Here is a 90694-nt window from a genome sequence, read left to right as displayed (position 1 = left end):
AAGCACCGGTCGACGGTCACGAAGATGGCTCGGAAGTACAAGAGCACCGTCGAGACACCTGAAGGACCGCGAACCTGTCTGACCGTCACCGTCCCACGCGACCGAGGAAGGAAGCCGCTGGTTGCCCGCTTCGGCGGGATCCCGCTCAAGCGACAGCGCACGGCAGTCCTCACCGACCAACGGCCTGTCATGGCCAGCATGAAGCGAAACGAGCTGATCCACCGGCTCCTCGCCGAGTGCTGCGAGATCTGCGAAGCCCGGACGAACCTTGAGGTCCACCACGTCCGCAAGCTCGCCGACCTCAACCAGCCCGGACGTCGGGACAAGCCCGCATGGGTGCACCTCATGGCGAAACGACGGCGAAAGACCCTGGTGATCTGCCGCCGCTGCCACGAGGACATCCATGCCGGACGGGGCACCGCACCATCACGGAAATGATCACTGGAGAGCCGGATGCCGGGAAACTGGCCAGTCCGGTTCGGGAAGGGGGCGTCGGAAAAGGACCCGAACCACGGGCACCTCGTCGGCGGCCTACTTCACTCAGCGAGAGGTCCGGAGAAACGGACCGGGAGCAATCCCGGCACCGCGGTTCGGACCTGCTCAGCGGGGCGGTGGCTGGCCGTCACCTTGAAGTTGTCTTCGATCCGGCCCACATGCCCAAAAGCCCCCCGGAGCCATCCGGCCCATATCGTGATGGCGACGGGGACAGCCGGCGAGAGGTCCCAGCCGATCACAGCGGTGAGCAGCACGCACAGCCACAGCGCCTGCGGCAGCGATGCCTACGACCGGGTCCTGGCCAACCGCGTGATCCACTCGTCCCTGACGGCACCACCACCCCAGGCGCCTGCATGTACACCTGATGACCCTCAAACCATTTGACCGATGATCACACTTTGGGAGTATGTGTTGAAAGCCTTGGTTATCAGGGTAATTCTGAATTGACTCATCGTCTCCGGCCCAAAGGCGAGTTGGTCTCTATCGTCCGATTACGCGGCGATGCGGCTCTCGCCTGCGCGAGACATGGGCGGCATCCCGCTTCGCGAACAAGGGGTATGCCATGTCTGTCCTGACCGATGTCCGCTCAATTCCGCAAAGTGAGACGCGTCTCTCACTGACCGCGTCCTTCGCCGCCGTGATTCCTGTTGGTGGCAATCCCCTGGGGGTGGCTCTCACGCCCGGCGGGACGCGCGCCTATGTGGCCAACAGGTCGTCGAACGCGGTCAGCGTGATCGACACCGCCACCAACACCGTCACCGCAACCATCGCCACAGGCGCGGGGCCCACGCTCGTGGCGATCGCACCTGACGGGGCCCACGTCTACGTGAGCGTGGCCGACGCTGCACTGCTCAGCGTGATCGACACAGCGACGAACACCGTCACCGCAAGCATCACGGTAGGGGCGGGAGCCACGGGCGTTTCGGTCACCCCGGACGGGGCCCGCGTCTATGTGGCGAACCAGAACGCGAGCACGGTCAGTGTGATCGACACCGCCACCAACACCGTCATCGCGACCATCGCGGTGGGCAATGGGCCGACCGGTGTGACAGTCACTCCGGACGGCGCCCATGTCTACGTGGGTAACCTCGCCAGCAACACCATCAGCGTGATCGACACCGCCACCAACACCGTTGCCACCACCATCACCGGGCTCAACGGACCCGCTGTTGTGGGGATCACCCCGGACGGCGCCCACGGCTACGTCAGCAATGATGGCAGCGACACCGTCGCCGTGGTCGACATCGCGACGAACACCATTACCGGCAGCATTGTGGTGGGGGACCAGCCGCGTTTCGTAACCGTCAGCCAGAACGGCGCCCACGTCTACGTGGCGAACTACGGCTCCAACACCGTCAGCGTGATCGACGCCGCCACCAATACGCTCGCCGGGAACCTGCGCGTCGGGGAAGGCCCAACCGGCGTCGCCGTCACCCCGGACGACTCCCGCCTCTACGTGACCAACACCGACGCAGGCACACTCAGCGTCATCCCGCTGACCCTGATCCCCAACGAGGGAAGCACCGCAGGCGGCACCATCGTGACCATCAACGGCCACAACCTCGCCAACGCCACCGCCGTCCACTTCGGCACCGCCAGCGCCACCATCCTTACCAGCACCGCGACCTCGATCACCGTCGTCAACCCTGCCGGGGCCGGAGCGGTCCCCGTGACGGTCACCACCCCCGGCGGCACCGGCTTCCTGGGGGACTTCATCTACTTCCCAGCCCCCCAGGTCAATGACGTCAGCCCCACCGAAGGCCCCTCCGACGGCGGCAACACCGCCGTCATCACCGGCTTCAACCTCGCCGGCGCGATCTCCGCCTCCTTCGGCCCCAACCCCGCCGCCATCCAGTCCGCCACGGACACCCAGCTCACCGTCACCGTCGCCTTCGCCCAGAACCCGGGCACCGTCCCGGTCACCGTGACCACCCCCGGTGGAATTGCGGCCGGCCCCGATTACACCTACTGGCCCCAGCCGACCATCACCAACGTCACCCCCAACACCGCATCGACCAGCGGCGGTACCTCCGTAACGCTCACGGGCATCCGACTCGCCACCACGCAACAGGTCACCTTCGAGAACGTCCCCGCCGACTTCTCCGTCATCTCCGACACCCAGATCAGCGCCATCGCCCCACCACAATCGGCAGGCCAGAACATCACCATCTCGGTCACCACCGCCGGCGGCAGCACCTCCTGGAACTCGTTCACCTACCAGGACAACCCGTCCGTCTGAAAAGCAAGTCAGACAGCCTCCCGGGCCCCGCCGCAAAGCGCCCAGCCCCGGCACGGCGGCCCGCGCGCTCACCCCGGCAAGAGGGTCGGCACGGAGCTCTCCTAAGGTGCCTCCGGCTCGAACCTGGCGGATCTGGGCCGGAAGCGGTGCGTATGCAGGTCATCCTTTCGGGTGGACTGACAACTCCTACGCTTGCCGGACCCGCCCCATCTGGCAGTACCACACACGTCCCGGCTTTGTCAGGGCCGCTCTCACCCTCCCCGGCATCACCCGGATCAGGCTGCCCTCAGCTACAACCCCACTGCTGCGACAACGGGTTGGCGCACGGTCTTCCACCTCCACGCGAACCAACAGCGCCTCACGGCGCAAACGGAAAGTGAGCCAGAACCCGTTCTCGTGAACAAAGCCAGCGCATCCGAGATGCGTGTTCCGACGGCCTTCACCGCGCATGTCGCCGCGGCCCGCGCGCGACGGCGGGGATGCGACCGTGTGTGGCAAAACAGGTGGCCGGATCGGTCAGGAATCGAGAAGCGCGGGTCACGAAGCCGCACCTAGTCTGACCGTCATGGACATCACCATTCACACGAGTTTCCTCCCGCACGACGACCCGGACGCATCCCTGGCCTTCTACCGCGACGCCCTCGGCTTCGAGGTCCGCAGCGACGTCGGACAGGGCAAGATGCGCTGGATCACGGTCGGCCCCGCCGGCCAGCCCGGCACGTCCATCCTCCTGGCGCCGCCGGCCGCCGACCCCGGGGTCACCGAGGACGAGCGCCGCATCATCGCCGAGATGATGGCCAAGGGCACCTACGGCTGGATCCTGCTGGCCACCCGGGACCTCGACAGCACTTTCGAGAAGCTGCAGGCCGGCGACGCCGAGGTCGTCCAGGAGCCGACCGAGCAGCCGTACGGCATCCGCGACTGCGCCTTCCGCGATCCCGCGGGCAACCTGGTCCGCATCCAGGAGCTTCGCTGAGCCGTCCGGTCATCGATTCGGCCATGATGGCCGGCGTCGCGATCACCTGCGAAGAATGCGGCGGCCGGCGCTTCAGGGCCGCTGTCCTCGACCACCCCCTCGGCGACCGCACCATCGCACAGGTGCTCGCGGTCGGCCGCCGAGGCCGAGGCGCGCACGCCGGCCGCCCACAAGGGCGGCGTCCACATCCCCGCCGAGCCGACCACTGGCCTCCATCCCACCGACGTCGAGCAGTTGCTCGACCGGCTCGTCGACTCCGGCAAGCCGGTCATCGCCCTCGAGTACCTCGCCGCCTGCCCCGGCATGCAGCCCAGGTGCTCGTGGGCATCGATGAAAAGGAGTTCTCTCATGTGTCACCCCTCGTGGGGGCGCGCACGCACCACGGCGCAGCGCCTGAGCGACCTCGCGCGACTGCGCCGCGTCCGCGACCGGATCGACCGGGAGTACGCGCAGCCGCTGAACGTAGAGGCGCTCGCCCGCGGCGTGAACATGTCCGCCGGCCACCTCAGCCGCCAGTTCCGGCTGGCCTACGGCGAGTCGCCGTACTCGTACCTTATGACGCGCCGTATCGAGCGCGCGACGGCGCTGCTGCGTCGTGGCGACCTCAGCGTCACCGAGGTCTGCTTCGCGGTCGGCTGCTCATCCCTGGGTACCTTCAGCACCCGTTTCACCGAGCTGGTCGGCATGCCGCCCAGCGACTACCGGCGCCGCGCGACGGGCGCTGCGGCGGGGATACCACCGTGTGTGGCAAAACAAGTGACAAGACCGGTCAGGAATCAAGAAGCGCCGGTCGCCGAGCCGCAACTAGCGTGATGGCCATGGCATCCATCGAATCCGTCACCCTCGACGTGGCCGACCCCACTGCCGCCAACCACTTCTACACCACCGCCTTCGGTTTGGACACACAGGTGCGCCTGCGGGCCTCGCAGGCACCGACGACCGGCTTCCGCGGGTTCACGCTGTCGCTCACGGTGTCCCGGCCGGCCACCGTCAACGGCCTCATCGACGCCGCCCTCGACGCCGGCGCCACGCCGCTGAAGCCTGCCGCGAAGTCGCTCTGGGGCTACGGCGGCGTCGTACAAGCCCCGGACGGGACGGTCTGGAAGGTCGCCACCTCGGCGAAGAAGGACACCGGCCCGGCCACCCGGCAGTTCGACGAGATCGTGCTCCTGCTGGGGGTCGCGGACGTGACCGCGAGCAAGCGGTTCTACGTCGGCCGAGGCTTCGCCGTGGCGAAGAGCTTCGGCGGCATGTACGTCGAGTTCGCTGCCGAGTCGAGTCCCGTCAAGCTGGCGCTGTACAGGCGCCGTGCCCTTGCCAAGGACGCCGGTGTCTCTCCCGACGGCACCGGAGCGCACCGGATCACGATCGGTGGCGATGCCGGGCCTTTCACCGACCCGGACGGGTTTGCATGGGAGGCCGCATCGCCGGCACTCGCGCCCTGAGTGTCACTGCTGCCTGCCCTGCCTGGTCGCCGATCACGAGACGGCAGCCTGGCTCGGGGCGGTGCCGGGTGCCGAGCTGATGCGCCTTCGCCGCGTAGACGACATCGGTGTCCGGGAAGGCCCGCAGGTAGGTGCGGCAGCGTTCCCGCACCTCGCCCTCGTCGAGGAGATAGACCGGGGTACCGACCCGCTCGGCCACCTCGGCGAGGGAGACGACTCCCACCGCGACATCGCCGCGGGAGGCGAGCCGCGTCGAAGCGGGCCAGACGGACAGACTTGCGGCGTTGCTCGGCGGCACGGGGGCTACGTGCGCCATGGTCGGTGCCGGCGCCGGAACGGACAGTCCTGGCAGTGTTGTGGTCATGGTGTTCCCTCAGCCGATCAAGAGGTTGATACAGGAGACAACGACTGTGTGCCGGTCACGTGGACAACATCGACCGCTCGCAGATCCCAGTCCGGCCGGTGCTCGCGCTGCGGCGCAGGGGCCGGACGGCGGGTGAACTTCACCGCGGGTGAGGCACTGGGCCCGGGGGCAGCGAGTAGCGGGTCGACGACGAGGCCGACAACCCCCAAGGGCGCGACGAGGGCACGTACAGCCGACTCGGAGAGCCGGATCCAGATCTGCCGCTGTCCCAGGGTGAGGGTCAATCGTCGCTCGTTGGTGAAGGCGACTGCGGTGCGGACACCAAGGGGCGTACGAAAGAGGCGGGCACAGTAGCCCGCGGGCCCCGGCCGGACCGGAACGAACAACGCTCCGGTCCGGTCCGATTGAAGGGGGTCGGGGTCCTCGGCACGCTGGCTGTCGTTCATGGCACTCCTCATGGAGACGGGTACATCACCCCGGACTACCGGCAAGCCGGGGCATACCAGTGACTGACGCTATGCCCGCTCCTAACGGGCCGGAGGTCTCCGTTAGCGGCCCCTTGATCCCGCACACCCGACCCTTGACGCGCGATTGACGACGGCTACTCGTACGGCCCGATTCGGCGCTGTGCCGGACATCACGGTCAGCCCGGCAGCGCCGGCCCGGCATTCGGTGGCGCAGCTGCTGTTCGGTCCCCTGTCGGCCCCCTCGGCACCACCGCCGAGCGTGGGCGACAGGCGCCGCGTGATGCCCTCCTGCGCTGGTACGGGCGTGGTGACGATCTGCATGTTCACCTTGGTCATCCGGTCGAGGAACGGCACCAGCAGCACACAACCCCCACATTCTGGTCACATCAGCCTGGCCAGACCGTGGTTGAGTTCGACGACATTGACGCGTTCCTGACCCAGAAATCCGAGAACACGTCCCTGGACGTGATGGGCGACCAGCCTCTTGACCTCGGCGGGGTCGAGACGGCGGGCCTTCGCGACGCGGGCGACCTGTTCGTAGGCGTACGCCGGGGAGATCGCCGGGTCGAGCCCGGAGCCGCTGGCGGTGACGGCGTCCGCGGGGACGGACACGGGCGGGACCCCGTCGAAGGCGGCGACGGCGGCACGGCGGTCCCTGACGGTCTTGATCAGGTCGGTGTTGTTCGGGCCCAGGTTGGAGGCGCCGGAGATCGTGGGGTCGTAGCCGCCGGCGGACGGGCGGGGCTGGAACCACTTGGGGTCGGGGCGCAGCGGCTCCTTCGCGTCGTTGGGATTCTTCTTCGGCAGGGCGAAGTTCTGGCCGATCAGGCCGGAGGCCACCGGTGTGCCGTTCGTCGTCAGCAGGGAGCCGTTGGCCTGGTGGGAGAAACCGGCCTGGGCGATGCCGGTGACGAGCAGTGGATAGGCGATGCCGGTGATCACGGTGAACGCCAGCAGCATCCGCAAGGCGGTCAGATGGTGCTGGAGTACGGGGGGAAGGTGGGTGCGCACTGTGGGACCGCCTTCTTCTTCGTCGGGCCGTCTGTCAGCGCAGGCCGGGGATGAGCTGGATGAAGAGGTCGAGCAGCTTGATGCCCAGAAAGGGGAGTACCAGCCCGCCGAGCCCGTACATCCAGATGTTGCGGCTGAGCAGTGTCGCGGCGGAGGACGGCCGGTAGCGCACTCCGCGCAGCGCGAGCGGGATCAGCGCGATGATGATCAGCGCGTTGAAGACGATCGCGGAGGCGATCGCCGAGGCCGGGCTGTGCAGGCGCATGATGTTGAGCTTGTCCAGGCCCGGGTAGACCATCGCGAACATCGCCGGGATGATCGCGAAGTACTTCGCCACGTCGTTGGCGATCGAGAAGGTCGTCAGCGCGCCGCGGGTCATCAGCAGCTGCTTGCCGATCTCGACGATCTCGATGAGCTTGGTCGGGTTGGAGTCCAGGTCCACCATGTTCCCCGCCTCCTTGGCGGCCGAGGTACCGGTGTTCATCGCCACACCGACGTCCGCCTGGGCGAGCGCGGGTGCGTCGTTCGTGCCGTCGCCGGTCATCGCGACCAGCTTGCCGCCCTGCTGTTCGCGGCGGATCAGGGCCATCTTGTCCTCGGGGGTGGCCTCGGCCAGGAAGTCGTCCACCCCTGCCTCCTGGGCGATGGCGCGCGCGGTAAGCGGGTTGTCGCCGGTGATCATGACGGTTTTGATGCCCATGCGGCGCAGTTCGTCGAAGCGTTCACGCATGCCTTCCTTGACGACGTCCTTGAGGTGGATGACGCCGAGGACGCGGGCGCCGCGCACGTCGCCGCGCCGGGACACCTCGCCGACGACCAGTGGGGTGCCGCCGCTCGCAGAGATTCCGTCGACGATGCCGCCGACCTCTGCCGTGGGGTGGCCGCCGTTGTCACGGACCCAGCGCATCACTGCCGTCGCCGCTCCCTTGCGCAAAGACAGGGTTTCCTGGGGATCGTTGAGGTCGACACCGCTCATCCGGCTCTGAGCGGTGAAAGGTACAAACTGTGCCTGGGCGAGTTCTCCTTCGCTACGGCCACGAAGCGCGTACTGCTGCTTGGCGAGGACGACGATCGAGCGACCCTCGGGCGTCTCGTCGGCGATCGACGACAGCTGGGAGGCGTCCGCGAGCTCCTCGACGCCCACCCCGTCCACCGGCAGGAATTCGGCGGCCTGGCGGTTGCCGAGGGTGATGGTGCCGGTCTTGTCGAGCAGGAGTGTGTTGACGTCACCCGCGGCCTCCACCGCGCGTCCGGACATCGCCAGCACGTTGCGTTGCACGAGCCGGTCCATGCCCGCGATGCCGATCGCCGACAGCAACGCGCCGATCGTCGTAGGGATCAAGGCCACCACGAGGGCGACAAGGATGACGATGGTCTGCTCGGCCCCCGCGAAGATGGCGAAGGGCTGCAGGGTCGCCACCGCGATCAGAAAGATGATCGTGAGGGATGCCAGCAGGATGTTGAGCGCGATCTCGTTCGGCGTCTTCTGCCGCGCGGCCCCCTCCACGAGGGCGATCATCCGGTCGATGAAGGTCTCCCCCGGCTTCGAAGTGATTTTCACAACGATCCGGTCCGAGAGCACCTTGGTGCCGCCCGTGACCGCCGACCGGTCGCCGCCCGACTCGCGGATCACCGGCGCCGACTCGCCCGTGATGGCCGATTCGTCGACGCTCGCGATGCCCTCGACCACATCGCCGTCGCCGGGGATGGTCTGCCCCGCCTCGACGACGACGTGATCGCCCAGACGAAGGCCGGCGCCCGGAACCACCTCCTCTGAGGCGTCGGTCGCGCCCGGCCGCCAGCCGGTGAGACGGCGGGCCTTCGTCGTCGTCTTGGTGCGGCGCAGGGTCTCCGCCTGGGCCTTGCCGCGTCCCTCGGCCACGGCTTCGGCAAGGTTGGCGAAGACCGACGTCAGCCAGAGCCATGCCGTGATCACCCAGGCGAAGACGCTGGGCGCCCTGATGGCCGACAGTGTGGTCAGCACCGCCCCGACCTCCACCACGAACATGACGGGGTTGTGGACCATCGAGCGCGGATCCAGCTTGCGCAGGGCGTCGGGGAAGGACGTCAGAAGCTGCTTGGGATCGAGCAGTCCGCCCGAGACCCGGTGCTGCTGACGCCCGGCGTCCGGTGGGGTGGGAGCGGGAGTGGTGGTCGTGGACATCAGTGCAGACCCTCCGCAAGGGGGCCGAGTGCGAGCGCGGGAAAGTACGTCAGACCGACAACGATGAGGATCACTCCGGTCAACAGCCCGACGAACTGCGGCCGGTGAGTGGGCAGGGTGCCCGCGGTGACCGGAACGGGCTGCTGCCCGGCAAGCGAGCCTGCGAGTGCCAGGACGAACACCATCGGCAGGAACCGGCCGACGAGCATGACCACACCGAGTGTGGTGTTGTACCAGACGGTGTTCGCGCTCAGCCCCGCGAACGCCGAGCCGTTGTTGTTCGCAGCCGACGCGAAGGCGTACAGGACCTCGGAGAAGCCGTGCGGTCCGGAATTGAGCATGGCGGCCCTCTCCCCCGGGAATGCCATCGCGAGCCCCGCACCGACCAGCGCGAGTGCGGGCGTGGTCAGGATGTAGAGCGAGGCGAACTTCATCTCCCTGCCCCGGAGCTTCTTGCCCAGGTACTCGGGCGTACGGCCGACCATCAGTCCGGCGACGAAGACCGCGACGATCGCCAGGATCAGGATCCCGTAGAGCCCGGAGCCGGTGCCGCCGGGCGCGATCTCCCCCAGCATCATGTTGAAGATCGTCATTCCGCCGCCGCCCGGCGTGTACGAGTCATGGAAGGAGTTGACCGCTCCGCACGATGTAACGGTGGTGGACACGGCGAACAGAGCCGAGGCCCAGATCCCGAACCGCGTCTCCTTGCCCTCCATCATTCCGCCGGCCGCGTGACCGGCCGTACTGCTCACGCTGTGCAGCTCGTTGGCGGTCACGATGGCGACCGATGCGCCCCAGATCAATGCCATCACGGCAACAATCGCGTAGCCCTGCCGGTTGTCGCCGACCATCGTCCCGAAAGTCCGCGGCAGCGAGAACGCGATGACCAGCAGAAGGTAGATCTCGATCAGGTTGGTGAAGGCGTTGGGGTTCTCGAAGGGGTGCGCGGAATTCGCATTGTAGAAACCACCGCCATTGGTGCCCAGTTCCTTGATGGACTCCTGCGAGGCGACGGGGCCCCCGGTCACGCCCTGGTGCCCGCCTGCGATGGTGGTGATGTCGTGGATCCCATGGAAATTCTGAACGGTACCGGCGGCCACCAGAACGATCGCGAAGACGAACGCAAGGGGCAGCAGAACGCGAAGCACGATCCGTGTCAGGTCCACCCAGAAATTCCCGACCCGATCGGTAATCTTCCTGCTGAAGCCCCGGATCAGCGCGGCCACGACGGCAATACCCACGGCCGCGGAGACGAAGTTCTGCACCGCGAGGCCCGCCATCTGGACCAGATGGCCCATGGTCGACTCGCCGGAATACGACTGCCAGTTGGTATTGGTGACGAAGGATGCCGCGGTGTTGAACGACTGGTCCGCGGTGACCGGCTTCATTCCCAGGGACAGCAGGAGATGGTTCTGCAGGCGCAGGAACGCGTACAGGAACAGTACCGACACCGCGGAGAAGGCCAGGATGCTGCGCAGGTAGACCGACCACCTCTGGTCGGCGTCGCCGTTCACTCCGCCTGCCCGGTAGATCAGGCGTTCGGCCCGCCAATGGCGATCGGTGGTCAGGACGCGGGCCATGCAGTCGCCCAGCGGACGATGCGAGAGACCTAGCGCGACCACCAGGGCGAGTACCTGGAGCCATCCCGCGAGGGTGTCGTTCATCCGGGCCTTCTCCTAGAACTTCTCGGGGAAGATCAGGCAGATGACCAGGTAGATCACGAGGCACGCGGCAACGATCAAGCCGACGATGTTTTCCACGCTCACAGGCGTCCGACCCCCTTGGCGGCCAGGCCGAGGAGGACGAACACCACTACCGTGAGGCCGATGTACGCGACGTCCGACATGCGCGAGGCACCCCGCAGAGGCATCAGGGGCAGGCTTTTTCAGCCCTCCCGGTCGGAATATGGGGTTGATCCGGCATCCGAGGTGGATTCATTTCTGACGCTATATCAGTTGACTTCGAGAATGCCTTGCCGCCCTGTGCGCCGATGGGATGACGGTGGAGTGCGGGGATTCACTCGACGCGGCCCGATGTCGCGCTGCCGCCGGGCGCGGAACTCGGAAGAGTGAGCATCGCCGAGAAGGCGGGGCCCTCAGTGGTCGTCTCCAGGGTCCCGTCCATGGCCTCGGCCAAGTCGCGCGACAGCCGCAGAGCCAGGCTGTCGGCCCTGGTACCCGGAGCCCGGGAGGCCGCAGCGCCCAGTTCCGGACCTCGGACGGGCACGCCGTCCTCCACCCGGATCTTCACGCGGCCGGCCCTGACCTCGGCGGTGAAGACGGGGGGCCGGTCCGGCGGACTGTGACGCAATGCGTCGGCCCCCAGCGCGGTCAGAGCGCGAGTGAGGAGAGCAGCGTCCGCGATCACGTCGGGCAGCTGTTCCGGCAGATGCAGAACGATCGAATGGCCGCCGGGCCCGAGGTCGTCCAAGGCAGCGCCCAGCACCTCGTTGAGGTCGACCGGGCGGAGGTAGAGATCGAATGCCCCGGCGTGCAGACGACTCACATCGTCGAGATCGGTGACCAACTGCGCCGCACGGTGCACCGCCGCGCGGGCAGCGTCCAACAACTGCGCCTCCTCCGGGGCAGGCGCGTCGGCGCGTCGATGCCGCAAGCGCACGAGCGCTGCTTCAGCGGTGTGCAGCGGAGCACGCAGATCGCGACCTGCCGCGAGAAGCAGGGATGCCCGGGTGCGTTCGGCGTCGGCGAAGGTGTCCGTGCCGCCGGAATGCCCGGCGATCCGCCCTCGGGCATGGGCCAGCCCCAATTCGGCGGCGCATGCGGCGAGGACGCGCTGGTCCTCCGTGCTCAGTCCCGAGCCGCGAGCAGCCAGCGTGAGATTGTCGTCGACGGGGCTTTCCACATCCGCCTCGTAGGGCTTTTCCGGCGGCCGCTCCCCGGCGCTGGCGACCACGTACCAGCGGGGCGCGGGGGATGCTTCCGGATCCCTTTCGAGCAGACTGATCGCACTGAGGCCGAAGTTCTCCCGGATCTGCTCCACCAGTGCCGTCAGATCCTGGCCACGCATCGTGGCGGCGGCCAGGCGGCTCAACGCCCTCGCCTCCGATGTCGCGCGTACGGCCTGGTACGTACGCTGCGCAGCCGTTCCCGCTGCCGTGCCGACCAGAGCGGCTGTGGCGATGAAGACCACGAGCGCGGTGATCTCGTCCGGTCGCTCAATGGCCAGCGAGTGCACCGGTGCGGTGAAGTAGTAATCGGCGAGCAGTGCTGCGGCAACCGCGGCGAACAACGCGGGGTGGAGCCCGCCGACCAGAGCGACCACCACGACGGCGAGCAGATAGATCACCAGGTCGCTGGAGAGGTCGAGATGGCCACGCAGCGCGGTCAGCAGGAGCGTCAGTACGGGCAGCAGCATCACGGCGCCGACCAGCGCGGCCCAGGACCGTCTTGGGCCCGTGCCACGGATCGGATGCGGAATCCTCACCGCAGCAGGCCCTGCTGCCTCCCTATGGGTGACGATGTGCACGTCAATGGGGCCGGACCCCTTGATCGTCCGCTCTCCCACACCTGCTCTCAGGAGGGAGGCGAGACGACCGTGCCGACTCGCGCCCAGCACGATCTGGGTGACGTTCTCCGCCTCGGCGAACTGGAGCAAGGCGTCGACGGTGTCCTCGCCAGAGGTCTGGTGGTAGGTGCCCCCGAGCGATTCCACAAGGGTGCGCTGGGTGTCCAGTACCGCCGGGTCGTCGCGGGTGAGCCCGTCCTCCGGGACCACGTGGAGGGCCAGCAATTCGGTGCCGGGGGTACGAGCGCTGATCCGCGCGGCACGGCGGATGAGGGTCTCGCCCTCCGGCCCGCCGCTCAGGGACACCAGGATGCGTTCCCGGGTCTCCCAGGGAGCGACGATGCCGTGTTCCGCGCGGTAGCGCTGCAGCCCCTCCTCCACTCGGTCGGCGAGCCACAGCAGGGCGATTTCGCGCAGGGCGATGAGGTTGCCGACCCGGAAGTAGTGGGTGAGGGCGGACTCGATGCGGTCCGGCGGATAGATGTCGCCATGGACCATGCGGCGGCGGAGCACCTCCGGCGGCAGGTCGACCAGTTCGATCTGGTCGGCCCGGCGGGCCACCTCGTCGGGCAGGGTCTCCCGCTGCGCGACCCCCGTGATCTGCCGTACCACGTCATTGAGGGATTCCAGGTGCTGGACATTGAGCGTGGTGACGACATCGATGCCGGCGGCCAGGAGCTCCTCCACGTCCTGCCATCGCTTGGCGTTGCGGGCCCCCGGAACGTTGGAGTGGGCCAGCTCGTCGACCAGCGCGACCTGGGGACTGCGGGCCAGCACCGCGTCGAGATCCATCTCGGTGAAGAGCGCACCTCGGTGGCTCAACGTACGCCGGGCGATCGTCTCCAAACCGGCGGCCATGGCCGCTGTCGGCCGACGCCCATGCGGCTCGACGAAGCCGACGACCACATCCGCGCCCCGTGAACGCAGCCGCTGCCCCTCGGCGAGCATCGTGTACGTCTTCCCGACCCCGGGGGCGGCCCCGAGGTAGATCCGCAACCGTCCACGTGCCACCGGCGGACTCCTGACCGGGTCACCCCCATGTCGTGCTCGCGCCCTTCCATGGTGCGCCCCTCACAGCCGTTCCACTCGACGACGCCGCCCGGAGCCCTCAAGGGCACCCTCGGGGTGTACCGCGTCCTCGGCGGACTGCGCTGACTCGTGCAGGCCGCACAGGCGAGAGCCGGTCCTCGGATCTCAGATCCTGCCGCCAGGATGCTTGCCGCGAGCGACGCCGCAGCGAGCAGAACGTGAGGGCACCGGCGATGGTGACAGGAGCGGTGAGCAGACCGGAGAGGCGGCCCTGAAGCGTGTTGCGCAAGGTCGCGATCTGGGCATTTTCTCTGTATGCGCGGGATGTTGAGGGCTGAGCCGGTGTGGGTGGAAGCGTTTGGCCGCCGGCGGCGCCGGGCCCGGAACGCCTGGACGACCAGCGGACCATGGGTCAGCGTCGACTGAAGATCGCTACCGCTTCCACTCCCTTCGAGCCCAGCATGACCTCGCCCGAAGGGAACGTCCCGGCCAGACCCTCAACAGCGACATTTCCGGATACCCGGGCGCGCGCCCCTGAGTGCTGCAGGACGTTGAAGGCCGTACGCGGCCGTCATGGAACCCACAGGGCCACGGACATCACGGAGCGAGGATGTGGCCTGCGGCAACCGCCGAGGCCACCGTCCCTCCGGCCACCACAGCCGAGGCCGCGAGCAGTGGAACCCTCGGCGTCCACGTCTGCAGCGTCCGGGAGCGGGAGACACGGTCCAACAGCGCGTCCCGGCCGCGCAGCACGATCAGGCCGACGCCGGTGAGCGTCAGCGCCATGCCGAGGCCGAAGGCGACGACCATCGCGAGAGCGATGCCGACCCTGCCGGTCAGCAGGCCGGTGAGCAGGACGAGGAAGGCGGACGGCGAGGGCAGCAGGCCGCCCGACGCGCCGAGTAGCACGAGGCCTCGCCAGGTGAGGAGGGACGGGGCATCCGGAATGTGATGGCTGTGCCCGTGATCGTGCCCGTGGTCATGCCTGTGGCCATGCCCGTGCTCGTGATCAGGCCGGTGATGGGGGTGGGGTTGGTGGTGCCTTCGGTGGCGCAGATGCCTCCACAGCAGGCTCACCCCCACCCCGGCCACCACCAGAGACGCGATCAGCTGGAGCCACCCCGTCAGCGCCGCGATGTCCGGCGTGCTGCTCGCCGCCAGCCACCAGCCGACCGCCAGGGCGGCGACCGAGAACGTGTGCATCACGGCGACAATCCCGCCCAGCCACACCGCGTCGCGCGGCCTGCCCCTGCCGCCCACCAGATACCCGGCAGCCAGCGACTTCCCGTGCCCCGGCGCGCAGGCGTGGAGCGCACCCACGGCCGCGGCCACGAGCAGAGCCAGTGGGAGGGCCACGCCGTGGTCCAGCAGTGAGGTCAGGTCGGTTGTCCAGGCCCCCCACCCCGAAGCGGCCGGTGAGGCCACGGCGGTCCCCGCGGCCACCGGTTTCAGGGTCAGCGTCCGCGTCGGCTCCTGCGCCGTGTGCAGCCCGCCGGAGCCCGTTCCCGTCACCGACAGTGTCCGGTACGCCGGGTCGACGTCCGTCAGCGCCGTAACCGTCAGTTCGATGCGGTCCACCGGCCGCGGGCAGACGAAGTGGAGCTTCACGCCGTCCGCCCGGTCCACACGGCACGGGCGGTCGTCCTGGCGTACGACGATGTGCGAGCGCAGATAGCCCGCCTCGTCACCGCCGGACTCGTTCTTCAGGACGGCGATGTCGTCCCGCTGCGCGGACCAGGTCGCGTCGACGGCGGTGCCCGCCGCCTCGATCTTCACGACGGGAGGGGTTCCGAAGGGGTGCGCCTGCGCCGTCCCCGCGCTGCCCAGGAGCAGCGCGAGGACGGCGGCCAGCAGGAGCAGCACCCCGTTGCGAGGTGATCGCACGATGGTGCTTCCCCTCTACTTCCGGCGTGCGGCGAGAGCGTGGACTGTGCCGTCGTCCGTGAGGGCGAAGACCCAGTCACCGCTCACGGAGAGGGCCGAGGCCACTCCCGCGCCGAGGTTGTACGAGGCGACCTGCGTTCCCCTTGCCCGGTCCAGGACGAGCAGACGACCGTCCCACGTCCCGACGTACACATGGGACTTCGTCGCCAGCGGGTGCATCGTCGGCGAACCGGCTCCGGCCGAACAGCCCATGGCGACCCGCCACTTGTCGTCCAGCGGGCTCTCCCCAGCCAGATAGCCGGACTTGGCCTCCCACACCGGCTTCGACGGATCGGTCGCGCTCGTGTCATAGGCGCGTACGACACCGTCCCGGCCCGCGACGTAGGCGATGTCGCCCCACACGGCCGGACTGGTGAGCGGAGCACGCCCCGGCTCACAGGTGCTGCCGCCGCCCAGCTTGGACTCCCAGGTCACCGCGCCCGTCTTCGGGTCGTGCCCGCGGACGCCGTACGCCGTGAACGTCACCAGCTTCGCCTCGCCCGTGGCCGGGTCGGTCAGAACGGGCGAGGAGTGGCTGTCGATGTCGCCCGCGGTATCCTTCACCCACAGCTGGGTGCAGGTCGCGAGGTCCATGGCGATGACCGTGTTGCTCGACATGGATTGCAGGTAGGCGGTGTTGGAGCCGGGCTCGCGGATCACCGTGCTGTGTGCCTGTCCCCAGGAGAACGCGGCGCCGAAGCCGCCTGGCAGCATCCCTCCCGTCGCGGCGTCCCGGCAGCGGACCGTGTAGGCGTCCTGGTAGACGGCGACCGAACGCCGCTCCGCGCCCGCCAGCGCGAAGACGCTGACCGGTCCGCCCGCGCGACCGTAGCGCCGCACAGTGTCCCCGTGGGTCTCCTCCCGGTCGATCGACTGCCAGACGATGCGACCGCTCGCCGCGTCGAGTGCGTAGATGCGGCCGACGCCGGTGGTCAGATAGACCTTGCCGCCGTGGAGCGTCGGCGCCGACTCGGCGTCGCCGTCCAGGTACGTACGCCACAGCTCGCGCCCGGAGGCGATGTCGTACGCGAGCATCATGCTGTACGGCGAGTCGAAGGCGCGGGACGAGACGATGAGCTTGCCGTCCGCGACCACGGAGCCGTTGAGGTTGAACTGCTCGCCGGTGTGGCGGGCCCACTTGAGGTCGAGCTTCGCGCCGGGCTCGTCGCCGCTCGCGGACCGCCCGGCCTCGTCGCCGCCCTGCCGCAGCCAGTCCTGCCCGGTCCTGGGCTTCGCGAGCTCGGAGTCGCGCACGATCTCGAAGGTGTTCTTCACGGCGGGGAACTGCTTGCCCCGGGTGTCGTACGCGACCGACTCGGCGGTGTACGTGCCGGGCCGCAGCCCGTGCAGTGTGCCGCTCGCCCGCGTCCAGGCGCCGCGTGCGTCGGGGCAGGGCTCCGGCGTGCCGCCGGGCGGTGTATAGCAGTTCTCGATGCCGGGGCGGGACGCCCCCTTGTCGAAGCGCACGTCCTGACGCTTCACCAGGTGCCCTCGGCCGTTGCGGACGGTCAGCACCGCCTTGGCGGGCGTGCGGCCGTCGTCCTCCGCGTACACCTCGACGGGCACTGCGGCCTTGGCGCCGTGCACGCTGCCCTGCGCGGGGCTGACCAGCGCTGCGTCGTCGTCGATCTCGAACTGCCGGTGGATGCCGGTCACATGGCCGGTGTCCTCGTTGCGGGGCGTGCGCGGATCGTCCGTGATCGCGCTGAAATCGAGCACCTTGTAGTCGGGGTGGGCACCGTCGATGCCGTACGTGCCCTGGTTGTTGATCTCGACGGACCGTTTGAAGGCGCCGCGCCGGAACTCGGCCTGCTGGTTGTGACCGGCAGCGACCATCCGTACGTCGTACTTGGCGAGTTCGTCGATCGTCGGCTGCATTCCGGCGCCCGGGCCCCACTGGGTGAACAGGGAGCGGTGGGCGAAGACGAACACCTGCTTGCCGACCGCGTGCCGGTCGAGGTCCCGGCGCAGCCACTCCAGCTGCGGCTTCAGCCCGCTCGCGTCGTAGTTGTCCTCGAGGACGACGATGTGGCGTCCGTTGCGGTCGAAGCTGTACCACTCGGGGGCGAGATTGCGGCGGTAGTACTCCATGCTGCCGGCGTATCCCTGGGAGGTCGCCGTGCCGCCGAAGTCATGGTTGCCCATCACCGGATAGAAGGGGTGCCCGAGCCGCCCCTCCTCGAGGCCCTTGCTGAACAGGTCGTACGCGCCCTGGCGGCGCGGCTCGTCGGCGTAGTCCGTGACGGTGAGGTCACCGGTCGCGATCTGCATCGTCGCGCTGTCGACCTCGGACATCGCCTGAACCTGGCCGGTCCACTGGGGCAGCGCGCGGCGGGCCTCGTCGTCGGTGCGGTTGCCGACTTCGGAGTCGGAGTTCATGACCCACTTCTCGGTGGGGTTCGAGGCGTTGCGATCGGGTACGAGCGCGAAGTCGACGTCCCTGCCGCCGGTCTCGGGGACCTTGTGGAAGAACTGCGGGATGTAGTCCTTGCGCAGCGCCGGCGTGTATCCGTCGGGCGAGACGATGCTGACGAGGTCGGTCTCGCGCCGCTTCGGGTCGATCTGCAGGCTGTACGAGCCGTCCGCACCGGTCGTGGTCCACACGGCGCCGTCGCTGATGTCGATGCCGGGCATGGGCTGCTCGCCCTTGTCCCGCTCGCCGTTGCCATTGCGGTCCTTGAAGACGGTGCCCTCGACGGTGACGGTGTCGACCGGATCCGCGCTGTCGTCGGCGAAGGCTGCCTGGGGCGCGAGGAAGGACAGTGCGACGGCTCCGGCGGTCGCCAGCTGCCAGCGCCGCCGGGTACGACCCAGTCCGCGGACGAGGAACGGCAGTCGGCGGACGACGAGCAGCAGTACGACACCGGCGGCCGTGACGAGTGTGACGGTGAGCCAGGGAATCGACGGCTGGGCGTGCGCGCCGCGGACGTCGACGAGCGGGGTGGCTGCAGAGGCGTCGACCGTCGTGCCGTCGAACTCGACGACGACCTGGGTGAGTCCGCCCTTGTCTATGAGCGGGCTCAGGTCGAGCGCGTCGACGTGGCAGCTCCACGCCAGCTCGATGACGACACCGCCGGGCACGCCGCCGTTGTCGCCGGGCACGCCCGAGCCGGTGGCCGGGCAGGGGGCCGAGAGCAGCCCGGCCGCCCAGGCACCGGCCTGCTCGGGAGCCACGACGGCGTTGTGCACGATGAGGCGGCCGCTGGTGACGTTGTCACCGGGCGCGACCACGAGTTCCGCATGCTCGCGCGTGACATGCGCGGACGCGGCCTGAGCGCCGATGCCCAGCACGAGAAACAGCAGCGCGAGGGCGAGCCCGGCTGCTCTGCATATGTGTTTCATAAAGCGGACGTTAATGATCCGCTGTTCGGTTACCGGTCGGTCCTGAGCGACTTCACGCAGCCGCCCGGAAGTGTTCAGCGTCCCGTTCATGGCTGTTGGGTCACGCGGGGCTCTTGAGACATGCCATCAGCGCGCTGTCTGCGGACCGCGCGCACGGACTCCGACCAACCGGAATTCGCCGGCCCGGTACGGCCCGCACTGGGCCGGTTCCTTCACGGTGACGGGCAACGGCTGCCGACGCAGCGCCCTCGACCTGCTCAACGCCGCCCAGGACAGCTGACGCGTGCGGTGCGTCGCGCACATGCCACCGCACCATCGTTTTGCGAGCACGACATCGGGGAGCCTGGGATTCCCCCGTATCCGCAGGCAGTTCATGGGCACTCGCGACGTGGCAGCGGTACGGCTGCCCCCTGCACGTGAAGGGCCGCTTCGCGCAGTACGCGGCGCGAAGCGGCCGAGGCGTCGCGCGCGGCGCCCGCCCGCGGCTCCACCACGACACGCACTCAGGTTGACCGGCACACGGCAAGCGACCGACGGACAGAATCGAGGACTGATGAACGACAGGCGATCGGCGGCCCGTGGGGCGCGGAAATGACTCAAGGTGGGCGACCGCCGCTCGGCCCCGCCGTACTCGTGCCGGCCTCCCCCACGCCGCTCCGGCGGTCGGCTCGACGTCGCGACCGCGAACTGCGCCGAAGCACAAACTGAACTCAACGAATGCCTCGACCTCCCGGCCGACTGCCAGCAAGCTCCCGACCCCGTCCGGCGCCTCCTCGACCAGGCGTTCTTCAACGAGATCCGCATCATCGACACCGACGATGTCCCGCGCAGAGAAAGCCGGTCCTTCGCCGTCCTCCTCAACGAGGAGAACCAGCGAAGCGCCCGGCGCTACGTGACAACGACCAGCCCCAGACTCAGACACCCGACTGCATGAGGGCAGACGCGGGTTGGGCCATGAAGCGTCGGGTGGGGCCGACCGGATTCGAACCGGCGTCTTCCTACATGCCGTGAAGGCGCGACGACCGCTGCGCTACAGCCCCACCCTGCTCGTGATCCTAGAAGCCATCTGCGCTCCGTGCCTCCGGATTGTCCAAAGGGGTGTTCTCTGACCAACGGCTTGGCTCGCCGGGGCGCGGACCAGCATGACGCCGAGGATTGGCGACTGGCGCCTGTGCGCTCAGCGTGCGACTGAGCAGGGCGGCATGGAGCGGCTGCGGGTCCCGGGCCTTCTGTGCCCAGAGTCCTGCCGACGGTCTGCACGCCGCGGCCCGGGGCCCGTCCGATTGGGCCGATCGGGATGTGCCAGGCCCCCGGAGTGGATGCTCCGGGGGCCTGGCGGTGCCTGTCGCCGGATCAGGCGGCGGTGATGTTCTCCGCCTGCGGGCCCTTCTGGCCCTGGGTGATGTCGAAGGTGACGGCCTGGCCTTCCTGGAGCTCACGGAAGCCGGTGGAGTTGATGTTGGAGTAGTGCGCGAAGACGTCGGGGCCGCCGCCGTCCTGAGCGATGAAGCCGAAGCCCTTTTCCGAGTTGAACCACTTGACGGTTCCGCTGGCCATGCCGGTGCCTCTCAGTCGATAGTCGGATCCGCACCGCGCGGACCCGGAGGTGATCGCCCTGGTTCTCAGGCACTGCACAGCAAAGTGCCCGCGCCGGAGCGCGGGCAGGTACTGCGAACCACGACATCTGCCGGTGACACTACATGGCGAGACCGCCCATCACCAGAGAGCAATGAGTCATCAGCGATCCTGAGTTCAGAATTTCCGCCGACAGTCACGAAGCAATCCGGGCCCTGCCCGCGCGCGCATGAAAGTCGCGCGGCAGGAACGGGCTTGCTCCGAGCCGGAGGCCCTTCTGGCGCCAGGGTCGTGTCGACCCCCTGATCTACGATTCAGTCGGCTCGTGGAGTGATGCGTCGGCCGGCCCCTGACAGAAGCCGGTGAACCGCACTTTCAGGCCCTCTCGCTGTGGCGAGCAGCAGAAGGGGCCGGCTGATGCTGCTGCCTCGGGTGAGAGCGGGGCGAGCCGGACCATGCGCCAAGGGTCGTTGTCGCGGCGGGCCCGGATCGTCACGGCGTCGCCGTCTCGGCTGGCCCGGACGGTGATGTGATGCCCGTTCCAGTCAGGCACGGGGGCCAGGGACCAGTCGGAGTGGCCGCGGGTGACGACGGCGCCGAGGTGTGGGACGCCGTCCGTCATTTCCACGCCGGCCTTGATCCACGTCTGCTCGTCCACACGGACCATGAGTCCGGCCTGGTCGTAGAGGGTGTCGAAGTCGGCGACGAAGGTCACTTCGATGGCGCTGGTGTCCGGCAGGGCTGTCAGCAGTGCGTGCCCGTCGTCCCGAATGAAGCCATAGCTGGTGGTGCGCCAGAAGTCACTGTGGTTCCGGGTGGTGACCAGCAGCCCGGTGCTGTCGCTGATGGCGTCCAGGGGAGGGTTGAGCCAGGTCGCGTCGTCCCAGCCAATGGTGTTCTGGTTGCTCATGTGTCTGCTCCGTTGTGCGGGCGAGGAGGTCAGCCAGTGTTTTGGGGCGGCGAGGAGCGCCGGCACCGTGGTCAGGTGTGCTGCCGGTCAGGCGTCGCAGGGGCAGGGTGGTCAGGCGTCCGGCAGCGCGGCTGTCTGTGCGCCGGGGCCGCTGCCTGTGCTGGTGATACGGATGATGGCCTCGAGAGTGAGGGCGCGTTCGTGGGGTTCGGTGTCGAGGGCACGGTGAATGGACAGTCCTTCGATGAGGGCGTCGAGCTGACGGGCCGTTGCCGGGTCGAAGTGCCGTTCCAGGGCGCGGCGGCTGCGACGCATCCATTCCCGGGTCAGTTCCCGGTAGGTGGGCTTGCGTGCCGCGAGGGTGTACAGCTCGTGGGTGAGGACGAGTTCACGCTGGTTGCCGGTGGACAGGTGGTGGATGAGGTCCGCGACCGCTTCCCGTGCCTGGCCGGGTGTGGTGGCGGCTCCGAGTCGCTCCTCGAATACGGCGACGATGCTGCTGGTGAAGCGGATGAACGCCTCGCGCAGCAGCTCGTCCATGTCAGCGAAGTGGTAGGTCATCGACCCAAGAGGCACTCCGGCGCGGGCAGCGACCTTGCGGTGCGAGGTGCCTGCGACTCCCTCTTCCGCGATCAGGTCGAGCGCGCTGGTAATGATGTTTTCCCGCCGCTCGGGGTCGGTCCGTCCGGTTGCCACGGTGCTTCCTTGCGCTAGATCGAACGGATCACGCGGGCCGGGTTGCCCACAGCGACCACGTTGGCGGGAATGTCCTTGGTGACGACGGCTCCGGCACCGATGACGCTGTTGTCACCGATGCTCACCCCCGCCAGGACGATTGCTCCGCCTCCGAGCCAGACGTTGTCGCCGATCGTGATCGGCTTGGCGGCCTCCAGCTTGTCACGGCGCGGCTGCGGTTCCACGGGGTGGGTCGGGGTGAGCAGCTGCACGCTGGGGCCGATCTGGCAGTCCCGGCCGATGGTGATGGGAGCCACGTCCAGGGCGGTGAGGTTGTAGTTGATGAAGGTGTCCCGACCAACGGTGATGTGCGTGCCGTAGTCGACGAACAGCGGCGGTCTGATGTGGGCACCGGCGCCGAGATCACCGATGAGCTCCGCGAGGACGGGTCGCGCCGCTTCGGTGTCCTCCGCGTACGCGGCCTGGTACCGGGCGGCCAGGCGCACGGCCCGTTGCTGGGACGTCGCGATGTCGGGGTCGTCGGCGATGTAGAGGTCTCCGGCGAGCATCCGCTCGTGGTTGGTACGGGAGTCTCCCTCGAAGCAGTCAGGCATGCGTACGATCGTACACTCAGAGTGTACGTTCGTACGCACTGCTTCTCGTTTCGTCCGCTGAGGATTTGCTGCCGTGGATGCTGCTACTCACCGTTGACGTGCTGCGCTGTTCCTGTTCATGCTGACCGCTGGTACGGGCATGGCCTCGTGGGTGGCATGCGCCCCTGCCGTCCGGGACGGACCGGAGGTGTCCATCGGGGCCATGGTCCGGTGCCGTTCAGGCTGTCCATGGCCCCATGGGCGGGGTCACGGTCTCCGGAAGTCTCGTGCGCCGCTACGGAGGCAGGACGGTCATTGGCACCGGAGCCGCCCTGGTCGTCGCCGGCCTCCTCGTCGTCGCCGGGGCCACGGGCCTGCCGCTGACGGCCGGGGTGCTCTGTGCGGGTCGGCCCTGTTCGGCTTCGGCATGAGGCCGGCCGAGGTGGCTTTCGACGTCGAGGGCGCCGCCATCGAGAGTCTCACCGGCCGCCCCGTCCTGCCGGTGCTCCACGGATGCTTCAACCTGGGCACCGTTGTCGGCGCACTCCTCGGAACAGGGCTCACCGCGGCCCGGTTCCCCGTCTGCCGACGTCTGTCGGCCGACGGGTTGATCGGACACGCCTCATGCCCTCGGCTGGGTGAAGCGGATGCTGTTGCCGAAGGGGTCGCGAAGACCACAGTCGGTTCCGTACGGACGATCGGTGGGCTCCTCGGTGAACTCGACGCCCCGGCCCACCAGCGTCTCGTACGTCTTGCGGCAGTCGTCCGTGCTGAAGATGAGCGAGCCGCCCATCACTCCCTTGGTCACCAGCTCGCGGACCTGCTGCGCCGTCTCCTCGGACATCGCCGGGGCGCCCGGCCTCTCCAGCAGGATCTGGCGCTCCGGGTGACCCGGGACGCTGACGGTCAGCCAGCGCATGAAGCCCAGATCGATGTCGGCGTTGACCTCCAGACCAAGCTTTCCGACGTAGAAATCAAGGGCCTCGTCCTGGTCGAGGACATATACCTGCGAGTGCGTGATGGCGTTGAACATGCGCATCACGCTACCGGGCGAGCCGGACGAAAACTTATCCAAAACTGCTCAATGGACGGGCAGTGCGGACGCTCAGGCGCTCGGCCGCATCCACGCCATCGTGAAGCACGTCGGTACGCTCGTGGCCGCCGCTTCCTTGCGGTACGTCCTCGGTGACCGGCCGACGATATCGCGGAATGTGCGGCTGAAGGTTCCCGGGCTGCCGAAGCCGACTTGGAAGCAGATGTCCGTCACACTCCGGTCGGTCTCCCGCAACAGGAACATCGCACGCTCGACACGGCGGCGCTGCAAATAGCGGTGTGGCGTCTCACCGAACGTGGCCCGGAAGGTGCGCGTGAAGTGCGCCTGGGACACATGGGCGATCCGGGCCAGGGCCGGGACGTCCAGCGGCTGCGCGTAGGCGCGGTCCATCGCATCGCGTGCCCGAAGCATGCGGCGGTTGGTCTCTTCTGCAGCGCGGCTCACGGCGCCATCACACCACGGCTCGCCGCCGATCGTGGCAGATCCAGTGACCCATCCGCTCCCTCCCCTTTCCCGCACGAGGTGGCGCACCACGACGACCCACGCCAAGCAGTACTGCCGAAGTAATGCAACTGTCTTTGTGAGAATACTCGTTGGGCTTTCCATGGGGTGGAATGCGAGGCCGGAGGATGCCCGTCGTTGGTCAGCGGGTCCGACCGAGGTGCACGGCCGGTTCGTTCCACGATCCACGGCGACGTCCCCACACCGGACCGAACGCTCGGCTCCGCTGCCGGACATGGCCATCAAGGCCGATCCACCTCATGGTGCCAGCCGTTGCAAGCCTCAACCCACGAGTTCGGGATCTTCTCCCTTGGGCAATTCGCGCATGCTTCGAAGCGGTGACAGGAAGTACGGGATGATGCTCGACGTCATGCCGACGGCACCGATCCACAATGTAGCTTTTGCTCCGAACACAGCGCCCGAAGCTCCCCCCAAAAGCCCGCCGAGCGGAATACCGCCCCAGGACACGAACCGGGCTGTCGCGCTCATCCGGCCCAAGATCCGATCTGGTGTGAGGGTCTGCTGGAAGCTTGATTGAGCCACAAAGCGGATGACTCCGCCCAGGGAAAGGGACGCGAGTCCGAGCGCAGCCACATGCACGCTCCAACCCGGATGCGCCAACGGCATCAGGGCTGTCAGCGGACAGGTGACGAGTGGTGCGAGCCAGATGACCGGACCCTGCCCGACCCGCTTCGAGACCCTGGTTGCCGACAGCGCGCCCAGCAGGGCGCCGCAGCCCATTCCCGACAGAATGAGGCCGATACCGAAGGAGTCGAGGTTCATCTCCCTCTCCAAGAAGACCAGCAACATGGTTTGATACATGACCAGGAAGAGGTTGAATATCGCATCCCCCAGGATGATTGCACGCAGGACAGGATGCTTGAGAGCAAACTTCAACCCCTCTTTTATTTCTCGAAACAGTTGAGGGTGCTCACTCGACTCCGGCTTCTGTTCGCGTTTGCGGATACCGGTCGCGAGCAGACCCGACATCGCCATCCCGACCGAACTCACCAAAAGCGTTACAGGGGCTCCGAGCCAGCCGACGAGCGGCCCTGCCATCCCTGGTCCACTGATACTGGTCACCGAGCGTATCGCCGAGAGCTTTGAGTTTCCTTCAACGAGATTGCTGCGTCCCACCAGGTGCGGCAGATAGCTCACGTACGCGACGTCGAAGAAGACTGTCAGCACTCCATGAACCAACGCGACCGCGTAGAGCCACCAGATCGTCAGAAGCTCCGACCACCACGCCACCGGTATCGTCAAGAGGGCCACCGCCCTCGCGAGATCAGTGCTGATCATGACTGATCGTTTCCGCATACGGTCCACCCACGCACCTGCCGGCAGACCGACCAGGAGTGAGCCCGCCGTGGTCATCGCGGCCAGCAATCCAACCTGGAACTCGTCGGCATTCAATGCCACGATCGCAACCAGAGGCAACGCGAGAAAAATAATGCGATCACCCAGCTGACCGAGCGCGGTGGCGGCAAACAGCCGCCCGAAGTCCGGATCGCGCAGGATTCCGAGTCGGGAGGGTATTGGCATTCGAGTTACCTACTGTCGGATTTTAAATGCGGCTCTATTGGCTTCAACGGCTACGGCTGGTCGACCACGAACTCGTAGGCCACTTCCCGGCGCACGTCCGGAATGACGATGTCGGCGGTTTCCACCGGACGTCCGTCGGTGTCGTAGATGGTCCGCTCGATCTGGAGCACCAGGTCCCCGACGCTGATCCCCAGCAGGTTCGCCTGTGCCTGGGTGGCACGAGCCGGGCGCGGCAACTCGACCACGGTCTCGATGTCCACGCCGATGGAGCGCATGCGCTCAACCACCCCCTTTCCCGCGAGGGGACCCGCCTCGGGCAGTACGATCGGCGTTCCGTCCGTGATGGCCATCGGCTCCCAGGATTCGGAGAGCTGGACGGGTTGCCCGTCGGCGAGGAACTCGTAGTGCGTGTTGACGCAGAGGTCGCCAGGACTGATGGCGAGCCGCTCGGCGATTGCCTCGGGAGCGGGGACCCGTGTCTGGCTGTGCGAATCCCAGGCGCCGGCCTTGCCCCGCTCCTTCATACCGGCGAGGGAGGGGGAGCCGTCCCGGCGTTCGCGTTGCCGCGAGCGGACCATCCGCAGGCGCTCGCGCGGCGTGCGGACGTAGGTGCCCGAGCCCGCGCGTCCTTCGAGGAGGCCCTTGATGATCAAACGGTCCATGGCCCTCTGCGTGACGTTGCGCCCGACCCCGTACTCCTCGGCGAGCTGCGCCCGGGACGGCAGGCGCTCCCCGATCTCCCACTCTCCCGCGAGAATCCGTGCGCGCAGCGCGTCGGCTACTGCAAGGTACGGCGCCTCTCGGGGCATTGTGACCCTCCGGTTGCTCTGCTGCGCGGCAGCTGGTGATTCCAGGCGGCGTTGGCAAGCTACTGCACCAGGTGAAAGCTACTGGAGTAGAAATACGCTCGGTGTTCAAGCGGCTATGGAGGTTCGTGTGAACCCAACTGCTGCCGCTCGGGCAGCGGTACGGCAGTGGCGGGAAGAGGTGCCCCTTCACGTCTGCACTCCGGTGGTACTCACCACCGCAGTCACAGCCGGATGTCGCGACATCCTGTCCTCGCTCATGCCTTCCAGTCCACGGCGATGGCGGCCGGACCGCGACCGAATGATCCACCTGCCGAGGGTTTGGTCGGGAGACGCCGGCACAAAATGCAACGGCCCACACGTCCCGGCACGCGAGCAGGACGGGCTTGAGCTGTGGGGATAGCGGTGGGTGACTGTTCGAGATGCGTGGGTGCCAGGGCGCTGTTTCGCTGATGAGGCCCGCTCTTCCCGACAGATCCAGGAGTGATCATGAGCGTTGCAGGTGAATCCGGCCGTGCCCAGCAGATGCGTGCCAAGGCGCAGGAGATGAAGGACGAGGCCGCGCGCACCTCGGACCCGAAGGAGCGTAAACGGCTGACGGACCAGGCCCGCCGACTGCAGGAGCAGAGCGAGCAGGAGAGCCGCGGCGGCAACCAGGGCATGGACCCCATGTAGCCGGCCCCCGCCAAACACGCCGGCCGGTGTTCGCCAGTGCTCTGAGCTCCGGAGAACACCGGCCGGACCATGTGTCACGTCCGCCGCGGGCGCCCGCATTGTGTGCCGGGCAGCTCTTCACACTCCCGGCCATTGGCTTCAGCGGCCGGCGCATGAGCGGTACCGCGTAGCAGTCGGGCCGGCGTTGCGCACCGGCAGTGAGCCGCCGCGACCCAGCGTCGCCGTGTCGACCGCGACACGTAGTGCCCCGGCCTCAGCAACACGAAGCGGTCTCGCCTATTGGGCGTGGCCCTTTCGCGTTTCCGGCCCGGCCTCCTCGGCGACCGGCCGCGGACAAGCGAAAGCCCTGCCGCCGCGGGACGGCGAGGCTGCAACCGGTGTGACAGGAGAGCACCGCCGATGCCGATGTGCCACGCTGTACGTCTTCACCGAGGCCGCAGAACTCGATCGCGACCGCGCCCGGGGTGGGTGGGCCCGGCTCCATGCCGTCCAGGCTGCGTTCTGTGGCCGCCGCCACGGATTCCGCAGCACCGGCAACGGATCACGGTTGGATTGGCAGCGCGAATTCGTCGACCGCTTGGCGGAGTTGCTCACGGAACGCACTCGTTGATCACCTGTGTGTGGGTGCCGTCGGCCGGGTGCGGCCCGTTCTCCCGACCGGCTCAAGGCGGAGGCCCTGGACAGCACCCGCCCGAGTCGACGGTCGTGCGTGTCCACGAGCGCAACGGTTCGTCGTGGTGCACCGAGCGGCGTCACAGGTCCGGTACGCACTGTCGTCGCCAGGAAGTTGACGAGCGTTTGGTTGCTCGTACGCGAAGAGGTGGTCACCGGAAGGTCCGGTGACCACCTCCGGCGTGTGGCGGATGCTACTCGCAGGTGCCCGCGAACGTCCCGCGCGTCACCACGTCCGTCGCAGCGGCTGTGGTGTCCAGCCAGACGATCCGCTGTCCGTCACCGAGCGACGGGGCCAGCTGCGAACCGGAGGAGCAGGAAGCGAAGCTGAAGTTGTTCAGCCCGGCCAGCACGTCCTCGGTCCTGGAGACCTTCACATTGGTCGGACCGCTCCAGGCGCCGAGAGCGCCCCAGATGTCGTACGTCGAGTAGGCGAAGTACTCGTCGCTGACCGAGAACTGAGCGACGTACAGACTCTTCGGGTAGGTCAGGCTCTTCATTTGGGTCACGTCTGCGGCCGGTGTCGATCCGATGGTGGTGCTCGGGATCAGGAACCCGCCGCTGATGCGGTAGAAGACGCGGTCCGAGGTGAGCTGGATGTCCGAGATGCTGTTGAACAGGAAGCCGGGGATCCGCTTGTTCTGGGTCGTCCCCGTGGCGATGTCGTAGACGTACAGGTACGTCCCGTCGCCGCCGGCCCAGGCGATGGTGCCGTTCTTCATGGCGAGGCGCGAGGCCTTGGTCCCGGCTTCGGGCGTCACGTTGACCGTGGTGCCGTCGGCCTTCAGGAGCATGACATCCTGCTCGCCATCGGCAGTGGTGCTGATGTAGGCGAGGGCACCGTTCTCGGTGACCGGCTCGGTCTCGTCGGCGTCCGGGGTGTCGACCAGCTTCTTGATCGCGCCCTGACCCTTGTCTCCGGCCCGGTAGATGCCGACGCCGGCGGCGGAGATCCGGGTGAAGACGACACGCTCGTCGTCGAGGGACGGGTCCATCAGGTAGGCGTCCGACTGCGCCAGCTCGTGCTGGGGAGTTTTACCGAAGCGTCCGACTGTGATGCCGAAGGCGGCACCGCCCTCGCCCCAGGCGATCGCGTCACCGTGGCCGATGGCGTAGACATCGCCACTGATCTGGGCGGCCTGCTCGTCGATGCCGCTGTAGACCTCGTAGGCGGGCAGGACGTCGGCGCCGATGGTGGTGCCGTCATGGGTGCCGGCCTTCTGCTCCCATCCCTCCTCGATGCCGTGGTCGTCGAAGGCCCGGCCGATGGTGTCGAGTTCGGCAGCGGAGACCTTCAGGGACCTCGCGGCCAGGGTGACCGCATTGCGCATGTCGGTGTAGCCGGACAGTGGCGTGAGATAGTTCTGGCTCGCCCGGTAAATGATCCGGTCGGCGAGGTCCGCGTCGATGTTCTTGCGGATGTCCCACAGTGCGCCACCGACGATGGTGGAGTTGTGGTGCACACCGCCGTTGTCGATGTCGAGCGTGATGGGCTCGTAGTCCTTCTGCGCGTTGCGACCGTCGTTGAGGTCGCGCAGCGCACACTCCTCCAGCGGCTTGGTGCCGTTGCAGAGGTACTCGCCGATGAGGCCGGACGTCGGGTCGCTCATCGCGACGCCCTTGTCGGCGGTTTCCATGGCATTGCCGAAGTAGTCGGAGATCGCCTCGTTGAGCGCGCCCGACTGGTTCAGGTAGACGAGGCCGGCGGTGTGCTCGGTGACGCCGTGGGTCATCTCGTGGCCGACCACGTCCAGGCCCACGGACAGCGGCACACCGTCCATGTGGCCGTAGACCATCTTGGAGCCGTCCCAGAAGGCGTTGGCGTAGTCCTTGCCGTTGTTCGCGACGTTGACGACGGAGTAGATCGTGCCGCCCTTGCCGTCGACGCCGTCACGGCCGAGCTTGTCCTTGAGATATTCGTAGACCTTCGAGGCGTTCAGGTGTGCGTCGACGGCGCCGGACGATGTGTTGGTGGCGTCGAACCGGTCGCTCGCGGAGGTCGCCAGGGGAACCGCCCGGTTCGCGGGCCGGCCGCAGGGCCACAACAGCTGGTCCGCTGCAGGGCCCAGCCGCGTGTTCCCGCCCGGACAGACGCGCCGTCACCCGGTCCGCCCCGGCGCCTGCACCAGACATGACGACGGTCCGGCCCATGACCGACGGGCATCCTGGACGCTGCGGGCGGCTGGGACACCCGATCGGAGCACCGGTGAACCGGTGAAATTCGAGGTGTCACCGCCAGTCGTACGGGCCGTCCATGGTGGCAGGCTCCACCATCGAGTCAACCGGGAGGGACGGATAACCGATGGCGCAGGACCTGCAGGAAGCCCCGCCGGCCGAGCCGGCGGCCAACAAGCGCATCAATGCCGGTGTGAGGCTCATGGGCTGGCTGACGACCACGGACCACAAGGTCATCGGCAATCTCTACATGGTCACCGCGTTCGGGTTCTTCCTGCTGGCCGGGGTGATGGCCATGCTCATGCGAGCGGAGCTGGCCCGGCCAGGACTCCAGATCGTCAGCGCAGAACAGTACAACCAACTGTTCACCATCCACGGCACCATCATGATGCTGCTGTTCGCCACGCCGATGTTCGGCGGCTTCGCGAACGCGATCATGCCACTCCAGATCGGCGCGCCCGACGTCGCCTTCCCCCGCCTCAACGCGCTCACCTACTGGCTCTTCCTCTTCGGCGGAATCATCGTGGTGTCCGGCTTCGTGGTGCCCGGCGGCGCGGCACACTTCGGCTGGTTCGCCTACGCTCCGCTGAACAGTGCCGTCTTCTCGCCCGGCGCCGGCGGAGACCTCTGGACCATGGGCCTGGTGCTGTCGGGGATCAGTACGACCCTGGCATCGGTCAATTTCATCACCACGATCGTCTGTCTGCGCGCCCCGGGTATGACCATGTTCCGGATTCCGATCTTCACCTGGAATATTCTGTTCACCTCGATCCTCGCGCTGCTCGCGTTTCCGGTGCTCGCTGCCACGCTGCTCGTCCTCGAGGCCGACCGGAAGTTCGGGGCGCATGTTTTCGACTCCGCGAATGGCGGGGCGCTGCTGTGGCAGCACCTGTTCTGGTTCTTCGGACATCCCGAGGTCTACATTGTCGCGTTGCCCTTCTTCGGAGTGGTGAGCGAGATCATTCCCGCGTTCAGCCGGAAGCCGATGTTCGGGTATTTCGGAATGGTGATGGCCACGATCAGCATCACCATGCTCTCGGCGGTTGTCTGGGCCCACCACATGTTTGCGACGGGAGCCGTTCTCCTGCCCTTCTTCTCCGCCATGTCGTTCATCATCGCCGTGCCCACCGGTGTCAAGTTCTTCAACTGGATCGGCACCATGTGGCACGGCAGTATCTCGTTCGAGACACCCATGCTCTGGGCGATTGGCTTCCTCGTGACTTTTCTCCTCGGCGGCCTCAGCGGAGTGCTGATCGCCTCACCCCCGCTGGACTTCCATCTCACCGATTCGTACTTCATCGTCGCCCACCTCCATTACGTGCTCTTCGGAACAGTGGTCTTCGCGATGTTCGGCGGCTTCTACTTCTGGTGGCCCAAGTTGACCGGACGCATGCTGGACGAACGCATCGGACGTCTTCATTTCTGGACCTTGTTCGTCGGCTTTCAGCTGACCTTCCTGGTCCAGCACTGGCTGGGTGAGGCCGGAATGCCCCGGCGTTACGCCGACTATCTCGCGGTGGACGGCTTCACCTTGCTCAATACGGCCTCGTCCATCGGCTCCTTTCTGCTGGGCCTGTCGACACTGCCATTCCTGTACAACGTGTGGCACACCAGCCGCTACGCGCCGAAGGTCGAGGTGGACGACCCGTGGGGGTTCGGCCGTTCCCTGGAGTGGGCGACCTCCTGCCCGCCTCCGAGGCACAATTTCCGGGCTTTGCCTCGCGTACGTTCCGACTCGCCGGCCTTCGACCTGCACCACCCCCTCACACCAGAGAAGCCGGGCCTCGGCCGAGGCGGGCCCCACTCCACATCGGGCGCCTCGGAGGAGTCGGGCGAATGAAGACCGAGGCCGTTCTCTTCGCCGGAGTCGCGGGGTTCTTTCTCGTGACCGATGTTCTCTACGCCGTGTGGTCCCGGGATCCGACAGGCACGGCGGCTCTGACCATCTCGTTCCTCATGGCGTCGCTGGTCACGTTCTTCTTCGCCACCAACTACCGGAGGAAGGGCCTGCGCCCCGAGGACCGCGGGGACGGAGACATCCATGAGCGGTCCGGCCCGGTGGACTTCTTTTCTCCGCACAGCATCTGGCCGTCGCTGACAGCCGCAGGGATGGCCGTGCTCGCTCTCGGTGTGGTGTTCGGTCTGTGGCTCTTCCTGATCGGGCTGGGCGTGGTCCTGGCAGGGGTGTTCGGAATGGTCTTCCAATACGCGCGCGCCCAGGACTGAGGACGGTTCTCAGCCCTCGGGCCCGCGGACCGGCTCCGGCGGCGCGGTCCGCTCGGCGATCCGGGACCTTTGCTCGTCCGTGGCGGGCAGTTCCACGCGGTCCCCGTAGTACCAGCCGCTCAATACGGACCGAAGCCGTCGCCGACGCGAGACCGGGCCCTCCGCGGGGAGCTCCAGGGGCGTCGGGACATCACGCATCAGGATGCGGTAGCGGGCTGTCGGGCTCAGGCCGCGGTGGCTCTCCGAGAGGTCGCCGTTCATCGACTGGGTCACCTGGCCGGTCTCCTCGCCCTCGGTCAGCCGGCGGCGGTCCCGCATCTGAAGGGCCAGGCAGAGGCGTTTGGTCAACGCGAAGGCCAGGAGCGGAGCAGCGATCAGCGCGGTTCTGAGGATCCAGGTCATGGCCTCGACCGAAACCCTGAACGAGAGGGCGACGACGTCGTTGCCGCCGGCGACCAGGAGAACGGCGTAGAAGACGATGGCCGCCACGCCGAGCCCCGTACGGGTCGGCCGGTTGCGCGGCCGGTCGCACAGATGGTGTTCCCTGCGGTCGCCCGTCACCCACTTCTCGAAGAAGGGATAGAGAAACAGCACTGTGAAGACCACGCCCGGCAGCACAACCGCCGGAATGAACACATTCCACATGATGGTGTGCCCCGCGATGTCGGTCTCCCACGGCGGCATCAGCCGGAGCGCGCCCTCCAGGAACCCGACATACCAGTCCGGCTGTGCGTTACCGGAAACCTGGTCGGCGCGGTAGGGGCCGTAGTTCCATACTGGGTTGATCTGGGCGAGCGCGCCCAGCAAGGTCAGTACGCCGAACACCATGAGGAAGAAACCTGTGGTCTTCGCGGTGAAATGAGGAAACGCCGGTGAGCCGACGGCGTTCTCATTGGTCTTCCCCTGACCCGCCCAGTGCGTGTGTTTGAGGTAGACCACCAGGATGAGATGAGCGGTGATCAGCGCCACAATCAGGCCGGGCACGAGCAGGACATGCACGGGATACAGACGGGGGATCACGTCATGGCCCGGGAACCCTCCGCCGAAGACGAACAGCTCCAAGTACGTTCCGACGACAGGGATCGACCCCACGATGGTGGCCGCCGTCCTCAGGCCCGTACCGGACAGCAGGTCGTCGGGCAGCGAGTAGCCCGCGAATCCTTCGAGGAGCGCGAGTACGAACAGTGTCACGCCCACGATCCAGTTGGCCTCCCGCGGTTTGCGGAAGGCGCCGGTGAAGAAGATCCGCAGCATATGGACGGCGATCGCTGCGACGAAAACCAGCGCCGCCCAGTGGTGGACCTGACGGATCAGCAGGCCCCCGCGCACGGCGAAGCTGATGTCGAGGGTGGTGGTGTAGGCCTGCGTCATCCTCACGCCTTGAAGGGGCGCATAGGAGCCGGTGTAGACGCTCTCCATCATGCTCGGGTCGAAGAACAGGGTGAGGTACACGCCGGTGAGGAGCAGGACCACGAAGGAGTAGAGGGCGATCTCGCCGAGGAGGAAAGACCAGTGGTCCGGAAAGGCCTTGCGCAGCAACTGCCTGGCCAACTCGCTGACGGGCAGGCGCGCATCCACCACACCGTATCCACTGACCGCCGCCTGCCCGGCCCGGGCCTTCAGCTGCGCCTTACGCCTCCGCAGGGGCATGCACCACTCTCCCGTCGATCTTCCTTCCACCCCCCGCCCCCATTGTCCCGGTTCGCCCTTTGTGGGTAACGCATTACTCGAAGGGACTACGCAGAATCGCGGGATCGGCACCTGATCGGCCGACTTGGTCCTGACGTGCAGTGTGGGGCCGGGCCGGTGCGTCGGGCCCACCCGCGAACGATGTGCGGGGTCCCGCCGCCGCAAAGGGATGATGCGCGTTGCCCCGCCACCCTCGACGGCATGACTCCGTTCACCCAACCGGCGATCTCCATGGGCAGTCGGCGGAACTCTGAAACGTCGGCGACTTCCTCCTCAGCCGGCCGTCTCCGCGCACATCCGGTCCGCGTCATACCTCCACACGACGGGAACCCTCAGAACCCCGGCGCCCACGGCCGCCACACCGCCGGTCTTCCGCGAGTGGGATGCGAGGTGTGCGCCACCGGCGTGCAGTGACCCGCATGCGGGCCTGCCCCGCGCGACCGCACAGACCGGATGACCTGCCGGCACGTCGAGCACATGCGCTCCAACGCGCCCGCCCGCACCTGGCCGATCGGCTGACCAGTCCCCCGCCGAGGCCTCAGGCGCGCGCTTTGCGGGCCGACATCCATGCGTAGACCAGGACACCCGCGAAGAGAAACAGCACGCCCTGGTAGACGGCTGCGTAGCCGGAGCCCGCCAGGAGCCACATGGAGAAGCCGAAGGCGGCGAGCGCGAGCACGGCGTCACGGGCGAGGCGAGCCGGGCGGACCCGGTCATGCTGTCCCGAGACGAGGAAGTACAGCTGGGCCGCCGTCGCCAGAAGGTATGGGACGGTCGCGGTGAAGGTCGTGACCAGCACCAGGATCTCGAACACCCGGGCCGTCCCGGCCATGTAGTTGTAGACAGTCAGCAGCGAGGCGAGGACAACCGTGACAGTCACGCCGAAGGTCGACACTCCGCGCCGCTTCACCGCGAAGCGCGCCGGAAACAGGCCGTCGCGGGCGGCGGCGTACGCGGTCTGGGCGCTCAGCAGCGTCCAGCCGTTGAGCGCGCCCACGATCGACACCAGCGCCGCGCAGGCGACCGCCATGCCGCCCCATGTGCCGCCGAACATGGCGTTGACGGCGTCGGTGAAGGGGGCGCTGGAGGTGAGCAGCTTGTCGTGCGCGACGGTACCGAAGACGGCGAGAGTACCCAGCAGGTACACCAGCGCCGCGCCGAGCGTGCCGAGGACGGTCGCCCGCCCGACGTTGCGCCGCGGGTTACGCACCTCACCCGCGCTGACCGCCGCCGACTCGACGCCGAGATAGCTGAAGAGCAGGATCGCGGCGGACGCGGAGACCGCGCCGAGCGCGCCCCCTTCGCCGGCCTGGAAGGGACCGAGGTTGTCCGGATCGAAGAAGAACAGCCCACCGATCGCGACCAGCAGCAGGGGGACGAACTTCAGCACGGTGGAGACGAGCTGCACCGCGCCGACGTAACGGGTTCCGGCGAGGTTGGCGAGAGCCGGCAGCCACTGCACGACGAGTGCGGCGCTCATCATCAGCCACGGCGAGCCGTGCAGGGGCAGCAGCACGTCCAGGTAGCCCACGGCGGTGACGGCGAGCGCCGCGTTGCTCACCCAGGAGGTGATCCAGTACGACCAGGCGGCCAGGAATCCCGCGAAATCGCCGAAGGCCTCGCGCACGTAGACGTACGGCCCGCCGGTGCGCGGGTCACGCTGCGCGAGCCGTCCGAAGACGAGAGCGAGCGCGATGGCCCCGACGGTGAGCACGCCGAAGGCGACGAGGCTGATGGTGCCGTACGGGGCGACGGACACGGGGAGCAGGAAGATGCCGCCGCCGATGATGTTGCCCATGACCAGCGCGGTGGCGACCGGAAGCCCGAAGCGCCGGGCGTGCCGGCTGCCCCCTTCCCGCTCCGGGGACGGAAGGTGCCCCGTCCGGGCTGGGTCGGGGCCTTGGGTCGGGGCCGGAGCGGGGCCGCCCGGGGCCGGAGCCGATTGCGAGACGGTTCCGGTGTCGTGCATGGGGATGGTGCGCCTTTCATCGTGCTGGGTACCGTCGCCTGCCCCGGCGAGGCAGCGCCACGGCCCCCCGGCCCGTGCAGCGGCGGCCCAGCGTGCGGGCGCACGCCAGCTGCGGGTACCGCCGGGGGAAGCTTCCATGCTCGGTTATCAAACACCGCACAACAAATCGCCGGTGAATGTCCACCGAGGTACCGGCCGCGACCGAAAATCGGACGGAACTGAGCCCGCACGACCGCGCATCCTTCTCCGCACCGTCGGAATGAACCGCCCCGAGGAGTTGCGATCGGCGCGCGCGTCGGCCGAGCGCCGTATTCCCGTAGCCGCCGAGGCACCGGCGTCATCTGCCACCGGCCCGCAGTCCCTGGGCAGGGCGCCTGCAGCGTTCCGGCCCCTGGGGACGACCGGCAAACCGACTCGCGGGCCTCCGGCGGTGACTCCGGACGTGCCGCCCCAGCAGAACCGGTTCCAGGCTCCGTGTCGAGAGCTCGGTGTCAGGCGTCTTCTCGGTAGAGGTCGGAGAGCAGGGCGACGGCAGCGTGAGTAGCAGGGTGGGGGTCATGCCGGCGCCAGATGAAGTGGACAGGCACGGGGTCGGCGTCACGCAGGGGCCGGTAGGTGATGCCGTCACGGCGGTACTGGGTGGCGGTGGCCTGTGGCGTGACGCCGACGCAACGGCCGGTGGCGATGGCGGCCAGCCAGTCGTCGATGTCCTGGGTGTTCTCCACGGCGGGGCGGAAACCTTCGGGCCACAGGTCCAGGGTGGTTGTGCCGGTGCGGCGGTCGACGACGAGGGTGCGCTCGCGGATTTCCTCCAGCCGGACACTGCGACGCCTGGCCCATGGGTCGTCTGAGGCCAGGGCCACACAGCGGCGCTCCTGGCCGACAAGGGCGTGGGCATAGCGGCGGGTGTCGATGGCGGTGCGGACGACGGCCAGGTCGCACAGGCCCTCGGCCAGGCCACCGGTGGGGGTGTTGTGGCGGATCAGGTGCAGTTCGACATCGGGGCGGCGGTCGTGCCAGCGCCGCTGGAACTCGGTGGTGTGGCGGCCCATTGCCGACCAGGCGTGGCCGACGCGCAGGCGGGTGTGGCCAGTGGTGGCCAGGCGCACCAGTTCATCGGCGTCGGCGAGCAGGTGGCGGGCGCCGGCGAGTACCTGTACACCGGCGGTGGTGGGGGTGACGGTACGGCTGGTGCGGTGCAGCAGCCGTACGCCGAGGATTCGCTCCAGCGCAATCAGGGTGCGGGAGACCGCGGCCTGGGAAACACCGAGCTCGATCGCTGCATCGGTGAAGCCGCCGGTGTCGACGATGGTGACCAGGCAGCGCAGGTGCCGCAGCTCAAGCTCCGTTCACCTTCGATGGACCCGCCCCGGTTGTCCGGGATCGCCCTGATGCTGGGCAGCGGTCTGTCCAATCAGGTCGGAGCGTCGGTGGCCGCCCTCGCCTTCCCGGTCCTCGGACCGGTAGGCGTTGTGGCGGTGCGCCAGTGGGTGGCCGCCGCAGTGCTGCTGGGCGCGGGCCGGCCGAAGCTGCGGTCATTCACCACCGCGCAATGGCGGCCGGTGCTGGGCCTGGCGGCGGTGTTCGCCGCCATGAACCTCACGCTGTACATGGCGATCGACCGGATCGGTCTCGGTCTCGCGGTCACCCTGGAGTTCCTCGGCCCGCTCACCGTGGCGCTGGCCGGCTCCCGCCGCCGTACCAATCTGGTCGGCGCCCTCGCCGTCGCTGCGGCCGTGGTGGTCCTCACGCGTCCCCGGCCGAGCACCGACTACCTCGGCATCGGTCTGGCCCTCCTCGCCGCCGTCTGCTGGGGCTGTTACATCCTGCTCAACCGCACCGTGGGCAAGCGCCTGCCAGGTCTGCAGGGCTCGGCCGCGGCTGCGGCCGTCTCCGGCCTGCTCTACCTGCCCGTAGGCGTCGCAGTCCTGTGGCTCCACCGCCCCACCGTCCCTGCTCTGCTGTGCGCGCTGGTCGCCGGAGTGCTGTCCTCCGCCGTGCCGTTCCTGGCTGACCTGCTCGCGCTGCGCCGGATCCCGGCCCACTTTTTCGGGATCTTCATGAGCGTCAACCCGGTGTTCGCCGCCCTGGTCGGCCTGCTCGTGCTGGACCAGCACATCGACATGGCATCGTGGCTGGCCATCGCCGTGATCGTAACCGCCAACGCCCTCGCCGTGGGCACAGTCGCTCAGCACCCCAAGGAGAAGCAGGCCCCATAGAGGTACTCACCGATCACACCCACCCGGAGCCTGTCTCGTTCAACGCCGCCGTCAAGGACACCACCATCGGCATCAAGGTCGTCGGCGCCCTTTTCGAAGGGCGGACCGCATCGTCCAACCCGACCAGGATGGCGTAGCGCCCGCTCGCACCCGTGACCAGGGCGGCCGCCCGCCCCGAGCACGACTCCGGGACATGGAACCCAGCCCGCCTGTCAGTCGGCTTCAACGGTGAGTGTCTGGTGCAGTGCGGCAAGGCCCTGGGGTCGTCTCCGTAGAAGTCCTGAGCGACATCGTGCACCCACACGATGTCGAGGCGGTCGGTCCTGAGGCGCTCGAGGCTGTCCTCGATGGAGTGCAGGGTGGCTTCGGCGGTGTAGTCGTTGACCATCTTGTTCGGACGGCCGTGCTCGAAGAGTCCGCCCTTCTTGCCGAGGTCCCGGGCAGCAGGGTCCTCGATCTCGCCGAGGACGACGCGGCCCACCTTCGTACTGAGGACGAACTCGTCGCGCGGGTGCTGTGACAGTACGTCGCAGAGACCGGCGCCGTAGAAGGTGCGGTGTCGAAGTAGCGGATGCCCTGGTCCCAGGCGGCCTCGACGGTGGCCGCAGCCTCTTCGTCGGGGATGGCGCGGAACATGTTGCCGAGCGGAGCGGTACCGAAGCCGAGCGCACCAGCAGCGGCATCGCACTGGGCCTGGGGAACGAGACTGTCGCGGCTGCGGCGACCGTCTGGGGCCGGGCCACGCGGCAGCGCCCCAGCGCCGCCTACTCGCTGTCGGCCATCCAGCCCTCGGAAAGTGCCGCACGCAAACGTTCGCCCATCGCAGCAGACTCCTCGTCCGTGACGGACAGCACGCCATTCTCGGCCATCAAAGCGTGAAACTGCTGTTGCCGGTACGGGGTTCCCACAGGAAGGCCGGCGATATGCCAATGAAGATGTGAATTCCCCTGCTGCCTTCCAAGCGACAGCAGGTACGTACGCTCGGGCTTCATCACCGTCTCCACCGCCAGGGCCACCTTGCGGACCACCGACATCAGTCGCAGGTAGGCAAACTCATTCAGATCGCGAACAGCGTGCTCGATGTGAGCATTTGGGGCCACGAGCACCTTCCCCGGCGTTGTCGGATACCGGTCAAGGAAGGCGACATGCTGGTCGTCCTCATACACCGTGACGTGCGCGGGCGGTCGGCGTCCCTGAACGCGGTATGCAGGGTGTCCGGGGTGTCATAGTCACCGAAGCGTATCCGGACTCCTCGGGAGGCGAGGTGCGCGGCCGGGCTGGACCTCGGATATGGCTGCCCGGGTTGATCCGCCCCGGACCAACAGCAGAACCACCAAAACCACGACCTGCCATACACCTGACAAAGCCCTGGTTCTGTCCGGCGGATCAGACCGCAGACACACCAAATGAGCTGATTCCTCAGCTTCCCAGAACTGCTTGCATCACACGCTTCGCGATCGGTCCGCCCAGCCGTCCGCCCGAGATGTCCGAGCGGGAGATGTCCATGTCGGTGGGATCGATGAAGACCGCGACCGCCACCGACGCACCGTCGGCCTTCTTGCCGTACGAGACGAACCAACCGTACGGCACCTCGTCATTCACGTTCACACCGCGCTGCGCCGTGCCGGTCTTGCCACCGACCGTGACACCGTCGATCAGGGCACGTTGGGCGCTGCCCTCCTTGGCAGTGAATTCCATCATTTCCTGGACCTTTTTCGCCGTCTCCTCGGAGACGGCCTGGCTCTTGAGCTTCGGTTCGTTCCTCTCCAAGGTCGACAGGTCGGGGCCGCGCAGCTCTTCGACGATGTACGGCTGCATCAGCTTGCCGTCGTTGGCGAGGGCGGCGGTCACCATGGCCATCTGCATCGGGGTGCTGGTGAGGCTGCCCTGGCCCATACCCGTCAGCGCGGTCCCGGGCTTGTCCAGTTGGCTCGGGTAGAGGCTTTTGGTGGCGAGCATGTCGCCGAACTCGTCGGAGTAGACATCGGCGTTGAAGCCGAACTTCTCCGCTGTCTCGCGCATCTTGTCCGCGCCGAGCTTCGATGCCGCGTCGAGGAAGACGTTGTTGCAGGAGTACTGCATGGCGGTCTTCATGGACGCCTTGTTGCAGACCGCGTCGCCGGCTTCACTGCTGATCTTGTTCGAGGAGAGCGGCAGAGGATACGGGGAAACGGCCTCGGATGCCGCGTCGACGTCGGTGACCACACCGTTCTCCAGAGCGGCGGCCGCCGTGAGGATCTTGAAGGTGGAGCCGGGCGGGAAGGTCTCGCGCAGCGGACGGTTGGCCAGGGGCTTGGCCTTTTCGTCGACGAGGTCCTGGAACCTGTCGCCTTCCTTGAACGAATTCCCGGCGAAGACGGACGGGTCGTAGGAAGGGGTGGAGACCAGCGCGAGGACCTTTCCGGTGCGCGGGTCGAGAGCGACGACCGCGCCGCGGGCACCGAGGTCGGTCAGCCCCTTGTAGCCCGCCTTCTGCGCCTTCGGGTCGATCGTAGTGATCACATCGCCGCCGCGGCGCTGCTCGCCGGCGAGAATGTCCTTGGCGTGCCGGAAGGCAAACCGGTCGTCCTGGCCGCTGAGCACGCTGTCGTACGTCTTCTCCAGCAGGGACATGCCCTGTGCCTGTGAGGCGTACCCGGTTACCGGAGCGTACATCGCGCCCTGCTTGAAGGTCCGCTGGTACTTGAAGTCCGTGCCGGAGACCGCCTTCGAACCGGTGATCGGGTCACCGCCCACGATGATGTCGCCGCGCGGGCTGGCGAACTGAGCGATCTTCACCCGGCGGTTGTGCTCGTCAGTGGCAAGAGCATCGCTCTGGAAATACTGGAGCCAGTTCGCCCGGAGCAGCAAGGCCAGCACCAGCAGCCCGCAGAAGACGGCTATGTGCCGCAACGGCCTGTTCATCGTTCTCCCGCTTCCCAAACCATTTGATCTTCAGTTATGGAGATGCATCTGCGGGCCGCATGGTTGCACCAAGGCACCTCCGCTGTTCCTGCCCCTGGACCACGCGGCACCGAGCGAGTTCGAGCGTGATCGGATGTCGCCGGGTGCGTCCGGATGTACCGGACACGGCCCGAACCCCGGGCCCTGGCCGGCCGGGTGGGCGTGACGGCGGCCGTCGCCCGGCAGCTGACCGCGGACCCGGCCCGGCTGCGGCCGGACCTGGGCCCGCGTGCCGGGCCGCGTCGGGGAGCCTGCGGCACCGGTCGCCGCCGACGGCGGTTCCGCTGCGCGGGCCTCCGCCCCGCCGAGATCACGCGCCGGCCAGCAGCCCCTCCAGCGCCACGGCCGTATCCGGATGGCGACCGGCCAGTGCCGCGCCTGACGGACCCGGATCCACCGTCTCCCACGTCCCGTCACAGCCCAGCAGGCTCGCCACCGCGTCGCACGCCGCGGGATGGGCAGCGAGCAGCGTGCAACCACGGCTGGCGTCCGCGCGCCGCGCCGTATGCACGGCTTCCGGCTGCGACCGCCACGGCGGTACCCACTCGTCCAGCGCTGCGAGCCGGCCGGGGAAGATCCGCCCGGCCTCACGGATCAGCAGCGGGGCCAGCTCGGCGCCGCCCGATCGCAGGGTGGTGATCAGGGTCGGCAGCCAAGGCAGGAGCACCGGGTCCGGCAGCCGTCCGAACGCGTTCGAGACTGCCTCCACGACAAAGTCGGTGAGGCCCGGGACGGGCTCCAGGGCGTGTACGAAGCCGCTGAGGTAGCGCGGGTAGGCAGGTATCACCAAGGGGTTGCCGAGCAGTTCGTCACACCTTGCCCGAAGGTCCGCGCGAGAGAGGTGCCCGAGCTGAACCTGAGCCGCCCACAGCAGCGCCGTCTTCGACGGGTCCTGCGGATGCGACTGGGCGACGGCCAGCTCGAGTTGGGCCCGGTCGCAGCCCAGTGACAGCGCCAGACTCTCCATGCTGAACAGGAAGCCCAGCATCGCTGCCACTTGGCGGACGGTGGCGTCGTCGTCGGTGAACGCCGTCGGCAGCAGGGTGCAGTAGTGCGCGTATCCGGTCTTGACGAAGGACTCGATCCACGGCGGCAGCACCGGCTCGCTGGTGCGGTAGTACGCCAGCAGCCGCCGCACCCGGCGCAGCACCTCCGGTGCGCCGTCCACGCTGCGTTCGGCCGACAGTACCTCCAGGGCGCGTGTGCCCAGCTCGTCGGCGAGGCGGCGGCTGCACAGGTACAACGTCGCGTCCTCGACGGCTTCCAGGACGGTCGCCGCGGTGGCGTGCGGGCCGTACGCCGTGCGGCGCAGTCGCTGCTCCAGAACCTGCTCGATGCTGACGCCCTCGTAGCCGAGCTCGATGAGCGCACGCTGATGGGTGCCCAGCGCCAGGTCCCACGACTCCTGGATCGGCCGCTCCCCCAGTCTCCGCTCGCCCATGATCGGCCGAGCCGCGCCCTGCGGCATCAGGAACCGCAGCATCCACAGCACGTCGGAACACCGCTCCAGTTCCGGCTCGGAGGCGATGTCCAGCAGCGCCCGTTGCACGCCGCGCTGCTGGAGCTTCAGGCTCAAGGGCGCGAGCCGGTCGTGCACGTCGCGGGCCAGGGGTGGCAGCGCTTCGTAGCCGACCTGGCCGACCCGGTCGCCGCCCATCATGATCTCCACGAGGCGGCGCACGTCGCGCCGGCCGGGCACGGTGTCCTTCTCGATGCAGGTGACGGCCGCATCCTGGAAGTCGTACGGCGTGGGCCTGGCCCGGTCACGCATCCCGGCCAGCAGGATCGACGTCTCGAACACTGCGATGGCATCGGCGGTGGAGGCGAGGTAGCCGCCTCGGCGCGCGGCGCGCACGATCTCCACCGACCAGCCGAGAAGTTCGGTCTCGTCCAGCCGGTCCAGGACGGGCGGTTGCTGCAGGAAGCCGGTCAGCTTGTCCGAGGGCCCGACCGCCGGTACGGGCGCCGCCGCGGCCGCGGTCTTCTTGGCCTTCGTTTTCTTCGCACCCGCCTGTCCCGCCAGGCGGTACGGCTCCACGCGCGTGCGCCTGACGTTCTTCGCCCAGACCGTCGCGGCGATCGACACCGAGCCGGCGGCCAGGCCGAACTGTGCCTCGATCGCCGCGTGGCTGGACGGAATCAAGCCCTGCTGCCACTTGGTGGCGCTGCGCGGACTGATCTCGAAGGTGTCGGTGCCGTCGACGCCGAACTCGCCGACGCGACTGGCCGCGTGGAAGGCGCCGCAAATGTAGAGGCAGTCCGCAGGATCGGTGCCGGTCGCGGACAGGTGCTCGCGCATCCTGGTCCACATGTAGCGCTCCCGGTCCTCGTCCACGCGCACCCGATGGGGGTCGCCGGGTGCGAGGCGCCGGAAGAGGCTGCCGATCAGCAGCATGACCTGGCGGTAGGTGTCGTGGTCGCTGTCGCCGAGCGGCAGTTCGACATACTGGTGCCACCATTCCGACCAGTGCCGCACCCTGCCGTGGCGCAGCAGGTGTTCCTCCAGTTCGGCGAAGCGGGGCCGCAGGTCGCCGATCTCCACGCCGACCGCGTCGCCGTGCAGCGCGGCCTCCTCCTCGGCGCGCGGTGCGTCCGGATCCGCTGGTTCGTCGGCGTGCGTTTCGCGCGCGTCCCACTGAAAGACGTGGTCCGAGGAACGGTCGACGAGGACCAGTTCTACGCCCGGCGTGTCCAGGGCGTAGGCGATCGCCTGGTATTCGGCCGATGCCTCGGTGATCGGTGCGACCACCGACAGCGGGGACCACTCGGCCGGGAAGCCGTCGACCTCGGTCGCGAACGCCTGGAGGGCCACCGGGAGCTTGCAGTTGCGCAGTTCGGTCAGGAGCGGCGCCATGTCCTCGCACAGCTCCAGGTACACAACCTTCGGTTGTTTCTCCCGCAGGCGGCGTGCCATCGCAACCGCTGAGGCGGGCGAGTGGTGGCAGACGGGGAAGATCTCCAGTGGCTCACGCACCGCGCGATCGACGTCGTCGACGATTCCGAGGAGGATGCCCTGCAGGGCGTCGGGTCCGTCGGCGAACGTCGCGGCGGCCTCCTGCAACTGCCCGCGCAGTGCTTCGAAGGGCCCCTCGTGCGTGCTGCTCATGACAGGGTGGCGATCGCGTCGCGGCCGCCCTCCAGGAACTCCGGCCAGGATCCGCCCTCTTCCTTGCTGCGCGGCTCGACGACGCCGTGCAGGTACTTGTTGAGGATGGCGAGGTCCTCGGGCTCGCGCCGGGCCAGTGACCCGACGAGCGAGGAAGCCAGCGTACGGGCCGTCAGGGCGCGCTCCCCGAAGAAGTTGCTGTGCAGGATCGCGTCCTCGAGCACGCCGATCTGTTCGGCGGACGACAGCGCGGACTCCAGCTTCTCGTCGTCGCTGCCGGCCGCAGCCGCCGAGGCGCGCAGGTCGGCGAAGCTCTGCAGCAGCACGTCGAGCAGCGTCGGCGGCACATCCAGCTCGATCTGATGGCGACGCAACAGTTCCTCGGTGCGGAAGCGGACGATCTCCGCCTCGCTCTTCTTGTTCGTCACCACCGGGATGCGGACGAAGTTGAAGCGGCGCTTGAGCGCCGAGGACAGGTCGTTGACGCCCCGGTCACGGCTGTTGGCGGTGGCGATGACCGAGAAGCCGGGCTTGGCGAACACGATGTTGTCGCTGTCCAGTTCCGGGACCGAGATGTACTTCTCGGACAGGATCGAGATCAACGCGTCCTGGACGTCGCTGGTGGAGCGGGTGAGTTCTTCGAAACGGCCGATCGCGCCCGCCTCCATCGCGGTCATGATCGGCGAGGGAATCATCGACTCCCGCGACTGGCCCTTGGCGATGACCATGGACACGTTCCAGGAGTACTTGATGTGGTCCTCGGTGGTGCCGGCCGTACCCTGCACGACCAGCGTGGAGTTGCGGGAGATCGCGGCGGACAGCAGCTCGGCCAGCCAGCTCTTGCCGGTGCCGGGGTCGCCGATGAGCAGAAGCCCGCGGTCGGAGGCCAGCGTGACGATGGAGCGCTCGACGAAACTGCGGTCGCCGTACCACTTCTGCGGGATTTCCCGGTCCAGGCCGTCGGAACGCTCGGAGCCCAGGATGAACAAGCGGACCATCTTCGGGGACAGACGCCAGGAGAAGGGCTTGGGGTTGTCGTCGATGGACTCCAGCCAGTCCAGTTCCTCGGCGTACTTGATCTCGGCAGGGGCGCGCAACAGGTCGGACATAACAGGGCCTTTCTAAGCGAGAAACGTCTTGAGCTCGTGGACGAGCTTGCGGATGTGGCCGGAGAGCACCGGAGTACCGAGGGCCTTGAAGCGTTCACGGAACCAGGGGTTGACCTCCTGGCGGCCGGAGCTGGTGACGGAACCGACGGGGATGAACTTCACTCCGGAGCGGTGGACGGCCTCAATACCCTCGAACAGCGGCTGGGAGCGGTCGAACTCGTAGAAGTCGGAGATCCACACCATCACGGTGTCTTTGGGGTCGGTGATCTTCGGACGGGCCATGGCCATCGCGACGGGACCGTCGTTGCCGCCGCCGAGGTTGGTGCGCAGCAGGGCCTCGAACGGGTCATTCACCCAGGGCGTCAGGTCGATGGCACGCGTGTCGTACGCGATCAGGTGGACGTCCACCTTCGGCAGCCCGGCGAAGATCGACGCCAGGATGGTGCAGTTCACCATCGAGTCGACCATCGAGCCCGACTGGTCCACGACGACGATCAGCCGCTGGGGCGTCGTCCTGCGGGTGGTGTGCCGGTAGTAGAGGCGGTCGACGTACAGCCGCTCCTCCTCCGGGCTCCAGTTGGTGAGGTTCTTCCAGATCGTGCGGTCGAGGTCGAGGTTGCGGAACACCCGCTTGGGCGGGACGGAGCGGTCCAGGGCGCCTACCGTGGCTTTTTCCACCTGGGTGCGCAGCACTTCGGCGACCTCGTCGACGAAACGGCGGATCAGGGCCTTGGCATTGGCCAGGGCCACGCCCGAGAGGTTGTTCTTGTCCCGCAGCAGCTGTTCGATCAGTGACATGCTCGGGGTCAGCTGCGCGGCGAGCTTGGGATCGGCCAGGACCTCGCGCAGGTGCATCCGCTTGACGAGGTCGGCCTCGATGGCGCCGAGTTCCGGGCCTATCGTCGAAATCAACCGGCCGAGATCGTGCTTCGTGCCCGGGCCGCCGGTGACGGTCGGGCCGACGCCCGGTCCTGCGGCACCTCTCCCGGCCCCGCCGCCGGCGCGGCCGCCACGCAGTTCGCCGGGCTTGCAGCCCAGCGCACGCTCCAGCCAGCCGGCGTCGGACTGCCAGCGCGCCAGCTGTCCGGCAGTGACCGTGCCGGAGCCGGAGGCGAAGACATTGAGCAGCACCTTCGACACCAGTGCCGCGCGCCGTACCTCGGCGGCCCGGCCGCATGCGCCTTCGTCGTCGGGCTCGGGCGCCATCAGACCGTCGAACTCGGCAGCCAGTTCCGGGTGGCGCTGCACGATCGAGTCGACGGATGCCTGCGGGTCCAGCAGCGCGGACGGCAGACCTATGTCATCGACGACGGCGAGGCTCGCCGATTCCAGCGAGGCCTGCTCCTCATGGTCGAAGAGGCGTGCGAGGAGGCGCCAGTACAAGACCTGACGGCGGTTGTCGTGAAAGTCCGCCTCCGGGTTCTGTGAGGTCGCGTACCCGGCCGGTTGTTCAGTCGTGTGCTCCGTCATTTCCGCAGCAGCCTCCCCGCGCGCTCCCGCAGCACGGCCACGGCGTCGGTGGCGGCCTTCTCGGCCTTGACGCCGGCCTTGTCGGTCGTTCCCCCGGCCCATCCCCCGGCGTGGATCGCGACAGCCTTCTTCCGTACGGTCGTCTCGACGGCCAGAGGCTGGACGCGATACGTCCCGGCGTCCCAGCGGAGCAGCCCGATGCACGCACCGGACGCCGCGACGGCGTCGGGGGTGAGCGGTCCGGCGGTCGGAATGCGGTCGGTGTCGACAGCGAGAGGGTGTCCGGCGACGGTGAACGTCAGTGTGTCGTCGCCCTTCTGGGCGGCGTAGCCCTCCAGGAACACGGGTACGGCGATGCGCGCCGGGTGCCGGTCCAGGGGTGCGGTCGCCGCGTCGGTGGCAGTGGGCAGGGCAACGCGGGCAGTGGCGAAGGCGTCGGCGGGCTCGCTCGGGCGCGCGTGCTCGTCGCTCCAGACCAGGTCGCCCTCGGCGGTGACCGGCATGCCGACGAGATCCATTGAGCGGCCCTCGCTGACGGCCGCCAGCAGCGACATGTGGGGGCGGAGCAGCTGCCAGACGCCGGCTCCGACGACCGTGTCGGGCTTCGGCACCGACACGCCGGCACGTACCAGGCGGGGCGCGGCGCCGTCTGCGGGCTCGAACACCGCGTGGACCTGGGCCTGTGCAGCGGTCGCGTGTTCCTGCAAGTCGACGCCGAGGGGCAGCAGGCGGCCGGTGGCCGTACCGGTCATGGGCACGTCGGCCGCACCGGGCAGCGTCAGCAGCATCGCGCGCGACCACAGGTCGGCCCAGCGGCGTGCCGGGATCCTTTCCAGGGCCGCGCCCGGGCAGGATGCGGCGAGTTCGGCGGAGAAGCCGTCGAGGAGCGTCGCCAGGCGGCGTAGGGCCGGGTCCGGAAGCATTGCGGAGACGACTTGCGCCGACCCGGAGACCACATCGTGGTCGATGCCCTGCCACCCGGAGCGCGCCAGATCCGACAGCCAGGAGCGGGCGGCGGCGAGCAGGTTCACGGCCTGCTGCCCGCCGGGCGCCGGGACACTCTCCTCGCTGCCGGACCGACCGGTCGCCTCCTCGACGCGGGTCATCAGTGCGTCGTGAACGGAGCCGAGCAGTGCAGTACGGGCAGCGGCGAGGGCGACGAACTGGTCTTCGCTCGCGGCTCCGTCCGCCGCCTTCTCGGCCGCCTCGGCGACCCTGGCAGCCAGCGGCGTCCCCTCGACGGCGCGGGCGAGCTCTGTCAGGCCGGCGGCCTGGGCCGGTTGGGGGCGGAGCAGGCCGGCGGCGAGAGCCCGGTCAAAGGCGTCGACGGCCGTCAGGGCTTCGTCGAGCCCGGCAATCGTTTCGCAGAGCAGGTCGGCGCGCATCAAGCCACCGCCCTCGTCGGCGGGAACCACTGCATCTCCGGCAACGGTGCGGTGGTCGGGGCGAGTTCCAGGTAGGCCAGGTGACGCAGGAACCTGCTGAAGACCGGCGCGGCAGCCTTGGTGTCCCCCTGCGGTGGACGTGTGTTGCTCATGTCGGTGGCAATGGTCTGCGCGCTCGGCTCCCCGTCCACGATCTCGACCCTCAGGTAGCGGGCGACGCGCTCGGCGCCATACTGCAGCACCGCCTCGTTGATCAGGGCCCGGATATGATTGCAGAACGAGCCCCGCGCGCCGCCGCAGGGCCGGTTGTTGTTGGTGCTGCAAGCGAACGCGTAAGTGCCGGCCGCGACCGACGAGACATAGACCCGCTCAATGTCCGAGCCGCTGGACACCACGCCCTGCAAGCGTCCGTCGGCCAGCTCCACAAACGGAACCTTGGCAAGCTTGCGCGGCCGTGCGGGTGCTATCACCCGTGCCGTGCTCGACCTCTCCCAGTCGGACAACGCACCATCTCCTATGCACCAAGAGGACTTCCGCGCCACAACGGCGGGACACGACTGAACATACTTGCGACCACTGACAACGCCGATCGCGGACGCACAGCCGCGTCACGCACCGCTCCCGGAACCGGCAACAAGGCCACGGAATGAGGCGGATATCCGGTGGTGGTTCTCCGGGTCCGGGCTGAACCTTTCTCCGGAATCGCGGCGTACCCTCCACACGCCCCTGCGACGGGGGGTGCCGGTAGCCCCAGCCACGAAGACCTCTACCGACCTCGACCAGATGCGAGACCAAAGCATGACTGTCCGCCCGCGCCGGCACGTGCGCTGCCGGCCACGGCGGTCGCTCGTGCGCGGGTCTCGGGAGTCAGGGCCGTCCTGAGCGCGGCTGACAGGGACTCGGTGGTCGGACTCGGACCGTCGTATGCCGCGCCGATGCCCAGGTGAGCCACCCGGCTGGCGAAATACGGCTGGTCCCCCGCCTGGGGTACCAGCACTTGAGGCGCGCCGGCCCAGGTGGCCGTCGTCGTGCCCGCGCCGCCGTGGTGCACAACGCCGGCCGCCCGACGGAACAGTGCCTGATGGTTGACCTCGCCGACGACGAAGCAGTCGTCCTGATCGTCGATCAGAGCCAGGTCGGACCAGCCGCGGGCCACGACCGCGCGGCGGCCCTGCGCTCGGATCGCCTCGATGGCCACCCGGGCGACGTCCGTCGATGTGCGCATGGGCATGCTGCCGAAGCCCAAGTACACCGGTGGTGTGCCGGCATCCAGGAACGCCACCAACTCGGCCGGGAGCGGGCGTTCGTCCGGCGGGGCCCACGCGCCGGTCTGCACCACGTCGAGGTCCGTCGGCTGGTGCCGCGGGGCCAGGATCGGGTCCGTGGCCAGCCACCGGTGGTCGGTGAAGACGTGGTCGCGGACGTTGTCCAATGACGGCCGGCCGATCGACGCCCGGTGGGTGTTGATCGCCTCGCTCAGCACCGCGTGCGCATCCTGGGCGTCCCGGTCCCAGAGCAATCGGTTGTCGGTCACATCGGATGGGAGCATCCGGCCCGGCCGCGGGATCGGCTGGTGCTGCGGCGACGGCAGGCTGACCGGCTGATAACTCTCGTACACGTAACGGATGCCCAGTTTCTCGGCCACCGACTTCACGACGGCCACGGCCGGCACGAGGCCGGTAGCCACCAGCACATCACACCCCTCGGCTGCCAGGGTGACCCTTCATAAAACGCGGCGACCAACTCGGCTGCGCGCCGGGGCACGCCCGCCGACGACGGCGTCTTCCCGGTCACCAACGAGCGGAACCAGTGCAGGTGAGCGAACGCCCGCTCCGCAACCCAGCGTTGGGTGACCAGGCCGGAACCGCGCCCGGTGTCGCTCGGTGCCTTCGAGCCACACTGCGTGGGCTTCGTGACTGTGTGTACCGCTCCCCCGCCGCCGGGGCCGCTGACACCCATACGCGCAGCCCGCCCCGAATCGCGGAGGGGTGGCGTGCAGCAGAAACACGGCGAGGCCGGCCCCCAGTGGGGTTGGTCCCGGGCACCGGCCCATCGCCACCCGGAGAGCTACTCGATGACGAGCTCGACCGGGATGTTGCCGCGGGTCGCATTGGAGTAGGGGCAGACCTGGTGGGCCTGCTCGACCAGCTTGCGGCCGGTGGCCTCGTCGACGGCCTCGGGCAGCTCCACGCGCAGCGTGACCGCCAGACCGAATCCCTCACCCTGCTTGCCGATGCCGACCTCACCGGTCACGGCGGCATCACTGACGTCGATCTTGGCCTGACGGCCGACGAGCCCCAGGGCGCTGGCGAAGCAGGCGGCGTAACCGGCGGCGAACAGCTGCTCCGGGTTCGTGCCCTGGCCGCTGCCGCCCATCTCCACCGGGATGGCCAGCTGCAGATCCAGCTTGCCGTCGGGGGTGACGGCGCGGCCCTCGCGGCCGTGGGTGGCGGTGGCAACGGCGGTGTAGAGCGCTTCCATGAAAGTGATTCCTCTCGAAAGTGATGTCCCAGCGGCGCTGTCCGACCGCTTCCACTCCAGGAAAGCACACAATTAAATTGCACACAATCTAATGGCGTGCAGGGTTATGCTGGATCCATGACCTCCATGTCCAGCCCGAACCGCGAGGCCCCGTCCGAGGCCGACTACCTACGCCTCGACCAGCAGATCTGCTTTTCCTTGAACGCCGCGTCACGCGCCTTCGGCAGCGTCTACCGCGTACTCCTCAAGGACCTCGGGCTCACCTATCCCCAGTACCTGGTGATGCTGGCGCTCTGGGAGCACGGCGAGCTGCCGGTGAAGACGCTGGGAGAGCACCTGCGGCTCGACTCCGGCACACTGTCACCGCTGCTGAAGCGGTTGGAGGCGGCGGGCCTGGTACGGCGCGAGCGCAACGCCCAGGACGAGCGGTCGGTGCACATCCACCTCACGGACGAGGGCACGGCACTGCGCGAGCGGGCGCTGGCCGTGCCACGCCGGATCGCCGCGGCAACCGGCTTCGACCTCGACGAGATCAGCAACCTGAGAGCCCGCCTCAACCGACTCACGGCAGCCCTGGACACAGCAGCCTTGGAGGAAAACCCGAGCTGCGCCGACGCGGTGTCCGAGAAGTAGCGTCGCTCGCCGGACGTGGGCGGTTCTGCAGAGGGTCGAGGGAAGCGGGGAAGGCGTCCCGGCCACCCCGCCCACGAACAGACCGTCACCGACGCCTTCCGCGCCGGCGACCACCTGGAAGCGAAGGCCCTCGAAGATCTGGGTCTGCCCATGTACCGGTCCCCGGTTCGGACGACCACCCGACGAGAGCAGATGAACACCGCGGCTTCGCCGACGAAGGCGCAAGGGCGTTTGAGCTCACCGAAGGGCAATGACAACGACGACCAGCGGCAAGAAGCGGCGTGTCAGAGGAGCAGGTGGAGCAAATGCGCGCAGGCGACCTGTTCGCTCGGGTGGCGGGCGATGACCTCGTACGTGCCCCGTTCGTACACACCGGTCTCCCACGCCCCATCGGACGCCTGTCGCAAGAACAGAAAGTCCGTGGGGGTGGGGACCGGTTCGTGAACGCCCTCGATGCGGTAGTAGCCGTCGGCCACTCCCGCCTCGCTCAGCACCGCGTGCAGTTCCCGGCGTTCCACGCTGGAGCTACGCGGCGGCAGACTTGAGGTAGTCATGCTCCAGCAGCCACTTGACGTTCAGCCGCTGCCCCTGGCCCGGGTCGAGGAAGACCGCGTCGAGCTTGATCTGCCGGCCGCCCCCCGGCTGCTCGAACCACGGGGCGATACTGCCCTGCCACACCCAGAAAGGCTTGGCCACCTTGTATACGCGGTAGTCGCAAGCGACTTCTGCTTCACGGGTGTTGAGGTTCTGGGGTGGCAGCGCACGCTCTGCGTACGCATCACCAGCGGGTGCCAGGTAGCTGCCGTACTCAGAACCGAAGCGGTCCAGACGCTGGCCCGCACGCAGCTTGGTCGGCTCCTTGTCGATCTGGCCGTTGACCTGACCGAAGCCGTCGTTGGGCGGGTACTTCCAGCTGCCGGAGTCGGCGGGACCTTCCCAGTACTTCTTCAGAAATGCCTGCGGGGACAGGGCTCCGGTGCGCTTGTACCCCTTCAGAAGCGGACCCACAGGGGCCAGCCGACGATTCGGAAGCCACTTGGGGCCGAGCCGGGCGTCGCCGCGGAACTCACCCGTGCAGGGATCGTGCCGGGCCACGGATGCAGGCGTCCGGCCCTCCGGCTTCGCTGAGGCGCTCGCGGCGGGGGCCGTGACCAGCCCGGCAGTGATGCCAAGCACGGCAAGCACGTTGCGCATGCGGTTCATTCAGAAGTCCCCTTCAGGTGCCGGTGATCGATTACGATAGCTGACAAAGAGTATCCTCTCGCTTACTCAGAGCGTCCATTCTGCGCCGTTTTTGGGACACGAAGCAGCGCGGCATCCCGGCCCTGTTCTGTTCGGGGCGGGCCGGATACAAAAACATCTGACGCGCACTCTGTCAGCGGCGTTGGCGACGCCTCCGGCGCGAACGGCCTTGCACTGAGCGCCGGACTTCGTCGGGCGTCCACAAAGCTGCTGGTCCGCCTCTTCGAGCACAGGGTCTCCTCTGCTCATTCCTTCGCCCCTGGGCAGCTGTGGCTGCACCGCGGGGCGTGGGTGTGGGTTATGGGATGTGTGGCTGGATCACAAGGGTTTCGAGTGGTCTGGTCCGGTGGGGTTGCGGTATCTCGTCGGCTTTGGCTGTCGTCGAAAATCCGGAACAGTGCGCGAAGACAGCGCCGGCCGAGGTCGATGAAGCAGCGCGCGGTGCCGTCGGGTCGAAGCCGGTGAGCGCGCAGCTCCACGCGGCCGGGGCGTGGCCTGCGTGTTCCAGGTGGAACAGGGCGGCGGCCCGCAAGGCGACAGAGCGGGCCGGTGCGCTGCCGGCGGTCGCCGATGTGGTCGGTGGCGATCGAGTGCGCGGGTCCGCGTCGGGCGCTCAAGCCGCATGGCAACAGGGGATACGGCTTCAATCACCCGCGGCGTTTGCTGCGCAGCCGAAACACCGCGTCGTGCATTGCGCGTTGCGGCATTTGGAGCTTCGGTCGGCCGGGCCGGCGCCGGTAGGTTGTGGGGCGCGCCATGTCCTGGCGGAACGGCTTCCGGCGACTGGATCGTGGATGCGAGAGGAGGGCCGCGCGCCTCCTTGCCGTCGCCGGCACCGTCGGCGCCCTGAGCTGTTACAGCCGCATCGCCGACTGAGAACCACATGAGGGGTGGCCTGGTGAAGCCTTGGTTCAGTCAACGGTGGACTCTTCGCTTCACCTCTTCGCCCGCCTTGTTGAAAGTGATCCACTCGCCGGTCTTCTTGCCGAGGTTGCATGTCCCCTCGTCCAGCAGGTTGCCGTTGTCATGCCACCGACGCCATGGGCCGTCCCGCTGACCGTCCGAGTAGTCGTCCTCACCCGACAGGGCTCCGTCCTGGAATTGCTTCTCTGCCATGGCAACAGCGTAGGAATGGGCGGCCTCGACAACCCGGCGCCCCATCCCATGTCTCCAGGGACGTAACCAACCGTCGTCGGAGCCGGCCGCCGAGATGTGAATTCGCCGGTCTGCGCTCACCAACCAGGACACCGCGCAAGTCGACTTCCCGGCATGGATGACTACCGGGCCGCCGCGGGATCGGTTCGGAACGCAGGTGGGGCGGCGAAGGTCATCACCCCCCTGCGGCCGCGCCCGACGTCATCCAAGCCGAATGGGACCAGCCGACGGGCATTCCCAATACCTCGTGAGATGCCGGCCCGAGCAGCAATCGGGTGTCCGTCGATACATACGACGGTGCGCCCACCGCCGATCCGGTGCCCGGATCGAAAAGGTCGCCGCTGCCCACGCAGACGCGGTGCGGCGATCCTCGTCGGCAGTCGGTTGCCCTCGCGCGCATGGCAACTGCCTAGTGCAGCCTCCAGGTGAACTTGCCGCCACCCACCCACCGAACCTCGCCCGGATCGTCGAGGTCGTGGACTCTGATGCCTGCGGCCCAGGCGGCATGCAGCACGTCCGCCATCGATGTTGCGGCGCTGACGACCTCCCCGTCGATCTCCACAAGGCGGAAGGGCGGATCACCTGGCTGGACTCTCAGCACGGTGATCCGAGGCGTCGAGATACGCGGGCTCGCACTTTCGGTCATGCGCAGATCCGTTCCACGCCACGGTCGGCAGTATGCCCGGCGGCAGGATAGGTAACGCGACTCCACGTGACATCACCCCGGCGGCCGAGCCGGCTGCCCGTCGGAAGGCAGATCCGCCGACAGCAGTCCGCAACCAGGCCCAGCGCGCGTCAAGACCCGCTGACCATTCACCTGTCACCTGTGCCGGAACGCTGCCGGGGTCAGCGGGGCAGGCCGGTCACGGCAAGGAACTCAGTGCGCGATCGACCTGCTGCGCGACGGCGAGGCGGCCACCGTCGTAGCCCGGCTGACCGAGCACCCCGGGACCGAGTTCGTCTGCCGCGACCGTGCCCAGTAGCGGGGCGACGTAGGAGCGCCGAACCGGGCGCGGGGTGCCCGATCCCGGAGAGCTCCGGCACAGAGCGCGTACCGCAGCTTCGCGAGCGCCGCGGGGTTCGGTCCATCGGTCTCCATGCCTCCTTGGACGGGTGTCCTGCATCGAGTGATTGCCGGAAATCACGGGCGTGCTGCTGGGATGGCAGCAGGGCACACGGCGGCGAGCACTTCGGCGCGTCATGGAGAAGCCGGACCACCCTCAGGGGAAACTTTCGCCATGACCAACACGATGAAAGCAGTCCTTGAGGGCGGCCCCGACGATCTCCCTGAGCGGATCGTTTCCATCACTACGCCCGGCGTCGACCTCAAGATCCCGTTCCGTGGTGGATACGAGCACTTCAAGGCGACGACACGTCACCAGGAAACCGACGAAGGCCAATTTCCTGTCTACGAATGGTGGGAGCGCACGGAAGTCCCAGGGTGAGGGTTGTCCCGTAACTGCCCTGGGCGTTCCGTCCTGCCGCAGCATGAGCGATCTCGTTGTCGGCTGCCTTGCCGGGCCGGGTTGCCATCGCCGGTCGCGGCCTTTCACGGGCAGCCCGGCTCCCCGCAAGCGGCGAGTCATCGGCCGATGCGAGTCAGCGAGGTGCTGGGGCGCGGGCTGCGGGCGGCGGGCTGCCGTCATGCGAAAGGGGCTTGCCCAGCAGTCACGGGCTGCAGCGCCTGGTGGCATCCGCCAGGCGCCGGAGCTCGGCGGCAGCGAGTTTCGGTTTTCCGCCGGAACGGCCGGTCGACGTCGCATCCGCAGCCACGGGCGAATTCGGCCAGGTGCCGGGAAGGCACCCGGTCGGCCCACTCGGCAGGGGTGGCTGTGCGTGCCTCGACTCGCCATCGCGCACCTCACCCTGATGGGGGAAACTCTCACCCACATACCCCTGCGGCAGTCGGCAGGGGTACCGGCACGCTCGCCTGTCTGCACTAACCCGGGGCGCGCAGCGAACCTCCCGCCACGAAGCTGTGGGCATACGCGTTCCCGCCGGCCCCTCGGCGAAAGACTAAAGAAGGTTTTCCCGTGCGTCTGTACCGGATAGCGCTGTGGGTCACGGCCCTTGTGGCCGTTCCCCTCATGGCGGCACCACCCGGAGTGTCGACGGCCCGTGCCGTCGGCGGTACAACACCGGAAGGCCCCCTTGCCGTATGGCGGGCCGAAGTGGTTCCGGAGTCGGCTGTCGATTCCGCGCTGCCGTTCCCGGCCCTCGGAGCGAGGTCAGTGGCTTTCCCCCGTGCGGCGCCTCGGCCCGCCATCGTATTGCGTACGCAGTGGCGGGCCGACGAGACCAAACGCGACCCACATGCCCACTACGCGCAAAGGGTGACGGCGGTGTTCATCCATCACACCGACACCCCCAACGGCTACGACTGCGCCGACGTCCCGCGTACCCTGCGCAATCTGTATACGGGCCAGACCCGTGACCAGAGATGGGGAGACCTCGGCTACAACTTCCTCGTCGACAAATGCGGCACCATCTACGAAGGCCGCGCCGGCGGGACCGACCGCCCCGTCGTCGGCTCCCACACCCTCGGGTTCAACCAGGGCACCACGGGGATTGCGGCGATCGGCACTTTCGGACGAGGCACTCCCGTACCGGCAGCCATGGAGCACGCGATCGCTGCCCTCGCCGCCTGGAAGCTCGGCTTGAACGGCATCCACCCCACCGACAAGGTGCAGCTCACGTCCACGAACGACAAGAGCCGCTACACCAAGGGAGCTTCGGCAGAATTCGACGCCATCTCCGGCCATCGCGACGGCTATGCCACCAACTGCCCCGGAGATGCACTGTTCGCGCGCCTCGCCGCAATCCGAAAGATTGCTGCCGGCCTCCAGGGCAGGCTCCCACGAGCATCCTCTGATGTCGCCCTGCCCGCGAACTTGCGAAACCTCCAACAAACCAGTCATTGACGGACCCGTCAGGACAAGTACACGTGGGGCGCGTCCCCCTGGCATCGCAGACTGGGCCGGGGCGAACGAGCCCAGGGCAGCTATGCGGCCGCCCTCGTTCCGAAGCCGACGCAGGACTCGACGATCGACGAGTTCTTCCCTCTGCCCCCGGGATCTGCCGACGAGCGGCGATGACTGGAGCAGAAGAGGCCGTCGCAACGTGAGCATAGCCGGTCACACGCCCGGCTCGCCCGGCCTGAGAAGCAACTGCGCTCGGGCTACCAGACATGCAAGGACGCCCCGGGTACGCGGAGGCGTGGGCCCATGAGGTCGCCCGCTTCCAGGTTCCGGGCACAGCCTCTGGAGCTCAGTATCACTGTCTCCACGCACCCGTACGGGGCGACTGTCGACAAGAGCATGAGCGTCGGGCCTCTTGCCGACACCGGCCTGTGCCTGGATATGCGCTCCCCCAGCGGGCCGGGCCATCGGCGCGGGATGCAGCCGCCGTCCGTGCTCCGTAAGCTGGTGGACGGCGTCGGGCGGCCGGATTTCACGCCTGCCCGCTACATGCAGCAAATCCCCGCAGCGATCGCGGCGGCCATCGACATCTTGCATCCGCATCTGACCTCGACGTTCGGCGTCACGCCGGGCGCCGGACCGGCTACTGAGCGACGCAACACTCCTCATGCCCCTGACACGGAGCCATTCATGACCACACCGCGGGACCTGTTGATCGCCGCCATGGACATGGCGGCGAGTCGTCATCTGGCGCGCGGCGATCTGTCGCTTGCGCTCGCGGGAGCCGAGGTGATCGATCTCCTGAGCGCCCAGGCCGTCAGACTGGACGGCGATCAGATCGTGCCGAGCCACCCGCCGGCCATGGCTGATCGCCTGTTGGATGAGGCCGCGTCGTCGCTCGTCCGACAAGCGCCGTACGAGTCGCTCGAAGACTGGCTGTGGCGCAGAGGCCGCGGTCTGTCCACGGCCTATCTGGACGCCCTCGAGGCGGAAGGACTGCTCACTCGGCAACGCCGCCCCCGCTGGATGCCCTCCGTAGCCAGTCAGCTGGTGTTGGTCGATTCACCCGCTCGCCGAGCGGCGGCTGACCGCTGGACATCGGATGAGCCCGTACTCGCCGCCCTTGCGGCGGCCGTCGGAATCCGTGACAAGCCAATTGGCGACTCTCCGAGCGTGCCCGACGACGCGGTGGCGACGGTACTCGCCGCCGTTGGTGACGCGTTGAGGGATCTGGAGTTCCAACGGCAACGGCGAGCCATCGACGAGGCGGCCTTCGACAACGTCTGGCGAGGCGAATGACGACGGCATGCGCGACGTCGCAGGCTGTGTGGGGACGGCGGCCGGTCGTATCACATGGGTCGGCGGCACCACCGGCCTGCCCGGCTCATCCGGCACCAGCAACTGTCTGCCCACCATGTGCTCCGCGTACTGAAGCAGGGGGAGCCATCTGCGAACTCGGAAGGGCCGCTGCAACGCTCTGCTCGTCCGCGGGGGGAAAAGCGATCGGGGCCCTGTACATACCGCTTGGGCGGGTACCTGCATGCCCGGGACGCGGGCGGCGTCTGCCGCGCCGGTGCCATGTCGTGCCGCCTGGTCGCAGCGTCCCGACGGCGGGAAAGACCGTGTACGCTGCGCGGCTGTTCCGGCTGGGCTGGCAGCGTCTCGCTCTCCGGCTCTAGTATGGCGTGGCAGAGGTATTCAGACTGGAACCCCGGCCCGATTCCGGCGGGCCGGGGTTCTGTGTCAGGCGGGTGAATCGATCACCGGCCTTGTTAGTGGTGCTCGGTTACCGGCCACCGTGATGGTGCTCGATCACCGCTCTCAGTAGTCGTCGCCGTAGTCGCCGCCGAAGTCGCCGCCGCGGTCGTCGCCGCCGTAGCCGCCACCGTCGTGGTGGCGCTCGATCACCCGGAAGCTGCCGACCACTCCGTTGCGGACCTTCACGCCACCCTTGACACGGCCCGGGTGGACGCCGTCGCTGGAGCTCCAGGGACCGACGGTCGCCAGCGGGGCGCCGTTGTCGCAGGTCGCGCCACGGAAGACCTCGACGGTCCGACGGCTTTCGTTGCGGATGTTGAGGGTCTTGGAACCGAGACCGCTGACCACCGTGACGCAGCCGCCGCCTTCGGCGGAGTACGTGCGCTCGTTGATCTGGATACGGCCCCTGAAGTGCTCCCGGTGGCCCCTGTTCTCGTTGCCGCCACCCTTGTTCTCGTAGCCGCCACCCTTGCCCTCGTTGCCCTTGCCCTCATTGCCCTTGCCCGAATTGCCGTTGCCGGCGTCGCCGCCGTTGAGGGCCGACATGGGGGCGGAGGCCTGCTGGACGACCGGGGCTGCCTGGGCCGGCTCGGAGGAGGCGGCCGAGGCGTAGGTGATGCCGGTGGCGGCCAGGGCCGCGGCAGCCGCGAGTGCGGCGGTAACGACGGTGGAACGCGTAACCATGTCACTTCTCCTGTCTCAGAGAGGCCGGCTGAGTAGCTGGCCCGTGATTGAACGTACTAATGACCCCCATAGCTGTCATTTCGGACACGTTGGAAAGAGTTGGGCCGGGGCGCCAATCGGGGTACATGGGACACCCATATGCTATTTCCATTTAATCTGACGAACATCAATTACCCATATTTATGGGTCAGTTGATATGCCGTTAGCCTGTCCGGGCGACTTACTGATGCCCGCTCACCCTTTAGGGACAGCGTGTCGCTGTTGACACAGCCCGGGACGGAGGTTCATGCCGTCGTCCTGAATGCCCGTCATTCATGGCCCCACCCACCCTGACCTGCAGTAGCCGTCCGCAGAGCCGTTGTCGACCCCGGCGCGCAGCCGGTCAAGGCGGAGGGGCATCGTGTGGCGCGGCTCCGGGCTTCCCGGATGTGACCACCGATCGTGCTCACCACCCTGAGGCACGACGACACCCAGGCCCAACCGTGGTCCGCACAGACACTGCCCAGGACCAACGAAGCCAAGACCACCTGCACGCGAAGCTGTCCGCGTCAGTCCCGCACGGTGAGCACCGGATCCTCGACGACGCCGGGCGCAGCCGGCTCCACCGGGAGCGCCAAGACATCGTTGCCCCAGGCGAACAATGACCTGCTGGGCAAGGCCGCGTGACGGCTGATGAGTGCCGGGCGCGGGCCGCCCCTGCCCCTCTTCGTCATCGTCGAACTCAACCACGTCCGGGCGACAGGCCTTCCGGGCGCGCTGCAGGGCATCCTCCATCGCGTGCCCGAGATACGGACCGGGCCCGACACAGAGGCTGAACCGGCTCGGAGATACGACGCGACGCCCGTCGAACGCGGCCAGCAGTGGGGCCACCTCCGCCGGCGGTCCGCTGCCGGAGGCCACGTACAGGCCGGCAAGCAACCGGTCGTTCCTCTCACCGGGTGCCGCGCCGTCTGTGCAGTGCCGGTGTCCCCCATCAGCCGGAACAGCACCCTCGCCGGCGGTCACGGGCGCCGGAGGAAACGGCCTTGCGGGACGCCTCGGTCTTCGACACGGCGAAATTTCAGGAGAGGGCCTCCCGCCGAAAGCGGGGCGCCCGACGCCGCCCCCTGGAGAGGGCGCCGGGCCGGGCCCGTCGGTCAGCGGGCGTTCACATCGATGCATGCGTAGAAAGCGTTGGCGGTGTCCGCGATGTTCCAGACCGCGAGGACCTTCTGCTTTCCCGTCAGGCCACCGAAGTTCACCTGGTGGGTGACTGTGGCACCGGGCTGCGCACCGTTGTCGTCGAATTCGGCGATCTTCTGGCCACTGGCGAAGTACTGCCATGTGCTCGTGGCATGCCGGGCTGTCAGGAACCAGGGGAAGGAGTGGTCCGGCTCACGGGGGTGTCCTTCCACCCCTTGGAGTCGTCGTCGAGTTCGGCGAACCGGCTGTTGCCACCGCTGCAGTTGGTCAGCCCCTTGGGACCTTCCACGCTCTGCGGCTCGTACTTGATTTCACCGCAGTTCACAGTCCCGGCGGCACACTGAGCCCGGCTGCTGGGAGGTGACGAAATATATCCGTGGGCTTCGGCGGAACCGGCCGGAAGGCTCAGGGCCAGTACGGGTGCGAGCAGGGCACCGATGGCTGCGGCCGTCCTCCTTTTCGCGTGCGTGCTTCTCCTTCACATGAGGCGTCGCCGCACACGGTCGGGCTGTGGGGGCCCGGCAGTGACAGGCCGGCCTCTCCAGTGCGAGGGCCAAGAGGCGCGAAGGGCGCGGAAAGATCCACCATCGCGTATGCCCTTGCAGGCATCCGGAAGGCGAGCACTTGGACTGGACCATACCCGCCGACGCACCCACGTCAAGGGCACCGACTTCGTCCGGAGGTGGCGACACAAGCGACTTCCGGTCAGCCCTCACCGGGCCCAACTGGCCATACCCTCGGGGTTCACGCCGAGATCACATGCGATAGGAGAGATCGTGACCGCACGTCCCCCTGTTCCGCCGTTCACGCGCGAGTCGGCGATCGAGAAGGTCAGGCTGGCCGAGGACGCCTGGAATTCCAGGACGCCCGAGAAGGTGGCACTCGCCTACACCGAGGACTCCCGGTGGCGAAATCGCGCCGAATGGGTTACAGGGCGCGACGAAATCGTCGCCTTCCTGACCCGGAAATGGACCAGGGAGCTCGACTACCGGCTCATCAAGGAGCTCTGGGCATTCGACGGCAACCGGATCGCGGTGCGGTTCGCGTACGAGAGTCATGACGACTCGGGCAACTGGTACCGCTCGTACGGCAACGAGAACTGGGAGTTCGACTCGAACGGGCTCATGAGCGCCCGGCACGCGTCCATCAACGACGTACCGATCCGGGAATCCGACAGGAAGTACCACTGGCCGCTGGGACGCCGGCCCAGCGGCCACCCCGGACTGAGCGATCTCGCCCTCTGACGAACCGACCAGGCAGGGACAGTCGACGGGTGGCGGCAGGAAAGGGCGGCAGACGACGGGAAGGGGCCGCTCTCGCGGGAATGTGCGCGCACCCCGTCGGGCACCGCTTCCCACCGTTGTGGCGCGATTCAGCCTGCGTCCGGAGCCGGGACGAGGCCGTCCGCGACCAGACCCTCCAGGACCGCCGCACCCAGGGCCTGCACCGCGGACTGCGGGCGGACCATCACCGTGAACTCCTTGATCAGGCCCGCCTCGTCGAACTGCAGCAGGTCGATGCCATGGATCTGCTTGCCGTTCACATTCGCCCGGAAGAGCAGAATCTCGGACGGGGCCTGTACCCCGTCCGTGCTGGTCTCGGCCGATCCGTCGAATCGGCCGATGTAGCGGAATTCCTCGAACGTACGCAGCAGGACCCCGAACAGCCCAAGCACCATGGGCCGCCCCTCGAACGGAGTGAACTTCACCGGGCTGCAGAGGCGAACGTCCTCGGTGAACAGGCCGTCCAGTGCCGCAAGATCGCGCTTCTCGACGGCGACGCGGAAACGGTCCGCGGTCTCGGCAGACATCATCAGTCTCCATACTCAAAAATCTGACTACTCACTTTAATGAGTATCATGAAGGGGCAGTAAGCGAAAGGGAAGGGGGTCGGGGCCATGGCCTTGCGGCATGCGGTGCTGGCGGCACTGCTGGACGGGGAGTACAGCGGGTATCAGCTGGCCAAGGCGTTCGATGTCGGCGTGGCGAACTTCTGGCACGCACTGCCTCAGCAGCTGTACGCCGAACTGGCCAAGCTGGAGAAGGGCGGGCTGGTCGCGGGTCGGCAGGTGGTACAGGAGACCCGACCCAACAAGCGGCTGTTCCATGTCACCGACGCCGGGATTGCCGAGCTGGAGCAATTCGCCGCAGCCAGTGCGAAGCCGGGGTTCATCCGCGACGACCTGGTCGTCAAGGTCCAGGCTTCCGATCGCATCGGAAGCGGTCCGGTCATCGATCAGCTGGACGAACGGGCGGCCGCCGCCTCGGCCAAGATCGAGCTCTTCGGCAACCTGCTGCGGCAACTACGCGGAGAGATGGACGAGGACGAGTTTCTGCTCAGGGGCGAGCGAATCGGACCGTATCTGACCTGTCTGCGGGGCCTCGCCTTTGAGGAGGAGAACAGAGACTGGTGCCTCCGGATCGCTGCCCTCCTGCGCCGACGGCAGGCTGTTGCGGTAGAGAGCGACGGTGCCTAGCCGGTAGCCAGGCTGTTCCGATCCCACCGCTTGCCCGTCGTTACGTCGGTGGACGGCGCATTCTCCGGCCTCGCCGTGCCGGAAGCGCGGCACCTCCGAGACGGCGATCCATGTGGTGAAGGGGCAGCCCGGCAACAGCTGCCGCATCGCCCAGCGTTCTCCCGCCCTTGTCGCCCCGCGCCCGGCAAGGCCGCCATCGACGACCTGCGACGTCCCTCGGCGACCGGCGCCCAGCCGCGTGTCGGCGGCACACGTGGAAGCCGGGACGGCACTTCTGGGGTCGCCGACCAGCGCAGCGGACAAACCATCCGGCCCGGCGACCGGGTCCGGATCGGCAGCGTCAGCAAGGCGTTCCTCGCGACCGTCGTCCTGACGGTGCCGGAGCACGCCGCCCCGATGAACCAGCTGTCTCAGCTGATGGGGTTCTCCACCGCCGGGACCACCAAGGTCGTCGACCGGCTCTGCGAGGCGGGCCTGCTGGAGCGACGGGCCTCGTGCTCCGACCGCAGAGTGACCTATGCCGCACTGACCCCCGTCGGACTGTCCGCCGCGGCCGACGCCTCCTCGGCGCCGGCGGCCGCCCTGCGTCGTCGCGTGGCGGCGGCCGGAGTCGTTACGGATCGTTTCGCCGCTCTCGCTGCGGACATCGCCCTGCTCGACCCGGCACCGGGACCGTGCACCACCGACCCCGGGCCGGACTGCCCCGCCGTCTGAGCAGCTACCGGACCGAGCCTCTCTCAGTGGCGCATCACCACCCCGTCACACCGTCGATCCGCTCGCGCAACAGGTCGGCGTGGCCGATGTGGCGCGCGTACTCCGAGATCATGTGGACGTGGACCATGCGCAGTGAGTACACCTCGTCGGCATGGGTGAAGGTGTCGTCCAACGAGGCATCGGCAACGATCTCGTCCGCCAGTCGGCATTCCTCGACGAGGCGCGCGTAGTCCTCGGCGGCGCGGGCCGGGTCCAGGTCCTCGAAGTCCGCGTCCTTGCCCTTCTCGGGGTCGTACATGGGGTCGAGCATCTGACCGGCGAACCGCTGCCGGAACCAGACGCGTTCGACTTTCGCCATGTGGCGGATCAGCCCGAGAAGTGTGAGATTCGACGGCGATACCGTCTGTTCGGCGAGCTGCGCCCCGTTCAGGCCGGCGCACTTGTGCAACAGAGTGCTGCGGAACCAGGAGAGATAGCCCGTGAGCATCTCCCGCTCACCGGCCACGAGTGAGCCAGGCGTGCGTTTCACATCAGGTGCTGTCCATGTCATCCAATGATCTTGCCTTGTGCGCACCGGATCGGGACAGGGTTTTCACATACCGTCCGTGGGCTCCGTCGACCAGGTGGTCGTGGTTGATGTGGTAATGCTGACGGCCGCCGCAAGCACCAGGAACAGGACGAGCAGCCCCTCCCCCGCCCCGCTCGTCGGCGAGTGATCCGAACGCCGTCGGCGCATACGGCGTCACCCCACGTCGAGCCGGAGGGGAACGGCCTGCAATCAGCCACGGGCCGATCGGGTGTCCCGGCCCGGATCGGAGCTGCGGAAGGAAGCTCGGGGCCTGGGCCGGCTGCCCAGTCGGCGAGCAGACATGCGAGCAGGCCCGTGAGCAGACCACGCGAGAATCGTCTCCTCCCCGGAGCTTCCCCAGCGATTCGGATCGGTAGAGCCTCCCCCAGCGGACCGGGCGGCCGCCGTACCCCCGATATCCGCCCACGTCACGGAAGTTGTGCAGTCGTTCGAATGCTATGTGTCTGTTCACAATGCAGAACTTTGAGGTCATGTCACCGTGCACGACGGCGCGGCGCCGGTGCTCGGCCTTGACCGGCTCGCCGCGCCGTACCGGCTGCGAGTCGGCGCCTTCGGAGGGGCTGAGCCGAGAATTCAGGCGTGTCTACTCCTACCCTCCTCACCGGACGCGATCCACGGGGCCAATGGGCCCTGCTGCTCCTGTCGGCCGCTTCCGGGGCTGCCGACGCGTTCGTCTTCATCTGTGTCGGTCAGGTCTTCGCCGGAGTGATGACCGGGAATCTGGTGCTGCTGGGCGCTTCCGCCGCCGGTGTCGGGGAGCAGGGGGTGGCCCTGCATGTGATCACCGCACTCGTCTCGTACAGCTTCGGGGTCATGTGCGGTGCGTGGATGAGCGAGCGGCTGCGGTGGTCTCTGCCGGTGATGCTGCTGATCGAGGTGGCACTGCTGGCGGCGGCGGCTGTGCTGTGGGCGCTGGACCTGATCACCTCCGACGGGGGCCGGCTGGGGCTGCTGGTGCTCATTGCCGTGGCCATGGGGATTCAGGGCCGTATCCGCGCGACGCCCACCAATTACTTCACAGGCACGCTCACGTCCCTCGTCAGCCGCGTGACGCTGCGGTCGCGCAACCGGGGGGACGGCTGGGTGGCCGCCCGGCTGATCGCGGTCGTGGCAGGGGCGGCAGTGACCGCGCTGGCGGTACGGTTCTGGCCGGGTGCCGCAGCTACGGTGGCCGTGGCGCCCGCAGTGGGTGCGTTGCTGATCGAGTCGGTGCGCAGGAGACACTCCCGGGGCTGACACCGTGCCCACCACGGGTAAAGGGAAGCCCCGGCCGGATCGGGGGAATCCAGCCGGGGCGGCTCACGTGTGGGCGCGATGCGCGACATCCACATATAGGTGAACGATAAACCATCGCGCCCCGTTCCCGAGAACCCGCACCCCGGACTGTGATTCACGGCACGGAATCGGGTCTTCCGGGTACGGATCAGCCGACGGCGGGCGCCTGGCCGGCGTAGCGGCGGTTGAACTGTTCGATACGGCCGGCCGTGTCCAGCACCTGCTTGGTCCCGGTGTAGAACGGGTGACTCGCCGACGAGGTCTCCACGTCGATGACGGGATAGCTCCGGCCGTCCTCCCACGTCACCCGCTCGTCCGCGTCCGCGGTCGACCGTGTCAGGAAGGCAACCCCCGCCGCGCGGTCACGGAAGACCACCGGACGGGAGACGGGGTGAATACGGGGCTTCATGGGCGTTCCTTCCTTGCCACTACAGGGGAGTGGATGGGATCAGGGGTCCGACGCGGGTGCGGCAGTCAGCGTTCCTCGCGGAAGAGGACGTGCCGCCCCACGACGGGGTCGAACTTGCGCAGGACCAGCCGGTCGGGATTGTTCCGGCGGTTCTTACGTGTCACATAGCTCTGCCCCGTGCCGGCCGTCGACCGGATCGTCACGACGGGGCGGGTCTCACTGCGTGCCATGGACGCCTCCACTCTTTTGTGTCGATCCCATCGCCCCTTATGGGAATGGGTATCGTTTTCGTTCTGGTGCTGTAACGCGAGCAGGTCCAGTCACATTCCCGCCCACAAATCGCTTCGAACCCCCGCCATGGCGAGCCCCCTCGCATATGCCCCGTTCCGGCCGGGCGCGCCGCCCGGGGAACGGCGAGCGCGGGCACACAACCGTCTGCGCGCGCCGGGTGACTTGCGTCAACGTCCGTCGACAGCATGAGTGTTCGACGAGGCGGCACCCAGCGCAGCCTGTGGCATATGCCAGAAGCAACAACGCATCGAGTGTTGCCAAATCCCTTACGGGGCCCCGCAGCCTGTGCCACAGTCGTCCACGGTCCACCTCTCAGACCTGGCCGTGCCGCGCCTGTATCGGAGTACGAGATGCCGTCCCATCTGTCCGCGGACCGCCCCGCCCCACAGCCACCCGAGCGCGATGCCGTCGACGCGTTGATCAACCGGACCCGTCGGTTGCGTGGCGACGTGGATGCCGTGCGGCGGGACGCGGTGCTGATCGACGAGGAAGACCATGAGATGCGCTGGCAGCGCGCACTCTGTGATCTGGCGGTCCACCACCTCGACGATCTCGGCACGCAGCTGGGACAGCTCAGGGAAGGCCTTGCGCCGGAGACCTCGGAACACCCCACTGGGACTTCGACGCAGAACGCCGCGGAGGAGACCTTCGACGAGCCGCGGCCCGGTTCGCTGATCGGCCGGGTGGGCAGCGCCGAGTGGAATCTACTGACCGACGAGGTCACCTGGTCCGAGGAACTGTTCCAGATCTTCGGCAGGTCCCCCGATGCGGGACCTCTCTCGCTGGACGACCTCCCGTCCATGCTTCTTCCCGAGGACCAGCCACTGCTCACCGCACTGGTCACCGACTGTCTGGTCGACGGAAAGCCGATAGACGGCGAATTCCGGATCCTGCGGACCGACGGCCGGATGCGCACACTCCACATGATGGGAGAGCCCGTCCTCGACGCGGACGGGTGCACGGCTTCCATGTGGGCGGTTCTGCGCGATGTCAGCGAACTCCGACGCAGCCAGCAAGCGGTGCGCACCACCCAGGATTCGCTGCGGCGGCAGCAGCACATGGCGCGGACCGAGCATCGGATGGCGGTCGAGCTTCAGGAAGCCGTGCTTCCCCCGTGGCGGGGCTCGCTACGGCTTCCTTCGCAGGGAGCGGGCGCGCTGGACATCGCTGCCCACTACCTTCCGTCGGAGTCGAGTTCCCTGATCGGCGGTGACTGGTACGACGCGCTGGAACTGCCGGACGGCAGGACCGTCCTCACGGTCGGCGATCTGACGGGGCACGGCATCCAGGCAACCTCGGCCATGGCGATGCTGCTCGGCGCGCTGCGCGGGATGGCAGTGGCCGGCATCCAGCCCGGAGCCCTGATGGGGTATCTCAACCAGTTACTGGAGTCCTCCGTCCAGCCCGCTCTCGGCAGTGCGGTGTGCTGCCGATTCGATCCGGCCACCGGCACCCTCTCCTGGGCGCAGGCAGGCCACCCCGCACCGCTGCTGTTCCGCGACGGCGAGGGGCGCCCGCTCCTGCCACCGGACGGCGTCCTGCTCGGCGCGGCCTCCGGGGTCGCGTACGAGCAGGACGAAGTGCGCCTGCTGCCCGGTGATGTGCTGGTACTGCACACCGGCGGGCTGAACCGTCACAGCGACCGGGATGCGGGCCCGGACGCGCTGCTTGCCCTCGCACCGCACTTCGCGCAGGCCCGTACAGCACAGGAGTGCGTACGGACGGTCGTCGCGGAGTTCGGTGGCACCGAGCGCCTGGACGACGCATGCGTGCTGATCGCCCGCATCGGGGCGTAGGGCACGGCGGCACGCGCGCAGAGGCACGGACACGCAAAACACCGGACACGGCGCGGTACGCAGGAGGGCGAACCGCCTACGAGTGCGGTGCTCGGACAGCCGGTGGCCGGACTGTGGCCGGTCGGACAGTTGATGGTCTGGGTGTCCTCACTGCGGTGCCCGCATGTCAGATCTCCGACGAACGCCTTGGCTGCTTGATGATGGAGCTCTGCGGCAGGGCGAGCTTGATCTCCTCGCGCAGGTCCTCGATCTTCGCGTAGCCCGCGAACCGGCCCGTCAGCCGGTACATCTCGCGCAGCCGGTCCCAGGTGCGGTGCGAGGAGGTCTCCCCCATCGTCACCAGGGCGAGCCGCGCATAGCGGTCGGCCTGCTCGGGATCGTCGGCGATGAAGCACGCCGAGGCGAGTGAGATGTAGTCGAAGATCTTGGACCGCTGGCGCCCGTTGGCCCGAAGCTCCAGTGCCTGCTTGGCGTGGCGCTGAGCCACGATCGCCACCGACGGATCGTGTTCGGCGAGCGTACGGAACGCCAGGGCCTGCATGCCGTGCAGATCCGCCTCGTCGAACAGCTGCATCCAACTGGGCGGCGGCACATCGCTCTTGTCCGATACGAAGAGCTCCTCGGCCTTGCCGAGAGTCCGGCGCATGGCCTGGCCGCGGCCCATGGACGCCTGCGCCCAGGCCTCGATGGTGTGCAGCATGGCCTGGGTTCGCGGCAGCACCATGTCTCCGGAGCCGGACTTGGCTAGCTTCATCAGGTCCAGGGCGTCGTCGGGACGGCCCAGGTGGACCATCTGACGGGCCGCCCTGGAGAGCGCTTCGCCCGCGCGCGGGCGGTCGCCGCCCTCGCGCGCCGCGTGGGCGGCGATGACGAAGTACTTCTGGGCGGTCGGTTCGAGACCGATGTCGTGGGACATCCATCCCGCGAGTACGGCGAGATTGGCCGCGACGCCCCAGAGGCGGCGCTGCAGATGTTCGGGGTGGCGGAAGGCGAGCATGCCGCCCACCTCGTTGAGCTGGCCCACCACGGCCTTGCGCTGGAGTCCGCCGCCCCGGGACGCGTCCCAGGCGCGGAACACCTCGACGGACCGCTCCAGCGCCTCGATCTCCTCCGACCCGATGGGCGCGGCCTCGTACCGGTCGAAACCGGCCTGGTCCGCGTACAGGGGGTCGTCGATCCTTGGAGCGTCGGCCGCCAGCACAGGGTCGGTGTGCAGCCAGTCGTGCATGGGGCCGGTGATGGTCGATCCTGCGGCGAGCGCGGCGCCCGCGCTCACCAAGCCGCGTCGGTTGAGCATGAGGTCCATTCCCGTGAATTCGGTGAGGACCGCTGCCGTCCGCTCGGGCGCCCACGGCAGTCCGTCGGGATTGTGCTGCTTCCCGACCTCCTGCTGTTTCCCCACACGCCCGCGTCGGCCGAACCCGAGGTCCTCGATGGTCACGACACGACCGAGCCGCTCGGTGAACAGGGCAGCCAGCACTTTGGGCACGGGATCGCGGGGGGACTCCCCCATATCGATCCAACGCCTCACCCGCGAGGTGTCGGTGGCCAGCTGCGGATGGCCCATGGCCGCCGCCTGCCGGTTCACCATTCTCGCGAGTTCGCCCTTGGACCAGCCGGCAAGGCCGAACAGGTCGGACAGGCGGGTGTTGGGTTCTCCGGTCACTTCAAGCCCCCAGGTTCTCGGCTGTGTTGACAGTAACCCCCTGTCAGATGCGTTGCGACTATTCGCCAGGGTTCGCCAGGGTGCGCCAGATGGTCTGCTACCCGCGGTCCGGTGTCAGGTAGGAAAGCGCCACCCCGCCCGGCAGCCCTAGGTACTCCCCAGGGTGCCGAACGGCCGCCGGCCGGGGCGGTGCACGCAACTTGTCGGCGCGCGAAGGGATCTGTCTCCCCCATGTACACAGCATCGTCCTCCGTGACCGCCCCGCCCCGGCCTCTTCGTCCCCTGGGGGCGGGCGGCGGGCCGTACCTCGCACCGCATGCCGCGCCGCCGGCACCCGGCACAGTTCGGCCGCGGCGGTCGGCGGGGCTGGGCGGCCCGCCGCTCAGTGGGCGGCTGGACCTGTCCGGCCCGCAGGGCGCTCAGCTGAGGATGGTGATCGCCTCGGTGCACCGGATCTGCCCGGAGTTCAATCCGGTCCAGGTGCTGCGCCGCAGCGGCCGTTCGGTGCTCCTGGTCGGCTCCACCGGTCGCACCACCGCGGTCGCCAAGTGTTTACTGGACCACTCCCCCGCATGGTCGGAGCGGTTCCGTCACGAAATAGCTGCATATCGTGCGTTCGTCCGGCACCGTCCGCCGGTGCGGGTGCCTCGGCTCATCGCGGCCGACCCGGAGAACTGCACTCTGGTGATCGAGCGGATGCCCGGCCGGGTGGCTGCGCTGACCCGGCACCCGTCGGAGGCGCCACCGCGTGCGGATGTGCGGGCCGCACTCGGCGCGATCAACCGGGTCAATGCCTGGCGACCGTCTCCGGGGCTTTTCGACGCGCCGCTGAACTACGCCTCGCGAATCGCCCGCTATCACGAGCTGGGGCTGTTCACCGACCGTGATCTGGGCGATCTGCAGAAGCTGCTGCACGGTCTGGCGCTTGCGGGCGGCCGTCAGAGCATGGGGCAGTTCTGTCACGGCGACGCGCTGCTCTCCAACATCCTGCTGTCGCCCACGGGTCCGGTGCTGGTGGACTGGGAACACGCGGGCTGGTATCTGCCGGGCTACGACCTGGCGACGCTCTGGGCGGTCCTGGGCAACGCACCGGTCGCGCGGCGTCAGATCAGCCAGCTGGCGCAGGCCGCGGGGCCTGCGGCGCGCGATGCGTTCCTGGTGAACCTGATGCTGGTGCTGACTCGGGAGATCCGTACGTACGAGACGGCTGTCCAGCGGGCCATGCGGGAGCCGGCGCCCGCGGCAGCCGGTCAGGACCGGCCGGGTGTGCTCTCGTCGAGCGAGGAGCAGCGGCTGCTGCTGCGCCGGCTGCACGACGACTGTGCCATGGCCCGCCGGGCCGTGCGAGCCGCGGTCGGCACTCGCTGACCCTGCCCCGGGGGGACGCGCGCTGCGGGTCCGGTGCCGACACACCGGGCCCGCAGCGCGCTGTTGTGTTGTTCCTTGCGGCCGGTGGGCAGTCGGTCAGGGACTCTTGAAGTCGACTGCGTCCACGTCGAACGAATTGTCCTGCGGGGACGTGAAGACGAGATACAGCTTGTGAGTGCCCTTCAGTTCCTGGACCGGCACGGTCGGGGTTGCCTGATAGTTGTCCCAGCCACCTGTGTTGGGGACCGGGGTGGTGGCGAGCAGAGGACCGCCGGGGGCGTCCGCGCGCAGTTCGATCGCGCCGACCCCGTACGGTGAGGAAAGCCGGTAACTGACCGTGCCGATGCCTTCGACGCTCATCGGATCGAAGGCGACCCAGTCGCCGTTGGAGACGTCTCCGATCCGTTTGCCGTTCTCGGCGCCTTCCTGGGCGACGATCCGAGTGCCGGACTGGGCGTCGTAGTACTCCGCCTGCTTGTGCTTCGGCTGGAGGACGGCGCGACCGTAGCCGGTGAGGGCGGAGACACCGTCGCCGCCCTTGTCTGTGTACTTGGCGTTGAGTACGTAGGTGAGGTCCGCGCCTTCGGGGTGGCCGCCCAGGTCTCCGGTGTCCACGGTGCCTTCACAGCCGGGGATGTCGGTGGTGGGGTGCTCGTGGTCGTCGTGTCCCAGTGCCGGGTTGACGGTGACCTTGGAGCAGTCGACCGGGCCGTCCTCGGGATCGGTGACCGTGACCTTGTACGGGATCTTGTCGCCGAACGAGATGAGTTTGCCGCTGACCGGGAAGTCGATGGTCACCTTGGGGGTGGTGTTCCCGGCGGTGATGGGGATGTTGGCGTAGCCGGACTTGCCGGTGGAGTCGGTGACCTTGAGCTGGGCGACGACGTCGCCCTTGGCCGTGTAGGTGTGGCTGGGGTCGGCTTCGGTGGAGTCGTACGTGCCGTCTCCGTCGAAGTCCCAGGCGTAGCTGAGTGCGTCACCGTCGGGGTCGTTGCTGCCCTTGCTGGAGAAGTCGACCTTCAGCGGGACGGGGCCGTCGGTGGCGGAGGCGGTGGCCTTGGCGACCGGGATGCGTTTCCCCTGGGCGTAGTCGATCCGGTAGAGCCCGGAGTCGTTGTTGCCGCCGCCGAAGGAGCTGCCCCATTCGAGGACGTACAGCGATCCGTCGGGGCCGAACGTCATATCCATCGGCTTGTTGAATTTCTGTGAGGAGAGGAAGTCATTGATCTTCAGGAGCTTCTGGTCCTGGTCGAAGCGGACTTCCTTGACGTAGTTGCGCGACCACTCGTAGAAGAAGCTCGCGCCCTCGAAGTAGGCGGGGAACTTCGTCGTGGACGGGTTCTTGCTGTCGTAGTGGTAGACGGGCCCGCTCATCGGGGCCGAGCCGCCGCTGCCGACCTCGGGGAACTCCTTCGATGCTCCGTAGCCGTACCAGATCTCCGGCTGCTGGATCGGCGGAAGTTCGGTCAGACCGGTGTTGTTGGGCGAGGGGTTGACCGGGTTGGCGCAGTCGAACTTGGGGCCGACTTCCTTGGTGTCCGGGTTGTAGGGGGCATAGGCCTGGTTGTTGCCGTGGCAGAACGGCCAGCCGAAGTTGCCGGCCTTCTTGATGACGTTGTACTCGACGAGGCCTTCGGGCCCACGGTCGGTGGTGGGCAGTCCTCGGTCGGGGCCGTAGTCGGAGGCGTGGACATAGCCGGTCCTGGGGTCGACGGTGAAGCGGAACGGATTGCGGAAGCCCATCGCGTAGATTTCGGGGCGGGTCTTGGCCGTTCCCGGGGCGTAGAGGTTGCCCTTGGGAATGGTGTAGCCGCCGGAGTTCTTCGGCTTGATGCGCAGGATCTTGCCGCGCAGGTCGTTGGTATTGCCCGCGGTGCGGGCGGCGTCCAGCATCTGCTTGCCCTCGCGCCAGTCGAGCGGGGCGTAACCCTGCCAGTTCGGGTCGAGGTTGGGCGGAGTGTCGTCGCCGACGCCGAGGTAGAGCGTGCGGTCGGGGCCGAACTCGACGGCGCCTCCGGTGTGTCCGGGCTCCGGGAAAGTGCGGTCGCGGTAGGCGGGGACGTCGATGAGCTTCTTCTCGCTGGTGGGTTCGAGAGTGTTGCCCTTGACCGTGAAGCGGGAGAGCCGGTTGACGTCCTCGGTGGCGCCCGCGGGGGCGTAGTAGAGGTAGATCCAGTGGTTCTTCTTGAAGTCCGGGTCGAGTTCCATGCCGACCAGGCCGTCCTCGCCACCGGTGTAGACATCCAGTTTCCCGGCGGTGGTGGTGGCGTGGGTCGCCGGGTCGTAGATGTTCACCTCGCCGCTGCGCTGGATGTAGAAGACGCGGCCGTCCTTGGCGACATCGAGCTCCATCGGGTCGGCGGTGTTGTCGTCGAGAGTGACCTTCTCGTAGCCGCTCCAGACGGTGCCGCCGCAATCGCCGGGCTTGTTGCCGGCGGCCCACTTGACGCCGCCGATGACATGGGTGCGGAAGGCGGCTTCGCTGTACGAGGCCGTGTCGTGGCCCATGGCGGTTGCCCAGACCCTGCCGCCCTCGGTGTTGCGGCACCAGGAGATGGGGTGGTCGGCACCCATGGCGGATCCGCCGGGGTTGTACGTGGTTTCGTCGGCGGTCACCAGGACGTGGACGTCGCCGCGGGGGTTCTTGTCGAAGTTGTACCACTCCTCGGGGCGCTCCCAGCGTTCCGGGAGTCCTGCGGTGGAAGGGTGGACGCGGTCGGCGACCTTGGCGGTGCCCTGAAGGACTCCGGGTGAGTGGGCGGGCATGTGGACGCCGCCATTGATGGCCTCGTCCCACCAGGGGAAGGAGTCCTCGATTCCCATGTCGAGGGTGTTGTGGATGGCGACGACGCCGCCGCCGTTGCGTACGTACGTCTGCATCGCTTCGCGCTGGGCGTCGGTGTCCCAGACCATGCCGGAGTTCTGCAGCATGACGATGACGTCGAAGTCCTTGAGCATCGCGTCGTCGAAGACAGCGGGGTCGGCGGTCTCGACGAGTTCGAAGTTGTTGGCGACCGCCTCTTCCTTGAACATCTGGATGCCGGCGGGAATGGAGGCGTGCACATAGCCGACGGCGCGGGTGAAGAGCAGGGCACGGAAGGCGGGGGCCTCACCGGTGGTGGCTGCGGTCGCTGGCAGCGCGGTGAGCGCGAGGAGCAGTGCGCTCACTAACGCGATGAACGTATGTCGTATGTCGCGAGCATGACATTCCCATCGTTGACGGCTCACGAGCGGGTCCTCTCTGCGGGTCGTGGACGAGCGGGGGTCAGGGGGTGGCTTCGAGGGCGCGGCGCAGAAACGCCAGGCCGTCGGTCGCGATGGTGTCCTGGGTGTCGGCGAGCGGCCGCCAGACGGAAGCGGCGACCGCTATGGCGTCGTTGTGCGCGGTGAACGACTCGATGCAGAGCGGACCGCGGTAGCCGCTCGTGGTCAGTGCGGCCAGGAAGCCGGGCCAGTCGAGGGAGTCAGCGCCGGGGGCGCCCCGGTCGTTGGCGCACACCTGGACATGGACGATGCGGCCGGCAGCACGGCGTACGGCGTCGGGCAGGGAGCGTTCCTCGATGTTCTGGTGGTACACGTCGAGCGCGAGGCCGATGGTGTCCTCGGGTAGCCCGGTCAGTGCCGCGAGGGTCTGGTCGACGGTGTTGAGCAGGCTTGTCTCGTACCGGTTGAGGGGCTCCACGGCGATGCGCACACCGGCGGCGCGTGCGTGATCGACGACCGGGGCGAGGTTCTCCCGTAACTCCTCGTACGCCGCGGTGCGTTCGGCGCGGTCCATTCGCCAGGTGCGGCCGACCGCCGTGTACATGGGCCCCGCGACGGTGGGGGCGTTCACAGCCTGGGCTGCGTCGATACAGCGACGCAAGTAGTCCTGGGTGACCCGGACGGTCTGCGGATCGGTGCGGACGAGGTTGCGGTCGGGCGGCATGACAGCGATCACGGCGGCGACTGCGAGACCGGACGCGTCGAGGAGTTTGCCGACTGATGCGGGTGCCCAGTCCCGTTCGTTCTCCAGCGGGATCTCGACGCAGTCGAAGCCCCACGCGGACAGGCGCGGCAGAGCCTCACCGAGCGCTTCGTATGTCACCGGCGAGTGCCAGATCCACGGATTCGCGCCGAGTGAGAACGCGACGGCACTCACTTCTTGCCTCCCCACTTCTCCGGGAAGCCGGGGAGGTTCTCGCAGCCGCACATCGCGTAGTGCAGTGGCGGCATGCCTGGCTTGAGGTACTGGTCGAGGGTGTCCTGGGTGACGGTGGGCTGCGGAAGCTTCCACTCCTTCGGGACCTGCTCCCCCTTGAGGATCTTCAGCGCGGCGATGACGGGCGTACGCCACTGGAAAGTGGGGTACGACGGGGCGATCGCGGTGAGCTTCTCCTCCTTCCATACCTGGAGGAAATCCTGCTGGTCCTCGCCGGTGATCGGCGGCACGTCCTTGCCGGCGTCCTCAAAGGCTTCGACAGCGGCGACGGAGGTCGCGCCGGAGTCCATCCAGACGCCGTCGATGTCGCCGTTGCGGGTGATCGCGTCGGTGACGATCGCCTTGGTCTTGGCCGGGTCGCCGTCGGTGAACTTCACGTCCACGACGTCGAGTCCGCTCTTGTCGAGCGCAACCTTCGCCGCGGACCAGCGGGTCTCCAGCACATCGACGCCGGGGGAGATCCGCAGGGCGAGAATCTTCCCCTTGGGCTTCACCTTCTCGACGAGGAAGTCGGCGGCGACCGCCCCGTAGCCGTAACCGCCGATCGGGTTGATGAAGGTGACGGCGCAGTCCGTCTCGACGCCCCGGTCGAAGACGATCACAGGCACCTTTCCGCAGGCTTGCTCGACGGCAGGGGTGAGGGTGGCCGTGGTGTTCGGAGAGACGATCAGGACGTCACAGCCCTGACCGGCGAGCTCCTGGATGTCGGAAATCTGCTTGTCGTCCTTGCCCTGCGCGTCGAGCACGGTGAAGTCGGTGATCTCCTTGTGGAGTCCGGCCTCGGCCTGCATGTTCTTCAGGCCGACCTGGCGCCAGGGGTTGAAGACTCCGGCGTTGGACAGACAGAGATGGATTCCGCCGGAGCCCTTCTTCTTGTACTGCGTGGTGTCGACGAGCTGCGGTCGGAGCATCTGCTCCCACGGCTTGCCTGCGGGGCCCTGCGGGGACTCCTTGGCGAGGGCGAGCTGGCGGTCGTATTCGGCCCGGTCGAAGAACTTCGACTGCCGGCCGGTACCCGGGGCGCCCGCGGCGGCGCTCGCTGCTCCGGCAGGCGCGTCGGGCGGGGCGTCGCTCGTACAGCCGGCGAGCAGGGCCGCGCCGAGCAGAGCGGCGAGGGGCACGAAGGCGTGTCGGATCTTTCGCGTGCTCATGAGGATTTCGCTCCCGAGGGCTCGGTGCCGCGGCGGCGCAGCCGGGACCAGTCGGCTGCACCTAGGGCGACGGCTGCGATGACAATGACGCCTTGCACGGTCGATTCCAGGGCGCCTGAGACGCCCTGGAGATTGAGCAGGGTGAACAGCGCCTGGAGCGAAAAGGCTCCGGCCATCGCCGCGACAACGGAGCCGCGCCCGCCGCCGAGCACCACGCCGCCCAGGACGACGGCGGTGATCGCCTCGAACTCGTAGCCACGGCCGGCCTGCGCCGAGACTCCTGAGAAGCCACCGACGAGCACGGCGGCGAGTGCGGCCGCGGCGCCGGAGAGGATGAAGGCGATGGTGCGGGCGCGCGCGACCCGGACTCCGGCCAGGCTCGCGGCGCGTTCGCTGTCGCCGGTGGCGAGAAGCGTGCGGCCGAAGTCGGAACGCATCAGGCGTACGGCGAGGAGACCCGCAACCACGCACACAAGGACGGCCCAGGGCAGCCAGCCGAACGCGGTGCCGCGCCCGAGCCGGCGAAATGCCGCGGGCAGCGCGCCGTGCGGCGAACCGCCGGTCCAGAAGAAGACGGCACCTTCGAGGATCAGCATCATGCCGAGCGTGGTGATGAACGACGGCACGCGCAGCAGGGTGGTGATCAGTCCGCTGACGAGACCGGCAAGGGCTCCGGCCAGCAACAGGATCACAGTGACGAGCAGCCAGGGTGCACCCGGGAACGAGCCGTACAGTTCGGCGGCGACCACCACCCCGGCAGTGACGATCGCTCCGACGGACAGGTCGAACTCTCCGCACACGATGACCAGATACTGACCTGCGGCGAGGATGACGAGAGGTGCGGCGCGCTTGATGAAGGAGAGGAAGCGGTCGGGTTCGTAGAAGCCGGGGTCGGTGAGGGCCAGCGCGGCGAGGAGAGCGGCGAGCAGGATGTAGACGGGTGTGCCGGTGGTGAGGGCACTCAGGACGCGGCGGCCGGCGGGTGCCTGTGCACTGGTCATGCGGTCCTCTCCTGCTCGGTGCGGCGGCCCCGTGCGTACAGGGCGACCGCCGCGATGATGACGACGCCACGGACGACGTTCTTGAAGAACGGATCGACGGCGAGCTGGTTGAAGACGCTGTCGAGCACGGCGAGGACAAGGACTCCGCCGAGGGTGCCCGACACTCCCCCGCGGCCCCCGGCGAGCGCGGTACCGCCGAGAACGACGGCGGCTATGGACTCCAGGTCGTAGCGGGCCTCCGTGCCGGCCCAGGGAGCTCCGGCGCCGAGCCGGGCTGCGAGGAAGAGCGCCGCGGCGCCGACACAGAGTGAGCACAGGACATGGGCCGTGATGACGGTGCGTCGGGTGCGGACCCCGGAGAGCCGGGCCGCGTGCTCGTCACCGCCGGTTGCGTACATGTGGTGGCCGAGCCGGCTGCGGCGGGTGACGAGCCAGAGGATTGCCGCGACCGCGAGAAGCAGGAAGAGGGAGACGGGGACCGGTCCGATTCGGTCGTAGCCGAGGTGCTGGAAGGAAGCGGGGACCCTGCCCGCTGGGCCGGTGTAATTGTCCTCGATCCAGCCGCGCAGTATGAAGGCGGTGCCGAGGGTGGCTATGAACGCGTTGACCTTGAGGCCGGTGACGATCAGTCCATTGGCCAGGCCGACGGCGGCGCAGAGGGCGAGGACGGCAAGGATCGCCACGGGGACGCTGCCGCTCTCCATCGTTTCCGCGGCGACAAGGGTGCCCAGACTGATGAGGTAGGCGACGGACAGGTCGAGTGATCCGGTGAGAATGACGGCGGACTGGCCGACGGCGACGAGACCGAGGGCGACGCAGTTCTGCAGGATCGTCACCACGTTGGTGACGGTGAGGAAGTCCCCGCCGCGGGCGGCGACGACGATCCAGCCGAGACCGGTGACAGCGAGGGCAGCAAGCCAGACCCCGGCTACGGGGCCGGTGAGGCGCAGCTCGGCTGTCCGTCCCGGGCCGGTGCGGGAGCGGGCCTTCAGGTCGGGCCGGAGTGCGGTCATGCAGCTCCCTCCCGCGCACGGTTGCCACCGGTGGCGACGCGCATGACGGACTCTTCCGAGGCCCCGGCAGGAAGTTCACCGGCGAGGCGGCCTTCCGACATGACGAGGATGCGGTCACTCATGCCGATCAGCTCGGGCAGTTCGGAGGAGATGATCAGTACGGCGAGGCCCTCGCGTGCCAGTTCCCGTACGAGGGTGTGGATGGCTGCCTTGGCGCCGACGTCGACGCCGCGGGTCGGTTCGTCGAAGAGGAGCACTCGGGGACGGGCAGCGAGCCATTTGGCGATGACGACCTTCTGCTGATTGCCGCCGGACAGATACTGGACCTGCTGGTCCTCACCATGGGCCCGCAGGCGTACGCGTTCCAGCAGCGCGGTCACCTCGCGGCCCGCGGGCGGTCTGCCGCGGGCGGGCACGGCCCGGGTCACGAGCAGCGCGTTGTCGGTCACGGACTGGCGCAGGGCGAGGCCCTCGGCCTTGCGGTCCTCGGTGACCAGGGCGATTCCGGCCCGGACGGCGTCCCGGGGGCGGGACGGGCGCAGTGGTTTTCCGTCGACGGTCATGGTGCCCGTGGTGAAGGGGGCGACGCCGAAGAGGGCACGGGCGAGGGAGGTGCGACCGGAGCCCTGGAGACCGGCGACGCCGACGACCTCACCGGCCCGCAGGGTCAGATCGATGCCGGAGATCCGGGCGTTGCCGCCGCTGATGACGGTGAGCCTCTCCGCGCCCGCCTCGCCCGGGCGGGCGCGGGGTGGGTAGTAGGCGCCGAGTTCCCGCCCGACCATGGCGCGTACGACCGTGTCGGCGTCGGTGTCGCGGGTGTTGAGCGTGGCGATGTGGCGGCCGTCCTTGAGGACCGTGATGCGCTGCGAGAGATCGAAGACCTCGCGGAGCCGGTGCGAGACATACAGGATGCCGAGCCCACGGGCGGCCAGTCGACGTACCAGGGAGGCGAGTTGTTCGGCCTCGTGATCGGCGAGGGCGGCGGTGGGTTCGTCCATCACCAGGATCCGGACGTCGGAGGCGAGGGCCTTGACAATCTCGACGGTCTGCCGGCGTGCGACGGACAGTTCGTGGACGGGGGTCCGCGGGGTGATACCGGTCTCGTCCATCTCGGCGAGGAGTTCGGCGGTACGCCGCTCCATGGCACGCCGGTCGACGAGTCCGTACCGGGTCGGTTCACGGCCGAGGAAGACGTTCTCGGCGACGGTGCGGTGCGGGAGCAGCGCAAACTCCTGGTGGATGATGCCGATCCCGGCGGCTTGGGCCTGCGCCGGATGGCTGAAGGAGTACGCGGTTCCGTCGATGGTGAGGGTCCCCTCGTCAGGTAAGTGCTCGCCCGCGAGGATCTTCATCAGTGTCGACTTTCCTGCGCCGTTCTCCCCCACCAGGGCATGTACTTCTCCGGCTTCGAGGTCGAGCCCCACCCCTTGGAGCACACACACCCCAAGGAAGCTCTTGGACACACCGTGCATCGTCAGCATCGAATGGCTCCTCGCTCAGCGGTCTGCAGAGCAGAGTCGTGACACGCTTTAGGACTGTCAAGGGCTCAAACACCTTTGATTTCAATCGACTTGGCGCAGACTTGTGCCGACAGTCGAACAGAGAATGCCTTGTGAGCAGCGAAAGTCGTCCTTAGGGTGACTGTCATGTCTTCGCCGTCGGATCGCACATCCGCTGCCGCCTCGCACTCGCCGGGCGAGGTGCTCGCGCTGATCAGTTCAGGGGCGGTGGCGACCCGTGCCGATATCGCCCGGATCACCGGCATGGCCCGTTCGACGGTATCCCAGCGGGTGGACGCGCTGATCGCGCACGGTCTCGTGGACGAGGACGCCGACGGCGGTTCCACCGGCGGCCGCCCGCCCCGCCGACTGGCGCTGCGCACCCGTGAACACGCGGTGGCCGGGGTGGATCTGGGAGCCTCGCACTGCAGGGTGGCGCTGATGGACATCGGCGGCGCCACCCTGGCCGTGCAGGAGGAACCGATATCGATCGGTGACGGGCCGGACTCCGTACTGCGGCACGTGGAGCGGACCGTGCGCACCCTGCTCGACGAGGCGCACCGGAAGCCCGAAACGCTGCGGTCCATCGGTGTCGGGGTACCGGGCCCGGTGGAGTTCTCCACCGGCCGTCCCGTCGATCCGCCGATCATGCCGGGCTGGCACCAGTACCCGATCCCGGAGTTCTTCGCCGCCCGGTTCGGTGTGCGGGCGCTCGTCGACAACGATGTGAACGTGATGGCGCTGGCAGAGCAGCGCCGCGCGTTCCCGGACTGCCGCTATCTGTTGTACATCAAGGTCGGCACGGGGATCGGCTGCGGGATCGTCGCCGACGGCCAACTGCACCGGGGTGCACAGGGCTGCGCCGGCGACATCGGACATATCCGGGTCGCGGACCTCGACGATCCGTGTCGGTGCGGCAATTCGGGCTGCCTGGAGGCCGTCGCGGGCGGCGCGTCACTGGCGGCGAAACTGGTCGGTCTAGGACTGGACGCGACATCGGGCAGCGATGTCGTGCGGCTGGTGCAGTCCGGGAACCGGGACGCCGTGAGGATGGTGCGCGAGGCGGGGAGGGCGGTCGGCGAGGTACTCGCCGGTCTGGTGAACTTCTTCAACCCGGACACGGTGGTGATGGGGGGCGCGCTGGCGGCCGTACACGACCAGTTGCTCGCGGGGGTACGCGAGGCGGTCTATCGGCGCTCGCATCCGCTGGCCACGCAATTGCTGCGGATCGAGCCGAGCCGCACCGGTGAGAATGCGGCCGCGGTGGGGGCGGGCATCCTCGCCATCGAGCATGCGCTGTCTCCCGCACAGGTGAACCGCCAGGTCGCGGGCTGACAGAGGCCGGGGCAGCCGGGTCCGTGACCGAACGGCCTCAAGTGCCCCTCCGTGTACGGATACCGTGCACGGAGGGGCACGAGTCACGCGGTCACGCGGTCACGCGGTCACGCCGGAATCATCAGGTCCCACCGGGCCTCGAACAGCGCGCACCGGTACTCCGCCCAGCTCCCGTCGCTGACGCCCGCATCCCCGGCCGCGACGCACTCCTGCTGGGTCCCGTACGAGCCGGCAAACTCCCAGCCCTGCGCCCCGGCCTCGGAGGCGGCAGCGGCCGAGGCAGTCGCGACGGTGACTGCGGCGCCGGCGCCGGTGAGTGCGAGCGCCATGGCAACGCCCATGGCCGCGGTGGCGGCGATCCTGGTCAGCTTGTACATGAAGGCCTCCTCTTCGTTGTTCGGATGCACGCAATCTCTGGTGCTGCTGCGACGACGCCCCCTGCGGTCTCAGCGCGTCCGCACGATGTCCACGTCGGATGCCTTCACAAAGGCGACCCGGTGGCCGATCTGCACCGTCACGTACTTCTCCTTGCCGCGGAAGTACGAGTGGTCCAGCGGGTACGAGGCGTCGATCGTCGGGGCGTAGAAGAAGCCCGTGGGTGCCTCACCGCCGCCGGGATAGGACTGACCGGCCTTGATGGTGTACTGCAGCGGCGAGCCCACCCGCTGGTCCGCGAAGTCCGCGGGGTAATCGGACTTCTCCGGGTACGCCACCCCGTACACCCGCACCTCCGTACGGCCCGCCTTCGGCTTGACCACGTAGCCCGAGGTGGGCGTGGTGGTCCGGGTGTGGGCCGGGGTCCGGAACCAGGCCTTCTGGCCGTACCACCAGATCGCCGTCCAGCCGGGGGCGTGGTCCGCGACGACGGCCTGCTGGGTGGCGCTGATCTTGCTGCCCCAGTCGGCGGCGCAGTTCGTGCCGGGCGAGCCGTCGGTGTGCAGGCCGGGGTCGGAGAAGAGCGGTGCGTCGGCGGACGGCGCGGTATGGAGCGGGACGGCGCTGGAGGCCTGGACCGGCAGGTCGACGCCCTTTTCGCAGTCGCGGAAGGCTTGCTTGTTCCTCTTGAAGTCCGGGTTCACGGTGATGAGTTCACTGCTCTTGGGGGCGCTCGGCACGGTGGGCTTGCCGAGCAGCGCCATGAAGCGGTTCCAGTCCCAGTACGTACCCGGGTCCCAGTGCATGTTCTTGGTACCGGAGGCACTGGTGGGCGGCACACCGTCGTGGCCGATGATGTGCTGGCGGTCGAGCGGGATGTCGTACTTGGCGGCGAGGTAGCGCACCAGCTTGGCGGTCGAGCGGTACATCTCGGGGGTGTACCACTTGGCACCCTCGACGGCGACGCCCTCCTGCTCGATGCCGATGGAGTGGCTGTTGACGTACCAGTTGCCCGCCTGCCAGGCGACGTCCTTGCCTTTGACCATCTGGGTGACATGACCGTCGCCCGAGCGCACCACGTAGTGGGCGGAGGTCTGCTTCAGCGGGTTCTGGAAGATCTTCAGGGTGGTGTCGAAGTCTTCCTCGGTGTCATGCAGAACAATGAATCTGATCTTGTTGGTGTGCGGCCGGTCCGAGGTGTCGTAGTTCCCGTACGTCTCCTTGTCGGCCGGGTCACCCGTCTGCTGGTAGGCCGCCGGTACCCAGTCGCATTCGAGGCCGCGCGGGCATTCCGGCCGCACCCCGTCCGCACCGGCCTGCGCCGCGGGACTGAGCAGCGCCATGCTCAGTGCGCCGACCGTGGTCAACGCGAGTGCGAGTCCGGTCCTCTGCTTGGACGTCATGACAACCCTTCTTGGAGCCGTACGTGATGGAGCCGTGCGTGATCCGATCTCACTGTTCCGTTGCGCGCACACTCTCTGACCTGAGGTGATAGCGCGTCAAGGGTTCAGTGGTGGTAGCAGGTCGAGCCAGTGGACCAGACCACTGACAGGGTGTCTGACCTGCGGTCGGAAAGAATCGACCGGTTGCTGACGACGCCTCGTTACCTGGGTTTTACGGAGCGGCCGGCCGACCGGCGGCCTACGCTCCCGCACACCACGAACGAGCGCACTTTTTGTGTGACTAATCCCGGATGTGCGTACCCCGAACGGCCGAAGGGTAGTGCTCGCGCGGACACGACCGGTCCGTGCGACGTACGCACGGAGACATCGGAAAGGCCGGACGCACATGGCTCAGCCCTTCACCCTGCCGGACTTCTACGTTCCGTATCCGGCGCGGCTCAACGCCCATGTCGAGGAGGCACGACAGCACACCAAGAAGTGGGCGCGCAGCATAGGGATGCTGGAGGGTTCGGGTATCTGGGAGGAGAAGGACCTCGACTCCCACGACTACGCGCTGCTGTGTGCGTACACCCACCCCGACTGCTCGTCCGAGGCCCTCTCGCTGGTCACCGACTGGTACGTGTGGGTTTTCTTCTTCGACGACCATTTCCTGGAGCTGTTCAAGCGCACCCCCGACCGTGAGGGCGGCAAGCGGTATCTGGACAGGTTGCCGGCGTTCATGCCGATGGACCGTGGCGCCGAGATGCCGGAGCCGACGAATCCGGTCGAGGCGGGGCTGGCAGATCTGTGGGCGCGGACGGTGCCGGTCATGTCCGACGCCTGGCGGGTCCGGTTCGCCGAGTCGACGACGAACCTGCTCAATGAGTCGCTGTGGGAGCTCGCCAACATCAACGAGGGGCGTATCGCGAACCCCGTCGAGTACATCGAGATGCGCCGCAAGGTGGGCGGTGCCCCTTGGTCGGCGGGTCTTGTGGAGTACGCGGCAGGCGCGGAGGTCCCCGATTCGGTGGCCGACGAGCGTGCGCTGCAGGTGCTGCGGGACGCCTTCTCCGACGGCGTACATCTGCGCAATGACCTCTTCTCGTACCAGCGGGAGGTCGAGGAGGAGGGTGAGAACAGCAATGGCGTGCTGGTCCTTGAGCACTTCCTCGGCTGTTCCACGCAGGAGGCCGCCGATGCGGTGAACGATCTGCTGACGTCGCGCCTGCAGCAGTTCGAGAACACGGTGCTCACCGAACTCGGTCCGCTCTGCGTGGAGAAGGGGCTGGACCCGACGGACACAACGGCGGTTCTGGCGTACGTCAAGGGGCTGCAGGACTGGCAGTCGGGCGGTCATGAGTGGCACATGCGCTCCAGCCGCTACATGAACGACGGCGGTGCCCGTGAGGAAGCGCTCGGCTTCGGTATGGCCGCGGCGTCGATCCGTTTCACCCCCCGCTCGGAGACGGCCCGGCTGCGCAGCCACTCCCATGTGCCGTACCAGCATGTCGGCCCGTCCCTGCTGCCCGATTTCGAGTTGCCGTTCGGTACGACGCTCAGCCCGCACCTGGACGGGGCTCGGGTCCGCATCGTCGACTGGGCGACCCGTATGGGGATTCTGGAGGCACAACCGGGGGTGCCGGGTTCACACATCTGGGACGAGGAGCGGCTCGTCGCGATCGATCTGCCGCTGTGTGCGGCGGGTCTGCACCCGGATGCGACGCCGGAGGAGCTGGATCTGTCCTCCCAGTGGCTGACATGGGGGACGTACGGCGACGACTGGTTCCCGGTGGTGCACGGGCGGGCTCATGACCTGGCGGGTGCCAGGCTCGCCAATGAGCGTCTGTCACTGTTCATGCCCCTGGACGGGTCCGGGACGCCCGAGCCGGTCAACGCTCTGGAGCGGGGGCTCGCCGATCTCTGGGCGAAGACCTCGGCCCCGATGGACGCGAGCGGGCGCCGCGCCTTCCGGACGGCGGTCGAGGACATGACCGCGAGCTGGGTGTGGGAACTGGCGAACCAGGTGCAGAACCGCATTCCGGACCCGGTGGACTACATCGAGATGCGACGGAAGACCTTCGGCTCGGATCTCACGATGAGTCTGTGCCGGCTGGGGCACGGCAGGAAGGTGCCGGCGGATATCTACCACAGCGGCCCGCTGCGCTCGCTGGAGAACGCGGCGTCGGACTACGCGTGTCTGCTCAACGACCTGTTCTCGTACCAGAAGGAGATCGAGTACGAGGGTGAGGTGCACAACGGCGTCCTGGTGGTGCAGAACTTCTTCGGGGTGGACTATCCGACCGGGGTGGCGATCGTGCACGACCTGATGAAATCGCGGCTGCGGCAGTTCCTGCACGTCGTCGAGGAGGAACTCCCGGTGCTGTACGACGACTTCGAGCTGGACGCGGAGGCGAGGGAGATCCTGGCCGGGTACGTGCAGGAGCTCAAGCACTGGATCGCGGGCATCCTGATCTGGCACCGGGGCTGTCGGCGCTACCGCGAGCAGGATCTGCGGCGGGGCACCGGCGCCCCGTGGCACCTCAGCGGTCCCACGGGGCTCGGTGTCTCGGCGGCGCGGGTGACCGCGCTGTTCGCTCAGCCCTCGGCCATCAGCGTGTAGCACCCGCCCGCACGCGCCTTGAAGACCTTCTCGCCGCTCGCGAACAGCGAGCTGCGGACGGTCACTTCGCGGTTGCGGCTCGCCGTGATCAGCACACGGCGAGCCTGCCCCGCGGCCCATTCGATGTCGACGGTGAAGCCGCCCCGGGCGCGCAGCCCGCGCACCGACCCGTTCGCCCAGCTCGCCGGGAGGGCGGGAAGAATCTCGACGGCGTCGTGCTGGCTCTGCAGCAGCATCTCGGCGATGCCGGAGGTGGCGCCGAAGTTGCCGTCGATCTGGAACGGGGGGTGGGTGTCCCAGAGGTTGGGCAGGGTGGAGCTCTTCAGCTGTTCGGCGAGCATCTTGTGGGCGTGGTCGCCGTCGCGCAGCCGCGCCCAGAAGTTGATCTTCCATGCCTTGGACCATCCGGTGCCGCCGTCGCCGCGTGCGCCGAGGGAGACCTTGGCCGCTTCGGCCCACTTGCTGCCGGGTTCGATCTGCCGCCCGGGGTGCAGGGCGAAGAGGTGCGAGACATGGCGGTGGTCGTCGGCCGGGTCGTCGCGGTCGGTCTTCCACTCCTGGAGCTGGCCCCAGGAGCCGATCCGCAGCCCGGGGTCGAGCCGGTCGAGGGCAGTCTCCAGGCGGCTGCGGAAGGCAGGTGCGTCGCCGAGGGTGCGGGCGGCCTCCAGGGTGTTGGTGAGGAGGTCGTGGACGATCTGCTGGGACATCGCGGCGCCGGCAGTGAAGTCGCCGTGCTCGGGAGAGTAGCTGGGGGTGACGACGAGCAGTCCGTCGCGCGGGTCGGTGCGCAGATTGGCCAGCCAGAATTCGGCGGCCTCCTTCATGGCCGGGTAGGCGGTGGAGCGCAGATAGTCGGTGGAACCGCTGAACCGGTAGTGCTCGTACATCTGCTGGGTGAGCCAGGCGGCGGCCTCCGGGAACCAGAAGGCGGTGGACCAGTCGTGAACGCCGGTGAAGCCGTACGGGTTGGTCTCGTTGTGCACGACCCAGCCCACGGTCCCGAACATCTCCTTGGCCGTCTTACGGCCGGGGGCGCGCATCGCTTCGATGTAGCGGTCGTACGGTGCGGTGGTCTCGGCGAGGTTGGTGACCTCCGCGAGCCAGTAGTTCATCTGCAGATTGATGTTGCTGTGGTAGTCGGCGGACCACGGCGGGGTGGTGGAGTTGTTCCAGACGCCCTGGAGGTTGGCGGGCAGCGAGCCGGCCCGTGAGGAGGCGATCAGCAGGTAGCGGCCGTACTGGAAGAACAGCGCCTCCAGGGCCCGGTCGGCGGGGCTCGTACCGTCCGTGTACCGGGCGAGCAGTTGATCGGTCGGCAGGTCGGGCAGTTGCTGGCCGATGTCGAGGGCGACCCGGTCGAAGAGGGCGCGGTGGTCGCGTACGTGGGTGTCGCGGACCTTCTCGTACGAGGTCCGGGCGGCGGAGTCCACGGCGGCGGTGACCGCCCTGTGCGGGTCGTCGCCGCGGTAGGAGGGGTAGCGGTCGGCATAGTCGGTGGCTGCGGCGAGGACGAACCAGGCCCTGTCGGCTCCGGTGACGGTGAGGGTGCCGTCCGCGCCGGCGGTGACGGTGCCACCGCTGGTCCGGATGCGGATCTGGGCCTCGAAACACAGGCCGTTGTCCTTCAGCGCGCCGCGTACGGTGAGCCGGTCCCTGTCGGCGGTGGCGGTGTAGTCACTGCGGGGTGAGGTGTAGCGCAGGGTGAAGGACACCTGTCCCGGACGGTCGGCGGCAAGGCGCCCCGCAATGACCTTGCCCGGGTAGGAGACGAAGAACTCCCGTGTGTGGAAGGTGTTTTGGTGGGTGTACGTGACAGAGGCGAGGGCGTTTCGCAGATCGAGGGTGCGTCGGTAGGAGGCGTCGGGGGCGGCCGGGGCGTTCGGCAGGTCCAGCCGCAGGTCGCCGAAGACCTGGTAGGCGCCGTAGCCGTGGCGCGCCTGGCCGAGCTCGGCGGCGACGTCGTCCGGTCCGAGAGCGCCCTGAGTGTCGAGGCTTTGCTGTACGCCGGAAAGGGCGCCGGGCCTGGGCGCGGTCCAGTTGCCGAAGTCGTAGCCCTCGGCGGAACCGGGGCCGCCGGTCCACAGCGTCTTCTCGTTGAAGGTGAGCCGCTCGGAGGCCAGAGTTCCGTACACGCTCGCGCCGAGAGCACCGCCACCGATGGGCAGCGACTCACGCTCCCAGCTCGCGGCCGGGGTGTCGTACCGGAGCGTCGGTTCCGCCGATTTCTTCGAGTACGCGGAGCCTTTCGGCTCCTTTGATTCATCGGAGGTACTGGCGGCCGACGCCGTGCCGGAAAGGGCAGGGATTCCCAGCGCCAGAACGCTGGTTGCGCCTATCACTGTCTTCACTGTGGTGCGTCGAGTCATCCCGGATGTCATGCGGCCGACGGTAGAGGTCCGATGACTGCCGCGACAAGGCACATGACAAAGCGGCCCCTTGGACAGAGGCCGCCAACACTTGGACAGATGGGTCAGGCATGCGCCCACAGCCACCCGATGTGTACGGGCGGCCGGCAAAGGAGCGGTGTCAGCCCTGCTGGAACAGCTCGGCGGGCAGAGGCTTCAGCAGGGTGTACAGATCGTCGGTGATCGGCCGGTCCCAGCTGGCGATGGTGACAAGCACGCCGTCGCTGCGGTCGAACTGGACGCAGGAGATCCGGCTCTCGGAGAGCTTGACGCGGCGGACGATCAGCAGGTTGTCGCCCTGCATCACAGGCATGTCCTCGGTACCGGTGACCTCGACCGGCTCGTCGTTCTCGAGCGCGAGCAGCAGCTGGGCGACCTCGAACGGGACCTGGCCCTCCTCGGTCTCGCGGGCGGGCGAGCCCTCCGGGAGATTGCCGATGATCATCGCGGGGCCGCGGCCGCCGAACAGGTCGTAGCGCAAAAAGACGCCCTGACAGCTCCCGTCGGGCGCGGGCAGCAGACCGGCGCCGAGGTTTCCGGGCCAGTCCCCCGGGTCCATGGCCAGGACGTCGAAGTCGGGGCCCGCGGGTGTGGCGGCGCTACGGCGGCGGAGGAAGGACATGCAGACATGTTACGTGTCCGGGCTCACGTTGCGGAGCCGGGTCTGCGCCGGCCGGGGCAAAGCCGGGTCCGCGGCTCGGGCTCCGGCAGGTCCGATGGCAGCACTCCGGCGGTACTGCGGCCCGTGCCCCAACCGCACCCCGGCCCTGCCCCTAGCCGGATTCCGCGGCCAGTGCCTTCAGCACGTCGACGGCCTGAGCGGCCCGGTCGTAGGGAACGAACACGTGGTCGTGATGGAAGCCGGCCACCACATTGCAGCTCAGCCCGGCATCGGTGAGCGCCAGGGACACTGCGGCGGTGAGCCCCACCGCGTCCAGCGCGGAGTGGACACGCAGGGTGATCCAGCCCGCCACGTAGTCGTATCGCAGCCCGGCGGATACGGCTTCCGTCTCCGGCAGTACCAGGGTGAGCCCTTCGGGCTCGGTGACCGTGACGACCGGATTGACACCTTCGGGCATCACACCGTCGGGCGCGGTGGCGAAGACATGGCGTCCCGGGTTCAGCTCCGGCCGCAAGCCGCTCAGCAGGGTTCGAAGATCGCGCTCACCTGTCACGGTCACCACGCTACGTGGTGCGGTGGCGCTCGTGGTGACGTGCGACCCGGGCACGGTTTCCGCAGGACGGCTTACACCACTCCTGGCGGTGATGCTCCTTGATGAAGTAGCGCACGCAGCGTGGGGCGTGGCAGGCACGCAGGGCCGTGCGGTCCGGTCCGGCGAGGAAACCGATGGCCGCGCGGGCAAGGGCGGCGGGCAGGGCATTCCCTTCCGCCGTTCCGTCGGCCGAGTGGTCATGGGCGACAGGATCACGGTCCTGCGCCCAGTCGAGGCGTGGCACGGTCGGGACTGCGGCAGCGGCGGCGTTGAGCCGGCCGAGCGCCTCTTCGAAGGGCAGCAGCCGTCCGGCGTCGGCACTGCTCGGCTCGCCGGGGCGGACGGCGTACGCGAAGAGCGCCCGAACGGCGGCGCGCAGCGACCGTACGGCTTCGAGGCCCTGTTCGTCGGCCGTCCAGCTTTCGCCACCCGACGCGTCGCCGAACAGACCGCGCCGCTCGTGCACCCAGTGGGTCAGCCCGTCCAGGGTGTCGAGGTCGTCGGCGACACCTCCCCGCCCGTCGTGGCGGATGGTGAGGGCGAGGTCGAGTGCAAGCCGGGGGTCGGACACAGAGCTAATGGTAACTTCCGCGCGAGCCGTTAAATGCTTCGAAGCGGTCCTGGATCGCCTGCCCGTCGAACCTGCGCCGGGGTGACGAGTCGCTGGATCTCGTCGAGACCGGGCAGCGGCAGCGGCAGCGGCAGCGGCAGCAACTGGTGGATCACGCGACCTCCTGGCACATCGTTTCTCCTATCCAAGATGTGGCCTACTTTTACGCACGAGAGTGCAGCCTCAATGGACAAACGTGCAGCCGCAAACGCCTACCGGGGCGCTCGGGGCAGTCAACTGCCCGATGGGTGCGGCTGCCACTGATGGACGACGCCACGCAATTGGACGGCTCCACGGCCGCCAGCGCACCGAACAACGTCTCAGCTCCCTTCTTGACCAACTGCTGGCCGATCTTCAGCACGAGTTCGTTGACCTTGCCCGGGCCGAAGGCTCCAGTGCCGTTGCTGCCGAGCCGGGCGAAGAGACAGGCCGTGATCAGCCTCTTCGTCATCCACGGTTCGCGCCTCCATGAAGCCCGAGCTCGACGGACGCTCGTCGCCGGGTAGTCGGAGTTCCGACTACCCGGCGAGAAGCTTTCAGGACTCCCGCTCACGCCTCACCGGTGTCAGCCGGTGCCTCTGCTGCGGGCTCTTCGGTCACCGCAGGCTCTTCAGCCGTCGCCGCAGGCTCCTCGGTCACCGCAGGCTCTTCAGCCGTCGCCGCAGGCTCCTCGGTCACCGCAGGCTCTTCAGCCGTCGCCGCAGGCTCTTCGGTCGCCGCAGGCTCTTCGGTCGCCGCAGGCTCTTCGGTCGCCGCAGGCTGCTCAGTCTGCCCCGCAGGCTCTTCGGTCGCCGCAGGCTGCTCAGTCTGCCCCGCAGGCTGCTCCGTCAGCCCGTTGATGTCCTGGGGGTTCTGGACCGGGTTCAGGTTCGGGTTCGGGACCGGGTTCGGGACCGGGTTCGGGACCGGGTTCGGGACCGGGTTCGGGACCGGGTTCGGGACCGGGTTCGGGACCGGGTTCGGGACCGGGTTCG

Annotated in this window: 80 protein-coding genes, 1 tRNA gene and 5 pseudogenes; 24 read left to right on the top strand and 62 right to left on the bottom strand. The window is 68.1% G+C overall.

The features are described 5' to 3' along the window. The 5 genes from IEZ15_RS45305 to IEZ15_RS31920 form a co-directional block, all read left to right on the top strand. Positions 1-438: HNH endonuclease (locus tag IEZ15_RS45305; RefSeq protein WP_444545163.1), on the top strand; the 438-nt coding region annotated here is incomplete at its 5' end. Between the two features lie 619 nt (positions 439-1057). Continuing rightward, a complete protein-coding gene (locus IEZ15_RS31935; RefSeq protein WP_189280462.1) occupies positions 1058-2734 on the top strand; it encodes an IPT/TIG domain-containing protein in 1677 nt (558 codons plus the stop codon). 565 nt (positions 2735-3299) lie between these two features. Beyond that, on the top strand, positions 3300-3710 hold the full coding sequence (locus tag IEZ15_RS31930) for a VOC family protein (RefSeq protein WP_189280461.1): 411 nt from the start codon (positions 3300-3302) through the stop codon (positions 3708-3710). Positions 3711-4058: 348 nt separating this feature from the next. Beyond that, a complete protein-coding gene (locus tag IEZ15_RS31925) occupies positions 4059-4523 on the top strand; it encodes a helix-turn-helix transcriptional regulator (RefSeq protein WP_189280460.1) in 465 nt (154 codons plus the stop codon). Positions 4524-4528: 5 nt separating this feature from the next. Beyond that, positions 4529-5155, top strand: a complete 627-nt coding sequence (locus IEZ15_RS31920) for a VOC family protein (RefSeq protein WP_189280459.1) — start codon at positions 4529-4531, stop codon at positions 5153-5155. Here the strand turns inward: IEZ15_RS31920 and IEZ15_RS47295 are convergent. The 11 genes and pseudogenes from IEZ15_RS47295 to IEZ15_RS31880 form a co-directional block, all read right to left on the bottom strand. Further along, positions 5100-5519, bottom strand: a complete 420-nt coding sequence (locus tag IEZ15_RS47295; protein ID WP_189280458.1) for a hypothetical protein — start codon at positions 5517-5519, stop codon at positions 5100-5102. The genes IEZ15_RS31920 and IEZ15_RS47295 overlap by 56 nt on opposite strands. Before the next feature lie 17 nt (positions 5520-5536). Beyond that, a complete protein-coding gene (locus IEZ15_RS45295) occupies positions 5537-5965 on the bottom strand; it encodes an SAV_915 family protein (protein WP_229846227.1) in 429 nt (142 codons plus the stop codon). A gap of 294 nt (positions 5966-6259) precedes the next feature. Next, positions 6260-6355, bottom strand: a pseudogene (locus IEZ15_RS45290) (slipin family protein); the annotation flags it as partial. Positions 6356-6367: 12 nt separating this feature from the next. Beyond that, entirely contained in the window at positions 6368-6997 is a 630-nt protein-coding gene (gene kdpC, locus IEZ15_RS31910) for a potassium-transporting ATPase subunit KdpC (protein WP_268250453.1), read from the bottom strand. 34 nt (positions 6998-7031) lie between these two features. Then, a complete protein-coding gene (kdpB, locus tag IEZ15_RS31905; protein ID WP_189280457.1) occupies positions 7032-9161 on the bottom strand; it encodes a potassium-transporting ATPase subunit KdpB in 2130 nt (709 codons plus the stop codon). Further along, on the bottom strand, positions 9161-10825 hold the full coding sequence (kdpA, locus tag IEZ15_RS31900) for a potassium-transporting ATPase subunit KdpA (protein WP_189280456.1): 1665 nt from the start codon (positions 10823-10825) through the stop codon (positions 9161-9163). The genes kdpB and kdpA overlap by 1 nt, the downstream gene beginning before the upstream one ends. A 12-nt stretch (positions 10826-10837) precedes the next feature. Further along, positions 10838-10927: a K(+)-transporting ATPase subunit F gene (gene kdpF / locus IEZ15_RS31895; protein ID WP_093898595.1), complete on the bottom strand. Its 90-nt coding sequence runs from the start codon at positions 10925-10927 to the stop codon at positions 10838-10840. A gap of 250 nt (positions 10928-11177) precedes the next feature. Beyond that, on the bottom strand, positions 11178-13697 hold the full coding sequence (locus tag IEZ15_RS31890) for a sensor histidine kinase (RefSeq protein WP_189280455.1): 2520 nt from the start codon (positions 13695-13697) through the stop codon (positions 11178-11180). Positions 13698-14092: 395 nt separating this feature from the next. Further along, positions 14093-14220 (bottom strand): annotated as a pseudogene (locus tag IEZ15_RS47290) (gfo/Idh/MocA family oxidoreductase); the annotation flags it as partial. A 92-nt stretch (positions 14221-14312) separates the two neighbouring features. Further along, positions 14313-15599 carry a hypothetical protein gene (locus tag IEZ15_RS31885; protein WP_229846226.1) on the bottom strand — a complete coding sequence of 429 codons (1287 nt, stop codon included), beginning with the start codon at positions 15597-15599 and terminating at the stop codon, positions 14313-14315. Between the two features lie 15 nt (positions 15600-15614). After that, positions 15615-18980: an outer membrane protein assembly factor BamB family protein gene (locus IEZ15_RS31880; RefSeq protein ID WP_229846225.1), complete on the bottom strand. Its 3366-nt coding sequence runs from the start codon at positions 18978-18980 to the stop codon at positions 15615-15617. Between the two features lie 601 nt (positions 18981-19581). On the opposite strand from IEZ15_RS31880, the gene IEZ15_RS31875 reads away from it, so the two are divergent. Then, entirely contained in the window at positions 19582-19914 is a 333-nt protein-coding gene (locus IEZ15_RS31875) for a hypothetical protein (RefSeq protein WP_189280454.1), read from the top strand. A gap of 33 nt (positions 19915-19947) precedes the next feature. Here the strand turns inward: IEZ15_RS31875 and IEZ15_RS31870 are convergent. The 5 genes from IEZ15_RS31870 to IEZ15_RS31850 all read right to left on the bottom strand — a co-directional run bounded on the left by IEZ15_RS31870 (position 19948) and on the right by IEZ15_RS31850 (position 22754). Then, positions 19948-20020, bottom strand: a tRNA-Ala gene (locus IEZ15_RS31870). A gap of 313 nt (positions 20021-20333) precedes the next feature. Further along, a complete protein-coding gene (locus IEZ15_RS31865; RefSeq protein ID WP_015613078.1) occupies positions 20334-20537 on the bottom strand; it encodes a cold-shock protein in 204 nt (67 codons plus the stop codon). 325 nt (positions 20538-20862) lie between these two features. Then, the gene (locus IEZ15_RS31860; protein ID WP_114242665.1) at positions 20863-21465 is read right to left on the bottom strand and encodes a DUF1349 domain-containing protein; all 603 of its coding nucleotides are present in this window, start codon (positions 21463-21465) and stop codon (positions 20863-20865) included. Positions 21466-21576: 111 nt separating this feature from the next. After that, on the bottom strand, positions 21577-22161 hold the full coding sequence (locus tag IEZ15_RS31855) for a TetR/AcrR family transcriptional regulator (RefSeq protein ID WP_189280453.1): 585 nt from the start codon (positions 22159-22161) through the stop codon (positions 21577-21579). A gap of 14 nt (positions 22162-22175) precedes the next feature. Further along, positions 22176-22754, bottom strand: a complete 579-nt coding sequence (locus IEZ15_RS31850) for a sugar O-acetyltransferase (RefSeq protein ID WP_189280452.1) — start codon at positions 22752-22754, stop codon at positions 22176-22178. A gap of 236 nt (positions 22755-22990) precedes the next feature. On the opposite strand from IEZ15_RS31850, the gene IEZ15_RS47285 reads away from it, so the two are divergent. Then, the gene (locus IEZ15_RS47285; protein WP_189280451.1) at positions 22991-23164 is read left to right on the top strand and encodes a hypothetical protein; all 174 of its coding nucleotides are present in this window, start codon (positions 22991-22993) and stop codon (positions 23162-23164) included. Between the two features lie 191 nt (positions 23165-23355). On the opposite strand, the gene IEZ15_RS31840 is transcribed toward IEZ15_RS47285, so the two are convergent. The 4 genes from IEZ15_RS31840 to IEZ15_RS31825 all read right to left on the bottom strand — a co-directional run bounded on the left by IEZ15_RS31840 (position 23356) and on the right by IEZ15_RS31825 (position 26639). Further along, entirely contained in the window at positions 23356-23766 is a 411-nt protein-coding gene (locus IEZ15_RS31840) for a VOC family protein (RefSeq protein ID WP_189280450.1), read from the bottom strand. Positions 23767-23838: 72 nt separating this feature from the next. Continuing rightward, a complete protein-coding gene (locus IEZ15_RS31835; RefSeq protein ID WP_189280449.1) occupies positions 23839-24231 on the bottom strand; it encodes a helix-turn-helix domain-containing protein in 393 nt (130 codons plus the stop codon). Positions 24232-24570: 339 nt separating this feature from the next. Then, positions 24571-25830, bottom strand: a complete 1260-nt coding sequence (locus tag IEZ15_RS31830) for an MFS transporter (RefSeq protein WP_189280448.1) — start codon at positions 25828-25830, stop codon at positions 24571-24573. 50 nt (positions 25831-25880) lie between these two features. Next, positions 25881-26639, bottom strand: coding sequence for a GntR family transcriptional regulator (locus tag IEZ15_RS31825; protein WP_114242673.1), 759 nt, complete (start codon positions 26637-26639; stop codon positions 25881-25883). 486 nt (positions 26640-27125) lie between these two features. Here IEZ15_RS31825 and IEZ15_RS31820 point away from each other — a divergent pair, with 486 nt between their 5' ends. Further along, positions 27126-27311, top strand: a complete 186-nt coding sequence (locus IEZ15_RS31820; protein WP_189280447.1) for a DUF6381 family protein — start codon at positions 27126-27128, stop codon at positions 27309-27311. Between the two features lie 866 nt (positions 27312-28177). Here IEZ15_RS31820 and IEZ15_RS31815 read toward each other — a convergent pair. Continuing rightward, complete coding sequence (locus tag IEZ15_RS31815) at positions 28178-30028, bottom strand: M4 family metallopeptidase (protein WP_189280446.1); 1851 nt, start codon at positions 30026-30028, stop codon at positions 28178-28180. Positions 30029-30285: 257 nt separating this feature from the next. On the opposite strand from IEZ15_RS31815, the gene ctaD reads away from it, so the two are divergent. Both ctaD and IEZ15_RS31805 read left to right on the top strand, forming a co-directional pair. Further along, positions 30286-31998 (top strand): aa3-type cytochrome oxidase subunit I, encoded by a 1713-nt coding sequence (ctaD, locus tag IEZ15_RS31810; RefSeq protein WP_189280445.1) that lies wholly within the window; start codon positions 30286-30288, stop codon positions 31996-31998. Beyond that, positions 31995-32384 (top strand): cytochrome c oxidase subunit 4, encoded by a 390-nt coding sequence (locus IEZ15_RS31805; RefSeq protein ID WP_189280444.1) that lies wholly within the window; start codon positions 31995-31997, stop codon positions 32382-32384. The genes ctaD and IEZ15_RS31805 overlap by 4 nt, the downstream gene beginning before the upstream one ends. Before the next feature lie 9 nt (positions 32385-32393). Here the strand turns inward: IEZ15_RS31805 and qcrB are convergent, their stop codons facing one another. The 3 genes from qcrB to IEZ15_RS31790 all read right to left on the bottom strand — a co-directional run bounded on the left by qcrB (position 32394) and on the right by IEZ15_RS31790 (position 37379). Next, on the bottom strand, positions 32394-34034 hold the full coding sequence (qcrB, locus tag IEZ15_RS31800; protein WP_189280443.1) for a cytochrome bc1 complex cytochrome b subunit: 1641 nt from the start codon (positions 34032-34034) through the stop codon (positions 32394-32396). Between the two features lie 577 nt (positions 34035-34611). Continuing rightward, positions 34612-36042, bottom strand: a complete 1431-nt coding sequence (locus IEZ15_RS31795) for an amino acid permease (RefSeq protein ID WP_189280442.1) — start codon at positions 36040-36042, stop codon at positions 34612-34614. Between the two features lie 491 nt (positions 36043-36533). Beyond that, positions 36534-37379 (bottom strand): LysR family transcriptional regulator, encoded by an 846-nt coding sequence (locus tag IEZ15_RS31790; RefSeq protein WP_189280471.1) that lies wholly within the window; start codon positions 37377-37379, stop codon positions 36534-36536. A 54-nt stretch (positions 37380-37433) separates the two neighbouring features. On the opposite strand from IEZ15_RS31790, the gene IEZ15_RS31785 reads away from it, so the two are divergent. Beyond that, on the top strand, positions 37434-38261 hold the full coding sequence (locus IEZ15_RS31785) for an EamA family transporter (protein WP_189280470.1): 828 nt from the start codon (positions 37434-37436) through the stop codon (positions 38259-38261). A 262-nt stretch (positions 38262-38523) separates the two neighbouring features. On the opposite strand, the pseudogene IEZ15_RS31780 reads toward IEZ15_RS31785, so the two are convergent. From IEZ15_RS31780 to IEZ15_RS31735, 10 genes and pseudogenes are all read right to left on the bottom strand, one after another. Then, positions 38524-38897 (bottom strand): annotated as a pseudogene (locus tag IEZ15_RS31780) (aldo/keto reductase); the annotation flags it as partial. A 128-nt stretch (positions 38898-39025) separates the two neighbouring features. Beyond that, the gene (locus IEZ15_RS31775; protein WP_189280441.1) at positions 39026-39427 is read right to left on the bottom strand and encodes an HIT family protein; all 402 of its coding nucleotides are present in this window, start codon (positions 39425-39427) and stop codon (positions 39026-39028) included. Between the two features lie 253 nt (positions 39428-39680). Beyond that, positions 39681-41165: a peptidoglycan D,D-transpeptidase FtsI family protein gene (locus IEZ15_RS31770; RefSeq protein ID WP_189280440.1), complete on the bottom strand. Its 1485-nt coding sequence runs from the start codon at positions 41163-41165 to the stop codon at positions 39681-39683. Positions 41166-41514: 349 nt separating this feature from the next. Further along, positions 41515-44310 (bottom strand): DUF5682 family protein, encoded by a 2796-nt coding sequence (locus tag IEZ15_RS31765; RefSeq protein WP_189280439.1) that lies wholly within the window; start codon positions 44308-44310, stop codon positions 41515-41517. Continuing rightward, positions 44307-45419, bottom strand: a complete 1113-nt coding sequence (locus tag IEZ15_RS31760) for an ATP-binding protein (protein ID WP_114242725.1) — start codon at positions 45417-45419, stop codon at positions 44307-44309. Before IEZ15_RS31760 ends, IEZ15_RS31765 begins: the two co-directional genes overlap by 4 nt. Before the next feature lie 12 nt (positions 45420-45431). Next, positions 45432-46889, bottom strand: coding sequence for a VWA domain-containing protein (locus IEZ15_RS31755; RefSeq protein ID WP_189280438.1), 1458 nt, complete (start codon positions 46887-46889; stop codon positions 45432-45434). Then, positions 46886-48304, bottom strand: coding sequence for a hypothetical protein (locus tag IEZ15_RS31750; RefSeq protein WP_229846224.1), 1419 nt, complete (start codon positions 48302-48304; stop codon positions 46886-46888). Before IEZ15_RS31750 ends, IEZ15_RS31755 begins: the two co-directional genes overlap by 4 nt. Beyond that, positions 48274-48777 (bottom strand): hypothetical protein, encoded by a 504-nt coding sequence (locus IEZ15_RS31745; RefSeq protein ID WP_189280437.1) that lies wholly within the window; start codon positions 48775-48777, stop codon positions 48274-48276. The genes IEZ15_RS31750 and IEZ15_RS31745 overlap by 31 nt, the downstream gene beginning before the upstream one ends. 263 nt (positions 48778-49040) lie before the next feature. Then, positions 49041-50068: pseudogene (locus IEZ15_RS31740) on the bottom strand (glycosyltransferase); the annotation flags it as partial. A gap of 273 nt (positions 50069-50341) precedes the next feature. Next, complete coding sequence (locus IEZ15_RS31735) at positions 50342-50755, bottom strand: organic hydroperoxide resistance protein (RefSeq protein ID WP_189280435.1); 414 nt, start codon at positions 50753-50755, stop codon at positions 50342-50344. A 117-nt stretch (positions 50756-50872) separates the two neighbouring features. Between IEZ15_RS31735 and IEZ15_RS31730 the strand changes: the two genes are divergently transcribed. Further along, the gene (locus IEZ15_RS31730; RefSeq protein WP_114242731.1) at positions 50873-51388 is read left to right on the top strand and encodes a MarR family winged helix-turn-helix transcriptional regulator; all 516 of its coding nucleotides are present in this window, start codon (positions 50873-50875) and stop codon (positions 51386-51388) included. Positions 51389-51672: 284 nt separating this feature from the next. On the opposite strand, the gene IEZ15_RS31725 is transcribed toward IEZ15_RS31730, so the two are convergent. The 4 genes from IEZ15_RS31725 to IEZ15_RS31710 form a co-directional block, all read right to left on the bottom strand. After that, entirely contained in the window at positions 51673-51906 is a 234-nt protein-coding gene (locus IEZ15_RS31725) for a hypothetical protein (RefSeq protein WP_114242732.1), read from the bottom strand. Positions 51907-51913: 7 nt separating this feature from the next. After that, positions 51914-52591, bottom strand: a complete 678-nt coding sequence (locus tag IEZ15_RS31720; protein ID WP_189280434.1) for a TNT domain-containing protein — start codon at positions 52589-52591, stop codon at positions 51914-51916. Between the two features lie 954 nt (positions 52592-53545). Continuing rightward, positions 53546-53746 carry a toxin-antitoxin system YwqK family antitoxin gene (locus IEZ15_RS31715; RefSeq protein ID WP_189280433.1) on the bottom strand — a complete coding sequence of 67 codons (201 nt, stop codon included), beginning with the start codon at positions 53744-53746 and terminating at the stop codon, positions 53546-53548. Between the two features lie 448 nt (positions 53747-54194). Beyond that, positions 54195-54431, bottom strand: coding sequence for a hypothetical protein (locus tag IEZ15_RS31710; protein ID WP_114242735.1), 237 nt, complete (start codon positions 54429-54431; stop codon positions 54195-54197). A 592-nt stretch (positions 54432-55023) separates the two neighbouring features. Here IEZ15_RS31710 and IEZ15_RS31705 point away from each other — a divergent pair. From IEZ15_RS31705 to IEZ15_RS46515, 4 genes are all read left to right on the top strand, one after another. Continuing rightward, positions 55024-55230 carry a DUF5988 family protein gene (locus IEZ15_RS31705; protein WP_114242736.1) on the top strand — a complete coding sequence of 69 codons (207 nt, stop codon included), beginning with the start codon at positions 55024-55026 and terminating at the stop codon, positions 55228-55230. Between the two features lie 888 nt (positions 55231-56118). Beyond that, a complete protein-coding gene (locus tag IEZ15_RS31700) occupies positions 56119-56706 on the top strand; it encodes an N-acetylmuramoyl-L-alanine amidase (RefSeq protein ID WP_373302657.1) in 588 nt (195 codons plus the stop codon). A 687-nt stretch (positions 56707-57393) separates the two neighbouring features. Continuing rightward, positions 57394-58002 (top strand): GOLPH3/VPS74 family protein, encoded by a 609-nt coding sequence (locus tag IEZ15_RS31695; RefSeq protein ID WP_189280467.1) that lies wholly within the window; start codon positions 57394-57396, stop codon positions 58000-58002. A 7-nt stretch (positions 58003-58009) separates the two neighbouring features. Beyond that, positions 58010-58135, top strand: a complete 126-nt coding sequence (locus tag IEZ15_RS46515; protein ID WP_268250452.1) for a hypothetical protein — start codon at positions 58010-58012, stop codon at positions 58133-58135. 389 nt (positions 58136-58524) lie between these two features. On the opposite strand, the gene IEZ15_RS31690 is transcribed toward IEZ15_RS46515, so the two are convergent. The 3 genes and pseudogenes from IEZ15_RS31690 to IEZ15_RS31680 form a co-directional block, all read right to left on the bottom strand. Then, positions 58525-59145 carry a hypothetical protein gene (locus IEZ15_RS31690; RefSeq protein WP_229846223.1) on the bottom strand — a complete coding sequence of 207 codons (621 nt, stop codon included), beginning with the start codon at positions 59143-59145 and terminating at the stop codon, positions 58525-58527. A gap of 548 nt (positions 59146-59693) precedes the next feature. Continuing rightward, entirely contained in the window at positions 59694-59858 is a 165-nt protein-coding gene (locus tag IEZ15_RS31685) for a hypothetical protein (protein WP_189280432.1), read from the bottom strand. A gap of 423 nt (positions 59859-60281) precedes the next feature. After that, positions 60282-60652, bottom strand: a pseudogene (locus IEZ15_RS31680) (lytic polysaccharide monooxygenase). 451 nt (positions 60653-61103) lie between these two features. On the opposite strand from IEZ15_RS31680, the gene IEZ15_RS31675 reads away from it, so the two are divergent. Beyond that, a complete protein-coding gene (locus IEZ15_RS31675) occupies positions 61104-61571 on the top strand; it encodes a nuclear transport factor 2 family protein (RefSeq protein WP_189280431.1) in 468 nt (155 codons plus the stop codon). Positions 61572-61699: 128 nt separating this feature from the next. Here IEZ15_RS31675 and IEZ15_RS31670 read toward each other — a convergent pair whose 3' ends face one another. Then, the gene (locus IEZ15_RS31670; protein WP_189280430.1) at positions 61700-62140 is read right to left on the bottom strand and encodes a nuclear transport factor 2 family protein; all 441 of its coding nucleotides are present in this window, start codon (positions 62138-62140) and stop codon (positions 61700-61702) included. 84 nt (positions 62141-62224) lie between these two features. Between IEZ15_RS31670 and IEZ15_RS31665 the strand changes: the two genes are divergently transcribed. Both IEZ15_RS31665 and IEZ15_RS31660 read left to right on the top strand, forming a co-directional pair. Beyond that, the gene (locus IEZ15_RS31665; RefSeq protein ID WP_189280429.1) at positions 62225-62803 is read left to right on the top strand and encodes a PadR family transcriptional regulator; all 579 of its coding nucleotides are present in this window, start codon (positions 62225-62227) and stop codon (positions 62801-62803) included. 48 nt (positions 62804-62851) lie between these two features. Next, a complete protein-coding gene (locus IEZ15_RS31660; RefSeq protein ID WP_189280428.1) occupies positions 62852-63517 on the top strand; it encodes a MarR family winged helix-turn-helix transcriptional regulator in 666 nt (221 codons plus the stop codon). A 34-nt stretch (positions 63518-63551) separates the two neighbouring features. Here the strand turns inward: IEZ15_RS31660 and IEZ15_RS31655 are convergent, their stop codons facing one another. Together IEZ15_RS31655 and IEZ15_RS31650 are read right to left on the bottom strand one after the other, a co-directional pair. Beyond that, positions 63552-64067 carry a DinB family protein gene (locus IEZ15_RS31655; RefSeq protein ID WP_189280427.1) on the bottom strand — a complete coding sequence of 172 codons (516 nt, stop codon included), beginning with the start codon at positions 64065-64067 and terminating at the stop codon, positions 63552-63554. Next, positions 64048-64578 (bottom strand): tyrosine-protein phosphatase, encoded by a 531-nt coding sequence (locus tag IEZ15_RS31650; RefSeq protein WP_229846222.1) that lies wholly within the window; start codon positions 64576-64578, stop codon positions 64048-64050. The genes IEZ15_RS31655 and IEZ15_RS31650 overlap by 20 nt, the downstream gene beginning before the upstream one ends. A gap of 107 nt (positions 64579-64685) precedes the next feature. On the opposite strand from IEZ15_RS31650, the gene IEZ15_RS31645 reads away from it, so the two are divergent. Continuing rightward, positions 64686-65342, top strand: coding sequence for a YoaK family protein (locus IEZ15_RS31645; RefSeq protein WP_229846221.1), 657 nt, complete (start codon positions 64686-64688; stop codon positions 65340-65342). Between the two features lie 187 nt (positions 65343-65529). Here IEZ15_RS31645 and IEZ15_RS31640 read toward each other — a convergent pair whose 3' ends face one another. Together IEZ15_RS31640 and rpmG are read right to left on the bottom strand one after the other, a co-directional pair. Then, positions 65530-65790 carry a type B 50S ribosomal protein L31 gene (locus IEZ15_RS31640; protein WP_189280426.1) on the bottom strand — a complete coding sequence of 87 codons (261 nt, stop codon included), beginning with the start codon at positions 65788-65790 and terminating at the stop codon, positions 65530-65532. A 65-nt stretch (positions 65791-65855) separates the two neighbouring features. Continuing rightward, positions 65856-66020, bottom strand: coding sequence for a 50S ribosomal protein L33 (gene rpmG, locus IEZ15_RS31635; protein ID WP_114242745.1), 165 nt, complete (start codon positions 66018-66020; stop codon positions 65856-65858). Between the two features lie 411 nt (positions 66021-66431). Here rpmG and IEZ15_RS31630 point away from each other — a divergent pair, with 411 nt between their 5' ends. Next, positions 66432-67877 carry a PP2C family protein-serine/threonine phosphatase gene (locus IEZ15_RS31630; protein WP_189280425.1) on the top strand — a complete coding sequence of 482 codons (1446 nt, stop codon included), beginning with the start codon at positions 66432-66434 and terminating at the stop codon, positions 67875-67877. 166 nt (positions 67878-68043) lie between these two features. Here the strand turns inward: IEZ15_RS31630 and IEZ15_RS31625 are convergent, their stop codons facing one another. Further along, positions 68044-69543 carry a DNA-binding protein NsdB gene (locus IEZ15_RS31625; RefSeq protein WP_189280424.1) on the bottom strand — a complete coding sequence of 500 codons (1500 nt, stop codon included), beginning with the start codon at positions 69541-69543 and terminating at the stop codon, positions 68044-68046. A gap of 231 nt (positions 69544-69774) precedes the next feature. Here IEZ15_RS31625 and IEZ15_RS31620 point away from each other — a divergent pair, with 231 nt between their 5' ends. Next, positions 69775-70911: an aminoglycoside phosphotransferase family protein gene (locus tag IEZ15_RS31620; RefSeq protein WP_189280423.1), complete on the top strand. Its 1137-nt coding sequence runs from the start codon at positions 69775-69777 to the stop codon at positions 70909-70911. Positions 70912-71007: 96 nt separating this feature from the next. Here IEZ15_RS31620 and IEZ15_RS31615 read toward each other — a convergent pair whose 3' ends face one another. From IEZ15_RS31615 to IEZ15_RS31590, 6 genes are all read right to left on the bottom strand, one after another. Next, a complete protein-coding gene (locus IEZ15_RS31615; RefSeq protein ID WP_229846220.1) occupies positions 71008-74079 on the bottom strand; it encodes a ThuA domain-containing protein in 3072 nt (1023 codons plus the stop codon). Between the two features lie 97 nt (positions 74080-74176). Then, complete coding sequence (locus IEZ15_RS31610) at positions 74177-75052, bottom strand: sugar phosphate isomerase/epimerase family protein (protein ID WP_189280421.1); 876 nt, start codon at positions 75050-75052, stop codon at positions 74177-74179. Continuing rightward, entirely contained in the window at positions 75049-76263 is a 1215-nt protein-coding gene (locus IEZ15_RS31605) for an ABC transporter substrate-binding protein (protein ID WP_189280420.1), read from the bottom strand. Before IEZ15_RS31605 ends, IEZ15_RS31610 begins: the two co-directional genes overlap by 4 nt. After that, the gene (locus tag IEZ15_RS31600) at positions 76260-77264 is read right to left on the bottom strand and encodes an ABC transporter permease (RefSeq protein WP_189280419.1); all 1005 of its coding nucleotides are present in this window, start codon (positions 77262-77264) and stop codon (positions 76260-76262) included. Before IEZ15_RS31600 ends, IEZ15_RS31605 begins: the two co-directional genes overlap by 4 nt. Further along, complete coding sequence (locus IEZ15_RS31595) at positions 77261-78277, bottom strand: ABC transporter permease (protein WP_189280418.1); 1017 nt, start codon at positions 78275-78277, stop codon at positions 77261-77263. Before IEZ15_RS31595 ends, IEZ15_RS31600 begins: the two co-directional genes overlap by 4 nt. Continuing rightward, positions 78274-79761, bottom strand: a complete 1488-nt coding sequence (locus tag IEZ15_RS31590; RefSeq protein WP_189280417.1) for a sugar ABC transporter ATP-binding protein — start codon at positions 79759-79761, stop codon at positions 78274-78276. The genes IEZ15_RS31595 and IEZ15_RS31590 overlap by 4 nt, the downstream gene beginning before the upstream one ends. Before the next feature lie 165 nt (positions 79762-79926). Here IEZ15_RS31590 and IEZ15_RS31585 point away from each other — a divergent pair, with 165 nt between their 5' ends. After that, positions 79927-81114, top strand: a complete 1188-nt coding sequence (locus tag IEZ15_RS31585) for an ROK family transcriptional regulator (protein WP_189280416.1) — start codon at positions 79927-79929, stop codon at positions 81112-81114. A gap of 107 nt (positions 81115-81221) precedes the next feature. On the opposite strand, the gene IEZ15_RS31580 is transcribed toward IEZ15_RS31585, so the two are convergent. Further along, entirely contained in the window at positions 81222-81491 is a 270-nt protein-coding gene (locus IEZ15_RS31580) for a hypothetical protein (RefSeq protein WP_189280415.1), read from the bottom strand. 69 nt (positions 81492-81560) lie between these two features. Further along, positions 81561-82892, bottom strand: a complete 1332-nt coding sequence (locus tag IEZ15_RS31575) for an N-acetylmuramoyl-L-alanine amidase (RefSeq protein ID WP_189280414.1) — start codon at positions 82890-82892, stop codon at positions 81561-81563. A gap of 385 nt (positions 82893-83277) precedes the next feature. Between IEZ15_RS31575 and IEZ15_RS31570 the strand changes: the two genes are divergently transcribed. Then, complete coding sequence (locus tag IEZ15_RS31570; protein WP_189280413.1) at positions 83278-85491, top strand: terpene synthase family protein; 2214 nt, start codon at positions 83278-83280, stop codon at positions 85489-85491. Here the strand turns inward: IEZ15_RS31570 and IEZ15_RS31565 are convergent. The 7 genes from IEZ15_RS31565 to IEZ15_RS45270 all read right to left on the bottom strand — a co-directional run. Then, the gene (locus tag IEZ15_RS31565) at positions 85467-87839 is read right to left on the bottom strand and encodes a glycoside hydrolase family 95 protein (RefSeq protein WP_373302659.1); all 2373 of its coding nucleotides are present in this window, start codon (positions 87837-87839) and stop codon (positions 85467-85469) included. The genes IEZ15_RS31570 and IEZ15_RS31565 overlap by 25 nt on opposite strands. A 178-nt stretch (positions 87840-88017) precedes the next feature. Then, on the bottom strand, positions 88018-88518 hold the full coding sequence (locus IEZ15_RS31560) for a hypothetical protein (RefSeq protein ID WP_018550733.1): 501 nt from the start codon (positions 88516-88518) through the stop codon (positions 88018-88020). Between the two features lie 151 nt (positions 88519-88669). Next, positions 88670-89071, bottom strand: a complete 402-nt coding sequence (locus IEZ15_RS31555; protein WP_189280412.1) for an ACT domain-containing protein — start codon at positions 89069-89071, stop codon at positions 88670-88672. Positions 89072-89081: 10 nt separating this feature from the next. Next, complete coding sequence (locus IEZ15_RS31550) at positions 89082-89681, bottom strand: CGNR zinc finger domain-containing protein (protein WP_189280411.1); 600 nt, start codon at positions 89679-89681, stop codon at positions 89082-89084. A 29-nt stretch (positions 89682-89710) separates the two neighbouring features. Beyond that, a complete protein-coding gene (locus IEZ15_RS46510; protein WP_268250450.1) occupies positions 89711-89836 on the bottom strand; it encodes a hypothetical protein in 126 nt (41 codons plus the stop codon). Between the two features lie 47 nt (positions 89837-89883). Then, positions 89884-90171 (bottom strand): hypothetical protein, encoded by a 288-nt coding sequence (locus IEZ15_RS31545; RefSeq protein ID WP_189280410.1) that lies wholly within the window; start codon positions 90169-90171, stop codon positions 89884-89886. Positions 90172-90269: 98 nt separating this feature from the next. Beyond that, on the bottom strand, positions 90270-90694 hold a 425-nt coding region (locus tag IEZ15_RS45270; RefSeq protein ID WP_229846218.1), incomplete at its 5' end, for a hypothetical protein.

The sequence above is a fragment of the Streptomyces atratus genome (assembly GCF_014648655.1).
Taxonomy (GTDB): Bacteria; Actinomycetota; Actinomycetes; order Streptomycetales; family Streptomycetaceae; genus Streptomyces; species Streptomyces atratus.
This window is presented reverse-complemented; position numbering and strand designations above follow the sequence as displayed.

Bases quoted from the DNA above. Each gene is read 5' to 3' on its own strand.
- IEZ15_RS31935 (WP_189280462.1), top strand. From the start codon at position 1,058: ATGTCTGTCCTGACCGATGTCCGCTCAATTCCGCAAAGTGAGACGCGT.
- IEZ15_RS31930 (WP_189280461.1), top strand. From the start codon at position 3,300: ATGGACATCACCATTCACACGAGTTTCCTCCCGCACGACGACCCGGAC.
- IEZ15_RS31925 (WP_189280460.1), top strand. From the start codon at position 4,059: ATGTGTCACCCCTCGTGGGGGCGCGCACGCACCACGGCGCAGCGCCTG.
- IEZ15_RS31920 (WP_189280459.1), top strand. From the start codon at position 4,529: ATGGCATCCATCGAATCCGTCACCCTCGACGTGGCCGACCCCACTGCC.
- IEZ15_RS47295 (WP_189280458.1), bottom strand. From the start codon at position 5,519: ATGACCACAACACTGCCAGGACTGTCCGTTCCGGCGCCGGCACCGACC.
- IEZ15_RS45295 (WP_229846227.1), bottom strand. From the start codon at position 5,965: ATGAACGACAGCCAGCGTGCCGAGGACCCCGACCCCCTTCAATCGGAC.
- kdpB (WP_189280457.1), bottom strand. From the start codon at position 9,161: ATGTCCACGACCACCACTCCCGCTCCCACCCCACCGGACGCCGGGCGT.
- kdpA (WP_189280456.1), bottom strand. From the start codon at position 10,825: ATGAACGACACCCTCGCGGGATGGCTCCAGGTACTCGCCCTGGTGGTC.
- IEZ15_RS31880 (WP_229846225.1), bottom strand. From the start codon at position 18,980: ATGAAACACATATGCAGAGCAGCCGGGCTCGCCCTCGCGCTGCTGTTT.
- IEZ15_RS31865 (WP_015613078.1), bottom strand. From the start codon at position 20,537: ATGGCCAGCGGAACCGTCAAGTGGTTCAACTCGGAAAAGGGCTTCGGC.
- IEZ15_RS31860 (WP_114242665.1), bottom strand. From the start codon at position 21,465: ATGAGCAACCAGAACACCATTGGCTGGGACGACGCGACCTGGCTCAAC.
- IEZ15_RS31850 (WP_189280452.1), bottom strand. From the start codon at position 22,754: ATGCCTGACTGCTTCGAGGGAGACTCCCGTACCAACCACGAGCGGATG.
- IEZ15_RS47285 (WP_189280451.1), top strand. From the start codon at position 22,991: ATGGGCGGGGTCACGGTCTCCGGAAGTCTCGTGCGCCGCTACGGAGGC.
- IEZ15_RS31840 (WP_189280450.1), bottom strand. From the start codon at position 23,766: ATGTTCAACGCCATCACGCACTCGCAGGTATATGTCCTCGACCAGGAC.
- IEZ15_RS31830 (WP_189280448.1), bottom strand. From the start codon at position 25,830: ATGCCAATACCCTCCCGACTCGGAATCCTGCGCGATCCGGACTTCGGG.
- IEZ15_RS31825 (WP_114242673.1), bottom strand. From the start codon at position 26,639: ATGCCCCGAGAGGCGCCGTACCTTGCAGTAGCCGACGCGCTGCGCGCA.
- IEZ15_RS31820 (WP_189280447.1), top strand. From the start codon at position 27,126: ATGAGCGTTGCAGGTGAATCCGGCCGTGCCCAGCAGATGCGTGCCAAG.
- ctaD (WP_189280445.1), top strand. From the start codon at position 30,286: ATGGCGCAGGACCTGCAGGAAGCCCCGCCGGCCGAGCCGGCGGCCAAC.
- IEZ15_RS31805 (WP_189280444.1), top strand. From the start codon at position 31,995: ATGAAGACCGAGGCCGTTCTCTTCGCCGGAGTCGCGGGGTTCTTTCTC.
- qcrB (WP_189280443.1), bottom strand. From the start codon at position 34,034: ATGCCCCTGCGGAGGCGTAAGGCGCAGCTGAAGGCCCGGGCCGGGCAG.
- IEZ15_RS31795 (WP_189280442.1), bottom strand. From the start codon at position 36,042: ATGCACGACACCGGAACCGTCTCGCAATCGGCTCCGGCCCCGGGCGGC.
- IEZ15_RS31785 (WP_189280470.1), top strand. From the start codon at position 37,434: ATGCTGGGCAGCGGTCTGTCCAATCAGGTCGGAGCGTCGGTGGCCGCC.
- IEZ15_RS31770 (WP_189280440.1), bottom strand. From the start codon at position 41,165: ATGAACAGGCCGTTGCGGCACATAGCCGTCTTCTGCGGGCTGCTGGTG.
- IEZ15_RS31765 (WP_189280439.1), bottom strand. From the start codon at position 44,310: ATGAGCAGCACGCACGAGGGGCCCTTCGAAGCACTGCGCGGGCAGTTG.
- IEZ15_RS31760 (WP_114242725.1), bottom strand. From the start codon at position 45,419: ATGTCCGACCTGTTGCGCGCCCCTGCCGAGATCAAGTACGCCGAGGAA.
- IEZ15_RS31755 (WP_189280438.1), bottom strand. From the start codon at position 46,889: ATGACGGAGCACACGACTGAACAACCGGCCGGGTACGCGACCTCACAG.
- IEZ15_RS31735 (WP_189280435.1), bottom strand. From the start codon at position 50,755: ATGGAAGCGCTCTACACCGCCGTTGCCACCGCCACCCACGGCCGCGAG.
- IEZ15_RS31730 (WP_114242731.1), top strand. From the start codon at position 50,873: ATGACCTCCATGTCCAGCCCGAACCGCGAGGCCCCGTCCGAGGCCGAC.
- IEZ15_RS31720 (WP_189280434.1), bottom strand. From the start codon at position 52,591: ATGAACCGCATGCGCAACGTGCTTGCCGTGCTTGGCATCACTGCCGGG.
- IEZ15_RS31715 (WP_189280433.1), bottom strand. From the start codon at position 53,746: ATGGCAGAGAAGCAATTCCAGGACGGAGCCCTGTCGGGTGAGGACGAC.
- IEZ15_RS31710 (WP_114242735.1), bottom strand. From the start codon at position 54,431: ATGACCGAAAGTGCGAGCCCGCGTATCTCGACGCCTCGGATCACCGTG.
- IEZ15_RS31705 (WP_114242736.1), top strand. From the start codon at position 55,024: ATGACCAACACGATGAAAGCAGTCCTTGAGGGCGGCCCCGACGATCTC.
- IEZ15_RS31695 (WP_189280467.1), top strand. From the start codon at position 57,394: ATGACCACACCGCGGGACCTGTTGATCGCCGCCATGGACATGGCGGCG.
- IEZ15_RS46515 (WP_268250452.1), top strand. From the start codon at position 58,010: ATGCGCGACGTCGCAGGCTGTGTGGGGACGGCGGCCGGTCGTATCACA.
- IEZ15_RS31690 (WP_229846223.1), bottom strand. From the start codon at position 59,145: ATGGTTACGCGTTCCACCGTCGTTACCGCCGCACTCGCGGCTGCCGCG.
- IEZ15_RS31685 (WP_189280432.1), bottom strand. From the start codon at position 59,858: ATGACGAAGAGGGGCAGGGGCGGCCCGCGCCCGGCACTCATCAGCCGT.
- IEZ15_RS31670 (WP_189280430.1), bottom strand. From the start codon at position 62,140: ATGATGTCTGCCGAGACCGCGGACCGTTTCCGCGTCGCCGTCGAGAAG.
- IEZ15_RS31665 (WP_189280429.1), top strand. From the start codon at position 62,225: ATGGCCTTGCGGCATGCGGTGCTGGCGGCACTGCTGGACGGGGAGTAC.
- IEZ15_RS31655 (WP_189280427.1), bottom strand. From the start codon at position 64,067: ATGACATGGACAGCACCTGATGTGAAACGCACGCCTGGCTCACTCGTG.
- IEZ15_RS31650 (WP_229846222.1), bottom strand. From the start codon at position 64,578: ATGACCTCAAAGTTCTGCATTGTGAACAGACACATAGCATTCGAACGA.
- IEZ15_RS31640 (WP_189280426.1), bottom strand. From the start codon at position 65,790: ATGAAGCCCCGTATTCACCCCGTCTCCCGTCCGGTGGTCTTCCGTGAC.
- rpmG (WP_114242745.1), bottom strand. From the start codon at position 66,020: ATGGCACGCAGTGAGACCCGCCCCGTCGTGACGATCCGGTCGACGGCC.
- IEZ15_RS31630 (WP_189280425.1), top strand. From the start codon at position 66,432: ATGCCGTCCCATCTGTCCGCGGACCGCCCCGCCCCACAGCCACCCGAG.
- IEZ15_RS31620 (WP_189280423.1), top strand. From the start codon at position 69,775: ATGTACACAGCATCGTCCTCCGTGACCGCCCCGCCCCGGCCTCTTCGT.
- IEZ15_RS31605 (WP_189280420.1), bottom strand. From the start codon at position 76,263: ATGAGCACGCGAAAGATCCGACACGCCTTCGTGCCCCTCGCCGCTCTG.
- IEZ15_RS31600 (WP_189280419.1), bottom strand. From the start codon at position 77,264: ATGACCAGTGCACAGGCACCCGCCGGCCGCCGCGTCCTGAGTGCCCTC.
- IEZ15_RS31595 (WP_189280418.1), bottom strand. From the start codon at position 78,277: ATGACCGCACTCCGGCCCGACCTGAAGGCCCGCTCCCGCACCGGCCCG.
- IEZ15_RS31590 (WP_189280417.1), bottom strand. From the start codon at position 79,761: ATGCTGACGATGCACGGTGTGTCCAAGAGCTTCCTTGGGGTGTGTGTG.
- IEZ15_RS31585 (WP_189280416.1), top strand. From the start codon at position 79,927: ATGTCTTCGCCGTCGGATCGCACATCCGCTGCCGCCTCGCACTCGCCG.
- IEZ15_RS31580 (WP_189280415.1), bottom strand. From the start codon at position 81,491: ATGTACAAGCTGACCAGGATCGCCGCCACCGCGGCCATGGGCGTTGCC.
- IEZ15_RS31575 (WP_189280414.1), bottom strand. From the start codon at position 82,892: ATGACGTCCAAGCAGAGGACCGGACTCGCACTCGCGTTGACCACGGTC.
- IEZ15_RS31570 (WP_189280413.1), top strand. From the start codon at position 83,278: ATGGCTCAGCCCTTCACCCTGCCGGACTTCTACGTTCCGTATCCGGCG.
- IEZ15_RS31560 (WP_018550733.1), bottom strand. From the start codon at position 88,518: ATGTCCTTCCTCCGCCGCCGTAGCGCCGCCACACCCGCGGGCCCCGAC.
- IEZ15_RS31545 (WP_189280410.1), bottom strand. From the start codon at position 90,171: ATGACGAAGAGGCTGATCACGGCCTGTCTCTTCGCCCGGCTCGGCAGC.